The organism is Mucilaginibacter pocheonensis (assembly GCF_031456535.1).
In the GTDB taxonomy this organism is placed as follows: Bacteria; Bacteroidota; Bacteroidia; order Sphingobacteriales; family Sphingobacteriaceae; genus Mucilaginibacter; species Mucilaginibacter pocheonensis.
Genome location: NZ_JAVDUU010000001.1, coordinates 979,582 through 1,094,924 on the forward strand (window position 1 = coordinate 979,582; position 115,343 = coordinate 1,094,924).

The window sequence follows — 115,343 nt, forward strand, 5'->3', positions numbered from 1 at the left end:
TTGCTTAAAAAACTTACCAATCCCTCTTTTGTGATGTCACCAAAAGCCGATCCCATCAGGGTGTGGATATTTTTCCGGCTTGGCGAGCAATACCTCAACTATGCCGAAGCGCTTAACGAGGCGCAGGGCCCGGTAGGCGATGTTTATAAATATGTGAATTTGATCAGGGACCGTTCCGGTTTACCAGGCCTAACACCCGGCTTGTCAAAAGATAACATGCGCGAGGCCATCCGGCATGAACGCCGGATAGAACTGGCTTTTGAAACACATCGCTATTTTGATACCCACCGCTGGATGACCGCTGCTGCTACCGATAATAAAAACATATATGGCCTTGATGTCAATGGCGTAATAAGTGTAAGCCCATCGGTACCTTATAATATAGCAAGCGATGCTTTTTATAAGAGAACGGTAATTGAAAAGCGGGTTTTTGAAAAGAAACATTATTTATGGCCAATTCAGCAGCGGGAACTTGAAAAAAATCCTAATTTGGTTCAAAACCCGGGTTGGTAAGCCCCTGCCCGCAACTGAAAAGAAGACAATAAACAGACTGTATTAAAGCCTTACGAAGTTTTTAAAACTTCGTAAGGCTGGCCGTCGGGGGACTGACACCCGTATTAAAAGTTTAATAGTACCTATATATGAATAAACCATTTATCATCCTAACAACGCTGCTGCTTTGCTTTTATTCGGGCTTTGTGCAAGCGCAGGAATTATATGACCTGCCGTCAGATGCCGAAACCCGGTGGGTGAGTTTTGAAAACCCAACCGGCGCCAAAGGTAAGGGCGGCATGGAAAATAAAACCGCCAAGGGCCATGCCAGCGAGTGGGTAAACGCCGGTAAAAGTATCACGTTGCTTGATTTTGATGGGGCGGGTATTATTAACCGTATCTGGATGACCATTATTGACCGTAACCCTCAGGCCCTGCGTGCTATCCATATTGAAATGTATTGGGACGGTGCGACAAGGCCGGCGGTGTCTGCCCCGCTGGGCGATTTCTTTGGCATTGGGTTAGGGCGCATGGCGGCTTTTCAAAGTGCGCTTTTTACTGATCCGGAGGGAAAATCATTTAATTGTTATGTGCCCATGCCTTTTAAAAAGCATGCCAGAATTGTGCTGGTGAACGAGTCAAAGCAAAACCAGCTGTTATTTTATGATGTTAACCTTACCAAATTAAAAAAGCACCCTAAAGATATTGCTTATTTCCATGCCTACTGGAGCAACAGCACCGGTAGGGGACTGGGCGACGATTTTGAAATATTACCAAAAGTAAAGGGCAAGGGGCGCTTTCTGGGCACCAACATCAGTGTAATGGCCGATAAGATATATGGCGATACCTGGTTTGGCGAAGGCGAAGTGAAAACCTACCTTGATGGCGACAAAGATCATCCTACGTTGGTTGGTTCGGGTACGGAAGATTACATCGGTTCGGCCTGGAACCTGGGCCCCTTTTCGCAATTATACCAGGGAGCAACGGTGGTGGATAAGCAAAAGAAACAGTTTGCCTTTTATCGTTATCACATACCTGATCCTATCTATTTCAGTGCCGATTGCCGCGTAACCATACAGCAAATGGGAGGGGCTGGAAGAGACCTTATTAGGGCGATAGCAAAGGCGGGCGGAAAAGTGAAGCCCGTATCGGTAATGACCGCCAGCGGGTTAATAAAGCTTCTTGATGATCCGTCATATCCTGATCTTTTTAGTGATAAGTTCCCGGCAGATGAATGGGTGAATTTTTACCGGGTTGATAATTACTCGGCTACCGCTTACTTTTATTTAAACAGTCCTGAAAGTAACCTGCCACCGCTTGCGCCGCTGGCCGAAAGGATAAAAGGATTATAAACCAGTCGAAAATTTATTTTGATATTTTATAAGAAAGTTACAAGTAAAATTATAAATTTGAATACGCATTCATATCTTTAATAAACCATAAAATCGGAATATAAATTCTTTTACAGGGTTTGAATCTCAAAACCTGATATTAAATAATTAGAAAGTGATAATAACCCCTATGTCAGTAGCAAAAGTTCGTGTAATAATTAAAAATGACTACGTATTCATATTGAATATGCTGAACAAAAGTCTTGAGTGTTTTATAATTAATTGGCTAAATTAATTATCATAAAAGAAAGATATGAATTGGAACCAACCGGATATTTGGATAGTAGCAGGATACCTGGTACTGATGTTTGGGATGTCTTTATGGCACAGGCGTTTTGCATCAGGCAACCTGGAGAACTTTTTTCTGGGCGGTCGCAAGATTCCCGGCTGGCTAAACGGCATATCATACACCGCGGCGCTCGTTAGTCCGGACGCGGCCACGGGTTATGGCGGTTTGGCCGTTGTAACTGGGGCTTTTGTTTCCTGGTGGTATTTGAGCAGGTTTGGCCTGGCCCTGTTTATTGGCGGTGTATTGTTTGCCGTATTCTGGCGTCGCCTTAACTTGTTTACTTCACTTGAATTTTATGGATTGAGATTCCCCGCACGGGCGGCATCGGCTATGAGGATATGGATAGCAGTACGTACCTCGTTAATAGCCATGCCTGCCTGGACAGGGATCACCCTGCTGGCAGCCTTTAAGATCATGGGGCCCGCGTTTGGGCTTACCAAACTGGAAACCATGTACCTGGTGGTACCCATTTCTTTCCTGTTTGTTTTCTTTTCAGGTTATAAGGGCGTAGTGATCTCCAACCTCATCCAGATGTGTATTTTCTTTATCGGGACTGTTACGCTTGCCGGGCTTACACTGGCACATTTTGGCGGACCTGTGGCTATGACCGCTGCCATTTCGCATGTTTTTGGTTCAACCCATCCCGAAATGCTGCAAATGACACCGCCGGCCAAACATGATGTATTTCCACTTGCTGCGGCTATGGCCTGGATGTTTGGGCAAAGCATTGGCTATGGCGGCGATGCCGCGCCGATGGGTGGGGCGATGGAAGGGCAGCGTATCTTATCAACCCGCACACCTTCCGAAGCATTGACCATGTATGTGGTAACCGCTATCAGCATGTTCCTTTTATTGCTGCTGGTTACGCTGCCCAGTATTTCGGCAGCTGTATTGTGGCCCGAACTGCGCAATGCCGGCGCCGACCGCGAACTGGTGTATGGCCGCCTCATGAAAGAAATGCTGCCGCATGGAGCCATGGGTTTGCTGGTGGCGGCCATGATGGCGGCTACCATGTCAACCGTGGGCGATAACCTGAACTTTGGCAGCCAGGTGCTGGTAAGTGATATTTACCGGCGCTGGTTTGTGCGTTCGGCAAGCGAAAAACATTATATGATGATGGGCAAGGTTGGTATGGCTATTATCATATCCCTGGCTATGGCCGTGGTATTCAACGTAAGCATTATTACTGATGTGGCCATATTCATGCTGCAGCTTAGCGCCGCCGAACTGCCCGCAAACTGGGCCCAATGGTGGTGGTGGCGTTTTAATGGTCCGGCGCGGATGGCCGCATCATTTGGCGGGGCTGCTATTTTTTGCCTGGTGGTACTGGGCCCTAAGGCGCTGTTGTTTTTGGGTGTTACCTGGGCGCAAAATCTGGTATTGCCCTGGTGGTGGTCAACGTTATTGGTAATGGCCCTCACCACCATACTATGGGTAACCGTAGCCTTATTAACCAAACCCGATCCCGAAAAGTTGCTGAACGATTTTTACCAGCGGGTACATCCTTTAGGTTTCTGGAAACCATTTAGGGTGAAGCATGGGGCAACACCATTAACAAACATTGTGAAACCTATATTTCGCGGTTTGGGGGTGGCAGCTATTGGCTTCGCCGCAACATCATTATTGATACAGGGACTCACCGAAGCCTGGTTTGGGCATTATCTAAGGGGCATGGCGGAGCTCATTGTCTGTGTAGTACTATTCATTGTATTTAAAAAAACATCAAAAGCATACCTCGATTATCTGGCCGTACGCACCTCCAAAAATGTGGAGGCTGATGTTGCCGGCAACAAAACAAAATTATCTGTAGTAGAATAATCCCCAAAAAAAATTAATAATTAATACAACATGCTAAAAAATTTATGAGAGCAAAAAAAGAATTCAGATCAAAAGACGAACACGTATTATACCTCGGCGACTGGGTATTTCACGTTGGCCCTACATTTATCGAAACCCCCTTTGGAACAGAAACAAAAGATGCCGATCTGCATTTTTACGGCGAACGCCTCACCGAGGCACTCGAACACCTGGTTGATGTAACACCCCTGGCTAACTGGGAACTATACCGCCTGGAGCCAGGTAAGCTGGAAGAGTACCTGGAGCACTCGGCCTGTTTGATCATTAGCGATGTTGAAGCTAAATGTTTTCATTTATACCCAAGCTTTTTTGACCGTGCCAGGCGCGAAAATAAAGTAGTGACATTTCCTGACAGGCTTAATGTGATCAAACAATGGATCAACGATGGCGGCGGAATGATGATGCTGGGCGGCTGGTTATCCTTCAGCGGTGTGCAGGCAAAATCAGGATGGGGCAGGAGCTCGCTAAAGGAAGTTTTACCTGTTGATTGTTTGCTGATTGAGGATCTGGTTGAGTCATCGGCAGGTTTTACAGCGGAGGTGCTGATACCTGATCACCCTGCGGTTAAGGGACTGGCATGGAACAAATTTCCGCCCATATTTGGTTATAACGAGGTAAATGAAAAGCCTGAAGGACAGGTACTGGTACGCGTAAAAGAAACCGGGCACCCGCTGGTTGTGGCCGGCGAATATGGCAAGGGCCGTGTATTAACCTACATGTCTGACCCGGCGCCGCACTGGGGAATAAACTTTGAGCTATGGGAGGGCTATGACCAGTTTTGGCAGCAATCATTAAACTGGGTTAAAAAGCAAAAATAGAAAATGACGCTGCCTCAATTGTTTGCCGGTACCTCGGTTACTGATATAACCCCACCATTGGAAGTGGGTTTGCTAACCTCATCTGTTAATGGGCTTTATGAACCGTTTGAATCGGTAAGGTTACCGTTAAAAGCGCGTGTTCTGGTACTCAGGTGGGATTCCGAAATAGTGGCATTGGTTTCAACCGACCTGATTGCCCTAAATGATACCGCCGTTGGCGGATGGGACAAATTTAAACAGGGCATGACTGATAGTATTGATCCGGACAAGATCATTTTTACCTGTACGCATACCCACAATGCACCTGAGTCCGTAGCGTTATCAGATTTATACCTCACGGAGATCTATCAGTTCTGGCTGGCCCAGGTACAATTCAGGATAAAAGAAGCCATTAAGCTTGCTGTTGCAGCCGCCAGGCCATGTACCCTGTCGTTCTTTTATGATGAGCTGAACAATTTTTCGATGCAGCGCCGTATCAAAACACCCGGCGGTATCATCATGTCAGACAGTATACAGCCCATAGCTCCGCAACTGCTTGATCTGCCCCCTGTTGACAGGCGTGTTAAAACTATCCGTTTTTACGATGAGGATGGTAAAGGAGTAGCCACGGTAGTTCAGGCCATTTGCCATCCTGTGCACGAAATGTGCATGAAACATATCTCATCTGAGTTTCCCGGAGAGATGTGCAGGGCGCTGGAATTATCAGCCCAAAACGGTATGCCCATGTTTTTAAACGGAGCAGCTGGTGATACCAACCCGCCAACGGTTTCTATGGGGCCTTTATACGCGCACAGACACGGGCTTGCTTTGGCCAAAACAGTGTTGAACGGCCAAAACGAGGCAGGGATAAACCATGCTGATTTTGCTTTTTCGCGTAGCGCGCTACAGCTTGGGGTAAGGCAGGGAACAGGTGTAGTGAACAAACTTGATGCCCTGGCCCGTTTCAGCGCCATAAAATTGGGTTCACTGGCCATAGTTTTTTTACCCGGCGAACCCTTTGTAGAAACCGCTCTGGAGATCGAAAAAAACTCACCGTTTGCTTATACCATAGTAGCAGCTTATGGTGAAAACAACATTGGGTATATCCCCACCCAAGAAGCACTGCAATTGGGAGGGTATGAGGCCGGCCCGGGCAAATGGTCATACATGGAAGCTGGTGCCGATAGAGTGGTTAGTAATGAAGCTTTACGTTTGCTGAATGAATTGTATAACAAATAGATACAGATAAATTATCGAACTAAAAAAAGAGCGATCTGGTCTGGTTGAAAAACCACAACAATAAATGATATGAAAACAACTATAACAATTAAAAGTGTTGTTTGGGCGTGCCTGCTACTTACATTAACCTTTACCCAAAGCTTTGCAAAAGGTAAGCAGGTGTATTTTTATGGCAGCGAAAAGAATGACCTTTACCAGCTGCTGAAGCGCGAAGGTTTCGTGATCAAAAAATACAGCACTCCGAGGGCGGCAATAAATGCTGCTGCAAACGGGGCAGGGGTATTTATTATTGCCGACGCGTACCCAAAAACTGATCCGGTTAACCAGATCACTCAAGCAATACTTAACCAGGCCAATAAAAAGGGGCTAAAGCTTTATGTGGAATACCCCTCGGCATTTCCCGGATTAAACATCCCTCAAAAGCCGGTTGAAACCCACCTGGAGCGTGCCGTTATAACCGCAGATGTGTTTGGCAATGAGTTAAAGCCGATGGCTCTGCTGGCCATACAAAATAGCTATATACTGCCGGTTGAGGTAAATAACCCACTAATTGTATTGGCCAAGGTGGTAGGTTTTGACAAAGCTGAATATGGGCTTAAAGATACCAAAGCCTATCCCTTGCTTTTTGAGCGGGGCGGCGCGCTGATCAGCATGACCGGTTTAAGTAATTTTGAAACCGGACGGTATGGTCCGCAACAGGCCATTAAAGCCGTATGGAAATATATTTTAGCGCGCATAACCGGTAATAAAACCGTTAACCTGGATAAATGGGTTGAAGATGTTAAACCAATGTTTAACCGCGATGAGCCATTACCGGCTACAGCCCGGTTGAATAGTATTAAAAAAGGCGCGCAATGGTTTAACAATGGTCGTTTTTTTATTGATCCAAGCTGGAAATCCGACTGGCTCAAATACGATGGGTCCAATAATTCTACTCCGGTTGGGCCGCCGGTAAGCCAAAGTAAACCCAATGGTAATGGCAGCGAAGGGATTATTGAGGGCCATACCTCTACCATTTACTATGACGGCAGCCAGCAATACCGTTATTGGATGCGGGCCGATGTACAGGGCGAGGTAAGTATGGCCATGGCCGCTGCCGGCAGGCTGTTAAATAATAAGGAATATGAAGCCAAATCGGCCAATTTGATTAATTACCTGTTCAAAACATCCAACTTGCGGGCTGGTAATAAAAATGATCCTAAAAGCGCCGCTTATGGTCTTTTAGGCTGGTCAACTTCCAACTCAACAACTTTTTATGGCGATGACAATTCCCGGGCTATACTGGGAGCTATAGCCGCGTCATCATATCTGCATACCGATAAATGGGATAAGGAACTGGCCGAAGCTATCCTGGGCAATTTCCGAACAACCGGCAAACAAGGTTTCAGGGGAGAGCGCCTGGAAGAAGCGGATATTATTAAAAATGGCTGGCAGCATTATTATGATCAGGACCGTACACATATATCACCGCACTTTGAATCATGGATGTGGGCTTGTTATTTATGGCTATACAGTAAAACAGGGTATGAGCCCTTGCTTGCCCGTACAAAAGAGGCTATTAAAATAACCATGGATGCCTACCCCGAAAAGTGGTTGTGGGGCAGCAGTATGCAAACGCAGCGTGCCCGTATGATATTGCCGCTGGCCTGGCTGGTGCGGATTGAAGATACAGAAGAACACCGCCAATGGCTTGACAAAATGGTGAATGAAATATTGAAATATCAGGATGCAAGCGGCGCCATACAGGAGGAACTGGGCAAAGGAAAAGGCATGTTCAAAGCCTTGAATACCAATGCCGATTATGGTTCAGATGAGGGATCGCTCATTTTTAGGAACGGCGAAAAAGCTGCCTGTATGTTGTATACCTGCAATTTTGCCCTGTTCAGCCTGAATGAGGCGGCACAAGCCACCGGTAATAAGAAATATAAGGATGCGGTTGATAAACTGTCTGACTTCATGACCCGGATACAGGTACAAAGCACCAAACATAATGATTTAGATGGCGCCTGGATGCGCGCCTTTGATTATGGCCGCTGGGACTACTGGGCGTCCAACTCCGACGCAGGTTGGGGAGCATGGTGTACGTTAACCGGCTGGATCCAGAGCTGGATAGTTACTTCGCAAATACAGATACAGCAGCATGAAAGCTTTTGGGAGGTGACTAAAAACTCGGCCATAAAAATCAAGGCAAAACCGGCAATTGACCAAATGTTTAAACAATAACATCACGTGAAAAAAATAATTCTTAATATTTTACTCTTTGTTACTGTGCTGATCAACAGTGCTGTACATGCGCAGGTCTTGAATAATGACCTGTCGGCTCTGTCACAGATACAACAGGGGATGACCTCCAAAAGGATCAGCAGCTATGATCGCACCGGCGGCGGCGACGATTTTATAAGAATCGCCAAAGACGAAAAGAAAACCGTTTTTGAAGTAAAAGGCGCGGGGATAATTAATCATATATGGATCACCATGGCGCCTGATCCCGGTACGCTGAGCCGTAATGATGTGATCATTAAAATGTATTGGGATGGTAAAGAATATCCATCTGTAGTATCACCCATAGGTCCGTTCTTCGGCCAGGGCTGGAACGAATCATATGAATATAGTGCCTTACCGCTTTCGGCAAGCCCGGTTGAGGGGCGTGGCATGGTGTGTTATTTTACCATGCCCTTTAGTAACGGTGCCAGGATCGAAATAGATAACCAGTCGGGCCGCAGCATTGGTCATTTTTACTACAGCATTGACTATGCCGCTTTGGATAAGCTGCCTGCCAATACCGGGCGCTTTCACAGCTGGTATAACAAACAGCTCACGGGGACCTCAAAAACCGAAGGAGAGAACGAATGGGGGATTTTGGGTAAACCCGGCAACAACCTGTTGGGTAAGGATAACTACGTGATTGCCGATATTAAAGGCAAGGGTCATTTTGTGGGGGTAAACTATTATGTTAATTCGCCCACACCGGTGTGGTATGGTGAGGGTGATGAAATGATATTTATTGATAATGCGACCGAACCAACACTTAATGGTACCGGTACCGAAGATTACTTTAACACTGCTTGGTGTCCTAAATCTGTTTTCTCACATCCCTACTATGGCTATCCCCGGGTTAATAATGACATAGGCTGGCTGGGGCGCACACATTTGTATCGGTTTCACATTACCGATCCGTTATATTTTAACAAAGCTTTCAAATTCACTATTGAACACGGACATAACAACGTGCTTACGCTTGACCTTGCCAGTGTGGCCTATTGGTACCAGAGCGAAGCCAATCCGGTACCACCTATTCCGGATGCGGCCGCGCGGAAACCTATGCCGCTCATCAACATTGGCGATATCCACAGGTGGCGCAACGAATGGCGCAAAAGCAAAGGTAACGATCCAAAACTTTGGGGTAATTAAGCTATCAGTATGAGATTATTAAAATACATATCAATTGCCTTTTTGCTTGTTTTTATCGTGCAGGTACATGCCCAGGAAATGATGGGGCTTACAGAGATAAAACATAATGTAAAATCAAAGCGGGTAAGCAGTTATGACCAAAGCGGCGATAATCATGACAATCTACAAAATATTAAAAACGGCGATAAGCGTACCATTTTTAATGTAAAAGGCGCGGGCGTTATTGATCATATCTGGATTACGATAGCACCCGAGCCACGCTTTTTGAGCCGAAATGATATTATTATCCGGATGTATTGGGATGGTAACGATTATCCCTCTGTTGAATCGCCAATCGGGCCGTTTTTTGGCCAGGGCTGGCAGGAATCCTATTTGTTCACCTCTGCGCCTTTACTGGCAACCCCGTCTGACGGGAATGGCCTGGTAAGCTACTTTGCCATGCCTTTTGCAAAAGGGGCACGTATCGAGATAGAAAACCAATCGGGTAAAGATATTACAGCCTTTTATTTTTATGTGGATTATACAGAAATGAAAAAGCTGCCGCCCAATACCGGCAGGTTTCATGCCTGGTATAATAAACAACTAACCGGTCCGGCAGATAGTGTTGAAAATGAGCACTGGATGTTTGGTCCCAATAAGCCTAATAAAACAGGCGCCAATAATTATGTAATAGCCGATATTAAAGGCAAAGGCCATTTTGTGGGCGTAAATTACTATGTGCATTCGCCCACTCCATACTGGTACGGCGAAGGTGACGACATGATATTCATTGACGGCGACGATAAACCCGCGCTGAACGGTACCGGTACCGAGGATTATTTTAATACTTCCTGGGGTGCACCCAAAACACCGTACAGCACCCCATATTTTGGTTATGCCAAAGTGAATAATGACATCGGTTTCCTGGGCAAAACACATATATACCGTTTTAATATTGCCGATCCGGTTTATTTTGACAGCTCCTTGAAATTCACCATTGAGCATGGCAGTACCAATGTATTAACGCTTGACCTGGCAAGTGTAGCTTACTGGTACCAGGATAAGGCCGAACGGATACTCCCTATACCCGACGCCGCAGCCCGCAGGCCTAAGCCAATGATAGGTCCGGTTGATATACACCGCTGGCGTAACGAATGGCGAAAAAGTAAAGGTAACGACCCTAAATTGTGGGGCAATTAACACATCAACAAAAATATATACCAATGAAAAGAGATTACAGAACCTTGATCATACAAGCTATCAAACACAATTATTGGGTACGGTTACTATTGTTGCTGGCCCCGGTTATCATCATTTTATCATGTACCAAAAAAAGCGCTCAAAATGTGGTACAACCGCCTGATCCTCCAAAAAAAGAAACAACTTTCAAGAACCCTTTACTGGGCAGCGGTGCAGATCCCTGGGTAATTAAAAGCGGTAACTCATTTTATTATATGAGCACCGGGGTATCTAAAATTTCCATTACCAAAACACCGGCAATATCTGAGCTGGCCAAAGCCAACCCTACCGTTGTGTGGACACCTCCCGCAAGCGGCCCTAACTCTAAAAATATCTGGGCGCCCGAGCTGCATTATCTGCAGGGGAAATGGTATATGTATTACACAGCCGGCGCATCATCAGACCTTGCCACCCAGCGTTGTTTTGTATTGGAAAATTCAGCTGCGGAGCCGTTGGATGGTTCATGGACAGATAAAGGCAAGCTGAGCGACCCTGATGGTGATTTTTTTGCTATCGACGGTACTGTACTGGAGTATAAAGATAAATTATACTTTATCTGGAGCGGTCAAATTTCAGGATCAGACATTACCCAGCGCATCTATATAGCCGAAATGTTAAACCCCTGGACGCTCAAAACCCACAAGGTTCAGCTATCGCTGCCACAATATGACTGGGAAAAAAACGGATCGGCTGTTAATGAGGGGCCCGAGATTTTGAAGAATGCGGCAGGTCGCGTTTTTCTGGTATACTCCGGCAGCAGTTGTCATACCGATAATTATGGTTTGGGTATGCTCAGCCTTAAAGAGAACGGCGATCCGTTAAACCCCGCCGACTGGACCAAGAGCGCCGTCCCGGTATTTAGCAAAAGCATTGAAAACAACGTGTTTGGGCCGGGCCATAATGGTTTTTTTAAATCAAAAGATGGTAAAGAAGACTGGATCATTTACCACGCTAACGCGCAAAGCGGACTGGGTTGCGGCGGTGCAAGGAGTCCCAGAATACAAAAGTTTACCTGGAACACAGATGGTACGCCAAATTTTGGTGTGCCGGTAAGTACAACACAAAGCTTAACAAAACCTTCAGGAGAGTAATAACAAATAATTATATAAAAATAACAATGGCAGAGGTTTTAAAAAGCGGAAGAAGCGCGTTGGACATTAAGGATGCGGATACAAAAGTTAAAAAAACCGTACAAAAAATAATAAGCGATATTGAAGAGCATGGTGATGAGGCTGTAAGGCGGTATTCGGAGTCATTTGATCACTGGTCGCCGGCATCGTTCAGGCTTAGTGAGGAAAGCATCAGCGAAATTATGAGCAATACTCCCCAACAGGTAATAGACGATATTTTATTTGCCCAAAAACAGATCAGGTTTTTTGCGGAACAACAAAGGGCATCCATTCTGGATGTGGAGATAGAAACCCTGCCCGGTGTGTTTCTGGGGCATAAGAATATTCCGGTTAACAGTGTAGGTTGTTACATTCCGGGCGGCAGGTACCCCATGGTAGCATCGGCCCACATGAGTGTGTTAACAGCAAAGGTGGCAGGCGTAAAACGGGTAATAGCGTGTACACCGCCTATAAACGGACGAATTCCGCAGGCTACGGTATGTGCCATGCACCTGGCTGGCGCCGATGAGATCTATATATTGGGCGGCGTGCAGGCCCTGGTGGCCATGGCTGTAGGCACTGATACCATTAAGGCTACTGATATGATAGTTGGTCCCGGTAACGCTTACGTAGCCGAAGCAAAACGCCAGTTATTCGGGCGTGTAGGTATCGATCTGTTTGCCGGCCCCACGGAGGTATTGGTTATCGCTGATGATACAGCCGATGCTGAAATGGTAGCCTGTGACCTTTTGGGCCAGGCAGAGCATGGCCCAACTTCGCCGGCTGCACTTATTACTACATCGGCTGCTTTGGCAAAGGAAACCGTTATGGAGATTGAGCGCCAGCTGCAACTATTGCCAACAGCAGATATCGCCCGGGTGGCATGGGAACAAAATGGGTCTATTATTTTGGTTGCCAGCGAAGAAGAAGCTGTTTTTGAGGCCGATAAGCTGGCTTATGAGCATGTGGAGGTATTAACAAAGGAACCGCAGTTTTTTCTGGATAAGATGACCAATTACGGCGCGCTGTTCCTGGGCCCCGAAACTAATGTAGCTTATGGCGATAAGGTTATTGGCACTAACCATACTTTGCCTACCATGAAAGCGGCTAAATATACCGGCGGTCTTTGGGTGGGTAAATTCCTTAAAAATTGTACGTATCAAAGATGCACGGAGGAGGCAAGCGCCTTTATCGGTGAGTATGCCATGCGCTTATGCGAACTGGAAGGTTTTGCTGCACATAAAGAACAGGCGGCGCTAAGGGTAAGGCGCTATGGTAAAAAGCAAAGTTTGATAACTTCTGATGCTGAACAAAAAAAATATTAATAACAAGCACATCTGGCGTAAATTAAAATTATGAAAATTACTTTGGTATCGACAATTGTGTTGCTGGTCAGCAGTATGACGGCCTCAGGACAAAAGCCGGCATTGGAAATCCCGGAAATAAGCGGGCCTTTTGTTCACATATTTGACCCTAATGATACCCGCGAAGGCGGAAACTGGTATACCAATGACCATACTTTTATAAAAGCCAAAGACGGTACCTGGCATGCGTTCGGTATTATCCATCACTTACCGGTTTCGCCCTGGAACGAGACTCGTTTTTTTCATATTACGGCCAAATCTATCAAACAGTCAAAATGGGAAGATCACGGGTATGCCTTAACTGCAAAACCCGGCGTAGAGCGTGTATTATGGGCTCCATATATCCTAAAAGACCACGGGCTTTATTACATGTTTTATAACATAGGCAATATGCAGGAAAACGCGCCAAATTATGCTTCATGGGGGCAGCTATGCCTGGCTACCAGTAATGATCTTTACACCTGGACAAGGCATGACCGTAACCCGCTGTTCAGCGATCCCGGGCACGCCAGGGACTCCTATATCATGAAATACAAGGGTAAATATTACTACTATTACACGAAGGTATTTAATGAGGTTGATCTTCGCTCGTCAGTAGCGGTGCGTACCGGTAATGACCTTTTGCACTGGAGCGGCGCCAAAATAGCGCACGTGCAACCATTTAAGGTTAACTGGGGCGGCGATGCCGAAAGCTCGTTCGTGGTACATAAAAACGGTATGTTTTATTTATTTATCTGCCGGGCCATGACAAGTTATAACCGTACAGATGTGTATTATTCCAAAGACCCGGAGAATTTTCCTGTAGAAAACCTGGTGTGCACATTACCTGTTCACGCCGCCGAAGTAGTATATGATAAAAAAGAAGGCTGGTTCATTTCTAATACAGGCTGGGACAAGAAAGGGCTCTCTTTAGCTCCTCTGCAATGGAAAATAAAGGAGTAGCATTTATGAGTTATTTGAATAATAGGAAGCGTTTTTTGCAGGTACTTTTATGGGTAGCAATCCTGGCTTTGCCTGTTCATTCATATGCGCAGGTAAAAAAAAGGTCAGGTAAAGCACCAGCCATTCCCATTGGGTTAGATGCCTATCGCCGCTGGGACTTGTTGCCCTTTCAGCGTGTAGGGGTAAGGGCCTATATGCGGAGCACTTATGACCGCAACGGCGGCGGGTACGACGCCTCCCATTTTCTTTTTATGAACAAGGAGGATGAAAATGTTACCCTTGATGTAAAAGGCAAAGGCATATTATATTTCTTCCGGACAAACCACTGGCATGGCAGTCCCTGGCATTTCATGGTAGACGGTACAGATAATATAGTAAAGGAAACAGCCACTGCCGCACCTGTAAATGCCGATAAAGTGTTTAAACAAACCGAATTTATACCTAATAAACCTTTTCCAAAACCCTGGGCATGGACATGGGCCACCACTAAAGGCGCCGACCTGATTTGGACGCCCATGCCTTTCCGGGATTCTATGAGTATTGCCTACTCCCGTACATTTTATGGTACGGGTTACTACATCTATCATTTATACGCTAATGATGCCGGTATTTCGCAACCTGTTAAATCATGGGATGCAAGCAAAGCACCCGACCAGGATGTAACAGACCTGTTAAACCGCGCCGGAACGGACATCGCCCCTAAAAATGTTAAAACGGTGCGCGGCAAAATAAAACTTGATAAAAAAGAAGTGCTGGTATCCGCTATAAATGCGGCAAATTCATCCATCAGAGCATTGAAATTTACGTTACCTGCCAATAAGGCTATTGATCTGGAACGCTTAAGGATCCGGGTAACCTGGGATGGAGCAAAATATCCATCGGTTGACGCGCCTTTGTGTTTGTTCTTTGGCGCAGGTACTTTGTATAACCGCGATAGCAAAGCTGAGTTTGTGAAGGGGCTGCCTATCAATATACATTTTAATTATGCTGATGAAAAGGTTGAACTGGCTTGTTATTATCCAATGCCGTTTTTTAAATCGGCCAAATTTGAACTGACAGGTATATCCCCACAGGACACTCAGATTGGTTATGAGATCAGGTACGAACCGTTAAATACGAAACCAAATTTGAGCAGCTACTTTCATGCAACCTATCGCGATTTTCCCAAACCCGACCTGGGGCAGGATATGGCCTGGCTTGATACCCGTGGAGTGGAAGGACACAGGGATTGGTCGGGCAGCTTTGTGGGTACTTCGTTCATATTTTCACACAATGCCAACCTGAATACTTTGGAGGGCGACCCGCGTTTCTTCTTTGACGACAGTCAAACACCGCAAGCCTATGGCACTGGCACCGAAGAGTGGGCTGGCGGCGGCGACTATTGGGGCGGCGAAAACATGACCTTACCTTTGGCCGGTCATCCCTGCGGGTCGACAAAAAAGGAAACGGCTGTTAATGAGAAAGACCTCATCCAGTCGGCATACCGTTTCCTGATTGCCGATCTGATGCCCTTTGGCAATCGCGCCGTGATCCGTTTTGAGCACAGCGAAAATGTATCACAAGAACATTATGAAACCGTTACCTATTGGTATGGCTTACCCGCGCCATCATTAATAAAAACCGATGCTATAGATATTGGACAAATAAAAAGCGAGCAGCAGCATGCTTACAATTCGCCCGGAGCGTCAGCGGTACAGGTTGTCAATTCAAGATTTGAATGGGGACCGGATACTTACCCCAAAGGTGCATGGGGGTATGATCTGAGCAAGAAACCTGGTTACAAAGAATTAATGGGTAAGGAAATATATCCCCCGCATAATGAAGACGGGCGTTATACCCGCGGTACATCAGAGTTTACAGTAAAACTCAGTGCTGACAATAAAGGTGCGCTGTTACGCCGGACGCTTGACTACAGTTATCCCAATCAAACCGCAGAAGTCTATATAGCTAAAGCCATTAATGGGCAGGCGCCGGAAAAAATACAATGGAAAAAAGCGGGGATATGGTACCTGGCGGGGGCCAACACCTGTGTTGTTTCAAGGCCGGCCGGCGAACTTAGCAAGCGTGTTTATGACGTGCAAACATCCAACAGGCGTTTCAGGGACGATGAATTTTTAATCCCCGCTAAACTTAGCAAAGGCCTTACTGCCATAAGGGTCAAAATAAAGTTCGTACCTAACCAGCAGCAGCTATATCCGGGCAGAGATTTCCCTGAACAAAGTGCCTGGAGCGAACTGGGTTACCAGGTATACAGTTATATTATCCCTAAATCAAAATATATAAAGTTTAATGAAAAGTAATATCAGGATATTGTTTATAAAAGCGTTACCGGTGCTCATCATGGTTTGTGCCCGTATGATATCTTATGCTGATGTCCGTTTGCCGGCCGTTATTGGTAGTAATATGGTTTTGCAGCAGCAAAGCCAGGTAAAGTTATGGGGTTGGGGCGAACCTTATGAAAAAATTGTAGTTACCACTTCCTGGGACAATAAGATTTATCCCGAAATAAGGCCCGATGGCAATGCCAACTGGTTGTTGAACATCACTACACCGGCCGCCGGCGGGCCCTATACAATTACCTTAAAAGGACATAATACCATCGTGCTTACCAACATCATGATAGGGGAGGTATGGATATGTTCGGGGCAGAGCAATATGGAAATGAGTGGTAATTGGGGTTTGCAGGATATAAAAGAGGTGTTGCCGGTTGCCGGTAACAGTAACATTCGCTTTTTTCACATTCCCAAAGCAACAGCCCACGAGCCGCAAAATGACTGTAACGCACAATGGACCGTTTGTGACAGCAACACACTAAGATCATTTAGCGCGGTAGGTTATTTTTTCGGCAAAAATTTAAACAGTAAACTAAATGTGCCGGTTGGACTGATAGAAGCTGCCTGGTCAGGCTCATCTGCCGAAGTATGGACACCAGACAGTGTAGTTAACAACGATGACGTTTTAAAGCAGGCCGCAACTAAAATAGCGGCAAACGGACAGTGCCCTAATTTGCCGGGATATGCCTATAACGGCATGATAGCTCCTGTAAAAAATTTCGCCATAGCCGGGGCAATCTGGTACCAGGGTGAAAATAATACGATAAATGCCCTTACTTATCCGCGTTTGTTTACATCAATGATAGATGCCTGGCGTAAAGCGTGGAACAAGGATATCCCGTTTTATTTTGTACAGGTCGCGCCGTTTAAATATCAGCTTAAAAATGTAGGGGCTCTCATGCGCGAATCGCAAACAAAAAGCATGAAACACAGTAACACCGGTATGGTGGTAATAACCGATCTGGTTGCCGATACTAATAATGTACACCCTGCCAACAAATACGATGTGGGCTTGCGGTTAGCCAACTGGGCGCTCGCCGAAACTTACCATCTGTCGGATGTTGTTTATAAAAGCCCGATATTTAAAAATATAATCATCAATAAAGCAAAGGCCATCATACAATTTGATAATGCAGATAAGGGACTAACCATAAGGGGAACAGCTATTAAGGAATTATTTATAGCCGGAGAGGATAAGATATTTTACCCGGCCGATGCATCGGTTAAAAAAGATGAGATAGTAGTCTGGAGCCCGCAGGTAAAGCAACCCGTGGCAGTACGCTATGGTTTTAGCAATACAGCTATAGGTAATTTATTTGGTAAAAATGGCTTGCCGGTTGGGCCGTTCCGTACGGATAATTGGCCGGTTGAGGTTAAATAATTAAAAATTATGAAAGCGGGGTGATAAAGTACTGTGTAACAATGATCCTGCTGCTTGCTTTTGATATAACCTACAGCCAAAGTAACTATAGGTATGTGCCTATAGTTGATAGTGAATGTAATGATCAATACCTGGTAGGGCAGCTTCCGGTGGCCACGCCAGAGATCATTAAGATAAAAGATCAGTATTATATTGTAGCACTGATGTAGTATTGAAATCAGGTCTGGATGGAATGCGCGTAGCCAGGCTGAAATTTATGAAAAAGACTTTATAACCTATAAAACTTACCGTTATGAAAGAAGATAATAACAGGCGTAAATTCCTCAAAAATTTAGGTATTGGCGCTTTAGGTGTTTCCGCGATACCTACTGAGTTGTTTGCCTCGCCTAAAAATCGCCTGGACCACCCGGGTAACAATGCTCATCCAATACCGGTAACAAATAATACCACCGATGGAAAGCGTGCCTACAATGAACCTTATGAAGATGCTTTTTTAAGTCGCATTGCATTTCCTTTGGGCGGTATTGGCGCCGGTATGATATGTATAGAAGGCACAGGCGCTATATCACACGTATCGGTACGCAATAATCCCGAAATATATAATGAACCTTGCATGTTTGCCGCTATCAGCATAAAGGGCATGGACAAGGGAGCGCGGGTGTTGGAAGGCCCGGTCCCAGCCTGGAAAAAATTCGGTCAACGGGATTCCGGACTTGGCGGCGGTGGTGAAAGCTGGGGTTTGCCGCGATTTAAAGATGCCCGGTTTAACGCACGTTTCCCTTTCGCCCAAATAGAATTACATGATGCTTCAATGCCAGTAAAGGTAAACATTACAGCATGGAATCCCTTTATTCCAACCGATGCGGATAATTCAAGCCTGCCGGTAGCCGGGTTAGAGTATGAGTTTGAAAACACAAGCGGCAAAAATATTGAAGCCGTTTTTTCGTACAATGCAAGGAATTTTATGCAACAAAGGGATGGCAGGAATTCCATTAAACCGATAAGTAACGGTTTTATACTCTCACAGGATGGTATAGAAAAGGCGCCTGAAAAGGCGGGTGATTTTGCCGTGTTTACCGATGACGGCAATACGGTTGTTGATCACTGCTGGTTCCGCGGCGATTGGTGGGACTCGGTTACTATGGCCTGGAACACTATTCAGGCCGCCAGCCTGAATAAAAACGAACCTGTTGATGCAGGCGCGCCTGGTGCGTCCTTATACGTGCCGTTGGTTTTAAACGCCGGCGAAAAGAAAACCATAAAGTTGCAGATGGCTTGGTATGTTCCTGATACCAACCTGCGTATTGGTGATGAGCCGCGAAATAATGATGACCAGCCTTGCGAAGCGGTTAGTGAGCCTGTGAATAAATTTCATAAACCCTGGTACAGCGGCAGGTTTAAAAGTGTAAATGAAGTAGCTGCATACTGGCAGCAAAATTATCAGCAGCTTTATAAAAATTCCACGCTTTTTAAAGATGCTTTTTATGATTCCTCGCTTCCGCCAGAGGTACTGGAGGCGGTAGCGGCAAATTTAACTATCCTTAAATCACCTACGGTTTTGCGGCAAACTGACGGGCGCATGTGGAACTGGGAGGGCTGCGGCGATAATTGGGGCAGCTGTCATGGCTCCTGCACCCATGTATGGAACTACGCGCAAGCCGTTTCACATTTATTTCCTTCACTTGAACGTACATTGAGAAATACCGAGTTTGAAGTGAGCCAGAATTGTAACGGACACCAGCAGTTCCGTACTTCCATCCCAATACGTACGGTGGCGCATAATTTTCACGCAGCATCAGACGGGCAATTGGGCGGCATTATGAAGGTATACCGCGAGTGGCGGATTAGTGGTGATAACGCCTGGCTGAAACGCCTATATCCGAAGGTGAAAATGAGCATGGATTATTGTATTAAAACCTGGGACCCGCGAGGCAATGGTGTTTTAGAAGAGCCCCATCACAACACTTACGATATTGAATTTTGGGGAGCAGATCCGATGTGCACTACTTTTTATCTGGGTGCTTTAACGTCAATTATGGCAATGGGTAAATTTTTAGGTGAGGCCACAGCAAAATATGAAGCCTTATTTGCCAAAGGCAAAGCGTTTTTGGAGAGCACTTTGTTTAATGGTGAGTACTTTGTTCAGAAAATACAATGGACCGGCCTGAATGCTGCCGACCCGACAAATGCGAAAAACCGTTCGGCAGAGGCTACAGCCCTGTTAAAAAAAGAGGGGCCGAAATATCAGTATGGATCTGGCTGTTTGTCAGATGGTATACTGGGGGCCTGGATAGCGGATATGTGTGGTTTAGACGTTGCTTTGGATCGGGGGAAAATAAAACAGCACCTGGCAGCGGTACACAAGTACAATTTGAAAAAAGATTTGTCGGAACATGCTAATCCTCAGCGCCCTACTTATGCCATTGGTAAAGAGGGCGGGTTGTTGTTATGCTCCTGGCCGCAGGGAGGCAAGTTGTCTATTCCTTTTGTTTATAGCGATGAGGTATGGACAGGTATAGAATACCAGGTGGCTTCGCACCTGATATTAACAGGACAGGTGAATGAAGGGCTTGAAGTGGTGCGTACTTGCCGCGATCGCTATGATGGCCGGGTGCGCAATCCATTTAATGAGTATGAATGCGGTCACTGGTACGCACGTGCCATGTCGAGTTACGGATTACTGCAAGCATTAACAGGTGTCAGGTTTGACGCAGTTGATAAAGTGCTCCACATCGACTCAAAAGTTGGTGACTTCAGGAGTTTTTTGTCAACAAATACAGGCTTTGGGATTGTTAGCCTGAGGGATGGAAAACCGCTTTTAAATGTGGTATATGGGAAAATACCGGTAAAAAGCTTTAGCATTTCAGGTAAAAAGGTTAAAGGGAATGTTGCCTATGAAAAAGTATAATTGCTAAGCCATTTACGCAGAGGCATTATCACGCCTATGCGGTAGTGTATCCAATTATTAAACGGCTTCCTATAATAAATAGGAAGCCGTTTCTTTTATATGACCTCTCTATAATTTTCTTCAAGGCGTTTTATTCTTTTGTTTTTGAAATGTGCCGGTAAAACGTTCGTCAATGGGGGTAAGCAGTTTAATGCATAATTGTTTATCCTCGTCAAGCAGGCCATACATCATCATTTTGGCAACCCTGAGTACCCGGTCTTCGGCTATTTTAATAGTTTCCTGGCCTTTTAAAGTCAATTAGAGTCTTTTTACTCGCACCGCACAATTTTACCAATTCTACAATTTTGTTCAATTTAATTACTGCCTTTTGGTAGTAAATTTTAAATAAATGAAATAATATTTTGATAGTTACTACCAAAAGGCATAAATTTGAATATAAAATACAACCAAAAGAAAGTATAAGGGTAGTAGCTTGTGTTTTAAATAGATGTAATTAATTAATTTTCAAGTATTTATAAAATTTATCAGAGCATTATGAACACAGTAATTTTTATTGATGGCTTGCTTACATTACACTTAACCGGATTAATAATGATGGCTGGGACTACAATTATTGACTATTCAACATTTAAAACATTTTGGAAGTTAGTAGACGGCGGGCAGGAAATATCATCTGGCTTACTTGAAGCGACCTCAAAATTTTCAAGGCTCGCAGGTATAGGTGCGGCTTTACTGATATTGACCGGTGTGGGAATGATGGCGTTGACACATGGAGTTTTTGGTGAACAGGTATGGTTTAGGATAAAGTTCACGCTGGTTGTAATTTTAATTCTGAACGGATTGGTTGCCGGAAGAAGGCAGGGATTAAAGCTCCGGAAAGTTATCGCCAATGGTGGCCCGGGTTTTACGGAACAAAGTAATAAATTAAGAACAAAGCTTAATCGCTTTTACCTTGTTCAATTGATACTGTTTTTCGCTATTGTTTTTTTAAGTGTTTTTAAATTCAACTGATACCTTGAATATACACGCCAATACATTGCTTTAGACATACCCTTCCTGAAAATTCCTGCGTGCCTGCATTTATAAGGTGTTTATGCGCTAAGACTCAATAAAGAATCAAAACATTTAAAAAGATCAAAAAATGGAAAGTGAAAATACACCACCGGTTTACCGCCTGTTAGTTATGGGAGCAAATGGGGGCATAGGCGAGCAATGTGTTGAATTGGCGCTGCAAGCCGGGCATAAAGTTACGGCTGTGTTACGCACACCCGCCAATTTAACATTAACCCACCATAACCTGGAGGTAATTAAGGGCGATATCACGGATTCCCGCACGTTTGAAAAGTACCTGGAGAACAAGGATGCGGTAATATCTGCAATAGGTGTAAGCGGAGGGTTTGGTAATGATAAACCCACAACCTTATATTCTGCAGGCAATGCCAATCTTTTACAGGCAATGCAGCGGGCAGGGATAGAGCGGGTTTTCTTTATTTCGGCATCTGCTATTGAAATAAGCCCGGTGCTGCCTTTTTTTATACGACTTGTTGCCAAATACATTGTGCAGAAATTACTGCGAAATATGTATGCCGACCTACGTAAAATGGAGGCACTGGTAAAGAAAAGCAACACGCTCTGGACAATAATGCGTCCGCCGCAACTGAGCAATAAACCGGTAACAGGACAATATCGTATAGCTATAAACGCATTCCTGAAAAATTGCCTCAAAATATCCAGGGCCGACGTTGCTCATTTTATCATCAACAATATTAACAACCCTGCTACTTATAATGCAACTATCGAGATCTCGTATTGAGTAAAAACTTGTCAAAATGAAACACAGCAAAACAACTTATTGGATAATAACAGGCGGTATTACATTTTTTATGCTGTTCAGCGCATGGTATGCCGGCACTAACCCTGTTGAATTTAAGCACCTGGGTTTTCCAAACTATTTCAGGATTGAGCTTGTAGTGGTTAAAATAATAGGGGCATTTCTGTTGCTTATCCCGCAGGTATCCGCCAGGATAAAAGAATGGATATATATTGGCTTTTGTATTAACCTTATTTCGGCCTTCATTGCAAAACTCAATAGTGGTTATTCCATGTTGGCTTCGGCCGAGCCCTTGTTTGTGTTTGTGTTAATGATCTTATCCATGTTGTACATTGATAAATTCAATAAATCTGAAAAAGAAAAAAATGAACAGATCAGTGACAGGAATATATTGTAGAGATTAGCAACGGATTTTGAACAATACTGCTTAATAAGCTGATTAGTTCACATTTTCGTAATATAATAAGTATAAGCTTTTACAAATAATAAAACAGTTTGGATTTAAAATTGCCTCTTTTTAGGTACTTCCCTTAAAAGCCGTAAAATTATTTTTACAATAGAATGGCTCATTTTGCAACAATACGAGTTTAAAACATTTATGAAGTTTAATGGATTTTTATACCCGCATATAAAATCGCAGGCGTACAATTAAATTGCACCTGATTTGATGTAGTTATATGTTTAGTGGTAAACCATTCGTGTAGTGCTTTTTAAGTAATTTTGTCTACTCCCTTTGGTCAATGACATTAAAGCTGGCCCAAGCCCATGTTTTTGGCTCGTTATACACCTCGTGTACAGGACTCCTAATTTCGGCTGAATATTTAATGGTAAATAATAACAAAGATTTTACAGAACTGTGAGGATTACATTTTATCTGCGTTTTTGGTGGGCCGAAATATTATAAAAGTATTATTTACAGCTCTAAAACTGCGGGTGCCAAATCAGTGATTTGTATTAATTATTAAAATAATCATAATGGTAAAACGTTTTTATTGGAGAAATGTTATTAAGTAAAACGTTTTATTAAAAAAAAATTAAAAATTATTGGATAAGCAATAAACCTTGCTAAATCATTTCAGTTCATATATATTTGTTTTAACCAACTATAGATCACTAATTATCAATAGCTTAAACGGTTGAGTTGTTAGCCGTTTATTTAACTTGTTTCAACTACGTACATAACCTGTTTAAAATTATTTAGTATGAATAAAAAATTACACCACACCATCATTTAAGGATCAACTTTTTGGGCATTAAGGCGGTTACACTGCTTTGATGACGAAAATATCTTTGAAAAAAATCTGCTCAAAAAATATGTGTTAATTGTAGCATAATTTGCTTACTATTAGCTATTTATTGACTTTTTTTGACTACTTATATTAACCTGCTTAAACTATTAGTATGAACAAAAAACTGACCTATATCACCATCTGAAGGATTTTATTTTTGACATTGAATAGCCATGCTGTTTTGTGACATTATAATCCTGTAAGCAACCTTTTTTATTTAACACAAACTAAAGATCGATTAATTATGCGATACTTATGGCCGTGCTTTATTATTTTTAATTTAATAATTATAAATACATCTTCTGGCCTGGCGAAGGGAAATGAGGGGAAGAGAAGCAACCTGAACTGGTTAACCTATTATCCGGATACCGGAAACAAACGTGATGCCGCGGTTAAAGATTCGGTGTTAAAAGACAGTATTAATATTGTTAAGAGGCATACTGTATACAACCGACTTGCTGATAGCGTTAACAATGACCCGGCCGGGTTGGCTTTGTTTCCAGGCGTTTCGCTTCAACAATTGTTAAAAGGTAAATCTGCCGGTTTGTATATTCAGGAGCCGTCCGGCGAACCTGGTACAATACAAAATATGTTTATACGGGGCGCGCCTATGCCATTGCTTAGCCGTAAGGAATTATATCAGTCGCAGCCCCTGGTTGTTTTAGATGGTATACCTTTAATAACCGAACATCCATTTGCTTTTGATATACAGCAATATGATTTTAACAGGATAGGGCCTGCCACAAACATATACGCTGGTATTGATATGAACAATATTGCCTCGGTTGAGGTATTGAAAGATCTTGCAGCCTCAGCCATATACGGTCCACGCGCGGTAAATGGCGTAATTGTGTTAACTTCCAAATCGCCATTAAATGCGAGGAGTATCACTTTTAACTCCTATATAGGCCTGGCGCAAAGACCCGGTGTTACCACCATTAATGGCAGGTATGAAAACGCTTTCAGACAACGTTTTTATGATTTGTACACCACGAACGGCCGGTACTCAGACGACGAAAATTATCCCATCTACCTAAGCGATTCGCTGAATAACGCATACAGTGGAAAGTCAGACTGGTCTGATCTTTATTACCGTAATGCTTTGGTGTACGGTATAAACTTTGGTATTTCAGGCGGCACAAATAAAGCCAACTTTCGCTTTTCATTGGGTAACCTTAAAAATGAAGGTGTTGCAGACCAAACCGGTATTAACCGCTACAGCGCTATGTTCAATATCAACATGAAGCCCCTGAAATGGCTGGTTTTCTCGGCTATGGTTAATGCCAACCGTTTGGAACGCCAGAGAAATAAAACCCTGCGCGACAGATTTGCCCAAATTAATTATTTCCCTGACCTAAGCGCGCCGCCTGCTCCTAATAAAGATTATTACGGCGAATACCTTGATCAGTATAAAAAAGGATTTGATGATAACAAAACCAATCTCATTCAGGGTTATGGCAGGCTGGCCATTGAGCTTGGAAAATTCAACATCAGTTCAACTTTCCTGGTTGATTATAATGAAGGGTATCGCGATGTATTTTATGCCCGCACTTTGTTGCAGGGTAACAGCTACGCTTCAAACTACTATGGTTATAATCAACGTGTAATGATTAATAACAAGGCAACCTATGATGTGATATTTAATAAGCTGCATGATTTTCATTTTGAAGTCGGCCAGTCAACACAATGGGATACCTATAAATATAACAATGCCTATGCTTATAAAGGGGTTAATGACTATATAAAGATCAACCTGCTTGATTCTGACCCTAAATTGCCAAATGGCAATGACAATCCTAATTACCTAAACCCGGTAGCTTTCCCCAGGGAGTTAACTTATCGTTTCCTGGATAAAATGAAGGATAATCTGGTGTCATTTTACGGAAAGGCCGATTACACGTTTAACAGCAAATACACGCTGTCGGCTACTATGCGTGCCGATGGGTCTTCAAATGCCCAGCCAACAAGCCGTTGGTTTTATTCGCCGATAATTGCTGCGGCCTGGAGCCTTAAAAATGAGTTCCTGGCTGATGCTACTAAGGTAAATGACCTGGTTTTAAGAGCAAGCGTTGGTCGTATGGGCCGTTTAAACGCGTATGATAATTACGCCCAGGGGCCGCAATATACAGCCTCAGTTGGGTACACCGGCAATTTAACTGTTCCGGGGTACAATGCTTTTAGCGTGCTTACCAGGCCGTACTCATATGGCTGGGTTGGTTACGGTATTCCATGGTCATACTCTAATCAGATAGATGTGGGTGTTGATGCTGGCCTGCTCAATAACCGTTTACATTTTTCGATAGATTACTACACCAAAACAGAAAAGAACCTGCTGCTTGGTATCCCTGCCTATGCGGAATATGGGTATAAGCAATCAATTGAAAGCGGCATGTCTGTACAAAACAGCGGTGTTGATCTGACCATCAGAGCCGACGTGTTCAAATCGAAAAATTTCGGATGGACATCAACCTTCAACATTAATTATAATAAGAACCGCTTAAAAGCTTTGCCAAGAGGGTTAAAAGAAATTGTCATCGGCGACAGGTATTTGAAAGTTGGCGAAGCGGTTGACCAATACTGGTTACTGGTTAACCAGGGTATCTATAGCTCACAGGCCGAAGTGCCCGTTGTAAACGGTCAGCCTATAAAATACAATGGTATAGCAATGCAGGCCGGCGACCCTCGCTGGCAGGATATCAATGGCGATAACGCAATTGATAATAATGATAAAGTGTTAAAAGGCCATTCGCTTCCGGTTTTTTCAGGTGGGTTTGATAACGATTTTAAATACGGAAAATGGAACCTGGGCCTTAGCCTTTACTTTAATCTGGGCCGCGACCTTATTAACCAGGAGATGGCTAACCGGTTTGATTTTATTAACAGGGAAGGCAACAGCGATGTTAACTCGGTAAAAGAGATCACCTATTGGGAAAAAAGAGGCGACTATAACAAATATCCATTATACAATCCCTGGAGTACGGTGATACCTTACCGGGTTGATCAGGATCTGTTTCTGGAAAACGCATCATTTGTAAAAGTGCGCAGCATATCGCTCGGGTACGATTTTACACAGGCATTAAAGTTAAAAAAGATCAGGCTGAACAAATTATATGTTTATGGCGCGGTTAACAACGCGTTCACCATAACGCCATACACCGGGCAGGATCCCGAGCTGGTAACCTACACTGGCTATGATACCGGCTATGGGCAGCCAATACCACGCACGTATACATTGGGTGTTAAAATGGAATTTTAATGATTGCAACTACTAAAATCTTTTGATAAACAAAATGAAAAAGATACTATACATACTCCTGTTGGCATTGGTTGTAAATACCGGGTGCAACAAGACCTTAGATGTAGATTCGGTAAGGGTTGTGGGCGAAAAAAACATGTGGAATACACTTGAAGATAGCCGTGCCGGCCTTATGGGAGTTTATGCATTAACCCGCGCCGCGTTGTCTGATAACAATTGTCACTGGCTTTATGGCGAGGTAAGGGCCGGCGAATTTATGAGCCCCAACAGGCAGGATCTGAAAGCAATCATAAAAAATGATTTAAATGCTTCTTATCCAACTATTGAGGCACTAAGTAACTGGACCAGGTTTTACGCCGTAATTAACGCCGCCAATATTTTTTTAGAACATGCCGCCGATGTAAGGGCCGCCGACAAGCGGTATACAGAAAACAATATGCTGGTTGACATGGCACAAGCCCGGTTTTTAAGGGCATTTGCTTATTTCTATATGGTGAGGATCTGGGGCGATGTGCCGTTCATCACTGCATCACACGATGGGCAGTTTGAGAATAAACCGCGCGAAAATCAGGGTAAAATTTTATCATGGGTTAAGCAGGAGATGCTGAAAGCCGCCAGCGATATGCCTTATGTGTATAGCGGTGGCGACATACAACAGCCAAGCAACTATTATAACGAAGATGCAACAAGATGGGGTGGTGCTTTGGCCACAAAAAATACAGCTTACGCGGTATTGGCTCACGTAGCAGCCTGGGAGGGTAATTATACAGAGGTATCTACCTATGCCAAATTTGTTGAAGACAATTACAGCAAAAGCGGAGGCGGTTTTACAAGTACAGAGGACCTTACAAACTCAAATGGGTTTTTCTTTAATAAGAATACCAGGCAAATGTTTGGCTTTAATTCAGACTGGGGGCATATTGACGGCTCAACTACCGGGCACATTGAAGAGCTTACACTGGCCCAGCCTGTGGTAACCAAAAGCGTTCCGGATATATATCTGCCTAAGGATTCCATCCTGGCTTATTTTACTGTGCTTAATGACCAGCGTTTCAATATTGATACTCTGGGGAAACCCCGTACAGAGCGGTATTTTACCAATTTTAATGGTAAGTATCCCATTTTTAGTAAGATAAAAGTAATACAGGGCGGCGGTAACGACCCTAACTTCAGGTATTTTACCAGCGCGCTTATTTTCACAAGGCTTGAAGATGTTGTGCTTTTGCGTGCCGAAGCGTTGTCGGTATTAGGAGATCAGAGCGGAGCAATAGACGAGCTGCAGCAGGTGACGAGCCGCAGAGGTATAGATATAATAACCCTGCTTAATAGCGGTAAAGAAACCATCGACCTCATATTTGAAGAAAGGCACCGGGAATTGCTGGGCGAGGGACAGCGCTGGTTCGATAAAATACGATACAATAAGATAAAACAAAACAACCCGGGCTTTTTAAGCCTGATCAATTCTGGCGGAATTTATTGGCCCGTATCACGCAAGTTAATTGCTCAGAATAACTTATTAACCCAAAACCCTTACTGGAAATAAGCCGAATCAATTATGAAAAATCCAATAAGACACCGAAGAACACTAAAGCTTTTATTGATACTGGCTCTTGCACAATCTGCCTGTAATAAGGATGGTGGTTTCCATAATAATGTTGAAACTGACAAAAAATTCAAAGGGAATACTTATGAGTATTTAAAAAGCAAGCCAGGTGTATATGATTCACTGCTGGCCGTGGTTGACAGGATGGGGCTTAAACAAACGCTTACTGATAGTAATGTTACGTTGTTTGCGGTTACCAACCCAAGTTTTCAGCTTGCGGTTACTAACCTTAATACGTTAAGGAGGCAATCAGACAAAGATCCGCTTTTCCTGTCGAATATTGACGGGGTGCACCTGGATACCATGACATCGTACTACATTATTCGCGGCAAACTTCCGTCGGATTCATTAAAACTGCAAGACGGGCTGGATCTGAAGAGTGTACGTTTTGGTTACCCAATGCACGCTAAAGTAGTGCATTCATCCGCATCAGGATATGTAGGAGGAGGTCCGGAAGTCATTGAATTCAGCAATACAAAAAGAAGCAAGTTCATCAGGTTTTGGTCAACCACCACAACAGGGTCAAACAATATACAAACAGCGAACGGAATAGTGCATGTGGTGAGCCCATCACACATCTTTGGGTTCGATGAATTTGTACCACGTTTAACCTTTGTGCCGCCACCACCAAACTTAATGACACTTATTGGCGGCAAGCTTACTGTATTGCGTGATAACAACGGCGGCCCTGATAACGGCGAGGGTTCTAAAAAGGTAATTGACGGCGATGATCATACCAAATTTCTGGCCGATCTGCAGGGGCGCCTATGGATGACCTTTGAACTGAATACGCCTGAAGTATCCGGAGTGTATACGCTTACATCGGCCAATGATGCCCCCGAGCGCGACCCGCGTGCCTGGACATTTGAAGGTTCAATGGATGGTTCAAAGTGGGTTGAGCTTGACAGGCGGAGTAATTTCTTCTTTGAAGAAAGATATCAGACAAAAGTATTCAGGTGCCCTAATACCGTAGCCTATAAATTTTACCGGGTAGACATAACAGAACTCAGGGATGGCGGCCTCTTTCAGTTAGCTGAATGGACTATTAATAAAGCGAAATAAGAATGGAATTTAAAAAATTTAAACTATTTGAACAGATGAAACCAACCATCAGAAAAGAATTTATCTTCCTCTTGTTTGCCGCGCTTATTACGGGCGGCTGTAGAAAAATATTCGATCTGCCTAAGGAGAAAGACTATTTAAGTAATAACATAAATTTCAGCAACAAAATATTTGAACCAATATTGGGTCGTACTAATTTAATGGGAGGGTTTAACGCCGATAACTCTACCATGCCCATGAAGTTTGAAATTGTAAACGCGCGTTTTGGCGATGGCCGCCCGGTGACAGACCTTTTTCAAAAAGCTCCTACATATGTGTGGACAACAGCCTATAACGGCCTCGAAAAAAGCCTGGAAGAAATTGAAGCCAAGCGTAAGTTAGAGGAGCATGCGCTTTTTGAAATACGCTCATCCGGCGAGTTCATCATGTGGGCTTCAGCAAACAATAGTTTGATAAAACCAAGGCCTGCTGATAGTACCAATTTTCCGCAGGATACCAGGTATTTTGATCTTAAAATAACAAATAGTGGCGGTCAAACAGTAATCAAGGATCTACAGGTGCGGCCATGGCGCGAACGTCCCTACGAACCGTCAAATGATATGAATTTGTATACAGGCGGACCGGCTCCTGATCCGGATTTTCCTAATAATCCTAATACCCGCGATTACATCAGACCATTCATGAGCAACGTAATAGGAGATGCCACAGATGTGAATCTTGGAACTAATGATGATGAGAACGATGTAATTGTATATATCCGCCCATTTACTGGTGGTAACGGCCATTCATTAAGGTTTAAAGTTTTAAATAAAGATTCTGTTGCTATAAACCCGGCCGCCTTTAATGAAACCAAATGGGATAAGCTTGTGCATGGTTTTAACATGCAAAAAACTACTGAATATGTACAGTATGACGTAGCCTATCCTATTCCGCTTGTTGAGGTACCAACGGCATACGCGCCTGGTGGCTCAAGGGCCCACGCAGAATTAAAATATTCAAGGATAGGATTTGGTGGCGGCAGGGTAGTGGCAACCTTCGGTATTGACTTCGCCATATACAAAAAAGGCGACTGGGAAATAGTATTTCATTTCAAAAAAGATAATCCAAAATTTCAGAACGATTAGGTAATTCTTAAAGCAATCATAATGAGAAGAAATATACTTTTTTATACGGCGCTTGTTGTTTGCCTTATCAGTTTCAAGCAGTTAAAGGCACAAACACAAAATGTTACCGTTAGTGGAACTATCATCGATAAAACTACAAAATCTGCATTCCCGGGAGTAACCATCAATTTAGAAAAACCATTTAAAGCACTTATACAATCAGGTGTAGACGGGCATTTTACAGTTACTGTGCCAGCCAACTCAACTCTTGTATTTAGTTTTATAGGTTATATATCACAACGGGAGGTGGTTAAACCCGGGCAAAAGAACATGATAGTTATCATGAGCGAAGACCAGAAAGCCCTGAAGGAAGTTATTATTGTTGCATACCAAAAAAGGGATAAAGAAACTACTGCGGGCGCTGTAGCAACAATTTCAGGTAAAGAAATACAGGATGTTCCGGTATCAAACGTTGAGCAGTTATTACAGGGTAAAGTTGCCGGTTTAAATATTCAGAATAATACCGGCGCACCAGGTTTCAGGGGCTCGGTTCAAATACGTGGTCTGTCTACATTAAGTGTAAGCGGCAGCGGCAGCGAATCATTCCTGCAGCCCACATCTCCGTTATATATTATTGATGGTGTGCCGTTAGACGCTGATAAAGCAGCCGAATTTGGTTTTCAAACACAGGGTCCGGGAATTAGCCCGCTCTCACTTATCCCGCAGGAAGATGTAGAAAGTATACAGGTATTAAAGGATGCGCAGGCAACCGCAATGTATGGTTCAAGGGGTGCATATGGTGTAATTATTATTACCACCAAGCGCGGCAATTCCAAAATACCTCGTGTAAGGTATACAACCAATTTCTTTGTGAACGCGCCGCCCAAACTGCGCGAAACGCTTGGCGGTAATTCAGAACGCAGGGCAAAAATCCAGCAGATATTACTGAATGCCCAAAATATAAGTGATATCCGTAAGATAGACCAAACTCCGTTTTTGTCTGACAGTTTGAATGCTTACTGGAATAACTCAACCGATTGGCAGTCTATATTTTATACAACCACCTATAATCAAACACATAACCTTGCTTTAGACGGGGGCGACCAGCGGTTTAATTATAAGGCCAATATGGGTTTGTACTCGGAAAAGGGTGTGATCAAGAACACCGGTTTTGACAGGTACAACCTGAGTATGAATATGGAGTTTAAGCCAAATGATAAATTCAGGTTTTTTGGTTCAATATATGGCTCACTGGGCAAACAACAAAAAGGCGATGGTGTAGGTTTACTGCAGCAAGGTGTGGCCACCAATGGCCAGGCATCAACCCTGTTACCGCCTCCGTCATTTTATCAGGCATCTGGTGGTACTGTTTCGGCGCTTAAAACGCTTAACGATAACAGCTCAAGAAACATCCGTGCCAATGTTGACGGGCGATATGAATTTATACCTGGCCTTGCTTTGTCTTCAAGTATAAGTTATGATTATACCTCAGATGGGGAATCAACTTTTACGCCTGCGGCGGCCAACGGACAATTTGCCAAGGTATATGATTATGTGGGACGAAACTTTACGTTGTACAACCGTAACAATTTAACCTATTCAAAAACATTTGCCGACAACCACAATATCTTCATCAATACGTTTAATGAGATATATAAACAGGGTGCACAAGCCGGTATAACAAGGCAGGAAAGAACACCTAACGACCAATTACAGGGTCCATTAGGGTTTGATTCTTACAATTCACGGGGTGGTGGGGTACTCTCAAATTACAAAAATGCCACCATCGCTTCATTCGCGGGTTCATTTACCTATGATTTTAAGAAGAAGTATGTGGCTGAGCTTTCTTACCGTCTTGATGGCACATCATCAAATGGTTTGGAAAATCCATACTCTAAAAACCCATCCGTTGGTTTAAGATGGAACTTCAATAAAGAGAACTGGTTTGAAAAGAAAAGCTGGCTATCATACGGCAGCTTAAGGCTAACCTGGGGGCAAAACATAGTTCCGACGGGCAGCTTAAAAAGTATATATGGTATATATGACCTTAACGGTAATTTTAATAATAACCCAACTATTGGTATAAATTATGATTTTATACCCAACCCTTCGCTAAAACCAAAAACCACAACACAATATAACCTGGGTTTTGATTTCGGTTTCTGGAATGATAAGCTTACCATAAACTTTGATACCTATTACAAAAAGGTTGATAACGAGTTGTTTGACAGGTATCTTGCAAATTCAACCGGGTTTTTACGTATCACCAGTAATGATGTGGGCATTGCCAACTATGGTTATGAGTTAATGATAACCGGAAGGGTAGTAGCAACAAAAGACTTTACCTGGACGGTATCGGCAAACGGCGCAATTAATCGTGATGTGCTGTTAAAGCTCCCTGCCGAATATAATGGCCAGTATATTAGGTTTGATGACAGCCCTTATAAGCAACACGTGGTATTTCGTGTAGGCCGTAATACATTATCAAACTTTTTGCTGATAAACCAGGGTGTGTTCTCACGCGATGGGGATGTTCCGGTTGACCCGGTTACCGGCAAAAGATATCAAACTAACGGTATCCCGTTCCTGGGGGGCGATCCCAAATTCAAAGATGTTAACGGCGATTATGTTTTGGACAGTAGGGACTATGAAATAGCGGGCAATTCGCAGCCGCTTATAACCGGTGGTCTTTCTACAAACATCATATACAAAAAATTCGGGCTAAATATTTATGCCACTTTTACTGCTAAAAGAACCATTTTAAACAATGCACTTGCTGACCGTTTTGCCATTATGCGCGATCCGTATGCGCAGCAGGCTGTAGTGCCATTAAATAACCTCGATATATGGCGCCAGCAAGGCGATAATACCAAATACCCAACCCCGTATGATTACGCCCGGTATGGTCAGATACAGCCCCTGCGGGCCGACCAAACCTTATGGGCCGAAGAAGGATCTTACCTTAAAATTAATAACGTGACCTTCTCATACATGTTTGATCGCAACTTTGTCAGGCGGTTCGGATTTAATAACGTACGTGTATATTTTTCAACCAACAACCTGGTTACCATATCGGGCTACAGCGGTCCTAACCCCGAAAACGTAACCAGCCTTGGTCGTGATGTATCGAGCGGTTATCCGGTACCGCGTACCTATAATTTAGGATTAAACATTGAGCTTAACACAGGTAATTAAAACCAGTATCATGAAAAAAACTGTCATTTACATTTTGGCAATAGCAGGGAGTTTATGTTTACCTGCGTGCAAGAAATTCCTGAACATACAACCTATTGACAAGCTTACCGGCAATAACTTTTATAAATCTGAAGATGATGTTATAGCCAACGTGTATGATATGTCGAGAAAATTGTTCGAAAAGGTTAATGAAACACACTATATAGGGGCAACCGGCGAATATCGTTCGGGCGAGGTGTTGCATGAAGCCCAGGCAGATTTGGGTACAGCCCGTGAGTTTGTTGAAGTACTGGGCCGTAATGATTTGCTGACATTGCTTGATGGCAGCCGGCCGTGGAGTTTCTATAATTTTTATAAAGTAACCGATTGGACAGGGTATTATCAGGTAATACAGAGCGCCAATATCTTGATCTCAAAACTTGATGAAGGCATACCTGGCCTTACCGATGTTAAGGTTAAACAATACAAAGCCGAAGCGGCCTTTATCCGGTCATTATCTTATTACTTTATGGTACATCTGTATGGCGATGTTCCTTATTATATATCAGCATTTCAATCAAAGCCACTGCCGCGCGAAAATATGGTGTCGGTATTTAATAAATGTATAGCCGATTTGAGCATCTATAAGGATTATCTGCCATGGACTTATTCAGATCCGGCACTTAGGGGCGTGCGCGCAACCCGTGGCAGTATCATAGCGCTCATGATGAATATGAATATGTGGAACGCTGGTTTCGACAAGGCCAACGCTACAAAATATTTTGATGAAACCGCCGATCTGGGGCGCGAACTGGTTAATAGCAATGCCTACCGGCTTTTACCTATTTCAGAGTGGGCAACGGTTATAAAAGGCCGTTCAGAAGAAAGCTTATTTGAATTTTATCGCAGCGTGAATTATGGGGACCAGAACCTGAACGTTGCACCGGTATCTGATATGTTTTTGCATTATCCATACAAACGGCCCGAATATACCCACCGGATAAGTTTTGCATACTATCGCGGCGAATACATGCAGAAGCTATATCCGGGTACTGCTGATAAAAGGGCTACGGCATGGTTTAATGAGGATATATACGCCGACAATGGAAAATTCATGATGCTCAAGTTCGCGCAAAATTCTTTCTCAACCGGCGAAGAGGATAATAACCCGGACAATACTTTCATGATATTCAGGTACGCCGGCGAAATACTGTTATGCGCCGAAGCATTGGCCGAATTGGGCCGTGACGATGAATCTATCGCATTACTGAACAAAGTAAGGGACAGGGCCGAAGCCTCCCGGTATACCGGCGGCGGCGGGCAGGAACTGAAAGACTTTATTTTTCTGGAAAGATCGCGTGAGCTAATGGGCGAGGGTCATCATTATTTTGATCTGGTACGTACGCACCGCATACTAAGCAGTACATGGTCATATAATGTATTAACGCTTGACAAGTTTAACCGGGGCGCCTGGACATGGCCAATAAGCAGTAACGCGCTAAATAATAATCCGTTCATGACTTTAAATGCCTATTGGGTAAACGGGGGTAACTAATTAACATCCATTTGAATGATTATGAAAAATATAAGAAACCTGGTTATCATTTGTTCGTCCTTATTGCTGGTGATAAGCGCCTGCAAGCGTGACAAATATTATATTGACGGCGGCAAGGCCAATCCCAACTTTGATGGTGATATGATGCAGTATTTGGAAACAAAGGCTGTAAGGTTTGATACCATAGCACAGATCGTGAAGCTGGCCGGCCTCGAAGAAACATTCCATAAGGACGATTTTACATTTTTTGCACCTGATGATGGGGTTATAAAAAACACGATTGGTGATGTAAACACCTCCAACTCGTTAAACCAGCTTCTTTTTGCGGTTGGACGTGATACCGTTAAGAAACTATCAGATATCAATCCGCTCATATGGAAAAAATACTTGCAGCGATACATGTTTGCCGGCGTTAACAGGCTTAAAGATTATCCTCAAATCGACTTTGATCTCAGAAGCATATATCCCGGAGCTTTATACTTTTCTTATAGCGGCAATGTAATGAACATTGGTGTAACGTATGATAAGGCCAACGGCGTTAAATACCTCGGCCCGCGTACGTTGCAGCTTTCATACATACCTGATATTTCAGAGCCCGATAATAACTGGTTCACTAACTATGTGGCGTCATCAGATATTAAACCAAAAAATGGGGTGGTGCACGCGTTGGGATATAATGGAGCTGTATTTGGTTTTAACGCCTATGAACTATTTATTGAAATATATAATACAGGGTTAAATCAGTCTGAATAATGTTGGCAATACTATTTACTGGTAATTGAAATTACATCATGAGAAAAATTAAACTTATATTAATATTAGTTGCATTATGGGCGTTGGCCGGTCAAAGCTGCAAAAAGGAACAAAAAACTTTTGAGGATCCTTATGCTGATGGTAAATCGCCATTGGGTGCAGAGCTAAGCCGTAATACAGTGCCTGTACCTGCAAGCGGTGTAGCTGGTACCGAGGTTACATTCAAAGCAACCGGATTGCTTCCTTTTAAAGATAAACTAAAATTTATGTTTAATGGTGAGCCCGGCGATATTGTTTCGGTAACTGAAACCCAAATTAAGGTTAAGGTTCCCGCAGCCGGCAGCAGCGGTATTACCACCATAGCAATTGGCGATCAATTAATACTGGGTCCAGAATTTACGGTTACCGGCTTTATCAAATTTGATCCGTCTTTCCGGGCAACCCTGGGGGCTAATGGTTTTGTAAGCCAGGTATTTGAACTTGTTGATGGCAGAAACCTGGTAATAGGCGGGTTTACCAATTACGACAATAAAGGTATAGTAACCCCATTAAACAGAATTGTAAGAACATCGGCCGACGGGGAGTTTGACCGCACTTTCAGAACAGGGAAAGCTGCCAACGGAACGCTGGCGAGAATCATAGAAATGGGAGGCAAATATGTCATAGTCGGCGGTTTCAGCGGCTACAACCAACGTACCGAAAACATCAGTAACATTACTACCCTGAATACCAACGGAAGTATTGATACCTTGGGGATAAAAGTCTTTAAACGTCCATCACAGGCAGATACCACCAGAGATACCATTAAAAACTTCCCCAAGTTTAATGGCGGCGCTAATGACTTTATAAGCAACGTATATAAACAACAAAATAAGATACTGGCAACGGGTAATTTCAGGTATTATGTTAAAAGAACCTATGGTAAACCCAATCATGATTTAACAAGGGATACCGTAATACTCGACAGTACCGAAATACGCCAGATAATGCGTTTAAATACAGACGGCTCTCTGGATAAAACCTTCCGCTTTAACGCAGGTACAAACAAGGGGCTACCTGGTGCAAACGGGCCCATAGGTTCATTTATGCACACCGAAGCCGATAAACTTGAAAAGCTGGTGGTATTTGGCAGTTTTACCACTTTTGACGGTAAACCCGCGGGCCGCATTATAAGGCTTGATGCAAACGGAAATATTGACAATTCCTTTAATCCCGGTTCTGGCGCCGATAATGGTATATCATCACTTACCTACAACGCCGCAACAAAAAAATATGTTATTACCGGAATCTTTAAGAAATACAACGGACATCCGGCACCTGGCATAGCATTACTTAATGATGATGGCAGCTTTGATAACTCATTTGTTTGCGATGTGCTGGAAGGAGGCTATGCATCATTCGCACGCCAGCTAAGTGATGGGCTCATCGTTGTTAGCGGGGGCTTTCAAAAATACAGCAACGTTACACGCAATGGTTTTATGGTGCTCACATCAACAGGTAAACTGGCGGCCGGCTATAATGCTACAGGTCCGTTCTTGGGTAGTCTTCTTGACGCTATAGAAACTAAATCGGCAGACAATAAACGCGCGTTATTATTAATTGGTGGTTTTTACCGATTTGATAACCAGCGGGTTAGTAATATTATACGGGTAATTGTTGATAAACCTTAAGTTGATCTCAAACTATAATTAACAAAGATGAGTAACATAAAAGAATATCGGTTATTATTAGGTTCAATAATAACTGCCATAGTTATAACAGCTGTAATATCCTGCAATAAAGATTTTAGCAAGGTAATACCTGGTAATAAAAATACGGATACAGCCACAGTGACATTTGGCAAGCGTAAAGTATTGTATTTAATTGTTGATGGTGCCAGGGGAGCTTCTGTATTAAACGCCAATACACCTAATATTGATGCGCTGCTGCCGCACTCCATTTATAGCTGGGTAGCGTTAAGTGATCCTGATTCTACCGCCGATGTAAGTAACTGGGCTAATATGTTAACCGGTGTTAAAAAAGAAAAACACCAGGTGCTGAGTAACGATTTTTCGAAGGCCAACCTGCAAACTTATCCCGTTATTTTTAAGAGGATAAAAGAAATACAGGCCAATAATAAGATAGTAAGTTTTGCATCATCGGCTGTTTTTAAAAATAACCTTACCGGAGGGGCTAATGTAAGCGAGCTTTATAGCACGGATGCGGAGGTTAAAACAGCTGTAGTGAATGATCTTAAAACAGACACAGCCTCACTTGTTGTAGGGCAATTTAATGATATTGATGAAGCTGGAGCTAAATCTGGCTATGATAATTCAATACCAGCGTATAAAAGTGCTATTGAAAAGTTTGATACTTATGTAGGCGAAATAATGACCGCGCTCAAAAGCCGCTCAACTTATAAAGACGAAGACTGGCTGGTTGTAATAAGCTCAAGCGGCGGCGGAACTTATACGGTTACCGATAATGACAATACCGTTTTTAGCAAACCGGCATCAAACAGCTTTATTATTTATTATAACCAAAATTACAGGCAGCGCATTATTGCCAAACCCTTTACCGGTAACAGGTATTTGGGCAAAACGGTAAGGCTTTCCGGCGAATCGGTCAGAGCGGAGATTGATACGGCCGATGTGTTTAATTTGGGTGACACTACCGAGTTTACAATAGAACTTAAAGTAAAAAAGAATGCTGACACCTTTTTTTGGCCAAGTATCCTGGGCAAACGCGAGCAATGGTCAGGCGGGCACCCAAGTGTTGGCTGGGTAATTTATTTGGAAGACAGATACTGGTATTTTGAATGGCGCGGGAAAAATGATGGTGACTATCATCAATGCCGAGGCGCTGATCTGCAGCAGGGGCGGTGGGAGAATATCTCTGTAAAAGGGGAAGTGCGTGCAGGCAAAAGATATGTGCGCACCTATACCAATGGTGTTTTTAATAATGAACTGGAACTTACCCCTTCGGGAAGTCTGGATAACAACAATCCACTTAAGCTTGGTTTTCTTAACGGACAAGGGCACGGCACCCCCGATGTATATATAACCGATATCAGGTTCTTTAAAACAGATGTACCAGATGCGGTAATAGGCAACTATTCATGCGAAACGTCAATTGACGAAGGACACCCTTATTATAACTTCCTGGCAGGTTACTGGCCTGCGACTGATGGCGAAGGTGGATTTATAAGAGATGTTGGGCCGCAGGCACTTGATTTTCAGTTAAAAGGTGATTATAAATGGGAAGATTTTAATGACCTGATATGTTCACCGCCAACAGAATCACTCGCCGCGTTAGTGCCGCAAACAGCAGATATACCGGCGCAGATTATAAACTGGTTTAAAATAGCAAGCAAACAAAGCTGGAACCTTGATGGCAGGGTGTGGATTGATCAATAAAATGAATTATAGCAGACTAAATTATTTCGAGATGAAAAATAAAATATATTGGGTGCTTTTATGGGCTATTACCCTGGCGGCAGCTTCCTGCAAACAAGAAAAGCTGGATAGTCTGGATCTGTTAAAAACTGTCGACCGGGATATATCTGGCGGCGGCATAGTTGCCGGAGATGTTTCGGTTAGTAATGAATCGGTAAAAGTGCCTTTTAAAATTACACTATCCGGGCCGGCTACCAAAGCTTTCCAGGTGGGTATAACCCTTAATAACGATACGGTAAAAAAGTTGATAGCTAACGGTACTTTAAAAAATACTATAGTATTGCCGGATGGGTCTGTAGATTACCCAACAGTTGTAAATGTAGCTTATGGAGCCGATAATGGTACAGCGATAGCTATGGTTAGGCTTGCGGCATTGGAGCGCAATTATGGTAAAAGTGTGGCTTTTGCTTTTAAGCTGACCGATCCTGGTAAAGGCAACCAGCTAAAAGGGTCTGCAAATATTTTGGTGGTTATGAATACCGTGGAGTTAATAAAGGCCAGTGACATACATTACCTGTCATTTTTGAACGGCGGTAGTAATGTGTTCTCTGTTGATTATAAAAAAAATTACACCACCTCGTTACAGGGTATTAACATTCCGTTAACCATTAATCTGGCCGGGCAGCCTGCTGGTGCTTTTAATGTGAAAATAAAACTGAATACTGATACCATTGCAACACTGATAAAAAACAAGGTATTGCCTGAGAATACGATCATGCTGAAACCCAATGAGTATTATCTTGATACCTTAGTAAGGGTTAATAGTAATTCAAGTTCTGTTGTGGCAAGGTTGTTAATTGAGTGGCCTGTTTTTGACGCCAATATTATTGCAAACAAAAGGTTCGCGTTTGCATTAAGTCTGGCCGGGCCTACCAAACATGTATTACATCCTACAAATAGCAAGATCATTATTTTAGTTGAGCCAACCGTTAATCTTGACAATAACTCATATATAACTGGAAATGGTACCGGCCTTAAAGCAGAGTATTTTTCAAACAATCAGCAGCTTGATTTTGACGGCAGGAAACCCGATCTGGTAAGGGTAGAGAGTAATATTAACTGGCCGAATGATGGGGTTTGGCAGGAAGCTACGCCTACTATAAGTCATGATAATTTTTCCACTCGCTGGACGGGTGAATTCCTGGCTCCTGTAAGAGGGGATTATACTTTTTACCAGGATGAGTGGGATGACGGATCAAGGCTATTTATAAATGGTGTGGCACTTATTGATGATTTCACAACACAATGGGACCAGGCCGGACGTAAAGCAACAATAACTTTAGAACGTGGTAAACGCTATAAAATTGAAGCCGACCATCGTGAAAATGTTGGTGGCCAGCGCGCAATCTTATCATATGAAGTATCTGGAATAAGCAGGCGTGTTGTCCCTCAATCTCAACTATTTCCAGCTCCGTAAATTAGTATTAACTGTAAAATGAACTATACAATGAAAAAGCTATTCAGTATACTGTCAGTTCTTAGTGTGATAGCCATGTTAACAATGCGGTGTAAAAAAGATGACAAGCCGGTACCACCTGAGGTTGAAGAGCCCAAACCGATGGCTTCTTTTACCTATACTAAGCCCGATACTGCAAAGTTCCTGGAATATCAGTTTACCGGTATTGTAAAAAATGCAAAAGAGATACTTTGGCAATTTGGTGACGACAGTACATCTGTTGAAGTATCCCCGTTCCATAAATACGCTTATGAAGGCGATTATCATGTGGTACTGTCTGTAAGAAATTCGCAGGGTTACTGGGCTAGTAAAGAAGTATTGTTGAATGTGGTTGACCCCAGTTTTGACAAAACCAAAGTAGGAGAAAATTATTTCTTAACAGTAGGCGGAACGCTTACCGTTTCACGCGATAACGGCAATGGTCCAAATTCAGGCGAAGGATCATTAAAGGTAGTAGACGGTAAGTCTGATACTAAGTTCTTCCAATCAGGTTTTTCGGGGGACCTGGTTATGAAATTTGAACTTAACACCGTCCAGGTCGCGGGGGCTTATACGCTTATCTCCGCAAATGACAGCCCCGACCGCGACCCCAAAACATGGAGCCTTCAAGGTTCTGAAGATGGTATAAAGTGGATTACGCTGGATAGCCGCACCAATATAACATTTGCTTCACGGTTCGAGCGGAAGTTATATCATTTTAATAACAACGTAGCTTATAAATCTTACCGCCTGAATGTTAAAGCAAATAACGGCAGCCGCGATTTTCAGATGGCTGAGTGGACTGTAAATAAAAAACAACCGTAGATAACAGACCGGTCCTGCACAATTTTTGTTTAGATTGATGCAGCGGATAAAAAGCTAAGAAAACTACAAAAGCATAAAGGATTAAGCCACGGTTTAATCCTTTATGCTTTTAATTACAGTTTATTAGTAACCGGGGTTTTGAGTTATCTTGTTGTTTTGTGTAATAACATATTGAGGTATAGGTAATAACAATCTTTGTTCTGTTACGGCCTTTCCTTTTGCTTTTAATACAGTTAACGCTCTTCCGGTTCGCTTTAAATCGAAAAAGCGGTGAAATTCTAATGCAAGTTCTACCTTTCTTTCATGTTCAATGGCCAATGCAAGCGTAGGGTATTGGGCAGAAGGATATCCCGGGCTTCCGAAAGCCGCTAAACCAACCCGTGCACGTACCTGGTTCAAATAAGTGGCATCGCCGGTAGCTTCTGATAAAAGCAGCAATACATCGGCATAACGCAATACCATAAAGTTATTATTGCTCAGTTCCTGTGTGCCACTTGTAGGGGCCGTACGATCTTCCCATTTTTTAGGAAACTTGATTTTTACAAAATTCCCTTTAGCATCGGTATACCCGGTTTCAATAGAAGCATCCCTGCGAGGATCTCCAGCTTCGTATTCATCATACAGATCATCGGTTACCTGGTTAATACCACCGCCATACTTGGTAATGACACCGTTGGTAACCGGTGCAAAGGCTGTCCAATAAGGGCTGTATGGATTACTTGCCGAACCACCCAAGTATTGTATCTCAAACACCGATTCCTTTGTGTTTTTAACATTAGCACCAAATAGTGAGGCATATTGCGGCAACAAACTATACTGACCGCTGTTATAAACATCCTGTAATACCTGTGTAGCGGCTGTTTTATTGCCCATTGACAAATATACTTTGCCCAGTACGGTTTCTGCAGCTCCTTTTGACGCGCGCCCGACGGCCGGAACAGCGTTTGCCAAGGGCAGGTTATCAACCGCGAATTTTAGGTCGGAAACGATTTGTGTATATACGTCAGCCACCGGCGATCGTAATATACCATAGCTCTCCTCGGTACTGATCACTTTGGTAACCAGCGGTACGCCACCAAACAGTTGTACCATATTATAATAATAAAGGCCGCGTAAAAACATCATCTCACCTTTTACACGGTTGGTATAGGCGGCATCAAGACCGGCAGCCTGTATCTTATCTAAAACATTATTAATATTAAATAACGCTTTATAATAGTCCTGCCAATATTGGTATATCAATGTATTACTGGCCGTAGTGGTATAATCCCTGATGGCCCACTTATCGGCCTGCGCGCCAGCTACAGCATAAAGTGTACCCTCGTCAGACATAATTTCCGTATATGACACCGCCTCCTCAGGCGCGTAGATCACATATAAAGTGGCATAAGCGGAGTTGATGGCTACCTCAAAGTCGGCTTTGGTCTTATAAAAGTTATTTGCGTTGGCATTGGAAACGGGCGATAGTTCCAGGAATGATTTTTTACAGCTGCAGGCCATTACACAAACAAAGGTGATGGCTAAAATTCTTTTTATCTTTTTCATTTTCACGATCATTAAAATTAAAAATCAACCTTAGCTCCAAAAGTTATTACACGTGGTACCGGATACGACCCATAATCCACCCCGTAAAATGCACCTGAAGGCACTCCCGATGATGGTGTTGATGATGGAACTGTTGACGGATAGGTAGTGTTCTCAGGGTCGAAGTTTTTGTACTTGCTGAACAAGTGTACGTTTTCGGCATTTACATAAATCCTTGCTCCTTTGGCAGGGGTATGCTTAAGCCATGTTTTAGGTAGTGTGTATGATAACCTGATATTTTTAAGGCGTACCCAGGTAGCGCTCTCTACCCAATAACTTGAAAAACTTTGCTCCATAGCAGTCGGACTGATAGATGGTTTAAAATGGACGCCATCGCCGGGATCGCTTTCTGACCGCCAGTAGTTTGTAACACCAGCATACGCGTTGCGGCCGCCATTCCAGATACCTAGGTAACGGGTAAGCTGGTTGGTGATCTGCCCACCAAATGAACCCTGGAACATAAAAGAAAGTTCTATGCCTTTGTAACTAAAAGTATTGGTTATGCCCGAAGCAAAATTAGCCTGTGCGTTCCCAATGGTGGTTTGATCATTGGCATCAATTTTACCGTCCTTATTTACATCTCTTACAATAGGTTCACCCGGTGTGGTTCCGGTTACATGCGGCGAACCGTCAATTTGTGCCTGGTTTTTATAAACGCCATCAAAAATATATCCATAAAAATTTGATACAGGCTGCCCCACCTCCGTTTTCACCTGAACAACATAATCTGTAAACAGCAGTGGTGCGTTGCCCGGGCCTAACTGTAATACTTTGTTACGGTTAAATGAAAGGTTAAAATCGGTTGTCCATTTAAAAGCATTAACCGTGTTTTTTGTGCTTAGGCTAAATTCAAACCCGCGATTTCTAACCTTGCCAATGTTGGTAAGCTGTGTAGAAAAACCAGTAATATCAGGAACAGGTACATTTAAAAGCAGGTTGTTGGTGATAGAGTTATAAAACTCTGCAGTGAAATTAATCCTGTTTTTAACCAGCCCAATATCAATACCCAGGTTAAACTGGTTTGTTTTTTCCCATTTGAGGTTTGGGTTTGAAATATTGGAAACTGTAAGCCCGCTGGCCAACGAGCCGCCACTAACGTAATTTGAGGTGGTTAATAAACTTACAGGGCCATAATTAGGGATTTGATTATTGCCTGCTACACCATAACTTGCCCTTAGCTTCAGGTTGTTGAACAGTGTGGCATTTTTCATAAAATCTTCGTCTGATATGAGCCAGCCAGCCGATACCGACGGGAAGGATCCCCATTTGGAATTAGTCCCAAACCTTGAGCTGCCATCACGGCGTACCGTGCCGGTTAAGAAGTACCTGCCCTTATAATTATAGTTTACCCTGGCCAGGTATGAAACCATAGCCCACTCCGATGCTGTAGACGTTCCTGAACTTGCAGTACCGGCATTTAAAGTATGCACCAGATCATTAGGGAAATTTGACGACACCAACTGGCTGTATTCATCCCGTTCGTGCTGGGCGGTATAGCCTATTAATGCGCTTAAGCTGTGATCGCCAAATTGCTTATCGTAGGTGATGGTGTTTTCGGTAAGCCAGTTTAATGAATAATTCGATCGTACTACGCCCTGAGCTGGTAATACAGCAGAGTAACCGTAACCCTGGCCCGCATTGGCATAAGAATTATAGCTGTTATTGTACAGGTTTGCGTTGATACTGGTACGGAACTTTAATCCATCAATGATCTTATATTCTAAAAAGCCGGTTGCAAGCGTATTAAACGACTTGTTTTTGGCCTCAATCTGTCGCGTAAGGGAATATGGGTGCCATTCAATCAGGTCACTGTAGGGGATAAAACGGTACCACTTGGAGGTGGGGTCCCTGAAGCCTAAGCTTCCTGTTTCGGTATAAACAGGGAAAATAGGATCGCTTTGTAAACCAAGACTTACTACATCACTTTTACCTGCTGTGCCGTCTGTGCGGTCAAATATCCCGGTAAAGGACAAGTTTGTACCCACAGTAAAATGATCAGATATTTTATGTTTGATGTTGGTACGTAATGACAACCGTTTGTAATAATTAGCGTCGAGCACCGCATCCTGATTCAGATAACCTACAGAAAATAGGAACTGTGTTTTATCGGTGCCTCCTGACACTGACACCTGGGCATTTTGTAATGGCGCCGAGCGGAACATTACATCTTGCCAATTGGTACCATTGCCAAACCGCCCGGGGTTTGTGGTAAAGTCTTCCGGGATCTTATAAGCTGATGAACGAGCACTGTTAGGATCCGATGCCTGATGACCGTTTCCTAAAGCAACCCATGCATTATTGTGCGCGTCAACATAATATTGTACAAATTGCTGCGCGTTCATCATATCTATCCTTCGGGTAACATCCTGTACGCCATATTCATATGAGGCATTTACATTAGTTTGACCGGGCTTGCCTAATTTGGTGGTAACAATTACAACCCCGTTTGCGCCCCTTGAACCATAAATAGCTGTTGATGAAGCGTCCTTCAATACATCTACTGATTCAATATCCTGCGGGTTGATATAGTTCAAGTTGAAATTTTCCAAAGGCAAACCATCTACTACATACAGCGGATTGGTTCCTGCTGTAATAGAGCTTGTACCACGGATCTTGATAATTGGTGTTGAACCGGGCGCACCCTGTGCCTGCGTGATGCTTACACCGGGTAACTCACCGGCTAATGACTGTGTTACGTTGCTATTGGCCCTGTCTTTAAAATTATCATATTTTACTGATGAGATAGAGCCGGTTACAGCCCTTTTACTTTGCGTGCCATAACCAACCACTATAATTTCATTCAGCTGTTTGCCTGAGGTATTAACTTTAAGGGCGATATTAATGGTTTCCACATCAGCAGTGCCTTTTACATCGACAGTTTGACTGCTAAAACCAATGTATGAAAATGTAAGCCTGGCACCATTGGGAACGGTGAGTTCATATTCGCCGTTTACATTGGTTATAGCTCCAAACTTTGTGCCCTCCTGTTTAACGGTTACACCGGCCAGGGGCAAGCCCTTTTCATCAACAACCTTCCCTTTTACCTTAATGTCCTTTATTTCGCCATTTTTGGATGTAATTACCACAAGCCCGTTTTCTGCAATCTGGTATTTCAGTTGAGTGTCTTTTAATAGGCTTTGCAATACATCAGCAAAAAGAGCGTCTTTTACATTGATAGTAACCTCTTTTGCCTGGGGTAATAACCCTTCGCTATATAAAAAATGGGTGTTGCTTTTCTTTTCAAGTACAGCAAGCGCTTTTTTAAGTTCCATTTTTTTGACATCCATGGTCACCCGCAAATTTTGAGAGTAGGTGTACGCAGATACCCTTAAACAAAACAAAAAAGTAAAAATGAAAACATATTTGAGTACTAGTAAATATTTTTTGCATTGGAAAATAGGGTAGCTGTAACTATGAAGTTGTTTTATTTTCATAGATTTAAAAGTTTAATTAGTTAAACAATCTGTTAATTACCTGGGTTAGTAATAACCCGTGTCAAAAAAATTGCAGATTTTCGGCGGAAGATGTTGGCCCATCTTCCGCTTACTTTACGCCTTAATTTACTGGTTAGTTAATGTCTATCTCATCGTTATTTATTTTAATTTAAATGGTCTGACTACCTTTATGTTGTAAAATGGTATTTAAATTGGTTTATCTGAGCTTTTTAATGTAGGACAGCCATTCGCTGTGATATTGTTGCATATTGTTTTCTGTAGCTGTTTGGACAAAACTTACAGGCGCATTTTTCAGGCTACTGATATCAGCCAGAGTTTTAAATATGCCCGTTTGTAAACCCGCCAAATAGGCTGCCCCCAATGCCGATATATCTGGCATATCCTGTTTAATCAGTTCGCATCTTAATACATCAGCTATTAATTGTAAAACAAAATGATTAGCGGTTATGCCGCCATTCACCATGAGCTTTACCAGGGGTATTCCCGTATCTGTTTCCATTGCGGTAATTACATCCTTTATTTGAAAGGCAATAGATTCAAGCGCGGCACGAACTATATGGTTTTTATTACAATCAAAGGTTAACCCTATAATTTCAGCTTTCCGGTTCATATCCCAATAGGGGGCGCCCAGGCCGCTAAATGCCGGAATAAGATAAACACCATTATTGTGCGGTACATCGGAGGCCATTAGTTCTGTTTGCTTGCTTTCGGTAAACAGGCCAAGTTCATTTTTTAGCCACTCAATGGTTGCACCGCATGATACGATAACGCCCTCTAAAGCATAATCAACACGCTCTTCGGTGCTCCAGCAAATGGTAGTGACCATGCCGTTGGCCGAATCAGTAACCTTGCTGCCAATGTTCATCAGGATAGAGCAACCGGTTCCCAGCGTAGCTTTGGCTGTTCCGGCTTCAAAACAACCCTCCCCAAAAGCGGCAGCGTGCGAATCGCCTATCATGGCGGTTATATCCAGTGGTGTTTCAAATAACCCACCAAAATCCGATGTTCCGTAAAATGAGGAGGAGGGCTTGATCTGCGGTAAGTTCAATCCCGACAGGCCGAATGCATTCAGAATATCATTATCCCAGGTAAGCGTTTTGAGGTTAAAAAATAAGGTACGCGATGCGTTGGTATGATCTGTCAGGTAAGTTTTTCCATTGGTAAGCTTATAAAGCAGCCAGGTGTCCACTGTGCCAAAATAAGCTTCGCCATTTTCAATTGCCTGCTTAACCGGGGTGTTGTTTTCATAAAGCCAGATAAGCTTAGTGCCCGAAAAATAAGGGTCAATGATAAGCCCGGTGCGCTCTTTTATTAATTGCTCCAAACCACGGGCTTTCAACTGCTGGCAAACTGTAACAGAACGCTTGCATTGCCAAACAACGGCGTTATGGAGGGGTGTGCCCGACTTATCCCACACTACAAAAGTTTCCCGTTGATTTGATATGCCGCAGCAGCGAATGTCCGCTAAATTTCCGCCTGCCAAAGTAAATGTATCCCTGCATTTTTTAACCGCGTCAAGCACGTTCTGGTAAATGGCAAACGGATCCTGCTCCACAAAACCGCCCTCCATATAATGTGTTTTAAGGGGTTCGGTGGCTTTGGCAACTATCTTGCCAAGACCATCAAAAATGATGCATTTTGTACTGCTGGTACCCTGATCAACGGCGAGTATGTAACTGTTTGTCATTAGTCGTTTTTTGAATTGGCTTTATCAATTATCACGGCTAAAAGTATAACGCAGCCTTTAACAACCTGCTGCCAGAAAGGCGATACATTTAGCAATACCAGCCCGTTGTTAAGCACTCCAATAATAATGGCGCCCAAAACGGTACCCATAATGGTTCCACGGCCGCCCGATAGGGAAGTGCCCCCTATTACAACCGCGGCGATAGAATCAAGTTCGTAGCTGATACCGGCGTTAGGTTGCGCCGAGTCGAGCCTTGAGGTTACCATGATACCGCCTACAGCGGCTAAAACGCCTGCTATAGCATAAACTATAAGCTTAACTTTATTAATGTTGATGCCCGAAAGCCTGGAAGCGTGTTCGTTACCTCCAATGGCATAAATATACCGGCCCAGGGCTGTTTTTTGAGTGATGATGACCGCCGATACGATCACTACTGCCGAGACCCATACGGGTAACGGGATGCCCAGGAACCAGCCGGTGCCTATATAAGCAAAGCTGTCGCCCAGGTTTGAAATTGGAAAACCCTTGGTCCACAGCAGCGTTAAGCCCCGGGCAATGGTAAGCATGGCCAGTGTAGCTACAAAGGGGGGGACTTTAAAGCGGGTAATTGTCCAGCCGTTAAATAAGCCTAACAGCGCCCCGGCTATTAAACCTGCAAGTATTGCCCCCAGTATAGTAAACCCCACATATAAATTATTTGATGGCAGCTCAATCCCTGATTTTAGCAGGCCGGCGGTAATGGCACCGCAAAATGCCAGCACCGAGCCAACAGACAGATCAATGCCTGATGTTAACACCACCAGGGTCATCCCTACTGATATACAAATGTTAACCGATATTTGCCGCATCACATTCCACGCGTTATCAACGGTGAAAAATTTATCAGACATTAAACTGATGCCTATACAAAGCAGCACCAGTGCTATGAGCGATTGAAACCTGGCCAGTTGTGTACGATGTTGTGTTAAAATCATTTACTCCAATTTTAATTGATATCAGCTATCGCTGCTTTAAGTATGTTATCTTCGGTAGCTTTACCGGCTTCAAATTCGGCAGTTATGGCGCCCTCGGCCATTACCAGTATCCGGTCAGACACGGCAATGATCTCCGGTAACTCCGATGAAACCATGATTATGCCCAGTCCTGACGCGGCCAGTTCAGCAATCAGTTTATATATTTCGTTTTTGGCATTGATGTCTATCCCCCGGGTTGGTTCATCAAGCATCAGCACTTTGGGCTGCGTTGCCAGGCATTTGGCAATCACAATTTTTTGCTGGTTTCCGCCGCTTAAATTTTTAACGGTTTGCTTTTCCGACGAGGTTTTAATCTTTAAGGCAGCGATGTATTTGTGCGCCAGTTCCAGTTCGGCTTTGTTTTTTATAAGCCCTGCGCCCTGCATTTTATCCAATGAGCTCAGGCTGATATTTGTTTTTACATCCAATCCTAACACCAGGCCATCCTTTTTACGGTCTTCGGGCACCAGCGCCATACCGGCTTTGATGGCTCCGGTCGTCGATTTGAATTTTGCCGGTTGATCATCAAGCGTAACGGTCGCTTTGGTAAGCTCCGGGTGCATACCCAGCAATGCTTCCATCAATTCTGTGCGCCCAGCGCCCATTAAGCCGAATATGCCTAATATTTCGCCTTTGTAAAGTTCAAAGCAAATGTTTTTTAATAACTGCTGCTGGTTGCCGGGCTTGTTAAGGCAAAGGCCATCAACTTTTAGCAATACGCTTTTGGTGATAGCAGCATTACTGTTACGCACAATGTCAATTTCGCGGCCAACCATTTTATGGATAAGCATATCATGCGTTATACCCTTCATCCCGCCGCTTTCTATGGTGCGGCCATCACGCAGAACGGTGTAATGATCGGCTATTTTAAAAAGCTCGTTCAGTTTGTGCGAAATATAAACTATGGCTTTATTTTGCTTTTTTAAGTTGGCTATATTTTCAAACAAAACGTCCACTTCGCTTTCGCTAATTGCAGATGTTGGCTCATCCATAATAATTACTTCGGCATCATAAAGCAATGCTTTGGCAATTTCAACCACCTGTTGCTGGCCCACTTTTAAATCGGCAATTAAGCTATCCGGGCTTACATTTAATTTGAGTTTCAGCAGCAGCTCTTCGGTTCGCAGGCGCATGGCTTTTTTATCAAGCGTGCCCCATCTGCTGGTTAGTTCGCGGCCCAGGAACAGGTTTTCTGTTATAGTAAGATAAGGCACCAGGTTTAATTCCTGATGAATAATAGCGATGCCGGCATGCTGGGCGTCACGGGTATTTTTAAAGCGTACGGTGTTCCCTTTAAAAATTATATCGCCCTCATAATCATCATACACCCCCGAAAGTATTTTCATGAGTGTTGATTTGCCTGCGCCATTTTCGCCAATAATAGCGGTCACCTTTCCGGCAGCGAGCTCCAGGTTAACATTTTCGAGCGCCGTTACGCCCGAAAACCTTTTGCATATATTTCTTGCAGCTAACACTAATTGGTGATTTTTAATGATACGGGCATAATCTCAATATCGCTAAGGTTAATGTGGGCCTGGTTAAGCTCAAATGCCCCGGCAAACGCTATCTGGCTGCCTTTTTTTATCTTATTTTTAAAAGAGGACACCATTTCGGTACGTATAATTTTATTTACCTCTGCCGATACGTTGTTCAGATCGGTGGTATTGGTAAAATCATTAACACCGATAATACCCGGAGCATCGCGTAAAGCGTTCCCAAAAATGTATTCGGTAGCTATTTTAACCTGTTGTTTATTTGGGGTGAGCAGATACACATCATTTTCATCAGCAGAAGTAACAACTCCCCGGCCCGAAGCCATAAAAAAACGGATATTCCCAATGTCCAAAGCATGCGCGTATGATTTGAAAGCGCTGTCGGGGTTGTTTTTTAATTGAGATAACAGTTTGTCAATATCCGGTGCGTTACCAGCCGCTGGAAGCAGTTGCGTATTCAAATAATTGCGGGCATACGCCACTGCGTTAAATTGCTTAACGGCGGATGCTTTTACTTCGTTCAGTTTTTTAAAGTAAACAGAATTCCAGGCTAACAAAGTAATCACGATAATAGCCGCCACATATTTGAGTCCTTTTTTTGCCATGGCTTAATCTTTTTTTCCGTAAGCTATATAATCATTTATATTACCGTTGGTAACCAGTTCAACAGCAACGGGTATTTTTTTAGGGAAATCGCGCTTGCCTTTAAAATAGGCATCGGCATAATTGGCGGCCGTTTGGGCCATTACTTTTGGAAACTGCATGCCGGTTGCGGCAATTTTATTTTCTTTAATAGCTTGTACCACATCCTCGGCACCATCAAAGCCAAATACCTTAACATGGTTTGCCTTGCCCGAGGCAACCAGCGCCTGGTAAGCGCCCATAGCCATAGCATCGTTTCCGCAAAAAACAGCATCGATATTTGGGTGGGCTTGTAATATGGATTCCATCACTTCCATGGCTTTGTTACGGTCAAAATCGGCACTTTGCTGGGCAACCATTTTTAAACCGGGGTAGTAATCAACCAGGCTATGAAAACCTTTGGAGCGGCTCCAGGTGTTGTTATCGGCCACCAGGCCCAACAGTTCAACATAGTTGCCTTTTTTATGCATGGTTTGCACAAAATATTTGCCTATTGATACACTGCCTGAGTAGCTGTCGGACAGGATTTGGGAGGTTGCGCCATCAACAGTGTTCACCTCTCTGTCCATGCAAAATACGGGTACACTGGCTTTTTTGGCTTTTAACACATTTACCACCGAGCCGTTGGCATCGGTAGGGTTAAACAGAATGGCGCTGTAGCCAGAGGCAATGGCATTTTCAAAATGATCAGTCTCTAACGCGGTATTGTTTTGCGAATCAAATATCTTAGACTCATAGCCCAGCGTTTTGGCCTGCACGGCTGCTGTTTGCGCCAGGAAAACAAACCACGGATTATTAAGTGTAGACACAATAATGGCCATCTTTTTTTGCTTCGCCGAATCGGACCGGTTTTTACAACCGGCAAAAACCAAAACCAGCAGCAGCAACAATTTAATGTATCTCATAATTTTTAGGTTATTATGGCAACAGGTTATCTCATTGTTTAACAAGCAATTTTGTTACGGCCAGCGCAATCCCATCTGCCGACAAGCCGTAGTGATCAAATATTTCAGTTTGCGAGCCTGTAACCGTGTACTCATCGGGTATCCCCATTATTTTAAATGGCTTATGATAACCGTTTGCCAGTAACAGTGATGCACATGCTTCGCCTAAACCGCCATAAACGCTGTGTTCTTCAACCGTGATCATGGCCCCGGTTTTTTCAGCAAGTTGTAACACCAGCTCCGCATCCAAAGGTTTAATGGTGTGCATGCTTACTACGGTAACTTTGAGGCCTTGTTCCAGTTCCAGTTTTTCGGCGGCCTGTAAAGCCGGGTAAACGGTTTCTCCGGTGGCGATGATCGTGAGGTCATTGCCTTGTTTTATAACACGTCCTTTACCAAATTCAAAGGCAATGCCTTCATCATTAGTTAACGCAGGCATAGCCTTTTTGCCAAAACGTAAATACAATGGCTTATTGGTTTGTACTGCCTGTTTTACCGCTTCGCGGGTTTCAAAATTGTCGGCTGGTGCCGCAATGATCAGGTTGTTAATAGCACGCAGTACAGCAAAGTCATGCAGACTGTGATGTGTTGAGCCCAATGCCCCGTAACTAACGCCGGCGCTTATGCCAATGAGTCTTACCGGATTGTTTGAATAGGCCACATCGTTTTTAATTTGTTCCAATGCCCGTGCGGTTAAAAAGCAGGCGGGTGATACGGCAAAAGCTTTTTTGCCTGCCGAAGCCAGGCCTGCGGCTACGCCAACCAGGTTTTGTTCTGCAATACCGATCTCAACAATTTGGTCAGGCAGTTCTTTACCAAATGCAACCAGCTTGCCAGATCCGCGTGAATCGCTGGTAACTGCTATAATGTTTCGGTCGTGCCCAGCCAGTTCCTGTAAGGTGGCCGAGAATATGTCCTGGTTAGGTTTACCGTTTATGGTGGTATTTTCAATAACTGCTCCCATGATCTGTTCTTAATTGCCGGCTGTTACCCCGTCAAGTTCTGCAATAGCGGTTTCATATTGTTCCTTATCGGGTACGCCGTGGTGCCATTTTACACTGTTCTCCATAAAGCTTATCCCTTTACCTTTTATGGTATGCGCTATAATAAGGCTGGGCTTTCCTTTTTCAAAAGGCAAAGCGGCAAAGGCTTCGTTAAGCGCTTTAATATCATGCCCGTCGACCTGTTTTACGGCCCACCCGAAACTTTCAAATTTGGCATCAATAGGGGCGGTGTTACATACTTCGGCATTGGTGCCTGTAATTTGCAGCTTGTTGTTGTCAATAACCGCGCAAAGGTTATCAAGCTTGTAATGGGCCGCGGTAAGAGCAGCTTCCCAGTTGGAACCCTCGGGCAGCTCGCCATCGCCTAAAAGCGTAAAAACACGATAGGCTTTATCATCCATTTTAGCCGCGAGGGCAGTGCCCACGCTGATGGGCAGCCCATGACCTAAAGCACCTGTGTTTTGTTCAACACCATGCACCTTACGCGTTGGGTGACCTATGTAGTGTGATTTATACCGGCACAGGGTGTGGAGATCATCCTCGGGGAAAAAGCCTTTATCGGCCAGTACTACATACAGCGCTTCTACACAATGCCCTTTGCTTTGGATGTACCTGTCCCTGTCGGGCGAGGTAAAGTTTTGGGGCGATATGTTGAGAACGCTGTTGTATAAAACATTCAGGATATCAACACACGAAAGGCTCCCGCCGGTATGCCCGGCTTTGGCTCCCACAATGTATTTGAGAATCTTTTTACGATAGGCGACCGACTTTCCGGCCAATTCATTTTCAGTCATCATCATTATTTATGCTGATAAATTTCCCAACCCATATAATTGCCCAGCGCTTCTTTTAATATGCCAGCCGTTTTTGACGCATTCATCACTACGTGATGTTCAAAGCCATTACGGCAAACGTATTGCATGAGGCCCTGCAGATCAGGAATTTGCGCAACGGCACGGTTGCCAAAAGTATTTAAAGCGTCGTCTGTTAAATTACCTTCGCCGAAATAGGCCTTAATAACACCTTTAGGGTCATCTGTACTAATGCGGCCGTAGGTGAGCGGCGAGGCCGGCGTGCGACCCGACAGCGCGCCGTAAGTATTTTCAACGCCCACGGTTGTTCCCAGGATAGGGGCGTTGCTGATCTCGATATCGGGTAAAAATGATTTTGCCCAGTTACCGCAATGGAACAATACACATTTGTTTTCGTCATCAGCATAGTTGTTGTTCCAGTCAACCAGCGCACTCGGGGAACCTGAAGCCAGTTGCATGGCGTACATGGTAAGTGTTCCGGTTACGTCAACTTCGCAGGCGCTTGGCAGCATGTTCTCGCTCATGATGCTCATGCTGGTACAAACATTACATCCGTAGTTTTTTTGTAGCGATGTCCAGCATTGTATAGCCGTGGCATCAAGCGCGTTTTCCTGCATAAAATGACTAAGCACCACATCAAGTTTGGCAATTTGTACGAGTGCCTCATCTGGTGTTTTGCCTGCAGATGCATAGGCTAAAACCTTGTCTAAATGCGCTTTTACCTCCGCGTCATCTTTGGTTAACTTGTTGGCATTGCCCAGGATCTCTGAAAGATCAACCGTGGTTACCGATATGCCGTTGCGTTGCAATATTTTTTCGCTGTACCTAACCGTATTAAATCCACCGGGACGGGCGCCTACCGCGCCGATACGTACCCTTCGCAGGCCTTTCACAACGCGGCAAACCGCAACAAAATTTAAGATGTCCTCATTGAACTGAGCGCTTGACGGATGAACAACATGACTGTTGGTAAGCGTGTATTTGATACCATACTGGTAAAAGTTATTGCATACCGATATTTTGCCGCACCATGAGTCGCGACGGCGCGCTACATCAAGTTTATTCAGCTCGTCAGGGTAGGCCTGTACCAGTACGGGTACGGTGAGGCCAGAAAGTTTGATGGTTTCGGCTACGCCCCGTTCATCGCCAAAGTTGGGCAGAAACACGATGATGCCGCTTATATCGTCCTGGTGCTTTTTAAAAAGATCGGCACAGCGCTGAGCATCCCTGAAAGTTTCAACCCCTCCAAGTTTTGATTCCTGCTCATTCAGCATAATGGAGTTAATATTCAGTTTATCAAACAGGGCAATAATGTCGGTACGTGCCTCTGAAACTAAACGATCAGGAAAAAAATCACGATTGCCGATAATTACACCCAGGGTTGCTTTGTTATTCATTTTATTAGTTGTTATTATTTAGGTTCTCCATCATAATGTATGTTTGATGCAGACAGCTTTATTTGGGAAAGCCAAAATAGAAAATAAAAAAAAGAAAAACAAAGGAAAAGAAAGTGATATTTTGTACTTTATTATCATATTATTGTACAATGTTTTCGTTTTAGATGCTGTGAGTCATCTGATTACTCTTTTCACGACAATTTTTGCATCATTTTTTATGAACTCAGAGAAGTCATAAAGGATTTGTGATTGGCTTCGATTTATTTGTTTTTTCTTTTCATTGGCTCAATTATATATCTTTGATAGTTAAAAAAATAGAAAATGCTTGCAAATCAACGAAGAGATAAAATTCTGGATCTTTTAAAAGAGGACGGCTCCGCCAAGGTAACCGATCTGGCAAAAATTTTTAAAGTTACTGAGGTTACTGTTAGGCAGGATTTAGAAAGGCTGGAGAAGGATGGCTTGCTGATCCGTGAGCACGGAGGCGCCTTTTTAAAGAACATGAAAGACCAGGTAAGCTCTTTTTCGGTTGCCAATCATGATAATTTAGATAAGAAAGAGCTTATTGCCGCTAAATGCCTGGAGTTTATTCAAAACGGTGATACCATAATTCTTGATTCGGGTTCAACAACTACGGAGATAGCTAAAAAATTAAAAGGTAACCGCCATGTAACCGTAATTACCAACGCGCTCAATATCGCGTTGATGCTGGGTGCCGAGCCTGATATTGAGGTGATTATGACCGGTGGCGAATTTAAACCGCCAACGCTGTCATTAACCGGTCAGAAAGCGGCTGATTTTTTCAAAGGGATCAATGTGCAAAAATTGTTTCTGGCAACGGCTGGCCTTTCATTAAAGGCGGGTTTAACTTACCCCAGTATCAGCGACCTGGTTGTGAAAAAGGCAATGATTGATGCCGCTGAAACTACTTACCTGGTGGCCGATTCCACAAAGTTTGGTAAAAGCGCGTTTGCAAGCCTGGGAGCGCTATCGCTAATCAATTATATTATAACAGATAATGGCGTGGAGGAAACGCATAAAGAAGTGTTCAGGGCACATGAAATAGAATTGATCATAGCTGATTGATCCTCGCTGGAATCATTCAGGTGCAGTTGCAATTTTGACAGCGTAAAAACTGAAAAAGTTGCATTTAAAGTGAAATTTTTTCAGGAAAATGCATAGATAAATCCTTTGGCATTCTCATTGAATGGTATTCTGTAGTTTAATTAATTTTAAGTTCAATCATTAATTTGTTTAAGGAGGAAAACCAATGACCTTAGTTAAATTTAATCCCGAGAAAAGAAATAATTCATTACTGCCAGGCTTTAATGATATTTTCGATTCGATCTTTAATGACACTTTTTTCAATGACCGGATGATAACCCGGGTGCCTGCCGCAAACATCAGCGAAACACCAGAGAACTGGCATATTGAACTGGCTGCCCCAGGCCTGAAAAAAGAAGATTTTAAACTTAATCTTGACCACAACGTATTGAATATTTCTGTAGAGCAACATTCAGAAACTACCGACAACCAAAAAAATTATAGCAAACGCGAATACAGTTATAACTCGTTTGTGCGCTCGTTCACTTTGCCTGAAAGTGCTGACGATAACGGCATTGAGGCTGAATATGCTGATGGTATACTAAAGATCAGTATTGCCAAAAAAGAAGAAGCCAAGACTGTCAGAAGGCAAATCGAAATTAAATAAGCTGTTTTAAGCTTTACAACCAGAAAGGCTCCTTTAGCGGGAGCCTTTTCTAATTAAAGTAAAAGAATGAAAACCCAGTTTTACATTTTGTTAAGCCTGAAAACACCTGCAGGCTTTGAAACCTACGGGCAATTTTTTTTAGGGAACGACAGGCAGGCAGCATATGATCTTTTTAATCAGCTAAAGGGCAGCGAATTGACAACCGACCATGCTTTACTGCATATTGACCTTATGGAAACAGTAGATGAGCTTCCGGTACGGATAAGGACCATGTACTGTACATTGGAGGAGTTGGGCTGTAACTGTAAATTGATAGCAAAAGGAATATTCAGATTACTAAATCTGAAGGAATGGTAAGAAAACAAATAATCTAAAAGTTGATTTTACTAAATTTTAGGTTACGAGTTTAGTCCATCTTATTTTTTGGCTATCCTATACAATTTTCCGCCGTCGGTTACGGCATACAGTGCGCCATCTTTACCGGTGGTAAGCGCACGAAAGCGTTCCCCTTTGTCTTTTAATAACCTTTCTTCTCCTATAACCTTATTGGCGCTAATGACCAGCCGGGCAATGTGCGAGCCACCCAGGCCGCCTACAAAAAGATTGCCCTTCCATTCGGCAATCACATGGCTGTTATAAAAAGTAATGCCCGATGGCGAGATGCTGGGATCCCAGTAATAAACCGGTTGGGTAATGCCGCTTTGCTGCTGAATGCCTTCGCCTACTTTTCCCCCACTGTATTCAATACCGTAGGTAACCAATGGCCATCCATAATTTTTGCCGGGGCGTATAATATTGATCTCATCCCCGCCGCGGGGGCCAAATTCTGCCTCCCATAATTCTCCTGTTTGCGGGTTCCAGGTCATACCCTCGGGGTTACGCAGGCCGTAGGCATATATCTCAGGTTTGGCGTTATCGGTGCGGGCAAAAGGACCGCCCGGTACTGCTTTACCTGTTTTGGTAATATGAATGATCTTTCCGATGGCTGCACTGAGGTCCTGGGCTTTGACGCGAATATCGTCTGCGCCGCGTTCGCCCGTGCTCACAAATAAATTTCCCTGTTTATCAAACAAAATCCGGGAACCATATTGAAGGCTGCCCTTGTAGGCTGGTTCTGCTCTGTAAATTACGGTAACGTTTTCTATCTTGCTTTCGTCTGCAGCTAATTTCCCTTTCGCCACGGCCAGTAAAGAACCGGTAGATGTTTGTTCTGCATAGTCCCAGTAAATCATGCGATTGCTTGCAAAAGCCGGGTCAATGTTAACATCAAGTAAACCGCCCTGTCCCTGTGCAAGCACAGCCGGCAAGCCGGTAATCTGCTTATCCGTTCTGCCATCGGCTTTAAGGATCTTCATAGTTCCTGCTTTTTCGGTAATCAGAAAACGGCCGTCTGGTAAGTTGCAGATAGCCCAGGGCTGCTTGAGTGTGCTATTAATGACTGTGACAGACAAAGGCGTTTTTGTTTTGACACCAGGCGCCCTTGTTTGCCCCGCATAAGCAGGTTTATAGTTGCTGTTAGGATTTTTAGTTTCTACCGGAGCTGTGGTAGTATCTTTTTGCATGATTGTTGCAGCACTGCAGTTACCGTTATAACCGGCATTTATTGTTGCCAGGAAAATAAGCCCTGTAAGCAGGGTTTTGTTATTAATTGATGACATAAGATAGAATTAGCGATACAATATCGTATTTTTTTATTACTTAAGTTGATATGTTTTAATGCAGGTTTGCAGTAAGCTATTGACATAACGCTGGTGTCCCATATTACGTGCTATTTATCAGAATTGGTATTTTTTATAACCTTAGGGAAAGAATAAGCGTATAAATAATATTATTCTATATGTCTCTCAAAAGCCAACTTGTTGATCATTCCTCTATACTGGAACATATACCCGCAGTAATCTTTCAGCTTAGTTTAACTGATGAAAAGGTATTTTTTTCCTATATTAATTCAGGTTCGCTTACCGCGTTTGAGTTAGAACCGGCTTTGATCTGCCATGACATTAACGCTTTTTTGAACATAATAGCTCCGGAAAACGAGCAAACTTTCATACAATCGCTCCAGCAATCAGCAACAGATTTAACGGAGTGGCAATGGGAGGGATTGTTATCCCTGCCATCGGGTAAAAAGAAATGGATCAGCACATCATCAAATCCTGTTAAAACAGATGCTGACACAATTACCTGGAACGGGGTTTTTATAGATATTACTGATCTTAAACACACCAGGGAGCTTTTAACCGAAACCGGGAGGATGGCTAAAATAGGAGCCTGGGAACGTGATCTGACAACGATGACCCCGGTTTGGTCAGAGGAAGTTTACAAAATATTTGATTTAGACCCATCGGAACAATCTGAATTTGGAAAAACGATATCATTTTTTAAACCCGAGATGCAGCCCATTGCCCAGGCTGCTATTAACGATGCCATTGAGAACGGGACAACCTTTGATTTGGAATTACCGTGTACAACAGCAAAAGGAAGAGATATTTGGATAAGGGCCATAGCCAGGTGCGCGTTTGAGAACGGAAAGGCGTCGAAATTGTATGGGGTTACCCAGGATATTACCGACCGTAAAGTGGCTGAGGAACAGCTCAGCGTTATTTTTGAATATTCTACAGACGCCCACCTGCTATTTGGAGAGGACGGTATTATTGATTGTAACCAGGCAGCGGTAAAAATGCTGCAGTGTAAAGATAAAACGGAGTTGCTTTCCTATCATCCTGCCGTTTTTTCGCCAGAGTATCAGCCCGATGGCAGGCGGTCTGATGAGAAAGCGGTAGAGATGGACAGGCTTGCCCGTGAAAATGGTTATCACCGGTTTGAATGGATGCACCAGCGGATGAATGGCGAAATATTCCCGGTTGAAGTTACCCTTAACCCGGTAACTATTTACAATAAACCTGTATTGTTGGTTGTATGGCATGACATCAGCGAACAAAAGCAGGCGCAGGAATTGATCAGGCGCAATGAAGCCCTACTCTCAGAAACACAGGCATTAACACATAGTGGTAGCTGGGAAGCTGACCTGCTTACGGGTAAGAACTACTGGTCGTTAGAAGCCTTTAGGATATTTGGATTAAAGCCCGAAGGGAATGGCCCGGATACAGAAACATTTGGCAGGATGATTCACCCTGATGACCGGGTACGTTATAAAGAAGAAGTGCAAAAAGCCATTGAGAATTCGTCTCCTGCAAGTTTTGAATTACGAATAATTCAGCCCGGCGGAGAGATCAAATATATACAGGCCATTGGTAAGCCTTTTATAGATGAGTATGGTAAAGTAACAAAACTATATGGGGCCATTATTGATATAACGACCCATAAAATTGCAGAAAGGGAACTGATCAAAGCCAAAGAACAGGCAGAACAGGCAGCGATCGCCAAATCGCAGTTCCTATCTACGATGAGCCATGAGATCAGGACCCCGATGAACGCGGTTATAGGCTTTACACATTTGCTGATTCAGCAAGACCCGAAACCGGAGCAGATGGATTACTTGAATGTATTGAAGTTTTCGGCAGAGAACCTGCTGGTGCTGATCAATGACATTCTTGATTTCAATAAAATTGAAGCCGGAAAGATAGAGTTTGAAAGTGTAGATTTCAGTGTCCATGACCTTATGGATAATATTCGTTATGCACAGCTTCAGAAAGCGAATGATAAAGGCATACAGTTAAAACTTATGGTTGACCGTGATTTGCCCAATGCGGTGATAGGCGACCCGGTAAGGCTGGGACAGATTTTGACTAACCTGATAAGCAATGCGGTGAAATTTACCGAGAAAGGCAAAGTAAGTATTTCAGCAAGCTTAATTAAACATGATAATGAAAATGCCACGATAGGTTTTGAGGTTGAAGATTCTGGCATTGGCATCCCCGCCGACAAACTGGACCATATTTTTGAAAGATTTACACAGGCCAGTGCTGATACCACCCGTAAATTTGGCGGAACTGGTTTGGGATTGGCCATCAGTAAAAAGCTTGTGGAGTTACAGGGCGGGGCTATTACCGTTAGCAGTGAGTTTGGCAAAGGTTCTGTTTTTAGCTTTAGTCTTTCGTTTAAGCAAAGTTCAAAACAAATTAACAGGAATAAGCCGGATGAAGCATTGTACCTTTCCGCAAGTTTAAAAGGTACCAGGTTGCTCATTGCAGAAGACAACCAGGTTAATGTTATGCTGGCAAAGCAATTTATAAAACTATGGGACATTGAATGCGATGTAGCCGAGAACGGATTGCTTGCTTTGCAGCTGGTTCAAACCAATGATTATGATATGGTGCTGATGGACCTGCAGATGCCCGAGATGGATGGGTACCAAACTACAGAGGCAATAAGACAATTGCCAAACGAAAAGTTCCAAAATTTGCCAATTATTGCCCTAACAGCCTCGGCCATGCTGGATATTAAAGATAAAGCATTTGTTGTAGGCATGAATGATTACATTAGTAAGCCATTTAACCCCAATGAACTTTACAGAAAGATAGCTACTTATGCTAAAAATAACGGTAGTGCCGAAAAAAATAATTAAACCATAGCATCGTTAAAACAACCGGTTTCTGTGAAAGCAGATAATTAAGCTTCTGTCCTGATCAGGAGTAAAGGTATCGTCAGGTCAAAGGTAAGTCTTTGAGTGAGGCTGCGTTTAAAAATACTTTCAAAAAATCCCCGCTTTTTTGGCACCGCTATTACCAGTTGGATATTATGTTCGTAAGCAAACTCCATTACACCTTCTGCAATGTTGTTATTGCTGGTATAGTGGTATTCGGGCTTCTCATCATCCCAAAGTTTATGCAGAATAAATTGCTCGTTTAGCGTGTCTGGTTCAAAATGGTCCTGGTCTTCGGTATCCACATTCAAAACCAGCAAACTGGCATCCAGCGAATGGATGAGCGACTTGATGGTTTTTACCGGCGTGGAGGCCGATACGTTTTTAAGATCGCAGGCAAAAACAGCCCTTCTGATCTTCTCAAAACGGGCTTCGGGTGGCACCAATAATATCGGTAAAAAACTTTCCTTTGCCAAATTAATGGTAGTGCTCCCTACCAATATCCGTTCCAGCTTTCCTTTACCGGTTACGCCCATGATCACCAGGCCCGCCTGATGCTGCAGGGCAATTGCTTCGGTCGCCGCGACAAGCGGACGATCATCTGTCAATACCTCTAAAGCTGTTCCTTCATAAAGAAAAGACTGCAGGTTGTTTTTCAAAATAGTTAACCTTTCAATACTTTCCATGTGAAGATCCTTCGCATCAACAGACCCGGGAACGGGAACCACGGTTTGCATCGGTGGTATAAGCGTACAAGAATGATACAGGATAAGTTTTGGAATCTGCAGTTGGTGTGTTAAGGCCGCGGCATAAAGAGCGGCGTTATAAGCCGAATCCGAAAAATCGGTGAGTACGAGCATGGTTTTCATGGTACCTGATTTTAGTTATGAATACAACGCGTTACTATAAAGAAAGTAACTAAAGGCTGGTTTGGTTTTAAATATCAGGCAAATATTTCTCTATGAGTTAATTATTCGCACTTTTTTTGCTTTTAGGACAATTGGTCTGATTTTTGTAAAAAGATGAAAAAAATTTTACATATGAAGATAAAAATCAACTTAACTATCGCATTAATTGCAACTGCATTCACTTGCTTTACTACCAACTTACATGCCCAAACGGCAAAGGTTACCTTTTCTCCCGAGTTATTACTGCCGTTTAGCAGGGGCTATAATGTAGGCCTCGGCGGAATTTTAGAAGCGGAATGGCCTGCGGAAAGGAAATTAGGTTTAACCTTAGCTACCGGAGTAGAAACGTTGTTTCCAAAGCATGACTGGTATGGCAATTATACCTTTTTGCCATTAAAAGGTGGTTTTAAATATTACCTTGACAGGCAGTTCTTTGTGAATTTTAACTTAGGTGCAGCCGTTGGTTTCAATGGTTATGGAACAAACTTTTTAGTTGGTGGGGGAGTAGGTTATAAGTTTAATAACCGAATTGACGCTGGTTTCAGAATTGAAGATGCTGGTACTTCTTACGCCGCCTTAAAAGTGGGCTTCCGGCTGTAATATTATGCCTTATTGAAAATAATAATACGCCGGCAAATCAGAATAGTATATGTTCCGGTTGGCACGGCGTATTATTTACAATCGGGCGATAGTTGAAAAGCATAATAACATTGCCCGAAATACAGATCAATTAATGTCCTTTTACAGATAAAAAATTCGCGGGGTGGCAGCACTATACTATCCATGAATTTGGTCCTTATAAGTTTTTAAGCCTGCAACGGCCGCGCGCCTGCCTGTCGCCACCATTTCTTCGGCCTTGTAGAAATCATACAGGCCACAGCTTTCCCTGGAAACATTGATCAAAATATCCGGCGAATATTTCTCAAGCGTCATCTGGGCATTATGATAGGTCATTAAGCTTAGTGTTTTTGTGATCACATCAAAATATCCGAACTTTTGTTCCCGGCGCAACGAACTTATCTTATGCAGGCGATGATATAAAACCTTTATTTTTTCCTGGTAAGGAACCCGCGCGGTATTTTTAGGATGTTGCGATACGGACAGCTTATCTTTGGGGATAGGGGCATTTACATTAACCACGATCAACAGATCGCCCGGGGTTCTTTTAACATGTTCAATAGGTAAACTGTTAATTACACCCCCATCTACAAGCAAGCCGTGTTCTGTTTTTACCGGTGTAAGAATGGTCGGTATCGAGATTGAGGCCCTGATGGCATCCAGGGTGCTGCCTTTGGTGAAAACCACTTCCTGTTTATTGATAATATCAGCGGCGACAGCCGCATAAGGAATGGGTAGGTCTTCAATATTTTCATCATCAATCAGGTCGCGCATTTTATGAAGCAGTTTATCGCCTTTAACCAGGCCTTGTCCATTGAAATTAAAGTCGATCAGCCTGAATATCTTTATTTTATCAAGTGTATAAAGCCAGTCTTGATATATCTGCATTTTACCCAGCGCATATACTCCGCCAACTAAGGCACCCATGGAGGTGCCGGCAATGGAAGTAATTTGAAAACCTTGTCTTTCCAGCTCATCAATAACACCGATATGAGCCATCCCCCTGGCGCCGCCGCCTGATAACACTAAAGCTACTTTTTGTTTCATATAACAGGATCTAAGCTTCTAAATGTAAATAATTTCACAAGCATATTGTGTTGACCGGCCATTGTACCGACAGATCAAACACTGATTATATTTTTATATATGACTTTTAACTGGTAATAAGGTTTACCTGTTTTAATCGAATAAATAATCAATGCCTGTTTACTAGTTATAATGATCCCGACCTTGGTTGGCTCCGGAAGGTAAATGTATTTTATTTATCGTTGCTGTTTTATACCCATGATTTTACCGGGCATTTACGAGCAGCAACTGCCAGACTTGCTCTTGCTATTAGGCCCGTTTTCATACTCGTCATGACGGCTGAACCAAATCGTATTTCCAGCTTCGTTACGTCCAAGCGGTGCGCGGTCAAGCCATTGGTACATTCCCCAGAGGCCATCTAAACCGCGCTCATAGGTTGAATAGGTGTGGTAGACAACGCCATCTTTAAGCACAAAGGCGCTCATGCCTGGTGCCTCCCGGGTGTATATTGGCCAGTCGGTTCCGGTAGTGGCGGCAATCTTCTTTCCGGCTTCAGGAACCTGTTCAACCGCCTTGATCTCGTTTGTACGCGAACTAACATTTCCGGTACGATAATTATACGCTAATGCACCTGAGCGTTGCTGCTCCTCGGTGAATGAGACATTGAAATCATAATTGAAATCATTTCCCAGGGAAGATGCCCATGGAAAACTCCAGCCCATTCGCTGCTTATACTCCTGTAACTTTACGAGTGGCGCCCGTGATACGGCCGCGAGCATAACATCGTGGTTAGCCAGGTGAACTGCAAACCCATCGAACCCATCGGCAATGGACGAGCAGGACGGGCACCCTGCCGTATACTCAGGCCCAAACATAAAGTGGTAGATGAGGAGCTGCGAACGGCCACAAAAAAGATCTGCCAGGGAAACCTTTCCTTCATCGGTCTCAAAAATGTATTCCTTATCAAGCCGCACCCAGGGCAGTTGCTGGCGTAGCTGTGCTACCTTATCACTATGCCTTGTAAGTTCCTTTTCGGCCTTTAGCAGTTCAAGCCGGGCTTCCAGCCACTCATTTTCGGTAGCTACTTTATGGTTATTAATTTCATGAATCTCTTTATTGTGCTCCATAACGTCCTTGTTTATTTAACAAAATATCAGTTCAGAGTTTAGTTGTTGAGGTTTATAATTGTAAATCAATCCAATGTTGTAACTTTAATAACCATCAAAGATGTATTATTGTTTAATTGGCCTGCAGGGAAGCCACAGATTGGTTGTAAACTTAGTTGAAGATATAACCCGGTGTAATACTTACAATAATGAAGCTACTGTTGAATTTCGGATCACAAGATCTGTTTTCAGCACTTTAGTCACTGCTTTCCAATCTGATACATTTCTGTTCATTTGATCAAGGAGTAGGGTTATGGCCGTTTCACCTATTTTTTCTACCGGTTGTGAAAGTGTTGTGAGCGATGGTTCAATAATTGACGAGATATAATCATTACTGAAACCAACAATTGCGATATCCTGCGGAATCCTTAGCCCGATTTTTTTGATCACCAAAATGGTTTCAATGGCGGTAGGGTCATTGATGGCAAATATGGCATCGGGCGGGTGTTTTAATTGAAGGAGGTGATTAACGTAGATCTTTACCTTGCCAATGGTTAAATCATAAGGAATGATGAGGTCTTCATCAATTGGGATATTGTTTTTTTTCAGCGCATCCAAATATCCGTTTAACCTCCTTACGCTCATTGAAAGCGAGTTTGGGCCGGCTAAGTGGGCTATTCGTCTTTTCCCAGTCGAAAGCAAGTGCTCTACCGCTTTAAAGGCTCCGTCATAATCATCAACCATCACTTTGGGAACGGCCATTTCATCACAAACCCTGTTAAAGAAAACAATAGGTATTCCCTTTCTTTGGAATATCTTAAAGTGATCGTAATTCAGCGTTTCTTTTGTCATGGAAACAATAATTCCATCCACCTGATTAGCGAGCATTACCTGTGTATTGGCCACTTCCGTTGCATACGTTTCATTCGATTGGCTGATAATGACATTGTACCCTGCAGCGGTGGCGGCAGCCTGCGCGCCGATGACTACCTTAGGAAAATATGAGCTCAAAAACTCAGGAACAATAATGCCAATGGTATTACTCTTGCGTGTGATGAGGCTTATTGCATGCAGGTTTCGCTGATAATCCAGTTTTTTTGCCATTTCTATCACGGCCTCCATTGTTTCAGATTTTATGTTTGGATTACCGGTAAGCGCCCTTGATACGGTCGACTTGGAAATGCCTAAAGCCTTGGCAATGTCTATAATAGTTATCTGGTGACTTTTCAAATGACTGATAGTTTGGCTTAAAGATACAAAATGGGAATGTTCCCGCAAATTGGGAACATTCCCATTTATTTTTTTCTTAAAGTTCCATTACTTCACAGACGATTATGCTCTATTTTCGGAATACCAATTATCATTATGCCAGCAATTTACTGGTTGACCTAAAACCCAGCATATGAGAAAATTTTATCTATTGATCGTACAGCTTCTGGTTATCTTTCAAGTCGCTTCGGCGCAGGAAGCTTTACTAACCGGCACCATTACCAACTCAAAAAAAGAACCATTGGTTGGTGCAAGTGTTCATTTAAAAGGTACAGAGACAACTGCAATTACCGGCAACGGCGGTAAGTTTTCTTTAAAAACAACTGAAAAAATGTACACCGTTATAATAACCTACATAGGTTATAAAACCCAGGAGTATACCCTGGTTCCAAACGTTCCTTCAACAATTATTCTGGAGAGCAGTGAAAGCTCGCTCAGCGAAGTGATTGTTGTGGGATATGGTACTCAACGAAAGATTGAGAGTACCGGATCAATTGCATCTGTTAAAGCTGCCGACCTTGTTCAAACACCGGTTGCCAATATGGCCCAGGGCCTGCAGGCCCGTGTTTCTGGTATGCAGGTAAATCAGAATACCGGGTCGCCGGGGGGCAATATCAGTGTCCGCATCCGGGGAACAAATTCCATTAACGGCGCTTCGGAACCGCTGTATGTGGTTGATGGTATACAAATCTCTAATGGCGATGGTATTAATAGTGTAAGCCCGCTATCCACTATCAATCCCGGCGATATTGAATCGATAGAAGTATTAAAAGATGCTTCGGCCTCGGCCATTTATGGCGCCCGTGCAGCCAACGGTGTTGTTTTAATCACTACAAAAAGAGGTAAAACAGGCGTTACCCGCGTTACTTTCGATAGTTATTATGGCTCGCAGCAGGTAACCAAAAAATTGCCTGTATTAAATGCGGCCCAGTTTGCACAGCTGGAAAATGAAGTCTTCAAAAATAATTTTTATCCAAACCCGGCAGCATTGGGCGAAGGGGTAAACTGGCAGGACCTTATTTTCAGAAAAGCACCTATCCAGAATCACCAGCTATCCATCAATGGCGGGAATGACAAAACCCAACTGGCCTTGTCATTCAACTATTTCAATCAAAAAGGGATCATTGTTAGTTCTGATTTTAAACGATATTCCCTGAGATTGAATTTAGATCATCGCGTTTCCGGCTGGTTAAAAGTTGGTACCAGTATACTGGGATCATATTCAATTAACAATGCGGCCACAACGGGTTCAACAGCTATTGGTGACGGACCTGTAGTTACCGGAAGCATTTTGGGTTCTGCTATAGGAGCCCCGCCAACCTTACAACCTTATCGCAGTGATGGCAGTGTATTCCCGTTTGGAGAGCAGGCGGGCGGCCAGTATCGCGAAGTTACCAATCCGCTTGGTTTTACGGCTGTACTAAACCAGCAAACTATAAAACGCACCCTGGCCAACGTTTACGGCGAAGCAACCATTTTTAAAGGCCTAACTTACCGGGCGTCATTTAATGTTGATATACAGGGTACTCTTGGCGATTATTATTCTCCCAGGTCAATTATAAGCCGTACAGATCTTAATGACAATTCAGGGTCCGCGCAAAAAAATAACAATAATTACACCTCGCTCCTGCATGAAAGCATTTTAACCTACACTCACCGCTTTGCAGAAAATCATTCGTTTAAAGCAACAGCCGTTTATGCAACGCAGGTTGAAATGGCCAATTCCAATTCAATTAACGCTACGGGTTTCCCTAATGATGTTACCAGGAATGAAGCGGTACAGTTGGCCCTCGCCCGTACCGTATCAAGCAACCGTAACAGGCAACAGCTTGATTCATACCTGTTACGTTTGAACTATGGCTATAAAGACAAATACTTTTTGGATGTAACAGCCCGGGCCGATGGTTCAAGTAAGTTTGGCGCTAATAATAAGTACGGTATCTTCCCCGCCGTTTCCGGCGCATGGCGTATAGGCGAAGAAGAGTTTTTAAAGGACGTTAGTTGGGTATCTGATTTAAAACTTAGGGCCAGTTACGGCATTACCGGTAATGCCGGCGGTATAAGTCCATATCAGTCGTTGTCGCTGGTAGCGGCAACCGGCAGCGATTATAATTTTAATCATGGATATTTGATCGGGATAAACCCCGTTGGGATTGCCAATCCCGATCTGAAATGGGAACGCTCCACACAAACAGATGTTGGTTTGGATATAGGTTTGTTTGACAATCGCTTATCCCTGATTGCCGACTATTACTTCAAAAAAACAAATGACCTGCTGTATGTTCAAACGCTGCCTTTAAGCTCGGGTTACAGCTCAATTACCGGCAATTTTGCATCGTTACAAAATAAAGGTTTTGAATTTGCAGCCAATGCCCGTATTTTGGAGGGTGCTTTTAAATGGAGCCTTTCAGCAAACATTACCTTTAACAAAAACAAGGTGTTAAGTCTTGATGGCGGCGTAACCAACGAGCGGTTCATTACCAATACTACGCTATTGAAGGTGGGCTCACCGTTGGGCGTTTTTAAAACCTATGTTTTTGATGGGATCAATCAAACCGGGGATGTTATTTTGCCAGGTTATGATGGCCGCACAGGCGGATACAAAGTAAAAGACATTAACGGAGACGGTACAATAACCTCGGCCGACCAAACTATTACCGGTGATCCAAACCCTGATTTTTTTTACGGCTTTTCAACAAACTTCAGCTATAAGAAATTTGATTTAAGCGCCTTTTTTTCGGGAACCTATGGCAATCAGATTTACAATGCCAGCCGGTTGTCCTTTGAAATGCCCCTGGGGCAGCGAAACATGTTTGCCGGGCTGGTTAACCGCTGGTCGCCAACTAACCCAAGTAATGAGTATGTAAGTGGTTCCCAAGGCGGACGGCTACAGATCACAGATCATGATATTGAAAATGGATCTTATCTACGGTGTAAAAACATAACGCTCGGATACACGCTGCCCAAAATAAAGGGTATAAAACAACTGCGTATCTATGTAAGCGGAAACAACCTGTTTACAGTAACTAAATACAGTGGCTTTGATCCAGAAGTAAATACCTATGCCGGGTCAAATACGGCAATCGGTATTGACAATTTGGTTTATCCGCAGGCCAGGTCATTTCTTGGCGGTATTCAACTGACCTTTTAATTTGATTTGTATTCACATGAAAACAATATATAACTCCATTTTATTAGTCTTTTTAGCTTTTGCATTGTACTCATGCAAGCTGGATGAGCAAGTATATTCTTCGGCTTATACCGAAACGTTTTATAAAACCGCTTCTGATGCTGAAAAAGCCATTGTTGCTGCATACGGACCCTTGGGCGATATGTATGCAGGCCCTGCCGCCACACTGGTAGCTGATTTTAGTGATGACCAAACCTACCCCCGCGGAGTAGTTGGCCGTAACACGCTGACGTTGTTTAGCTATGATCCGTTTTTTACAGCGCAACGCAATCTTGGCCGCCTGAATGAATCGCCACAGCAGATCTGGACTTCGGCTTACAGCGGCATTGAAAAAGCCAATTGGATAATTGCCAAGTTGCCTGCGGCCGATATAGATGCAACCCGGAAAAAACAGATCATTGGCGAAGCATATTTCCTGCGTGCATTTTATCATTGGGTGGTTGCCAAAAACTTTGGAGATGTGCCAGTAAAGATTAAGCCCAGCGTTACGCTCGAAGATGCATATGTAGCCAAAAGCGCCAAAGCTGATGTTTACAAGCAAATTTACAGTGACCTGGATCAGGCAGGAGCGGCGGGTTTACCTTCATACCCTGCAGTTGATAAAGGAAGACCTGCAAAGGAAGTGGTAGATGCCTTATATGCAAAAGCTGCCCTGTACAATGAAGACTGGGCAAAAGCACTGCAAAAAGCCCAGGCAGTTATCACTTCAGGAAGATACGCTTTGATGCCCGATGTACGCGATGTTTACAGGTACGACAAAGAAGATGCGGCCCGTTTAGAGAATATGTTCGCTTTTGAAGCCGACCCTATTTCACCAGGCAGGGGCCATCAGCTTACTGGTTTATGTGGCCCTCCGGGAAGCGCCGGGCCCGAGTACGGCCGTACCACTTTTGGCTCCATGTTCGCTTACCAGGCTTTTTTTAATTCATTTAGCCCTACAGATAAAAGACGCCAGTTGTTGGATACCGTTTATGTAAATAAAAGTGGCGGCACAGTGTCACAAAAAAATATCACACCAATTACTACAGACGGCGTCCTGATAAAAAAATATCAGGACCCGGTATCAACTATTGGCCTTATCCCAAACATACCCATCCTGCGCTTTGCCGATATGTATCTTATAGCTGCTGAAGCCGAAGCCCATTTGAACGGAGCAAGTGTTACCGCATACGGATATATCAATGTGGTTCGCACCCGGGCGGGGTTGCCCGATCTTACACCAGGCTTAGGCAAAGACGCTTTCATTGATGCCGTTTTACAGGAACGGGCCTGGGAATTTTTTGCAGAAGGCGATCGCTGGTATGACCTTACCCGTACAGGTAAATTCCTTACCGTAATTCCAAAGGCTGTGAATAGTGTTTATCCGGTACGTACCGTGCTGCCCAAGCATAAATATTTCCCGATACCACAGGACGAAATAAACGCCAATCCAAAACTGGTACAAAACCCCAACTGGAAATGATGAAAATCGGCACAATGAAACACAGTATACTGATGTTAGGATTGATAATAGCTGGTGCGCAAGCACGGGCTCAGTCAACGGTAAAGCTGGCAAATGACCACATCCGTATGGCATGGAAAAAAAATGCCCGGGGATGGATGCTGAGTAGTTTTTCGGTAAATAAAAACGGCACGTGGGAAAGTCTTAAAGATCTTTCAGGCGAAAATACGCTTTTGTATTCGGCGCAAAAGCCGAACCCGGATGCCTCCCGTGCGTTTTACAAAAGCACCGGTGGGGTTTTTCCGGAAGCCAACTATCATTATCAGCGAAAACAATGGCAGGAGAGTACTAACGCGGTTTCGCTCAATACGGCGGGGCAGGCCATTTATTTTTATTTTCAATCGGCAAAACAGCTTGCTAAAAATCATATCCGTTTTAAATCTGAAATAGCACAGGCAACCATGATAAGTGACTTTGTGCTGGATGAGCGTTTTGCAGGTGACATAAAAGTAACCCAGCATATCAAAATCAAAACCGGCGGATATTATTCGCTGGCTACACCTACGCTGGCTTCTATAGATGAAAATCAACTGGCCTGGGCCACTGTTCCGGGCTATTTTCAGGGCGATGCTATTCAAAAAGACTTTGTAAAGGCTTATGCTTATGGAATGGGGGTTCCTGAACTGCCGGTAGTTTACCGGGAGCGTTGTGCCAGTACATTATGCCCGTTGGTATCAGCTAAGAACGGCATTACGATATCTGTTATTCCCAACCCTGGTTTGGCGCGTGATCCCTGGGCAAAAGACGCCATTACCCAAACCAATTGGTTTATTGGCCTGTCGCATAAGAACCGTAAAGCCCAGCTGTCGCCCACCTTGTACTATCCTGTTTTAGGCGAAGAAAGATCCCTGATGAAAAGCGGCGATACGCTTTCATACGGATACAGGTATAGTTTCACTGGTGCTGGCTGGTTCCGGGCTATCAATCACGCCGTATATGATGTGTATCGTTTTAAAGAATCGCTGGCACTGCGTCAAACCAAACAGTCGCTCACCAACCGGGTAGAGAAAATGCATCATTATCTTACCGATCCTGTTACCTCCATGTGGCATATTGAGGATTATAAGGGCATGAAAATCGGTGCACAGTCATACCTCGGCGGTGTGGTAGGGTCGGATAAAGACGCTATGAAAAACGCGGATTACGGAGCCATGTGGTATCTGGCAAATTCAACAGGCGACACGCTGCTTAAAAAGAATGTGTTGCCTTATGCGCTCAATTTTAAACTGGCCCAGCAAATAGACACGGGATTTTTTAAAGGCGCTATCAAGGGACAATACTACCTGGCCAAATCAAAAAAGTTTGTGGAAGAATGGGGAGAAGTGGTTGAGCCTATCGCGGTTACCTATTATACCATGCTTGATATCGGTAATATGCTTTTGTTTGAGCCGGGCAATGTACAACTTAAAACCGATTTGAAAAACGGCGCTGAGTTTTTACTCAAAGAACAAAAGGCAGACGGAAGCTGGGAAGTAGCCTATGACCACGCCACCCAAAAGGAAATTTTCAAAGACATTCCTGATACCCGCCCCACGTTTTACGGCTTTATTGTGGCGTACCGAATGTTGAAAGATCCGAAATACCTGGCGGCTGCCCGAAAGGGTGCTGATTGGTTCCTGAAAAATGCGGTGGAAAAAGGCTTCTATTTAGGTGTTTGCGGTGATGCGCGCTATGCGCCTGATTTCGCTACAGGCCAGTCGGCACAGGCCCTGCTCGATCTTTTTGACCTTACAAAAGATCTTAAATATAGAAACGCAGCTATTGATGTGGCAAAGGTGTATGTTAATTCTATATACACTCACCCCATCGCGGGCACCAAAATCAAGATGGTAAACGGCGTTGAACGCCAGGATTGGGAAATCACTCAATCGGGTTTAAGTTTTGAGCATGGGGGTATTTTCGGTTCGGCAAACCGGAACGGGCCCATCCAGTTATGCAGCCACGCGGGTCTTTTCATTCGCATGTTTCAGCTAACCAGGGAACCGATCTTTGCTGATATAGCCCGTGCAGGTGCCATAGGTCGTGATGCTTTTGTAGATCAGAAAAGCAGCGTGGCTTCCTATTATTGGCAAACCATGAGCAAGGGTGCCGGCCCGTACCCTCATCATGCCTGGTGGCAAATTGGCTGGATTACAGATTATCTGATGGCCGAAACCGAGATGCGCTCAAACGGGAAGGTCACTTTTCCACGGGGATTTTTAACACCAAAAGTAGGGCCGCATCAAACTTATGGCTTTGCCGCGGGTACGGTGTATGGCGACAAAGCCTCACTCATTATCACTGATGGTGCAGTAAAACCCGATAAACCGGTGATTGATTATATTGTAGCCAGATCAGAAAAGAAGAAGCGCTATTATGTGGTGCTGTTAAATGACAGGGTTCAGCAAACGGTATTCGGCCTTACGCTTAATCCCGAAAAATGGGAAAAAGGAAGTACCATAAAATCGGTAAAATCCCTACAGAGCGGGACCGCGGCTGCCATAAATAACATGAAATTACCTGGTTTCGGGCTGGACGTACTGGCTGTTGAGCTGAACTGAAAAATATTATTAAACTTTAATAAAATTAGCAACCAAACACCATGCATTCCATTATAGATACTACGGTTATATTCATTTTTTCGGCATTTGTACTGGCCATCGGTTTGCTTTTTGCCAGAACGGGCCGAAACCTGAAGTCGTTTTTTGCCGGTGGCGAAGCTGTTCCCTGGTTCATTGGTGGCTTGTCGCTTTTCATGTCATTCTTTTCGGCGGGTACTTTTGTGGCTTGGGGTTCAATTGCTTACAAACAAGGCTGGGTAGCTATCACTATTCAGTGGACGATGTGTGTAGGAGCTTTGGTAACCGCTGTATTTCTGGCTCCCAAATGGAAAGCCACAGGTAACCTTACCGCTGCCGAATTTATCCGCGCCCGCCTGGGCGAGAAAGTGCAGAAAACCTATATCGGCATATTTACATTGGTTTCCGTATTTATCAAAGGTTCTGTTTTATATCCTGTGGCCAAACTGGTGAGTGTTTCGCTCGGGTTTCCATTAATGGAGTCAACCATTGTGCTCGGTATTTTTATGATCGCCTATACCGCTATCGGCGGGCTCTGGGCGGTTATGGTAACCGACATCCTTCAATTTGTTATTCTTACCGCGGCAGTATTTATTTTGCTGCCTCTTTCTCTTGATCGTGCGGGAGGGTTCGATCAGTTTGTTCAACACGTTCCCGCAGATTTTTTTCAACCGATAGGCGGGGAATATACACTGGGCTTTGTGCTGGCTTTTGTACTGTATCATATTTGCTATATAGGGGGTAACTGGACATTTGTACAGCGTTATACGAGTGTGGACAGCCCGAGATCGGCCCGAAAAGTTGCCTTCCTGTTCGCCGCGCTTTATCTGATCTGTCCGATGATCTGGATGCTCCCACCGATGATCTATCAGTCAATTAACCCCTCACTAACAGGTATTGATACCGAAAATGCCTACTTGATGATCTGTAAACTGGTGCTTCCTCCGGGTTTGCTCGGGCTGATGCTCACCGGTATGTATTTTTCTACGTCGGCCAGTGCCAATACTACGCTTAATGTGGTATCAGCCGTTTTTACCAATGATATTTACAAAGGCTTTATTAACCCGGCCGCATCTGATAAAAAACTGATTAGTGTAGCCCGACTTTCATCCTGGGGGTTTGGTTTGGGCATGATCATCATTGCCCTTCTTGTTCCTGCCGCGGGAGGTATTGTAGAAGTAGTGCTGAGTATTTCGGCCATTTCCGGTGGGCCTTTACTTGCACCTCCTTTATGGGCTTTGTTTTCTAAACGGATCAATGGAAAAACCACTTTTTGGATCACATTGACCGGCCTTGCGGTGAATCTTTACTTCAAAGTGCTTTCGCCACTGGTTTTTGATATCAAATTAAGCCGGGCCGCAGAAACCATTATCGGAGTAGGCTTGCCGCTTATCCTGCTTATGGCCTATGAGGTATATGCCCGGTACAAAAACCTTATCGCGCCTGAATATGAAAGTTATATCAAGCAAAAAACGATCAAAAAAGCCGAAGCGCTTGTCCAGGAAGAAGCTATTGAAGTAAAACGGCAAAACAAATTCGGGCTGAAGGTGATTGCCGGTTCACTGGCATTTGTTGCTGTTATGCTGCTCGCCCTTAGCCTGTTCACTACTTCAGGATCAGGAATTACAGCCGCCATAGGGGTAGTTATACTTTTAAGTGCTGTTATTCCATGGCGGGCCTCTCAAAAAGTTTTAATTCAATCCCAAACAGTACCTGTAGAAATAGTACAACATTAAATAGAAACATGAAATATATACGTGCAATAACATTACTGTTTTTTTTATTCATCGGTGGCTATCAAACCTCGCTGGCTCAGTATGCAATCCGTGACCCTGACGCAATCCCGCTGGGCGGGAGCTGGTCTTTCGTGATGGATCCCCGGAAAATAGGTGCCGAAAAGGGTTGGTTTAATGAAAGTTTTGATGCCGCGTCATGGGATAAGGTTACAGTTCCGCATTGTTTTTCGAGTGATTTGCGTTACCAGTTTTATACCGGCATAGCCTGGTATAAACGCAGTTTTCCCTGGAAAAAGCAAACCGGAAAAAGAGTTATCCTGCATTTTGATGCAGTATATTATGCCTCATCCATCTGGCTTAACAATAAAAGAGTAGGAACCCACGAGGGTGGATATACTCCGTTCTCTTTTGATATCACCGATTTTCTGCAGTCGGGTGAAAATACGATAGCGCTTTCGGTTGATAATGATACCTGGCAAACCGGTAGCATACCGGGTGCAAAGGACAACGGCCGCCCCAATGATCCTTTCATGGGCTGGATCAATTATGGCGGGATCACCCGACCGGTTTATTTAACAATAGAACCGGAAGTTTATCTGGAAAATTTAAAGGTTGAGGCGATCCCCGATCTGGATAAGGGAACTGCCAAACTAATGGTCAAGGCTTTTATCAGGAACGCGTCAGGAAAGGAAGTATTGGTTAACCCCGTGGTGGTTGTCAGTTATAATCATCAGTCTTTAAAACTTAACTGGATAAGTCAGAAAAAGACGATACCGGTATCGCAAAATGGGGTATGGCAAGCCGAAGCAGTTGTTAAAGCCTCAGATGTAAAACTTTGGAGTATTGATGAACCCAATATTTATCAGGTAAGGGGGATTATCCCGGGTGATACTCTGTCAACTCATTTTGGTATCCGGAAAGTGGAGGTGCGCAATATGCAGCTCTTATTGAACGGACAGCCTATCCGCATGGCGGGCGCAAATCGTGTGGTTGATTATCCCGGCCTGGGATCGCTTGAGCCTGACTGGCTTATCGAAAAGGATTTTAGGCTGATGAAAGAGGCTGGTATGGTGTTTCAACGGTTAACTCATTATACCCCGGCGGAGCATTTTTATGAACTGGCCGATAAATACGGAATGTTGATCGTTGCCGAGCCGGGTAACTGGCAGCTAACGCCCAACCAGATGGAGAATGATACCATCCGCGCAAAATTTAAACAGCAGTTTACGGAAATGATGCAGCGCGACTGGAATCATCCGAGCGTAATAGCGTATAGTGTGGGGAATGAATACTTGTCTGATTATCCGGCCGGTCAGCGCTGGACAAAAGACATGATCGCGTTTGGCCGGTCGATGGATCCATCCCGGCTCTTCACTTTCGTGAGCATGCGGCTGAACACCTTGCCCAAAAAGCCGGAAGACGAAGCATCGCAATACAGCGATTTTGTATGCAGCAATACCTACGGCAATCATGCAAAAGTGCTGGATAATATTCACAGGCTATATCCGGATAAACCCATCCTGATCAGTGAGTGGGGAAAACGGGCCGATCAGCCTTCTAAAGAGGGGCAGGTGAAAGATATTGAAACGGTAGTAACCGAGATAAGGAAACGGCTGTATGTGATAGGCGCTTCATGGTGGACCTATAATGATTATCAGAGCCGGCATGCGGGTACTAATCCAAACGGTTACCGCCCCTGGGGATTAGTAGGGCCCGATCGTACCCCAAGACCCGCGTATAACACATATCGTGAAGAAATGTCCCTGGTTACGCTTGAAAAGGTGCGCTGGCAGCCTGGTGGAAATGGCCATCATCAGCTTATACTGAAGGTGAGCGCCAGAGCCGATTTTCCGTATTATCATGTAAAAAATTATATCCTGAAAACAGCGCAGGGTAGCCGGAAAATCCCCGATCTGAAACCCGGATCGTCGGTTGAAATAGCTGTTCCGGTAACCGGGTTTGATAAGATGCTGTCTGTGCAGGTAATAACGCCTACCGGATTTGCTGTGAGTGAACAAAGTTTTGAGCTGGCCGAAGAAAAGCCAAAAAATTAATACATATCTATTTATGCTGTTATCTGAAGCAACTGTTAAAAGAAATCCTTTAACCATTGCTAAATCTGTTGATCTGGTGATTATAGGTGGAGGCTTATCCGGAACATGTACAGCCATTACCGCCGCACGTTCCGGCATAAAAGTGGTGTTGGTTACTGATCGACCTGTTTTGGGCGGAAATGCATCGAGCGAAGTACGCCTGTGGGTGCTCGGTGCTACATCACATATGGGCAACAACAACCGTTGGGCCCGTGAAGGGGGAATTGTGGATGAATTATTGGTTGAAAACACCTATCGCAATCCTGAAGGGAACCCGTTGATATTTGATACTATTATACTGGAAAAAGTTGTTCAGGAACCGAACATTACATTACTGCTGAATACGGCAGTTTATGATCTGGAAAAGTCTGACGGCGAAACCATCTCAAAAGTATTTGCCTTCTGTAGTCAGAATTCAACCTCCTATGAACTTACAGCTCCTTTGTTCTGCGACGCATCGGGTGATGGCATAGTTGGCTTTTTGGCCGGTGCGGCTTTTCGTATGGGAGCTGAATCTTCTGCAGAGTTTGGTGAGCAGTTTGCGCCGACCAAAGAATACGGAGAGCTGTTGGGACATTCCCTGTATTTTTATTCCAAAGATACCGGGAAGCCGGTTCGGTTTGTTCCGCCCGCCTTTGCCATTGATGTGACCCAAAAAGTACCCAAATTCCAGCGTTTCAACGCGCATGAACAGGGTTGCCAGCTCTGGTGGCTGGAGTATGGTGGTCGTTTAGATACCGTGCATGAAACCGAAACAATTAAATGGGAGCTATGGAAAGTGGTGTATGGTATCTGGAATTATATCAAAAATTCAGGGAAATTCCCGGAGTCTGATACCATGACCCTGGAATGGGTTGGTGCCATACCCGGAAAAAGGGAAAGCCGCCGTTTTGAAGGCGATTTTATACTAACCCAGCCCGATATTGTGGAGCAGCGCCCGCATTATGATGATATCGCTTACGGTGGTTGGAGTATTGACCTGCACCCGGCCGATGGCATTTTTAGTGAAAAACCGGGCTGTAACCAGTGGCATAGCAAAGGCATTTATGGTATTCCGTACCGGAGCTATTATTCAAAAAATATAACAAACCTGTTTTTGGCCGGGAGGATCATCTCAACCAGTCATGTTGCTTTTGCCTCGTCGCGGGTAATGGCCACCTGTGCACTTGGCGGACAAGCGGTTGGTATGGCTGCCGCGCTTTGTATAAAAAATAATTGGCTGCCCCGTGATCTGTCCTCGCCCGAAAGAATAAAAGGTTTGCAACATGAGCTGATGAAGATAGGCCATCATATTCCCGGTTTGTTTTTACATGACCCGGCCGATCTGGCACACCAGGCCGCGTTTTCGTCAAGTTCAACACTGGTGCTTAATGAGCTAACCGCTGATACCGAGCCATTTTTAATGGAGCATTCCATGGGACAAATGCTTCCGGTTAAACAAGGAAAGATGCCGGTTATAACGATGCAGGTTTATGCTGCAAAACAAACCCAACTCGTAGTAGAGTTGAGGAAATGTTTAAAAAATGGGAATTATACTCCTGATCACTTATTGAAAACGTTAACCTTACCGCTTCGGCAGGGACGTAATGACATCCGGCTTGATTTTAACGTATTGATTGAGGACGACACCTATGCATTTATCATTTTTCGCAAAAACGAAGCGGTGTCTTTTTGTTATTCCAATAAACGGATAACAGGTATTTTATCCGTATTTAACCTTGTTAACGAAGCTGTTTCCAATTTTGGGCAGCAGCAGCCTCCCGAAGATATAGGGATGGAATCCTTTGAATTCTGGTGCCCGCAAAGAAGGCCGTTGGGTTTAAATATAGCCATGGAAATAGAACCCGGGATTAATTGCTTTGATGCGGAAAATGTTAAAAACGGATTACAACGGCCAACAATAAAACCTAACGCGTTTGTTGCAGATTTTTCTGACGCCGATCCTGAAATTGCAATAACCTGGAGCACCGGGCAAAAAGTAAAAAGGATTGAACTGAGTTTTGATACGGATTTTGATCATCCTATGGAAAGCGTTTTATTGACACACCCCGAATCAGTTATGCCTTTTTGCGTTAGGAGTTTTCAGATCTTAGATAATAAGGGCAAAATAGTCTACCAGGAAGATGACAACTATCAAACGCGCAGAACAATTATATTCCCGGCACCTGTATATACTTCCAGGTTGAGGATCAAGCTCACGCATCCCAGCGAAAATGTGCCTGCCTCGATGATGGAAGTAAGAGTTTACGAAAATTAAACATATGGGAAGGTGAGCATGGTGGTATGAAAAGTATTGAAAAATGTATAGCCAAAAAAAACCGGAGCATTAATGATGAATATGGGCGCTTTATTACCAAACAGGTCAGTTCAATTATTAAAAAGGTTTGTTTTTATCCTATTGGTAGCAGGTATAAATACAACGGTTTTTGCGCAACAAAAACTATTGTTCCTGGTGGTAGGGCAAAGCAACGCCGTAGGGCAGGGCGATTCCAGCCTTACTGTAAAAACGGGTTTAAGCCAGGCGTTTGAATACAGGTATACAGATGACAGCCTTCTTCAACTGGCCGACCCGGTTGGTACTCGTGAGCTTGACTTTGAAAAAGCTTTTACGGGCAGTGCATGGCCTGCATTCGCGCAGCGGTTATATCAGCTCACAAGTAAAAGCATAGTTATTATTCCCGCAGCCCGCGGCGGCAGCTCCTGCAATTACAAAGCAGAGCTCAGTAATTACGGAACCTGGGATACCTGTGGTGTATTATTCAGGAATACAGTGCTTAAAACAAAGGCCGCCCTCAAGAAAATAAAGCAGCCGCTTAGTGGTATAATATGGATGCAAGGCGAACGTGATGCCAATGCCATTAACAGCGGTGTTCTGCAAACATCAGAATACCAGGAAAGCCTTAAAAAGCTCATCCTTCGTTTCAGACATGGTTTTGGCGCCGAGCTGCCTTTTTACCTGGTACAAACCGGCTATTATCAACATCACCCAAAGGCCGGTTTTGATTCGGTGCAGATGGTACAGGAACGTGTAGCTTCCTTATTGCCAAAGGTATACCTGGTATTTAAAACAGCAAAGTTTGCTGAAACAAACCGTTTAAAAGGCGAAATACACTATGATCAGGGCGCTTTGAACGAAACAGGCAAGGCTATTGCTAATGAGGTTTACCGGCTTAACCCGCAACTGAATGTTGCCAGGATATTTGCCGATAACATGGTGATCCAACAAGGTGTACCGGTAAAAGTATGGGGCACAGCCATACCGGGCGAAAAGGTCAGCGTTAAACTGGGTACAAAAATAGCTGTAGTTAAAGCGGCACCCAACGGAAAATGGCTAATAAGCTTACCGGCTTTTAATTACGGTGGCCCATATATTTTGCGGGTCAAAACCCTCACGCGAGCTATTAGTTATAAAAATGTTATGATTGGCGAAGTGTGGCTGGCTTCGGGGCAATCCAATATGAACTTTACGATTGGCAGACCGGTTGCTGATATGGAAAAGGTTGTCGCCGGTGCCAATTATCCCATTATAAGGGAATTTAACGTGCCAGCCGGCGTTAGTAAAACACCACTTGATGATTTAACGGGAGGTAAATGGCTGGTTTGCAATAGTTATAACGCGCCGGAATTTTCGGCTGTTGCTTATTTTTTTGCACGGAAGCTATATTTAAAAAAGAAAGTAGCTATTGGTATTATCCATACTTCTTACGGAGGCACCCCAATTGAAGCCTGGATCAGTAAGGATGCATTGTTGACTCATCCTGATTTTAAAGAAAAGATCCCTGCGCTGTTAAAAGATACTACAGACTGGGCCCAAATGCAGGTAACAGCCGATAGTGCGAACCGTGAAAAAGATAAGGTTGTTTTGACTGCCAGCAAAGGACAGCAACTGGGGGTACATCAGTTGAACTATGTGGACAGCGGTTGGAATAGTCATGATTACCCGGTGCGTGTCGCTGATATTCAGGCACCGCCCTATAGCCTGATCTGGCTGCGGAAAACTATTGTTGTACCGGCAAAGGATGTAAACAGGGATTATAAACTGGATCTGGGTAAGGTGCTGGAATCGGATATTACCTATGTCAATGGTATAGAAGTTGGCCGCAGCAAACAGCTCGACCATACTTTTTATAATATTCCGCATGGTGTGATCAGGGCAGGTAAAAATGTCATCGCTATTCGGCTGGTTTCACAATGGAACAACGGGCAGATCGGGTCGCCGGTTGATAAGCCGGTATTAAAAAGTGTTGATCATAAGGTGATGATCTCCCTTGGTGGCACCTGGCGTTATAACTATACCCTTGAGCCAGAACTGCTGCCAGGCAAAGGTTATCAGAACCGCCCGGGTGCTTTATTTAATGCTATGATCCATCCCTTAATACCTTATGGTATAAAGGGCATCCTTTGGTACCAGGGTGAAGCAAATGCCGCTAATTACGTGCAGTATAAGAGTTTACAACCACTGATGTTTACAGACTGGCGTACCCGCTGGGCACAGGGGAACATACCGTTTCTTTTTGTACAGCTACCGGGGCTCCGGGGGGCAAAGTACTGGCCCTGGATGCGCGAGGCACAGGCTTTCTCTTTAACCTATCCCGGTACCGGCATGGCCGTATCCATTGATGTGGGTGATCCGTATGATGTGCATCCTCATAACAAAAAGCCGGTAGGGGAAAGGCTTGCCTTATTGGCCGGGCATATCGCTTATCATGATCACGGAGTATATGAAGGGCCGGTTTTTAATAGAGCCACAATAAAAGGGAACGCCATAGATATCACCTTTAAAAATACAAAAAGCGGAATTGTATTAAAAAATACAGCTGCAGGCAGCGGGTTTGTTATTGCCGGCGATGACCACATATTTTATCCGGCCCGGGTACAATTACAGGGCGCCTCGTTATTAATCAGTTCGCCCACAGTTGCAAAGCCCGTTGCTGTTAGGTATGCGTGGGAGCCAAACCCAAACACCACACTATTTAATAAAGCGGGGCTGCCGGCAGCTCCATTCAGAACAGATAATTGGGAACCGTGAGCAAAAATCATTTGTATCCCATACAAATGCGCCTGTTATAAAATAAAATACATCTCCACAAGATTAGCGAGCTGACGTCAGATTGCTTAACTATCACAGAATAGCTAAGTAGATTGAACGTCAGGCTCATGGCATGAAAAAAAAATGCCTAAAAATTTGCGTAGTTAAATAGCTACATATATATTTGTAGTCAAATAGCTACATGATGAATTTAAGACGAGACGTATTTCAAGCTATAGCCGACCCGACAAGACGGGCTATACTGCTGTTGGTTGCGGCACAAGCCATGACTGCGGGAGCCATAGCATCAAACTTTGACACCGCAAGGCCAACGGTTTCAAAACACCTGCAAATATTAACGGAGTGCGAGTTGCTTGAACAAAAGCAAAATGGCAGGGAAATTTACTATAACATCAATGCAAAAAAAATGAAAGAAGTAGCAGACTTTATTGAACCATTCCGCCAAATGTGGGATGACAGATTCAACAAACTGGAAACCATAATGAAAGCATACCAATCAAAAAAAACAAAATAATATGGAACGAAAGACAAAAGTTAATGCCGAAGAAGGCAAACAGGAATTGATGATAACAAGGGAATTTGATTTACCGTTAGAACTGCTTTTTAAAGCCAATGTAGATCCTTTGATTATTGAGCAATGGATGGGAACCAAAGTGCTGAAATTTGATGGTAAAAAACACGGCAGTTACCAGTTTGAAACATCTGATGCTCAGGGAAATGTAGTATTCAGAGCTAACGGGGCAATTCACGAACTAATACCTGAGCAAAAAATAATACGGACGTTTGAAATGGAAAACACTCCTTTTGGGGTCCAGCTGGAATTGCATGAGTTTGAACAACTTACTGATAATACAAGCAGACTCCAGATACGCGTAATATATGAGTCGGTTGCACAAAGGGACCAGGTGCTGAAGTTACCTTTTACCCAGGGTATAAACATGGCGCATAACCGTTTGCAGGATGTAGTAAGCAAATTAAAATAACACGCCATGACCACAAGAAATAAAATCATCTATTGGGGAGCCACCATCTGGCTTGCATTGGGAATGGTATCAACGGGCGCGGTACAACTTTTCAGAGTAAAAGCTGGATCTGGTGGAGTAGATAGTATTACCCAATTAGGCTATCCTATTTATTTTTTAACGATAATAGGTATCTGGAAAATTCTGGGGGTAATAACGGTGCTTATGCCTAAATTGCCTTTATTAAAAGAATGGGCTTATGCAGGCTTTTTCTTTGTCATGTCAGGTGCTGTAATTTCTCACTTAGCCGGTGGAGATAGCGCCAAAGAATTTTTTGGACCGGTATTACTACTGGTTCTGACGGTGGTTTCGTGGTATTTCAGGCCCGCGGACAGGAAAATTATTTCAGTTAACCAATAAATGAACGAATGAAGAAGGAATTATCTACCACACAACGTGAAGAATTACTCGGTATTTTAAAAGCCCGTTTTGAGAAAAACATGAACCGCCATAATGATATTGAATGGGCTAAAGTACAAACCAGGCTACAAGCTAATGCTGAAAAACTATGGTCGCTCAATGAAATGGAGATGACCGGTGGCGAACCGGATGTTGTAGCTCACGATCAAAAAACGGGCGAATACATATTTTATGATTGCTCGGCAGAAAGCCCTAAAGGCCGGAGAAGCCTTTGTTATGACCATGAAGCCCTGGAGGCAAGGAAAGAACATAAACCTGAAAACAGCGCTGTTGAGATGGCACGTGACATGGGTATTGAGCTTTTGTCAGAAGAACAGTACCGCGAGCTGCAGAAACTTGGAAAGTTCGATACAAAAACATCAAGCTGGGTGAAGACCCCTGCTGATATCAGAAAGCTTGGCGGCGCTATTTTTGTTGATTACCGGTACGGCACTGTTTTCGTGTATCACAACGGTGCGGAATCCTACTACGCTGCCAGAGGGTTCCGTGGCTCACTAAGGATCTGAATTTTGCACAAGCCTGATTTTGGGAACCCGCTTTGGTAGCCTTGTTAATTATGTGCTAACAATCAAAAGACAAGTAAAACCGTTGCAGGCAACGCCTATATTAACACAGGTCCTGAAACAAACAATATACCATTACGAAGAAAAGCATGAATCCGAAGGTTGATTTTTATTTTAAAAAAGCCGAAAAATGGCAGGAGGAATTGGAGCAATTGAGAATAATTGCCCTTGATTGTATGCTGACCGAAGAATTGAAATGGGGAGTTCCTTGTTACACGTACCAAAAAAGTAACATCGTTTTGATACATGTTTTTAAAGAATACTGTGCGCTTTTGTTTTTCAAGGGCGCTTTGTTAAATGATGCCAATGGTATCCTGATCCAGCAAACGGAGAATGTGCAGGCCGCGCGGCAGGTCCGGTTTACCAGCGTTCAGGAAATAATTGAGATGAAGGCCATCCTGAGCGCCTATATCTATGAAGCTATTGAAGTAGAAAAAGCAGGCTTGAAAGTGGATTTTAAAAAGACCGCCGAATTCACAATTCCCGAAGAGTTCCGGAAGAAATTAGATGAAATCCCAGCCTTGAAAGCTGCTTTTAATGCATTAACACCCGGGCGGCAAAGAGCATATCTTCTTCATTTTTCTGCACCTAAACAGCCTAAAACCCGCGAATCGCGGATTGATAAATGTATGCAGTTAATCCTTAACGGAAAGGGATTAAATGATCAGTAACCCGGTGGGAAAATAAGTTACCTAACCTAATATAAGATCTCATTTGTTGTGCGCAGAACAATACTCCATCTGCGTTGTAGAACACCCATTAAATAACACATTGCAATTAAACAAAAGTTGATATAAAATTTGGGCTTTTGATTGTGTATGTTTGACAATCGGGGTGGCATAATCTATCGCCGGTTAATCATCCAATTTATAACAGGTAATACAAAATGAAAGTAAAGCTATCTCTTATTTTTTTCATGCTTTTTGCAACGCAGTTATACGCACAACAAAAAATTTACAACATTGCGAGCATTGGCGCATCGGGTAATGGAAAAAAAGACAATGCGAGGATCATTCAAAAAGCTATTGACGATTGCTCAGCCTCCGGGGGCGGTATAGTGCTGGTACCGGCGGGTAAATTTTTAACGAGCGTAATTTATCTGAAATCAAATGTGGAGTTAAGGCTTGAGCACAATGCAGAATTGCTTGCATCTGCTGAACGTATAACTTATGGATCTGGCAAGGCATCCCCCTTAATTAGGGCTGAGGGACAGCAAAATATAGCCATTACCGGAAAAGGCACTATAAACGGGCAGGGAGAAGCTTTATTAAAAGATATTTATAGGATGCTGAACAATGGCACCTTAAAAGATAAAGAGTGGAAAACCTACAACGACTGGCATCAACTGCGGCCTGAAGAGGATAACAGGCCTAAACTGGTCTTTTTTGAAAATTGTGATAAAATAAAGATCAAGAATGTGACCATTAGAAATGGCCTGTGCTGGATACAGGAATACCGCAACTGTACCAATATGATTGTTGATAGCATTAAAGTTATCAGTAATACATTTTTAAATAACGATGGTATTGATCTGGTTGATTGCCGGGATGTAAAGCTTACCAACAGCTTTTTTAATGTTGCTGATGATGGTATCTGCCTCAAATCATCTGATGCCAAAGGTTTCTGCGAAAATATTTTTATTGCCAATTGTAAAATACGTTCCAGTGCCAGTGCATTTAAAATGGGAACGGCATCTTTCGGCGGTTTTAAAAAGGTAACCGTGCGTAATATTTACGTTTATGATACTTACCGGTCGGCCGTTGCCATTGAATCAGTTGATGGCGGCGTGATAGAGGATATTGATGTTCGCCATGTTGTTGCAAAAAATACGGGGAATGCTGTTTTTATCCGACTGGGTAAACGCAACAAGCTTAGCTCGCCGGGGCGAATTAGCCATATATACATTGGGGACGTTACGGCAGACATACCAGCCGGAAAACCCGATGCCGGCTATCATATGGATGGGCCTCCTGAGCAATTTCCGCATAATACTTTCCCGGCTTCGGTTTCAGGTATTCCCGGTTACGCGGTGAAAGATGTTACACTTGAAAACATAAATATAAATTACAAAGGTGTTGCCAAAAAAAAGCTGGCCTGGTTTAACAGCGATTCCTTGACAAAAGTACCCGAGAGGATATCGAATTATCCCGAATTTTCAATGTTTGGCGAGCTGCCGGCCTCGGCATTTTATGTAAGGCACGCCGAAGATATCACCATGAAGAATATGAAAATAGCTTACACGGGGAGTGAATTCCGCACACCGTTTATTTTTGATGATGTTCGCCAACTTACTTTTGACCGCGTAAATGTTACTGGTTTTAATGCTTTGCCTTTAGTGATATTGAATAACGTTAAAGTTAAGTTGATGAAAGATATCCAGCTGCCCGACCAGCGCAAACAACTTATAAAAATTCAGTGATTTTTAGCAAATTAAAGTAGAATATCCGTTTGGTAAGCCTGGGAATAGTTTAGCTAAATTTTAAACTTTCCGTTTGATTTTTTTAAATAGGAATATAAAAATAATTACTTATAATTGTATTCGTGTACGTACACGTAATTATAAACCTGGGAATAAAATCATTTGCTTTAAAAAGAAGGCTCATATAAGTACTTAAAAAAAATGGATACTTCGGATTTGAAAATTATTAATGCGAAAATTGTAACGCCAACCCGAATAATAAAAAACGGCACCTTATTGGCTCAACACGGTAAGATCACTGCCATTGCCGAAGGTAACATAGATTACGAAAGTAAAACAGTGATTGACGCCGGTGGTAAATTCCTATCGCCCGGATTTGTAGATATCCATGTGCATGGTGGGGGAGGGTATGACTTTATGGACAATACGATTGATGCCTATCTGGAAATTGCCAAATTACATGCCAGCTACGGCACCACGGCATTTACCCCCACAACATTAAGCTGCGAACGCGATGCCTTGCTTAAAACACTGAGCTTATACGAAGAAGCCGCCCCGTTAAATGTAAATGGCGCTCAGTTTTTAGGTATGCACATTGAGGGGCCTTACTTTGCTATGGAGCAGCGCGGCGCACAAGACCCCCGGTTTATCCGTCTGCCTGATCGGGAGGAGTATCAGGAAGTTTTACGGCATTCATCAATTATAAAAAGGTGGAGTGCAGCTCCCGAGCTGAAGGGGGCGGTTGAATTTGGAAGATACATTAAAGCAAAAGGGATATTGCCATCAATAGCCCATACCAATGCCGTATATGAGGAAGTGCTTGAAGCGTACGAAAATGGTTACACCCATATTACTCATTTCTATTCATGTATGTCGGGGGTATCCAGGCGTAACGCGTTCAGGTACGCCGGGGTTATTGAAAGTGGCTATTTGATAGAGGATATGACGGTTGAGATAATTGCCGACGGGAGCCATCTGCCACCTGCTTTGCTCAAACTTGTTTATAAGATCAAAGGGCCTGATAAAACCGCCCTGGTAACTGATGCCATGAGAGCTGCGGGGATGCCTCCGGGCGAAAGCATTTTAGGCGATATTCATAATGGTTTAAAGGTTATAGTAGAGGATAATGTGGCAAAATTGCCTGATAGAAGCGCATTTGCAGGAAGCGTGGCCACCACTATCCAGCTTGTTAAAAATATGATCACGCTTGCAGATATTCCGGTTATTGACGCGGTGAAAATGATGACAGCCACTCCGGCCAAAATTATGGGAGCAGATGATGAAAAAGGGGCAATTGTGGTTGGAAAGGATGCCGACCTGGTGATCTTTGATGATGATATCAGACTTCACAAAACCATTATTGGCGGCAGAGTTGTTCATACGGTTTAATAAGCGAAACTTATGTTATCCCACATAAAAAAAGAAAAGCTCGACGTACTCGTTTTTGAAAACAGGACAGCGCTTGGTCAAACCGCTGCCAAAATGGTGAGCGAAAAAATAAGGCAGTTGCTGTTTACAAAGCCTGCAATTAACATGATTTTTGCCGCGGCCCCCTCGCAAAATGAATTTCTTGACGCTTTGTCCAACGATGATAGTATTGACTGGCAAAAGATAAATGCCTTTCATATGGATGAGTATTTAGGCTTGCCCCCAGCTGCCCCCGAGCTGTTTGGCAGCTTTCTTAAAAAAAAGCTTTTTGACCGCGTGCCATTTGCATCAGTAAATTACATAAATGGCGACCTGTTAAATTATAAAGCCGAGTGTGACCGTTACTCCAATTTAATAAAAAACAATCCTGCTGATATAGTATGTATGGGCATAGGCGAAAACACCCACCTCGCGTTTAATGATCCCCACGTTGCGGATTTCAATGATCCGGAAATAGTTAAGATGGTGCAACTTGACCTTGCCTGCAGGCAGCAGCAAGTTAACGATGGTTGTTTTGATACCTTGAATGATGTGCCTGAGTATGCCATTACGTTAACAATTCCTGCTTTAATGAGTAGTACCTATATATACTGTATGGTACCCGGAAGCAATAAAGAAGCCGCTGTAAAACATACGCTTGATGAACCGGTATCTGATTATTATCCTTCAACCATATTGAAAACGCACAATAACGCGATGCTTTTTCTTGATCAGGACAGCTTCAGTAAAATTTCATAAATTCCAGCTACCCGCAGGGGAGCCGATAAAAAATAGCCATAATGCTTTAGTAACAAAATGGTAAAGGATAAACGGCACCTTATCGCGTATCATTAATTATCGTTCATTAGTTAACATTAACATCACATTAAATTACTTCCTTTACTCGCTATTTACATATCCGGGTGTTATTTGGTGTATTATTTAATAATACATTAACCATTTGTTTAATAATATGGTCATTTGCTCAATTATAGTATGATTACTCTTCAGGCCAGGCAAGCCCAATTAATACTGTTCCTGTTCTTATTTTTACTATCCGGCAAAGTAGCGTTAACCCAATCTATTAAAACCATCCGGTTTCAGGAGGTACAATTACTCGGGCAGCAGCACCCGGACTCTGCATTGATCGTGCTAAAAAAAATTCATGCCAGGGCCATTCAGGATAATGATAACCTTGCAGCCGGTATGAGCCTGCAGCAAATGGGGCAAATTTGCTTTAATCAGGGGCATTATGCACAGGCTTTGGATTTTTATTTACATGCCGATAAGATATTTGGGCAGGAAGGAAATAAAGATATGCTTGCCGGGAATATGAGTAAAATGGGTATCCTGTACTATTATAACAAACAGTCTGATAAGTCATACCTGTTATATAAAAAAGCACTGGCGCTATATAAGTCAACAAATAATAAACGCGGGCAAGCCGAAGTATTTGGCGCTATTGGGCACCTGTATGAAAAGCACCACCGGTATGATAGCTCCTTTTACTATCAGCATTTGGCATTGAGTACTTATAGTCTGATCAGGGACAATTATGGTAAAGCCAAAATTTATGAGAATTTGGGCAGTATTCATGAAGACTTGGCAAACTACGATTCGTCCTATTCCTGCTTTAAAAAATCGCTTGACCTTTACCGGCAGTACCATGATGAGGTTGCCAGTATTGAGGTGATCAACAATATAGGTGATATTTTACGTAAAACGGGCAAATATGGGCAAGGTATACTGCAATCACGCCTGGCGTATACCCTGTCATTAAAAACCAATAATTTATATCAGCTCGCAGCCTCATGCCGGGATCTGGGCAAATCTTACCAGTTGCTAAACCGGCTCGACAGCGCTTATCATTATCTTGAGCTCAGCAGGAAATATTCGCTTGAAGTATATTCCCGGGAAAGCCTTAAACAAACCGCCTTTTTACAGGTGTTGTATGATATGGATAAGAAAAGTGATGAGATCATACGTCTTAACAATATCCGCAAAACCAACCAGATTGTCGCTATCGCAGTTACAATTATTGTGATCTTGCTGATCGTTTTGGGATTGGTAACATTTAGCCGGCAGCGGTTAAAGATCAAAGATCAGCGTGTGTTAGCCGAACAGGACAAGTCGATATTTGAGGCACAGCGCGGGCTAATGGAGCTCGAATTAAAAAACAAGCAGCTTGAGGAAGAAAGCCTGAAACAACAACTGGAATTAAAAAGCCAGGAGTTATCGGCTCATACGCTAAATCTGATAAAAAATAACCAATTACTTGAAAACATGCGTAACACGCTTCAGAGTATGGTTAAAGAAGATAAGCGCGACCAAAAGAAACAGATGCAGCAGATCATTCAGCAAATTAACCAGAGCTTTAATCATGAACAGCACTGGAAGGAGTTTACCGTGGCGTTTGAACAGGTGCACCAGCGTTTCTTTGATAAATTGAAACACCATAGCAGCGATCTCACCTCAACTGATATAAGGCTTATTGCCTTGCTTAAGGTAAATATGGATTCTAAAGATATAGCCGGATTATTGGGTATATCAACAGATAGTTTGCGGGTTGCACGATACCGCCTTCGGAAAAAACTCAATATACAACAGGGCGAAAACCTCTCCACCTTTATACAGGCCCTGTAGCTCAAACAGAGCCACAAATAAACATGTTTTTAATGGTTAACATTTGCTTAATGTAACGGTAATGTAATGATAATGGCGGTTTTTAAATAGTTCAATAAATTGATAATGAGTTGATTGTAATTTATTGTTGCTGTTTGATATACGCTTTGTGTAACGCTGTTTCCTTTTTGTAACGGTAACTATTCATGTTGATGTTTTTGTTTAAACATCTTTGCGCCGTCAAAAAAACAACAACTCACAATTGTATCAATCATCAAAAAATGAATAAATATTTACAAACCTTATTATTCATGCTGCTATGCGTTACCGCGGCGAATGCAACAAAACTTAAGGGCCATGTTTATGACCGTAAAACCGGCGAACCAATGGTAGGTGCTACGGTTAGCCTTGATAAAACCGGCAAAGCAACAACTACCGGTTTAGATGGCTCATTTGAATTAAAAGATGTTCCTAAAGGCAGCTTTTCCCTGCGGGTTTCATATGTTATGTACAAAACAATAGTGCAGGAACTTGAAATAACTAAAGAGGACAACCCACACCTGAAGATATACCTTGAAGATGCCGGCAAGGTCCTGCAGGAGGTAACGGTTTTATCGCAAAAAAATGGCTCGACCGAAAATACGGCCAGGCGCATTGAGCAGCAGGCAACCCAGGTAATGAACATTGTTTCGGGGAAAGCCATTGAAATATCGCCCGACCTAACCGTGGCCAATGTTATTGCACGTGTTTCGGGTGTTTCGGTTGAACGGAACAGTAATGGCGACGGACAATACGCTATACTTAGGGGTATGGATAAGCGCTATAACTACACACTGGTTAATGGTGTTAAAATACCAAGCCCTGATAATAAATACCGTTACGTTCCGCTTGATCTTTTCCCTTCAGATCTATTGGAGCGATTGGAAGTTTACAAAACCCTCACTCCCAATCTGGAAGGCGACGCGATTGGCGGCGCGGTAAACATGGTTATGAAAGATGCACCTGATCGTTTCCAGGTAAATGCCAATATCGCCACAGGCTACAGCCAGTTATTTTTTGACCGCGATTTCACCAGTTTTGACGCGTCAAACATCAACCACAAATCGCCTTATGATATAAATGGCAGCAAATACAGCGCTACCCCGGCCGATTTTAATAAAGGTACTGTTACCTATACATCCAAAAAGCCGGCACCTAACCTGGTGGGTAGCTTATCTATCGGGCAGCGTTTTTTGGATAATAAGTTAGGTATAATTATAGCCGGGAGTTATCAAAACACCTATCGCGGCAGCAACAGTACATTTTACAACTCATCGGTAAATAATATTGATCAATACGCTGTGATCACCAATAAGGATTATCGCCAGTATTCTGAGCAACAAAAACGTTTAGGCCTGCATGGCAAGGTTGATTATGTGTTTGATAAAAACAATAAGATAAGCCTTTACAATGTATACGTAAACCTGGTTAATCAGCAATTACGTGATGTGGTGAGCACCTCATATAACGGACAGTATCATCCCGAAAGCGGCAATGCCGAGCTAAGCTATACTACCCGCAGCCGTTTAACCGAGCAAAAAATTTACAATAGCACCCTGCATGGCGATCACAAATTTTTTGATGATAAATTTAAAGTGCAGTGGTCGGCAGTGTATTCTTCGGCTAAAAATGACGTGCCTGATAATACAAGCATCAGTTTAAATGGCGTGGAAGAGAATTTTCAAAGCAGGCGCACGTCATTGGGCACTACAGCACCAATAAGCCGCCGGTGGGAACGTAATACCGACGAAGATAAGGCTGGTTATTTAGACCTCACTTATAACATTTTCAGAGGCGATAAAAAGCTGGATGTTGTAGTGGGTGGTTTATATCGCGATAAACAACGCAGTAGTTTCTATAACAATTATACACTTGCCCAGTTAGCTGATCATGCTCCTGATCAATATGGTAAGGATTTTCAAAACTATGCCGATTTGAATTATCTTGTGGTATCAAATCCAACAGGCGCGGTAATCAATCCCTTAACCTATGATGCTTCGGAAAAAACAAGTGCCGGTTACGGTATGTTCAAATATAATGATGCAAAATGGGAAGTAACAGCCGGCGCAAGGATTGAGCATACCAATCAGGGTTATCACCTGTTATTTCCACAGGGCGAGTCAAGGCCAACTGGCAGCCAGATCTATACCGATGTATTGCCAAGTGCCGTGTTGAAATATCATTTAACAGATAAGTCACAGTTGCACGCTTCGTATTACAAAGCTGTAAACCGCCCGGGTTTTTATGAGATTGTGCCAAGCAAGATAGTTAACGAAGAATACCAGGAGCGCGGTAACCCCGATCTGAAACGCGCCATTGCAGATAACTATGATTTGCGTTATGAGTTGTTCCCCGGTGCATCTGAGCAGTTGCTCGCCGGTGTATTTTACAAACGCATTAATGATCCGATAGAATATACCTTTCAACCCGATGCAATAAGGGGGCAGGATACTTATTACAGCCCTGGCAACTTTGGTACAGCTAAAAACTATGGTTTGGAGCTCGATTATATCAAATTCTTTAATAAAATAGGCGTTAAGGCTAACTACACATATACCCACTCGCGTATCACAACTCCAAAAACATCAAGGAAGATCGATCAGGAAACCGGCGACCCTGTACCATTTCTTGTAAATCAAACAAGGCCTTTATTCGGTCAGTCAGAACACATAGCCAACTTATCCATACTTTATAAGGATACGAAAAAGGGGTGGGACGCCCAGTTAGCCGGCGGTTATACAGGTCCGCGCATCAATACCGTTTCGCAGTTCCTGAACAATGATCTTTGGCAGAAAGGTTTTATCCAGATGGATGCCTCGGCCGAGAAAAGATTTAAAGGCGGGATCAGCGTATTTGCTAAAGCAAATAACATTCTTAATACCCCAACCAAACTGTTCATTAAAGGTACAAACCCCGAAAACAACAAGATTGCGGAAAAATTGGTGCAAAACGGACAAACGCTTATCCGCAATGATCATTACGGACAAAGCTATCTGTTAGGCGTAAGATATAAATTCAATTAATAAGCAGCTATAGTTTCAAAAATATACGATCATGAAATTTAAACACATATTTACAGCAATGGCGTTTGCCGCGGTGGTTTTAGCCGGTTGCGAAAAGGCTAATAAAGATGTTGATACCACCCCGCAAAATGGCTCGGCAATTGGCGACGTATCAGGCGTATGGACCAAAGGCAGTGTACATGAGATCAAGGGCGATATCATTGTGCCCGAGGGAAAAACCCTTACTATTGAAGCCGGGGTAACCGTTTTGATGGATGCAACCACAAAACCGGAGATTGTGATCAAAGGTAACTTATACTCATTAGGAACTGCCGAAAGCCCGGTGAAATTCACTGTAAGCGACGCTTACAGAACGGATGCGAATAAATTTGGTAAGTTATGGGGTGGCATCCTGGCTGCTCCAACCTGTACCGAACTTGTACTTGACCATACTATTCTTGAGTATGGCGGCAATACTACTTCCGATGCTTCAACATCAGTTAAAATGGGGTTATATAAAGCTGTAGCCGGCGAAAATTTACCTGCGCTTTGGTTTTCAAACGTTAACGGCAAGCTGATTGTGCAAAACTGTATCATCCGTAATTTTCAGGAAGATTGCACCTACATTGAAGGCGGTAAGATCATATTTGCCAATAACGTATTTTACACTACAGGTGTAAGCGGTGGTGAGGCTATGAACTTTAAATCGGGATGTTTAGCAGATGTGGCATATAACCTGGTATACAGCGCAAACACCAATGCTTTAAAATTATCAAACAGCGGCGACCGCATTCCGCAGGCTTATATTATAGCTTATAACAACACCATGATTAATACAGGCTGGCGCAGGCCTACCGCTAAAGGCGGCTCGGTTTGGCTGGAAGCTACTGTACATGCCGATCTTTATAACAACTTGTTTGCCAACACCCGTTTCGGTATTAAACGCGACCCGAAGAAACCGGAAGACAATCGTTCAAAAAACGATTATAATTGGTATTATGGATTTGACCAGGCTACCGTTAATCAATTCCAGGTGGGCAGCAATGACATTGTAGCCGGTGGTACGCACGACGTAAGAGGTACTAAAGCGGGCGATAACGATCCTAAGTTTGTAAACTTCCCGTTAAGTAATCCGGTAACCAGCCCTGATTTTAATACCGCCTGGGATTTTCATTTACAAGGTAATTCACCCGCGTTAGGCAAAGGTACAGCCAACTTTACGCGTCACCACAAGGCTGGTATAGCGTTGAGCAATGGGTTAACCTATATATCTCCTGAACCTGCCACATACATAGGCGCTTACGGAACTAAATTGTAATCGATGCGGAGAAATAATATTTTTAGTTTAGTGCCTTTGGCTTTATTGTGGTTAACGTCATGCAGGCCCGCTGCCGATACCATTGGTATAAAACCGGCTATTGTTACTCAGCAGGTACAGTTTGATACTGATGACCCAGCCATTTGGGTAAATCCGGCTAATCCGGCTAAAAGCCTGATAATTGGTACAGATAAAAACAGCGACGGAGCCCTGTACGTATTTGACCTGGAAGGTAAAATTGTGAAGGATAAGGTGGTTAAAGGTTTAAAGCGACCAAATAACGTTGATTTAGCCTATGGACTGATGCTGGCAGGTAAGCCCACAGATATTGCCATTACTACCGAACGCATGACCCATAAGCTGCGCATATTTTCGGTGCCTGATATGAAACCGGTAGACAACGGTGGAATTGATGTATTTGTTGGTGAAACCGGTTTTGAATACCGCGATTTGATGGGCATAGCCATTTATACATCAAAAAAGGGACAAATGTATGCTATAGTAGGTCGCAAAAATGGCCCGCAAACAGGTGGTTATTTGTGGCAGTATTTACTACAGGATGATGGCACCGGGCATATTAAGGCAAGTTTGGTGCGCAAGTTTGGCAAATACAGCGGCAAAAAGGAAATTGAGTCAATTGCGGTTGATAATGAGCTTGGCTATGTTTATTATTCTGACGAACAAACCGGCGTGCGCCAGTATTATGCCGATCCGGAAAAGGGCGACGAGGAGCTGGGCATATTTGGTACTTCGGGCTTTAACGCGGATCATGAAGGTATTTCTATTTATAAATTAACCGATACAACAGGCTATATCCTGGTATCTGATCAAGGGGCCAACCGCTTCCAGATATTTAGCAGGCAGGGAACCAAACAAAAACCATTTGACCATAAGCTGTTGAAGATAGCCAATGTAACTGCCCGGCAAAGCGATGGATCCGACGTAATAGCTACGCCGCTTAACAACACTTTTAAACATGGTATTTTTGTAGTGATGAGCAATGACAAAACTTTTCATTACTACCGCTGGGAAGATATTGCCGGAAAAGAGTTACTGGTTAAATAGCCGCAACTTGTTCGGGAAAGCCACCTTTTCAGATGGACCCCGGTTAAAGTGCTGTTCCCATTTTTGTTCCGTTTTGTACAATTTTAAATATTGGGTTTGTTGTTTCTTTGTTGTGGCTATATAAGCTGCTTTATTAGTGTATTTTGTATAACTTAGCAATAAGGTTAGCCTATACTGAAAATAAAGCACTCGTGAGTTCAAAGAAATATTGGAAAAACGATCATGATATTTAACGAAATTCTTCCGGGTACAAAACTAAGGCCTTATATCAAGTGCTTTTACCTTTATGAGTCGCAGTCTAACTTGGATTATGACGACATTGTATTTCCGAGCGGGACGATGGAAGTAATCTTTAATTTGGGAGAAGGCTTTTGGAAAACTAAAAAGGACGGTCTATTTTGTACCACGCCGCCCATTGAACTTTGGGGACAGATCACAAAACCCCTTGCCATAAAATCTTTAGGCAGGAACACGATGCTTGGAATACGGTTTTACCCGCATTCGGCAGCCTATTTTTTTAATGAAAACGTAGCGGAATTTAACAATGAGGTTGTTGATGCTGCTCATCTATTTGGCCCGTCATTAAAAACGTTACATGCAAGACTGTTGGATAGCTCCGATCTGAATAACAGGATAGCGCTCATTGAGGATTATCTGTGGAACAAACTGATCCTCTCGGAGAAAAAACATAACAAGATCAAATTCGTCGGCGAGATTGTGAGCAGTTTGAAAACCAATTACAATAACGAAATTGTTTCTATCTCCAACCGTAACAATATATCACCCCGGTACCTTAATATGTTGTTTTCGCAATATACCGGGTTACCGCCCAAGCTGTTTTGCAAAATAAACCGCTTTCAGCACAGCCTGAACCTGGTAAATAGTAATGATCAAAAATTAACAAACGTTGCTTACCATGCTGGCTACTTTGATCAATCCCACTTCATCAGGGAATTTAAGCTGTTTACAGGTATTACACCAAACTCATTTTCGGCACAGGCTTCCCCTATAAACCAAATTTTGGCGGGCAATTAAACATTGCCGGTTTGTACAATTTTGGGTCATCCATTCCCTATAATTTTGCTGTTAATAAATGATCAATTAACAAATTAAAATTTAAAAAAATGGATTTACCAAAAAAACCAGAGCATGTTCACACAACACTTGCAAACGCCTTTAACACCGGAGATGTTAACATTGTAATGAGTATGTATGATGTTACCGGAATTATTGTTCCTGAACCCGGCAAACCGGTTTCGGGAAAAGAAAAATTTGAAGAATCGATAAAGGGCATACTATCCATCAAAGGAAAAATGGATATTAAAACCGTTTATTGTCTTCAGGCAGGGGATACCGCTGTAGGGAGGTCGGTATGGAGTATTACTGATAATGGCGAAACCAGGATCAGCGCCAAAGGGATCGAAGTAATGAAACAACAGCCTGACGGCACCTGGAAAATTATTGTTGATCACGCGTTTGGGGCAGAAGACAGCCTTGTAGCCTAAATTATTAACTCAGTATCACAAAATGGCCGGTTGAAAGATCAGGCCATTTTGCATTTAAACAAATTTGATAAACAAACGTACTGTTCCGTTTTATACTATTTTAAGGGTTGCCGGTGCTATAATTTTGTTATCATAAAACATTTAAAGTATAGATCATGAAAAATAGATTTGAAGATTTTTTAGCATTACATAAAAACTCCGAAGCCCTGCTTGTAGCAAACGTGTGGAACGCGCAAAGCGCCAGGATTTTTGAACAGAAAAACGTTAAAGCCATAGCAACATCCAGCCAGGCCGTGGCAGAAACTTTAGGTTATGCCGATGGAGAAGCAATGGACATTGAAGAGTATATGCTTATAGTTAAACGCATAGCGGCATCTGTTTCTATTCCGTTTTCGGTTGACCTTGAAGCGGGTTATGGAAATACAACTGAGCAAATCTGTAATAACATATCGCGGTTATACAGTATGGGTGTATCCGGTATTAATATTGAAGATTCTGTTGTAATTAACGGACAAAGAACGATTGTTGACGCCGAAACCTTTGCCCAAAAACTTAAAAGCATCTGCGATCAATTAAATTCAGCAGGTGTAAAAATGTTTATAAATGTACGTTCAGACAGCTTTTTGCTTGGTTTGCCCAACGCTCTTGATGATGCGCTGTCGAGGATAGATCATTACCAGCATACCGGTGTACACGGATTGTTTTTTCCGTGTGTTACAAATATCTCAGATATTGAAAAAATTACAGAGCGGTCAAAACTGCCGGTTAATGTAATGTGCATGCCCAACTTGCCAAATTTTGAGCAATTGCAAAATGCAGGTGTTAAAAGAATAAGCGTAGGGCCCTTTTTAAACATGAATATTTATAAAGGACTGGAAAATTCAATTGAAAAAATAGTTACCGAGGGCAGCTTTAGCAGTCTTTTTTGAACCCCAAAAAATGTGTAATATATGCGGCAGTACCCCTAAAAAAGGTGCTGCCGTTATAATTTACAGCCTGAAAAAATTTTAAATTTTGCAAACTAAATATTCCTGTTAGTTGTTTTAATTAAAGGATCATAACGATAACAAAAACAATAAAAGGGGGATATCATGTCCTTATTAGAAGTTGATAAGAAAAAGAAGATGCACACCGATGATGCAGATGCCCGCGTTTTGAAAACCGAAGGGCCGCTGTGCGAAAAGGATGAACAAGCCCAGGCAATTGAACGTTTAAAAAAACTCCAGGAAGAAGCCTTAAATAAATGGCATTTTAGGCGTCAGCAAAAGGAAAAGACCAAATGACCGCGCGTTGATCTGTCGGATGTGAATGGCGCTGCTCCGGGTGTTACGATAAGTAAACACCGGGCATGTGCAAATACCGTTTAACTCATTTAAAGTTAAACCGGAACATTTACGTGCTTTAGCCGAAATAAATACCACACTTAACTATTTAACAGCATGTGTGATCTGCTCACTCAGGCTGGCCCCTTCCAAAGCCAAACCAATATTTGCTAACAGATCGGGATCAACATGATGATCATCGGCGGAACGCCATGTGCCAGACCGGTGCGCGATAAAAAAGCCCGATCCATTCATATGTCTGATGCGAAAGCCGTGTTCGCCCTTCAATTGTTCCGGCTTTGCCTCAAATGAAAATAAGGCGCCGGTTGCGGGATCTTTTACTTCAATTTGCATAGCCATTTGTTTTAATAATTGTATGCCCGGGTACCTATAACTACCCTTAATTCATTAAAATAACGGCTAAGTTTAATGAAAGTTTAAAAAAATGAATAAAACCTAAACCAACAGCTTATTTGCTACCCAGCTTTTCCAGATACTGACCGAGGGGTATATCTTGCTTCATCAGAAAATATGATTTGATAAGCGCGATGTGCAACTAATTGCCGGTTTGATGCGTCTTCTAAAAAAACAATCAAATTATGAAAAGAAAAGTTTTTATTTTACTGGTATCAGCTTTAACCCTGATAACCTTTAATACTTTTGCTCAGGGACAAAGCCGGTCTGTTTCGGGGTTCAACAGCATTGAGTCGGGAGGGCCGTTTAATGTACACATTAAAATTAACGGAACAGAAAGCCTGAGGCTCGACGTAGATGAAGACATTGTTAATGATGTTAAAACAGAGGTTGTTAACGGTGTTTTAAAAGTGGGTTTCAGAAACAATTTCTCAATTCACCGCAATATCAAAAAAGGTGATATTTATATTACCGCCAGGTCGCTTAACGCGCTGGCCAACAGCGGCTCGGGCAATGTAGACCTTGACGGGGTTTTAACCGGTCAAAACGTTAAAGTAATATTAAGCGGATCGGGCAATATGAGGGCCGCCGTTAAATCCAATACGTTAGAATCAAGGATCAGCGGCTCTGGCGGCATTGAACTGAAGGGTAGTACTGAGGATGCTAATTTCCGCATTTCGGGATCAGGTGAAATAAACGGTAAGGCATTAACTGCCGGAACAGTTACCGCAAGCATCAGCGGTTCGGGCGGTGTTAGTATTATTGCCAACAAAACCGTATCAGCCCGCATAACGGGTTCGGGAGGTGTATCGTACTCGGGCAATGCCGTAATTGGCGAAACCCGGTATACTGGCTCGGGCAGGGTAAATAAAGTAAACTAAATTATTATAAAACGAGAAAGCCTTCTAAACAGAAGGCTTTTCTCGTTTTAAATCGTTCCGGTTCGCGGAACGTTTGATCAATGATCGTAACTGATTACCCGGGTAATTTTCCATTCGTTATTTTTGTATTGCCATACATGCAGGAATTTTAAAAGTCCAACTACCTCTTTGCCATTTTCCATATGTGTAAATTTATGTACGCCTACTTCAATAGCGCCAAAATTTTTGATGGGGTAAATTTCAAGGCTGCCCCTTACCAGTTCTCTTTTTAAGCCGGTATCTTTATTTTGTGCAAACATTTTTTCAAAATTTTGCATGGTTTCATCATAGTAGGCCAGGCCGCCCAGGTCATGATAAAATTCTACATTATCGGCAAATACTTTTTTCAGGCCTTGCATGTCGTGAGCGTTAAAAGCGTCAAAGCAAACACTGTCCATATGTAAAATAGTGTTATACAATTGCTGGTCAAAGTGTTTTTGAGCCCGGGCGTTTTGGGGCGACAACCCCGCGATGAGAAAAAAAACAGATATTATCAGGAATATTGATGTTTTCATTTTTTTATTTTAATGACGCTTACCAATGCTAATTGGTGACAAGATAGCTCAATTTATCAGCAGTTTTTGAAAAGCTGTACTATCCCCTTTAAAGATATTAAAATCAACTTTTTGGTTAATACCATTGATGTGGGCTTTGTCTGAGTGCTGCCAAAACTGCCAGTTGGTTTTGCTGCTTATGTTCAATACGGGTTGATAATAGTGGGCCACCCATAAAGTACAATCATCAAAATAACCCTGCAGGTAATCCTGGTAAAAGCTGATATTGGTATAAATAATAGGCTTTACACCGGTTTTGGTTTCAATATAATTAACAAAGGAAGCCAGTTGGGCACGCATTTTTGCGGGTGAGGTTCCGTAAAGTTGTTCCACGTCAACCACCATGGGCAGATCTCCTTTCTCAACTTTAACAGTTTGTAAAAAGAACCGGGCCTGCCACAGACCGCTTTTTTGCGGAAGAAAAAAGTGATAGGCGCCGCAAATGATACCGGCTTTTGGGGCTTCGCGCCAGTTGCGCTGAAAGTAGGGGTCCATACTTAATACCCCTTCTGTCGCTTTTATAAAGGCAAAAGTAATGTGTACGCCATCTTCATTCATGGCTTTAACCTTTTTCCAGTTTATTTTACCCTGGTACGATGATACATCAATGCCGTGAATGCTATAACCCGAGGGGATGCGTACATTAAAGCTTTTGTAGGTTCGATAATTGGTATCATGGCCAATATCCAGTATCCAGCGCCACGTTGCACTAAAGCTTCTTAAGACGTATCCATAATAAAACGGCGAAAGCAATATGAGGAGCAGGCCTGCCAGCGTTATTTTCCAGTATACTGATGTATCCTGGCTTTTTTTCTTTTTAGCGGCTGGTTTTCGTTTCACCGGCACTTTGGTTTTAACGGGTGTTTTTTTAACTGGGGGTGGCACGCTGCAAACTTACAAAAATGACTTTATGCCCGGGCAACAGGTATCACAATATATTCCCGGGGTTATTCCTGAAATGGGCAATTTTAAACTGAAACATCTCCGCCATTTTACCTGCCCGCCATTTGGCCTCATCCGCCTTTTCGCCGGTGAAGAGGCTGTCAACGGTTTCGGTAAATAAGTTTAACCAGGCGTTAAAATGCGAGCCGTCAACCGGCAATCTGGCATGGGGCGGAAAGGGTGCGCCGTTGTAAGTATATTCTTCCAGCAAAATGGTTTGCCAAAACCTGTACATTTTTTCAAGATGGGCGGTCCAGTGCCCGCCCAGACGCTCGGTGAAAATGGGAGCCAGCAAGGCATCATCAGCTACCCGGGTATAAAAGGTATCCACCAGTAGTTTAATGTCATCAAGCGTTGCTATGTCGTGTTTGGGCTCCATGTTTGTAACTACTACAAAGTTCGGGTTTTTGCAGGATAGTTATTTAACGGCGACGTAATTTTTAACAACTCCCGCCTGTTTTACCCGCGAAACTTTTTAAAGCCGTTATTTCGCATTAAAAACAAATAGAAGTAAGTTAAAAAGCGCTTGAAGATGATTAAAAACCATGCATTTTAACACTTTTTTAGCTGCTTTTTCACAGATTTTGCAACGTTAAAAAGTACTAAAAGATCATTTCAGATATTTATCCAGGTAACCGCTTTTTTTTAGAAAATCGCTATAGTCTTTAATATTCAGAATGTCATATATGGCCTGCTTTTTATCGGTTGCCCTGGCGTAATAGTGGGCGGTTATCTCATAACCTATCCAGTAACCCAGGTCGTTCGGGCGATCGTCTTTTTTTGAAGTCCCGTAAAGCCAGTCGTTATAATCAGTGCCGTTCATTTTTAAAACAAACTCTTTACACAGCTGATCTGTGTGCGTGCTGCCATACTTGTTCGCAGCCTCATTGCCATGATCGCCGGATATCATTTCCCCAAAAAAATCGGCGCTGCCTTCCAGTATACTTTGTTGGAGTAAGGTTGGATCGTCGCCGGGCCAGGTTTGCTGAAAGTGTATCAGCTCATGAGCTACAATACCTGGTATGCCATCAATATTGTTTTGCATTTCGGCCCCTATAAATAAACCTTCTTTGCCAGACGTTCCGCCGGAGTTATATGCCCCGATAACAAAATAAACAGGTGGAAACTTAGCTTGCGGGTACAAATATTTAAAAGCATAAAATGTGCTCCTGCATTGCTTCTCCTTTTCTTTTATGCGCAGGGTATTGGCCCGCACTTTCGCATAATCAGTTTTTCGCTTTTTTACTACTTTGAACAGGTGTTCGGCGCTTTGTATGCGGTTGGGGGTGAAGCCACTTACGCCTTCGCTTCCAACAGCAATATATTCAGGGCCAAAAGTGTTTACTGTAGTGTCTTTTTTAAAATCATCGTAAGCTTTCCAAAATTTGTCAATGTCGCCGGTTACAAACCTGGCACTATCTGGCGAGTTAGAGAAACCGCTTTGTGCAAAGCCATGAACATAAAAAGTGAGCAGTAGTGCAATCAGGGTGAAGAGTTTCAGGTGTTGGTGCATGTTGAAAAGGGTTATCTGCAGGCAAGACGTTTTAACATTAAAAAAGGTTGCATTCGCACACTCAAATTAATTATAAAAGCTGATGGATATACCCGGTTTGCCCGGCCAATCTTCTTTATGACTTTCAGCAGATAATATTATTGTTATATTTGTAAGGTAAACTTACAAGTTTGCTTTACAAATCATGAAAGATCAAAAAGATATGCAGCTGGCTTCTGAATTACGCACGGTAGTAACCCGGCTGATCAAGAAGCTTCGTAAACAATCGTCAACAGCCGACAGGCTGTCGCTAACTGAGCGGTCAACCATAGCCCTTTTAGATCTGCATGGTGAATTGCTGCCCAACGAGCTGGCCGCTATGGAAAAGATCACCACGCAAAGCATGTCGCAGATATTGAGCAAGCTGCAGGAGCTTGGTTTTATCAAAAGGCGCATATCTGAAACGGATAAGCGCAAGGCCATCATTACCTTGTCTGACGAGGGGCGCAGTATATTATACCAGGTGCGTAATGAGCGCGATGAATGGCTTAATAAGGCATTGGCGGCCACCTGCACCGCCGAAGAAAAGGCACTGCTTAAAGAGGCCATCGGGCCTTTAACCAAGTTAGTTGATTTTGATTAATGCACATTAAAAGATGAGGGGAAGATGAGTATGAACATCAGTACATTTAATGCTTTTAAAAGCCGTAATTACAGGCTTTATTTTGTAGGGCAATCCGTATCATTAGTAGGTACCTGGATGCAGAAAACCGCCGTAAGCTGGGTGGTTTATTCATTAACACACTCGCAGTTTATGCTCGGGCTTACACTTTTTGCCAGCTTGTTCCCATCTTTTTTATTATCATTTATTGGTGGCGTGGTATCAGACAGGTACAACCGTTACCGGTTGCTGCTGGCCACGCAGGCCGCTTCTATGATACAGGCGTTGTTACTTACCGCGCTGGTATTTTGGGGGCATTACGTGGTATGGGAGATCATAGCGCTTAGTGCTGTGCTGGGTGTTATCAATGCATTTGATGTGCCGGCGCGGCAGTCGCTGGTTTATGAGATGGTAAATAAATCTGATCTTCCCAATGCGCTCGCGCTCAATTCATCAATGGTGAACCTGTCGCGGCTGATAGGCCCTGGTATTGCCGGCCTTATGCTGGAAAAATTTGGCGATACGGTGTGCTTTGGCATGAATGCCCTGAGCTTTATAGCGGTAATAGGTTCATTACTGATGATGCGGCTGCCCAAGTCGGCATCAACAGCGCATGACCATAATATTCTTTTTGAATTAAAAGAGGGGTTTACTTATATCCGCAATACCCCATCCATCAAATTTGTGCTGCTAATGCTGGCTGTGATCAGCCTCATGGTTTTGCCTTTCAGTACCCTGATACCGGTATACGCCAAAGATATTTTTAAAGGCACGGCATCAACCTTTGGGGTTATTGATAGCGTGATAGGGCTGGGGGCATTTTCGGGCGCTATATTCCTGGCCTCCTTAAAGCCGGGCCGCAACCTGAAAAAGCTACTTGCTGTTAGTACGCTGATATTCGGCGGCGGGCTCGTTATTTTTTCACATGTACCCAGTTATCCTTTAGCCCTGGTATTTGCTGCCATAACCGGTTTTGGTATGATGTCGCAGATCACGATCAGCAATACCCTTATCCAAACCACGGTGGCGCCGGCCATGCGCGGGCGGGTGATCAGCTTTTATGCTATGGCATTTTTTGGTATGCAGCCGCTTGGCGGCTTGCTGGTTGGCGCCATGTCGCAATGGGTAGGCACCCCCGATACTGTAATGGCCGAAGGCATGGTGGCCCTGCTCATAGGCATACTGCATTTCCGTTTCCTGCGCAAACGCAAGCTCAAAAAAGTAACAGCGCCTACTTTACAGCAGCAGCCTGTTAACACATTCGCCTAACAAATTAATAGTATATAGCACATGATAACCGTATTAGATAAAAATACCGCACTTGTATTAATTGACCTGCAAAACATGGTAGTAAAGATGGCACCTGAGCACCAGGTAGCGCCGGTTATAAAAAACTCGGCCAAATTGGTGGCCGCTTTTCGTGAGGCCCGGTTGCCGGTAGTAGTGGTTAATGTTAATCCTGTGGGTTCGGCCGCATCAAAAACACGGAAGGACCTCGTCCGGCCTGTTTCAGGTACCTTACCCGAGAACGCGCTGGATATTATCCCTGAGATAAAGGTAGAGGACGGTGATATCCGTATTACCAAACAAACCTGGAACGCTTTTTATGAAACCGCCCTGCATGCCGAGTTGCAGCAGAAAGGCATCACCGGTATTGTACTGGCCGGCGTTGCTACCAGCATTGGTGTGGAAGGCACGGCCCGCTCGGCCAATGAGCGGGGTTACCATATTGCTTTTGCCAGTGATGCCATGACCGACCTCATAGCGGAAGCTCATGCCCATAGCTTTAAATACATTTTTCCCCGTTTGGGAGAAGTTGGCACAACGGATGAGATCATTGAAAAGTTAGGAAAGTAAGGATTGTTCCCGTCTGCTCCACTGTTTTTTAAGATATTCTACCACGCTGAGCGCCGATTTTCGTTTTGGAGAAGATCCTTCGTTCCTCAGGATGGCAAATTTGCGCGTTGCTGCTTCTCTTTGCCGAGTTTTAAAATCCGCGGACTTTGAAAGTGGAATGACACAAAAAAGGGCTGTCATCCTGAGCCTGTCGAAGGATAGCGGGGAAAGGCCTCTATGCGCGCCCTCTCGTCTCCTCAGGGTCTCTCGCAGGGGACCCTGAGGAGACAAATCCCACTTTGTCATGCTGAACGGAGTGAAGCATCTTCTTCAATTGAAAATTCGGCGCCAAGCAAGGCGAAGAAGATCCTTCGCTATCGCTCAGGATGACAACACTCCCCGCGCGTCATTGCGAAGTACGAAGCAATCGCTCGCAATTGACATAAAAGCAAGCCGTCATGGCTAGCGAAGTGAAGCATCTTCTTAGATAGAAAAGCCGGTACGGTTAGCATCAACAGCTCACTTTACTTTTTCGTAAAAATTCTCAACAGCCTGCATGGATGATCTTTGATATTGCAGCGGGGAGCAGCCTGCAAATTCTTTGAATGCGCGTATAAAGTGCGACTGGTCTGCATATTCGTTTCCGTAAGCTACATCGGTAAGCTTTTCGTGTTTGCCAAATCTCAATTCGTTTAAAGCCGCCTGAAAGCGCGAGATCCTGCAGAATAATTTAGGAGGAATACCTACGTATTGCTTGAATTTACGTTCAAAGCTCCGCTCCGAAAGCTGCAGATAGCCGCGGAGTTCCTGTAGCGAAACACTGCCTTTGGATTGTATAATGCGCGAAATGGCAAACTGCATGGCCTGGTCCTCGTACCGGTTATTTTTGCGGAGCTTAAAAAATAAATAAGCGCATATCACCTCTATCTGGTCTGCTACCAAAGCGGCATCCATTAATTGTTCAGCCAATAAATAACCATCTTTCCGGGCCAGCAGGTCAAGGCAGGTGCAGGTATCGGTTAGTTCATCTGCATCAAAACCAAATATGGTTTTAAGCGCATTAGGGTAAAAGCAAATGCCAATGGTGGTAAAGCTTCCGCCAAACTGTATTTCGGCATGGCGGGTAGATTGTCCGTATATAAAAATAGAGGGCAGTTCTTTTTCAAACTGGTACATGGTCCCTTTTTCGGGCGATTGGAAAATGAGTCCGGGGCAGCCTTCTGCAACCGTTCTGAACAATCGCGACGGGATGCCTGCTTCATTAATTTCCAGCGTCCAAAAAAAACGGATATAATTTTTCAGGTAGTCGGGTGGTGGTATCTGCCGGTATTCCATTATTACTCCCCTCCATAAAATAGATGGTCAATGTATCAAATATATAAATACTATGTTATATACCAGTTGCTTAAGTAGTACACGGCGCATAAAAGTGACTTTGGCTTGTACGGCCGGGCAATCAAAAAATTTCTTGAAAAACATTTGCGCAAGTAAATGCTTGCATTTATATTTGCAAGTACTTACTTGCGCAATAATATTATGGAAACCAGAAGAGATGTTTTTCAGGCAATAGCCGATCCCACCAGAAGGGAGATCATTAACCTGATAACGCAAAAGCCATTAAACCTGAATGCAATAGCCGGAAATTTTGATGTGAGCCGGCAGGCTATCTCCTTGCACATTAAGATACTGACAGAATGCGGTCTTATTAAAATTAAGCAGCAGGGCAGGGAGCGATATTGTGAGGCCAAATTGGAAACCCTTGGCGAGGTTGCCGATTGGGTAAATCAGTATAAAAAGCACTGGACATCCCGGTTTAAGGCCCTTGATAATTATTTAACCGAAATACAAACAAACACCAAAGAAGATGGAAACAAATAATAATGCAACCCAAACAAGTGTTAAAGACGAAGTATTTATTACCCATATTTTTAACGCGCCCCGCGAGCTGGTATTCAGGGCCTGGACAGAGCCCGAACATTTGCTGCGCTGGTATGCCCCTGATAATTGTACCATTACATTCAAAAAAATTGATGTAAGGCCGGGCGGCGTTTTTCATTCCTGTGTTTATAACCCACAGTATGGCGATTGCTGGATCAGTGGCGTTTACCAGGAAGTAATTTTTCCGGAACGGTTGGTGTTTTCAATGGCACTTGCCGATGAGGAAGGTAATTTGGTAGCATCGGCAGTAGCCGGCAAAGATGAGGACTGGCCCGAGCAGACCATCACTACGGTTACGTTTACCGCCCTTGGCGATAAAACCAGGCTTACTTTGCATCAAACGGTATCTGAGGCAAAAGCCAAACAAACCGGCGCCTACCAAAGCTGGATTGAGATGTTCAATCGTTTAAATAACATAGTGGCCGACCTGCCACAAAATTGATCTGGTACATACGAAATAAACAGACCTTAAGGGAGTATATAACATCATACTCCCTTAGCTGGTGTGCCAAAATACCATCCCGCTTAACTAAATACTGCAATAAATTATAGCAGTTAGCGCCGATTTTATAAATTAGGTTCATGAAAAACTTAAACCATAATATCTGGCGCAGATCAAGGCCATTTGTTTTGGGCATGATGCTTTGCAGCAGCATAGCCTTTGCACAATCAACCAATCCGGTTATTGATGCTATAGTAAAGGAGGAAACCACCAACTCGCAATTGGAAAAACTGGGGCAAGAACTTTTAGACGGTATTGGCCCCCGTTTGGTGGGTACGCCGCAAATGAAAATGGCCAACGACTGGGCTGTAGCCAAGTACAAAAGCTGGGATATTCCCGCCCGCAACGAAAAATGGGGCGAATGGCGTGGATGGGAAAGGGGCATATCGCATATTGATATGGTATCGCCCCGGGTAAAATCATTAGAAGGCACTCAACTGGCCTGGAGCCCAGGCATGGGTAAAAAAACAGCTACCGCCGAGGTGATCATTTTGCCCGATCTGGCCGACTCCGTTGCTTTTCAGCAATGGCTGCCAAATGTTAAAGGCAAGTTTGTGATGATATCGATGTGCCAGCCAACCGGCCGTCCTGATTATAACTGGCAGGAGTTTGCCACTAAAGAATCGTTTGAAAAAATGAAAGCAGGGCGTACCGCCTTAACCGATGCCTGGCGCAAGCGTATCAGCAAAACCGGCTATACCGGTAAAACGCTTCCGGTAGCGCTTGAAAAAGCAGGCGCTGTTGGTATAATCACCAATAACTGGTCGGCCGGTTTCGGAGTTGATAAGATATTTAGCGCTTATACCAAAATTGTGCCCACTATTGATATCGCCCTGGAAGACTATAGCTTGCTTTACCGCCTCAGCGAATCCGGGATAAAACCGGTGATCAAAGTACATACAGAATCAAAAGAACTTGGGGTAGTGCCTACCTTTAATACCATTGCCGAAATAAAAGGGACCGAAAAACCAAATGAGTATGTGATGCTTTCGGCCCATTTTGATTCATGGGACGGCGGTACCGGTGCTACCGATAACGGAACCGGCACACTTACCATGATGGAGGCTATGCGCCTGTTAAAGAAATTTTATCCGCATCCAAAACGTACCATACTGGTTGGTCATTGGGGCAGCGAAGAAGAAGGGCTTAATGGCTCGCGCGCTTTTGTAGAAGACCACCCGGAGATAGTTGGGAATTTACAGGCCCTGTTTAACCAGGATAATGGCACAGGCCGGGTGGTGAATCTTTCGGGGCAGGGTTTTGCTGATGCAAAGGATTACCTTACCAGGTGGCTGGCCGCGGTACCCGATACTATTAAAAACAGGATAAAAACAAATTTCCCGGGGCAGCCCGGCGGCGGCGGTTCAGACTTTGCCTCCTTTGTGGCAGTTGGGGCTCCCGGCTTTTCATTAAGCTCGCTTAACTGGTCATATGGTGCATATACCTGGCACACCAACCGCGATACGTATGATAAAATTGTTTTTGACGATCTGAGCAACAATGCCATGTTAGCCGCTATTATGGCCTACATGGCCAGTGAGGACCCGGCAAAAACATCAACCACTAAAACCGAGGGCATAAAATGGCCTGCACAGATCAAGGCAACCCGACGGGGCGGACTGGATCAGTAATAGTTTAATAAAAAAGAGCGCCTGGTTAAAACAGGCGCTCTTTTTTGTAAGGTGGTTATCTGAAATTATAGCGTAGCCATATCAATCACAAACCTATAACGCACGTCGCCTTTAAGCATGCGCGCATAGGATGCGGTAATGTCTTTTATATCTATTATCTCTATATCTGAAACGATATTATGCTCGGCGCAAAAATCGAGCATTTCCTGAGTTTCCGGAATGCCTCCGATGCCTGAACCTGCCATACTTTTACGACCAGCCAGCAGCGAGAACGGATGAACAGAATAAGGTTGTGATGGTACACCCACGCCTATTAATGTGCCGTTTGTTCTTAATAACGACAGGTAAAGGTTCATATCATGCTCGGCCGATACGGTGTCAAGGATAAAATCAAACGAACCGGTAACCGCTTTTAACTGCTCCGGATCAGACGTTACCACAAAGTGATGCGCGCCTAATGCTTTGGCTTCGGCTTCTTTTGACGGCGATGTGCTTAAAACAGTTACTTCGGCACCAAAGGCTGCACCAAATTTTACGCCCATGTGGCCCAGGCCACCCAAACCTAAAATAGCCAGTTTATGCCCTTTGCCAACTTTCCAGTGGCGCAGCGGAGAATAAGTGGTAATGCCGGCGCAAAGCAAGGGTGCAGTGGCTGCAAGTGGCAGTTTATCAGATATGTGCAGCACAAACTCTTCACGAACTACAATGGTATTAGAGTAACCTCCATAGGTTGGTACGCCATCCCGTCCTTTATTGTTATATGTTTGTGTATTTCCTTCCAGGCAATATTGCTCCAGTCCGTCTTTACAGTTTTCGCAAACCTGACAGGAGTCAACCATGCAGCCAACGCCCGCAAGATCGCCTGAGTTGAATTTTTTAACGTGATCGCCTACTTTAATAACCTTGCCCACAATTTCGTGGCCCGGTACCATGGGGAATATCCCCGAAAACCACTCGTTTTTTATTTGATGGAGATCAGAGTGGCACACACCACAAAATAATATTTCCAGCTGAACATCATGTGGTCCAACTTCCCTGCGTTCAAAATCCCAGGGTGCTAAATCTGTTTCAGGATTTTGGGCTGCATATGCTTTGGCTTGTATCATAATAATGTTGATTTATGTTTTTCGTTGATTCAAATCTAAAGATTTGTTATTGCATGAAGGAAGTACAATTTATCCATACATTTTGGCATGATGAATTTTTTTGGCACCCGTATAATTGATACCCCACCTTAAAGCAAGTTTACGGGCGTACTATCAAGGTTTTTAGGCTTGGTGCCTGAATGTTATTACCCCTTAAACAAAGCTTTAAATGACACTCCGCTGACTTTTCATCCCATCTGGTTAAAAGATTATTTTTCAAATCACTTGCATTGCTTGTATCATATCCGTTACATTTAAGGAAATTATAAAACTAAATGCAAAAACACATTCTGATCGTTTATCTGCTGGTTGCCTGTAGTGTGGCGGGCATCCTGGTTAAATCCTTTATTAAAAACAGGTATTTTAAAAAGGGTTAAATGTAAAACCTGCAAATGTGCATGTTTAATACATGCACATTTGCACAACCCAATCCCGATCCCTGCTTACATCTTTTCAAAGTTTATCTTAGTAAGTCTTGATTTTCCGGTATAATAGCAAACACATCATGGTTAGTTTGTCGAAGCATGGTGATGGGCTCATTATTTCATGAAAACAAGGCTGGATATTTGAACGCGGGGTAGACTCACCCCGCCTACGCTTCGCTGGGCGACCCTCTCTATGGCTTCGCCATAAAAAGGGTTGAGGAGGAGTGGTCTTTTCTTTGATCCTTTATCTAATTATCTTTTATCTGTCTTGTGAATTTCCTCTTTGCGCCGCAGGCGGAGAGAGGGTGATCCAGCGAAGCGCAGATCGGGTGAGTCGGTCCTATGGCATTTCTTGCCGGCTGCCGCTAATTTTTCAAAACCGTATTGCATTAAAGCCTATATTTGCGACTGATAAAGTTCTTTACTTTTTTTCAGCAGTGTGGTTTCCTGCCTTACCGGGCAGGGAATAATAAGGAACCGTGTGCAAATCACGGGCTGTCGCGCAACTGTAAGTAACTATAAAAATTGATGCCTTTAACCAGATCCATTGTCCCGGCCCATCGGGATGAGAAGGATGGCAGCAATGTTACAAGCCAGGATACTTGCCCATTGTATAAAAGACAATGCTTTCGCGTTTTGAAGCAGTAGTCAAAGAAAAAGAATAGCCCGTGGGTGCACAAGTGCCCATAAGTTAAGCTTTTACCTTTTATTACCATTTCCCGAAAGTATACCGAAAACCGTAAGGAGCATTAATTCAATTTAATGTTTAACCAAAAAAGTTTTATGCGTATGCTCAAAAACAATCTCGGGTATCCTCGTGTAGGTGCCCTCCGTGAACTCAAAAAGGTAAGTGAACAGTACTGGGCCGGTTTAATCAGCCGCGAAGAGCTGTTTGCCGTTGCCCGTAAACTGCGCGTCGCCAATTGGAAAACCCAGGCAGATGCCGGTATTGATCTGATCCCCTGTAATGATTTTAGTTTTTATGACCAGGTATTGGACACCTCACTTATGCTTGGTGTAATTCCCGAACGTTACAGCCCGGTTTTAACTAAAAATAAAGCCAATACCGAGATCGACCTTTACTTTGCCATGGCCCGCGGTTATCAAAAAGATGGTCTTGATATAACCGCTATGGAAATGACCAAATGGTTTGATACCAACTACCATTACATTGTGCCTGAGTTTGTACAAAACCAGCAGTTTAAACTGTTTTCTGAAAAGGTTTTCGATGAATTTATCCTGGCCAAACAGTATACCGTTACTACACCAAAGCCGGTGCTGATAGGCCCCGTGACCTATCTGTTACTCGGCAAGGAAAAGCAGGCGGGCTTTAACAAGATCGATCTTATCAAAAAACTGGTGCCGGTATACATTGAAGTTTTAAAAAGGTTAAAAAGTTATGGAGCGGTTTGGGTACAAATAGATGAACCTTTCCTGGCGCTTGATCTTACGGAAGCCGAAAAGGAAGCTTTTGTATATGCCTACAAGGAGATCAGCAAAAGCTGCCCTGACATCAAATTGCTGCTCACCACTTATTTTGAAAGCCTGCAGGATAATACTCAGCTGGCGGTAAACCTGCCGATAAGCGCCCTGCATATCGATCTGGTACGCGCGCCGCAACAGTTAGACAAAGTACTTACGCTGCTGCCGGAGCAGCTCAGCCTCTCGTTAGGTGTGGTTGACGGGCGTAACATCTGGAAAAATGATTACATCAGATCGCTGTCACACATTAAAAAGGCAATAGCTGTTGTCGGTAAAGACAGAGTAATGATAGCGCCGGGATGCTCCCTGCTGCATACACCCTTTGATCTCGACCTGGAAACAGCTATTGATCCTGAAATAAAAAATTGGATGGCTTTTGCCAAACAAAAGCTGAACGAGGTTAGCGAACTTGCTCAAATTATTGACGGCGATAATGGATTGCTGCAAACTAACTTACAGGCCATATCAAGCCGCAACCTGTCAAAACTAATTCATAAGCAGGAAATAAAATTACGCGCCGGCGCCATTACTGATGCCGATGCGCAACGCAACAGCGCGTTTGGTACCCGTCAAAAAATACAGCAACAACGTTTTAATTTGCCGCTTTACCCTACAACTACCATAGGCTCATTCCCACAAACAGATGATATCCGCTCACTTAGGGCAAAACTAAAAAAGGGCGAGTTAACACCTGCACAGTATGATGAGCAAATTGAAAAAGCCACCATTGATGCTATTCGCTGGCAGGAGGAAATTGGCCTTGATGTGCTTGTTCATGGCGAGTTTGAACGTAACGACATGGTGGAATACTTTGGCGAGCGTTTGGATGGTTTTCTGTTTACCAAAAATGGTTGGGTGCAAAGCTACGGCAGCCGCTGTGTTAAACCACCGGTAATTTATGGCGACGTAAGCCGCCCGGCAGACATGACCGTACGCTGGAGCAGCTTTGCTCAGGCCAATACCAGCAAATTGATGAAAGGGATGTTAACTGGTCCGGTAACCATTCTGCAATGGTCGTTTGTGCGCGACGACCAACCACGGTCAGAAACCACTTACCAGATAGCCCTTGCCATTCGCGATGAGGTTGTAGCCCTTGAAAAAGCAGGCATCAAGGTTATACAAATTGATGAGCCCGCCATACGCGAAGGTTTGCCGTTGCGTAAAAAAGACTGGGCTGCTTACCTGCACTGGGCGGTGCGCGCCTTCCGTATCTCGGCCAGCGGGGTGCATGACGAAACGCAGATACATACCCACATGTGCTACAGTGAATTTAATGACATTATAGGCCACATTGCAGATATGGACG

General features: G+C 43.5%; 88 protein-coding genes and 1 riboswitch (2 of these 89 only partly in view). Of the genes, 65 read left to right on the top strand and 23 right to left on the bottom strand.

Annotated features, from left to right (window positions below; genetic code table 11):
* The 15 genes from J2W55_RS04090 to J2W55_RS04160 all read left to right on the top strand — a co-directional run.
* Window positions 1–513, top strand: the 3' portion of a protein-coding gene (locus J2W55_RS04090; RefSeq protein WP_310092265.1) for a RagB/SusD family nutrient uptake outer membrane protein. It extends 1,350 nt beyond the left edge of the window; the window shows 513 of its 1,863 coding nt (coding positions 1,351–1,863); the start codon falls outside the window, past its left edge; the stop codon is at window positions 511–513.
* Window positions 514–641: 128 nt separating this feature from the next.
* Window positions 642–1,844, top strand: coding sequence for a glycoside hydrolase family 172 protein (locus J2W55_RS04095; RefSeq protein WP_310092267.1), 1,203 nt, complete (start codon window positions 642–644; stop codon window positions 1,842–1,844).
* A gap of 292 nt (window positions 1,845–2,136) precedes the next feature.
* Window positions 2,137–3,990: a sodium:solute symporter family transporter gene (locus J2W55_RS04100; RefSeq protein ID WP_310092269.1), complete on the top strand. Its 1,854-nt coding sequence runs from the start codon at window positions 2,137–2,139 to the stop codon at window positions 3,988–3,990.
* A gap of 44 nt (window positions 3,991–4,034) precedes the next feature.
* On the top strand, window positions 4,035–4,847 hold the full coding sequence (locus tag J2W55_RS04105; protein WP_310092271.1) for a glutamine amidotransferase: 813 nt from the start codon (window positions 4,035–4,037) through the stop codon (window positions 4,845–4,847).
* A gap of 3 nt (window positions 4,848–4,850) precedes the next feature.
* Entirely contained in the window at window positions 4,851–6,065 is a 1,215-nt protein-coding gene (locus J2W55_RS04110; protein ID WP_310092273.1) for a hypothetical protein, read from the top strand.
* A 69-nt stretch (window positions 6,066–6,134) separates the two neighbouring features.
* Entirely contained in the window at window positions 6,135–8,288 is a 2,154-nt protein-coding gene (locus tag J2W55_RS04115) for a hypothetical protein (RefSeq protein WP_310092275.1), read from the top strand.
* 6 nt (window positions 8,289–8,294) lie between these two features.
* On the top strand, window positions 8,295–9,476 hold the full coding sequence (locus J2W55_RS04120) for a glycoside hydrolase family 172 protein (RefSeq protein WP_310092277.1): 1,182 nt from the start codon (window positions 8,295–8,297) through the stop codon (window positions 9,474–9,476).
* 9 nt (window positions 9,477–9,485) lie between these two features.
* Window positions 9,486–10,655 (top strand): glycoside hydrolase family 172 protein, encoded by a 1,170-nt coding sequence (locus J2W55_RS04125; RefSeq protein WP_310092279.1) that lies wholly within the window; start codon window positions 9,486–9,488, stop codon window positions 10,653–10,655.
* Between the two features lie 23 nt (window positions 10,656–10,678).
* Complete coding sequence (locus tag J2W55_RS04130; protein WP_310092281.1) at window positions 10,679–11,785, top strand: glycoside hydrolase family 43 protein; 1,107 nt, start codon at window positions 10,679–10,681, stop codon at window positions 11,783–11,785.
* Window positions 11,786–11,811: 26 nt separating this feature from the next.
* The gene (gene hisD / locus J2W55_RS04135) at window positions 11,812–13,128 is read left to right on the top strand and encodes a histidinol dehydrogenase (RefSeq protein WP_310092283.1); all 1,317 of its coding nucleotides are present in this window, start codon (window positions 11,812–11,814) and stop codon (window positions 13,126–13,128) included.
* 30 nt (window positions 13,129–13,158) lie between these two features.
* Window positions 13,159–14,109 (top strand): glycoside hydrolase family protein, encoded by a 951-nt coding sequence (locus J2W55_RS04140; protein WP_310092286.1) that lies wholly within the window; start codon window positions 13,159–13,161, stop codon window positions 14,107–14,109.
* On the top strand, window positions 14,091–16,409 hold the full coding sequence (locus J2W55_RS04145) for a DUF2961 domain-containing protein (RefSeq protein ID WP_310092288.1): 2,319 nt from the start codon (window positions 14,091–14,093) through the stop codon (window positions 16,407–16,409). Before J2W55_RS04140 ends, J2W55_RS04145 begins: the two co-directional genes overlap by 19 nt.
* The gene (locus tag J2W55_RS04150) at window positions 16,399–17,823 is read left to right on the top strand and encodes a sialate O-acetylesterase (RefSeq protein ID WP_310092291.1); all 1,425 of its coding nucleotides are present in this window, start codon (window positions 16,399–16,401) and stop codon (window positions 17,821–17,823) included. Before J2W55_RS04145 ends, J2W55_RS04150 begins: the two co-directional genes overlap by 11 nt.
* 20 nt (window positions 17,824–17,843) lie before the next feature.
* Complete coding sequence (locus J2W55_RS04155) at window positions 17,844–18,032, top strand: hypothetical protein (protein WP_310092293.1); 189 nt, start codon at window positions 17,844–17,846, stop codon at window positions 18,030–18,032.
* Between the two features lie 83 nt (window positions 18,033–18,115).
* Window positions 18,116–20,731 (top strand): GH116 family glycosyl hydrolase, encoded by a 2,616-nt coding sequence (locus tag J2W55_RS04160; RefSeq protein ID WP_310092295.1) that lies wholly within the window; start codon window positions 18,116–18,118, stop codon window positions 20,729–20,731.
* 120 nt (window positions 20,732–20,851) lie between these two features.
* Here the strand turns inward: J2W55_RS04160 and J2W55_RS04165 are convergent, their stop codons facing one another.
* The gene (locus tag J2W55_RS04165; RefSeq protein ID WP_310092298.1) at window positions 20,852–21,028 is read right to left on the bottom strand and encodes a hypothetical protein; all 177 of its coding nucleotides are present in this window, start codon (window positions 21,026–21,028) and stop codon (window positions 20,852–20,854) included.
* Between the two features lie 237 nt (window positions 21,029–21,265).
* Here J2W55_RS04165 and J2W55_RS04170 point away from each other — a divergent pair, with 237 nt between their 5' ends.
* The 14 genes from J2W55_RS04170 to J2W55_RS04235 all read left to right on the top strand — a co-directional run bounded on the left by J2W55_RS04170 (window position 21,266) and on the right by J2W55_RS04235 (window position 42,051).
* A complete protein-coding gene (locus J2W55_RS04170) occupies window positions 21,266–21,742 on the top strand; it encodes a CopD family protein (protein ID WP_310092300.1) in 477 nt (158 codons plus the stop codon).
* Between the two features lie 130 nt (window positions 21,743–21,872).
* Complete coding sequence (locus tag J2W55_RS04175; RefSeq protein WP_310092302.1) at window positions 21,873–22,544, top strand: NAD(P)-dependent oxidoreductase; 672 nt, start codon at window positions 21,873–21,875, stop codon at window positions 22,542–22,544.
* A 16-nt stretch (window positions 22,545–22,560) separates the two neighbouring features.
* Entirely contained in the window at window positions 22,561–22,959 is a 399-nt protein-coding gene (locus tag J2W55_RS04180) for a DoxX family protein (RefSeq protein WP_310092304.1), read from the top strand.
* Window positions 22,960–24,095: 1,136 nt separating this feature from the next.
* Entirely contained in the window at window positions 24,096–27,107 is a 3,012-nt protein-coding gene (locus J2W55_RS04185) for a SusC/RagA family TonB-linked outer membrane protein (protein ID WP_310092306.1), read from the top strand.
* A gap of 34 nt (window positions 27,108–27,141) precedes the next feature.
* On the top strand, window positions 27,142–28,650 hold the full coding sequence (locus J2W55_RS04190) for a RagB/SusD family nutrient uptake outer membrane protein (protein ID WP_310092308.1): 1,509 nt from the start codon (window positions 27,142–27,144) through the stop codon (window positions 28,648–28,650).
* 12 nt (window positions 28,651–28,662) lie between these two features.
* Complete coding sequence (locus tag J2W55_RS04195) at window positions 28,663–29,772, top strand: fasciclin domain-containing protein (protein WP_310092310.1); 1,110 nt, start codon at window positions 28,663–28,665, stop codon at window positions 29,770–29,772.
* A gap of 2 nt (window positions 29,773–29,774) precedes the next feature.
* Window positions 29,775–30,896 carry a DUF5007 domain-containing protein gene (locus J2W55_RS04200; RefSeq protein ID WP_310092312.1) on the top strand — a complete coding sequence of 374 codons (1,122 nt, stop codon included), beginning with the start codon at window positions 29,775–29,777 and terminating at the stop codon, window positions 30,894–30,896.
* Window positions 30,897–30,917: 21 nt separating this feature from the next.
* Window positions 30,918–34,070 (top strand): SusC/RagA family TonB-linked outer membrane protein, encoded by a 3,153-nt coding sequence (locus J2W55_RS04205; protein ID WP_310092314.1) that lies wholly within the window; start codon window positions 30,918–30,920, stop codon window positions 34,068–34,070.
* A gap of 10 nt (window positions 34,071–34,080) precedes the next feature.
* Complete coding sequence (locus J2W55_RS04210) at window positions 34,081–35,604, top strand: RagB/SusD family nutrient uptake outer membrane protein (RefSeq protein WP_310092316.1); 1,524 nt, start codon at window positions 34,081–34,083, stop codon at window positions 35,602–35,604.
* 21 nt (window positions 35,605–35,625) lie between these two features.
* Window positions 35,626–36,357 (top strand): hypothetical protein, encoded by a 732-nt coding sequence (locus tag J2W55_RS04215; RefSeq protein WP_310092317.1) that lies wholly within the window; start codon window positions 35,626–35,628, stop codon window positions 36,355–36,357.
* A gap of 38 nt (window positions 36,358–36,395) precedes the next feature.
* Window positions 36,396–38,027: a DUF5008 domain-containing protein gene (locus tag J2W55_RS04220; protein ID WP_310092319.1), complete on the top strand. Its 1,632-nt coding sequence runs from the start codon at window positions 36,396–36,398 to the stop codon at window positions 38,025–38,027.
* Window positions 38,028–38,054: 27 nt separating this feature from the next.
* Window positions 38,055–39,752 (top strand): alkaline phosphatase family protein, encoded by a 1,698-nt coding sequence (locus J2W55_RS04225; protein ID WP_310092321.1) that lies wholly within the window; start codon window positions 38,055–38,057, stop codon window positions 39,750–39,752.
* Between the two features lie 31 nt (window positions 39,753–39,783).
* Window positions 39,784–41,208, top strand: a complete 1,425-nt coding sequence (locus J2W55_RS04230; RefSeq protein WP_310092323.1) for a PA14 domain-containing protein — start codon at window positions 39,784–39,786, stop codon at window positions 41,206–41,208.
* 30 nt (window positions 41,209–41,238) lie between these two features.
* On the top strand, window positions 41,239–42,051 hold the full coding sequence (locus J2W55_RS04235) for a PKD domain-containing protein (protein ID WP_310092326.1): 813 nt from the start codon (window positions 41,239–41,241) through the stop codon (window positions 42,049–42,051).
* Window positions 42,052–42,174: 123 nt separating this feature from the next.
* Here J2W55_RS04235 and J2W55_RS04240 read toward each other — a convergent pair whose 3' ends face one another.
* From J2W55_RS04240 to J2W55_RS04285, 10 genes are all read right to left on the bottom strand, one after another.
* Window positions 42,175–43,596 carry a RagB/SusD family nutrient uptake outer membrane protein gene (locus tag J2W55_RS04240; protein WP_310092329.1) on the bottom strand — a complete coding sequence of 474 codons (1,422 nt, stop codon included), beginning with the start codon at window positions 43,594–43,596 and terminating at the stop codon, window positions 42,175–42,177.
* A gap of 17 nt (window positions 43,597–43,613) precedes the next feature.
* Window positions 43,614–46,907 (bottom strand): TonB-dependent receptor, encoded by a 3,294-nt coding sequence (locus tag J2W55_RS04245; RefSeq protein WP_310092330.1) that lies wholly within the window; start codon window positions 46,905–46,907, stop codon window positions 43,614–43,616.
* 379 nt (window positions 46,908–47,286) lie between these two features.
* The gene (locus J2W55_RS04250; RefSeq protein ID WP_310092332.1) at window positions 47,287–48,777 is read right to left on the bottom strand and encodes an FGGY family carbohydrate kinase; all 1,491 of its coding nucleotides are present in this window, start codon (window positions 48,775–48,777) and stop codon (window positions 47,287–47,289) included.
* On the bottom strand, window positions 48,777–49,751 hold the full coding sequence (locus tag J2W55_RS04255; RefSeq protein WP_310092335.1) for an ABC transporter permease: 975 nt from the start codon (window positions 49,749–49,751) through the stop codon (window positions 48,777–48,779). The genes J2W55_RS04250 and J2W55_RS04255 overlap by 1 nt, the downstream gene beginning before the upstream one ends.
* An 11-nt stretch (window positions 49,752–49,762) precedes the next feature.
* Window positions 49,763–51,265, bottom strand: a complete 1,503-nt coding sequence (locus J2W55_RS04260; RefSeq protein WP_310092338.1) for a sugar ABC transporter ATP-binding protein — start codon at window positions 51,263–51,265, stop codon at window positions 49,763–49,765.
* The gene (locus J2W55_RS04265) at window positions 51,265–51,888 is read right to left on the bottom strand and encodes a DUF2291 domain-containing protein (protein WP_310092340.1); all 624 of its coding nucleotides are present in this window, start codon (window positions 51,886–51,888) and stop codon (window positions 51,265–51,267) included. Before J2W55_RS04265 ends, J2W55_RS04260 begins: the two co-directional genes overlap by 1 nt.
* Before the next feature lie 3 nt (window positions 51,889–51,891).
* Entirely contained in the window at window positions 51,892–52,830 is a 939-nt protein-coding gene (locus J2W55_RS04270; RefSeq protein ID WP_310092342.1) for a D-ribose ABC transporter substrate-binding protein, read from the bottom strand.
* Window positions 52,831–52,861: 31 nt separating this feature from the next.
* Window positions 52,862–53,833 carry a transketolase family protein gene (locus J2W55_RS04275; RefSeq protein ID WP_310092344.1) on the bottom strand — a complete coding sequence of 324 codons (972 nt, stop codon included), beginning with the start codon at window positions 53,831–53,833 and terminating at the stop codon, window positions 52,862–52,864.
* Between the two features lie 9 nt (window positions 53,834–53,842).
* Window positions 53,843–54,673, bottom strand: a complete 831-nt coding sequence (locus J2W55_RS04280) for a transketolase (protein WP_310092347.1) — start codon at window positions 54,671–54,673, stop codon at window positions 53,843–53,845.
* Window positions 54,673–56,082 carry an L-fucose/L-arabinose isomerase family protein gene (locus J2W55_RS04285; protein ID WP_310092349.1) on the bottom strand — a complete coding sequence of 470 codons (1,410 nt, stop codon included), beginning with the start codon at window positions 56,080–56,082 and terminating at the stop codon, window positions 54,673–54,675. The genes J2W55_RS04280 and J2W55_RS04285 overlap by 1 nt, the downstream gene beginning before the upstream one ends.
* Before the next feature lie 321 nt (window positions 56,083–56,403).
* Here J2W55_RS04285 and J2W55_RS04290 point away from each other — a divergent pair, with 321 nt between their 5' ends.
* The 3 genes from J2W55_RS04290 to J2W55_RS04300 all read left to right on the top strand — a co-directional run bounded on the left by J2W55_RS04290 (window position 56,404) and on the right by J2W55_RS04300 (window position 58,150).
* A complete protein-coding gene (locus J2W55_RS04290; RefSeq protein ID WP_310092351.1) occupies window positions 56,404–57,168 on the top strand; it encodes a DeoR/GlpR family DNA-binding transcription regulator in 765 nt (254 codons plus the stop codon).
* Between the two features lie 184 nt (window positions 57,169–57,352).
* Entirely contained in the window at window positions 57,353–57,793 is a 441-nt protein-coding gene (locus J2W55_RS04295; RefSeq protein WP_310092353.1) for an Hsp20/alpha crystallin family protein, read from the top strand.
* Window positions 57,794–57,859: 66 nt separating this feature from the next.
* On the top strand, window positions 57,860–58,150 hold the full coding sequence (locus J2W55_RS04300) for a hypothetical protein (RefSeq protein WP_310092355.1): 291 nt from the start codon (window positions 57,860–57,862) through the stop codon (window positions 58,148–58,150).
* A gap of 59 nt (window positions 58,151–58,209) precedes the next feature.
* On the opposite strand, the gene J2W55_RS04305 is transcribed toward J2W55_RS04300, so the two are convergent.
* Entirely contained in the window at window positions 58,210–59,451 is a 1,242-nt protein-coding gene (locus tag J2W55_RS04305; RefSeq protein ID WP_310092357.1) for a PQQ-dependent sugar dehydrogenase, read from the bottom strand.
* Between the two features lie 179 nt (window positions 59,452–59,630).
* Between J2W55_RS04305 and J2W55_RS04310 the strand changes: the two genes are divergently transcribed.
* Entirely contained in the window at window positions 59,631–62,318 is a 2,688-nt protein-coding gene (locus J2W55_RS04310; protein WP_310092359.1) for a PAS domain-containing hybrid sensor histidine kinase/response regulator, read from the top strand.
* A 44-nt stretch (window positions 62,319–62,362) separates the two neighbouring features.
* Here J2W55_RS04310 and J2W55_RS04315 read toward each other — a convergent pair whose 3' ends face one another.
* Window positions 62,363–63,205 carry a universal stress protein gene (locus J2W55_RS04315; protein ID WP_310092361.1) on the bottom strand — a complete coding sequence of 281 codons (843 nt, stop codon included), beginning with the start codon at window positions 63,203–63,205 and terminating at the stop codon, window positions 62,363–62,365.
* A gap of 171 nt (window positions 63,206–63,376) precedes the next feature.
* On the opposite strand from J2W55_RS04315, the gene J2W55_RS04320 reads away from it, so the two are divergent.
* Window positions 63,377–63,844 (top strand): hypothetical protein, encoded by a 468-nt coding sequence (locus J2W55_RS04320; RefSeq protein ID WP_310092363.1) that lies wholly within the window; start codon window positions 63,377–63,379, stop codon window positions 63,842–63,844.
* Between the two features lie 177 nt (window positions 63,845–64,021).
* On the opposite strand, the gene J2W55_RS04325 is transcribed toward J2W55_RS04320, so the two are convergent.
* From J2W55_RS04325 to J2W55_RS04335, 3 genes are all read right to left on the bottom strand, one after another.
* Window positions 64,022–64,909: a patatin-like phospholipase family protein gene (locus J2W55_RS04325; protein WP_310092365.1), complete on the bottom strand. Its 888-nt coding sequence runs from the start codon at window positions 64,907–64,909 to the stop codon at window positions 64,022–64,024.
* A 254-nt stretch (window positions 64,910–65,163) separates the two neighbouring features.
* Window positions 65,164–66,015 (bottom strand): DUF899 domain-containing protein, encoded by an 852-nt coding sequence (locus tag J2W55_RS04330; RefSeq protein ID WP_310092368.1) that lies wholly within the window; start codon window positions 66,013–66,015, stop codon window positions 65,164–65,166.
* 180 nt (window positions 66,016–66,195) lie between these two features.
* A complete protein-coding gene (locus J2W55_RS04335) occupies window positions 66,196–67,224 on the bottom strand; it encodes a LacI family DNA-binding transcriptional regulator (RefSeq protein WP_310092370.1) in 1,029 nt (342 codons plus the stop codon).
* A 172-nt stretch (window positions 67,225–67,396) separates the two neighbouring features.
* Here J2W55_RS04335 and J2W55_RS04340 point away from each other — a divergent pair, with 172 nt between their 5' ends.
* The 23 genes from J2W55_RS04340 to J2W55_RS04450 all read left to right on the top strand — a co-directional run bounded on the left by J2W55_RS04340 (window position 67,397) and on the right by J2W55_RS04450 (window position 100,056).
* Window positions 67,397–70,414 (top strand): SusC/RagA family TonB-linked outer membrane protein, encoded by a 3,018-nt coding sequence (locus tag J2W55_RS04340; RefSeq protein ID WP_310092373.1) that lies wholly within the window; start codon window positions 67,397–67,399, stop codon window positions 70,412–70,414.
* Between the two features lie 16 nt (window positions 70,415–70,430).
* Entirely contained in the window at window positions 70,431–71,915 is a 1,485-nt protein-coding gene (locus J2W55_RS04345; protein ID WP_310092375.1) for a RagB/SusD family nutrient uptake outer membrane protein, read from the top strand.
* 14 nt (window positions 71,916–71,929) lie between these two features.
* Window positions 71,930–74,494, top strand: coding sequence for a glycerophosphoryl diester phosphodiesterase (locus J2W55_RS04350; protein WP_310092377.1), 2,565 nt, complete (start codon window positions 71,930–71,932; stop codon window positions 74,492–74,494).
* Window positions 74,495–74,535: 41 nt separating this feature from the next.
* On the top strand, window positions 74,536–76,248 hold the full coding sequence (locus J2W55_RS04355) for a sodium:solute symporter family protein (RefSeq protein ID WP_310092378.1): 1,713 nt from the start codon (window positions 74,536–74,538) through the stop codon (window positions 76,246–76,248).
* 8 nt (window positions 76,249–76,256) lie between these two features.
* Window positions 76,257–78,302 carry a glycoside hydrolase family 2 protein gene (locus J2W55_RS04360; protein ID WP_310092380.1) on the top strand — a complete coding sequence of 682 codons (2,046 nt, stop codon included), beginning with the start codon at window positions 76,257–76,259 and terminating at the stop codon, window positions 78,300–78,302.
* A gap of 13 nt (window positions 78,303–78,315) precedes the next feature.
* A complete protein-coding gene (locus J2W55_RS04365) occupies window positions 78,316–80,598 on the top strand; it encodes an FAD-dependent oxidoreductase (RefSeq protein WP_310092383.1) in 2,283 nt (760 codons plus the stop codon).
* Window positions 80,599–80,679: 81 nt separating this feature from the next.
* Window positions 80,680–83,370 carry a sialate O-acetylesterase gene (locus J2W55_RS04370; RefSeq protein ID WP_310092384.1) on the top strand — a complete coding sequence of 897 codons (2,691 nt, stop codon included), beginning with the start codon at window positions 80,680–80,682 and terminating at the stop codon, window positions 83,368–83,370.
* A 205-nt stretch (window positions 83,371–83,575) separates the two neighbouring features.
* The gene (locus J2W55_RS04375; protein WP_310093475.1) at window positions 83,576–83,905 is read left to right on the top strand and encodes an ArsR/SmtB family transcription factor; all 330 of its coding nucleotides are present in this window, start codon (window positions 83,576–83,578) and stop codon (window positions 83,903–83,905) included.
* A gap of 1 nt (window position 83,906) precedes the next feature.
* Window positions 83,907–84,374, top strand: coding sequence for an SRPBCC family protein (locus J2W55_RS04380; RefSeq protein ID WP_310092386.1), 468 nt, complete (start codon window positions 83,907–83,909; stop codon window positions 84,372–84,374).
* 6 nt (window positions 84,375–84,380) lie between these two features.
* Window positions 84,381–84,773: a DoxX family protein gene (locus J2W55_RS04385; RefSeq protein WP_310092389.1), complete on the top strand. Its 393-nt coding sequence runs from the start codon at window positions 84,381–84,383 to the stop codon at window positions 84,771–84,773.
* Window positions 84,774–84,781: 8 nt separating this feature from the next.
* Window positions 84,782–85,339, top strand: coding sequence for a DUF4256 domain-containing protein (locus tag J2W55_RS04390; RefSeq protein ID WP_310092391.1), 558 nt, complete (start codon window positions 84,782–84,784; stop codon window positions 85,337–85,339).
* A 146-nt stretch (window positions 85,340–85,485) separates the two neighbouring features.
* On the top strand, window positions 85,486–86,067 hold the full coding sequence (locus J2W55_RS04395; protein ID WP_310092393.1) for a YdeI/OmpD-associated family protein: 582 nt from the start codon (window positions 85,486–85,488) through the stop codon (window positions 86,065–86,067).
* A gap of 215 nt (window positions 86,068–86,282) precedes the next feature.
* Window positions 86,283–87,815: a glycoside hydrolase family 28 protein gene (locus J2W55_RS04400; protein ID WP_310092394.1), complete on the top strand. Its 1,533-nt coding sequence runs from the start codon at window positions 86,283–86,285 to the stop codon at window positions 87,813–87,815.
* 201 nt (window positions 87,816–88,016) lie between these two features.
* On the top strand, window positions 88,017–89,204 hold the full coding sequence (gene nagA, locus J2W55_RS04405) for an N-acetylglucosamine-6-phosphate deacetylase (RefSeq protein WP_310092397.1): 1,188 nt from the start codon (window positions 88,017–88,019) through the stop codon (window positions 89,202–89,204).
* A gap of 12 nt (window positions 89,205–89,216) precedes the next feature.
* Window positions 89,217–89,981: a glucosamine-6-phosphate deaminase gene (locus J2W55_RS04410; RefSeq protein ID WP_310092399.1), complete on the top strand. Its 765-nt coding sequence runs from the start codon at window positions 89,217–89,219 to the stop codon at window positions 89,979–89,981.
* Window positions 89,982–90,218: 237 nt separating this feature from the next.
* Window positions 90,219–91,865, top strand: coding sequence for a tetratricopeptide repeat protein (locus J2W55_RS04415; RefSeq protein ID WP_310092401.1), 1,647 nt, complete (start codon window positions 90,219–90,221; stop codon window positions 91,863–91,865).
* A 260-nt stretch (window positions 91,866–92,125) separates the two neighbouring features.
* Entirely contained in the window at window positions 92,126–94,906 is a 2,781-nt protein-coding gene (locus J2W55_RS04420) for a TonB-dependent receptor (protein WP_310092403.1), read from the top strand.
* 31 nt (window positions 94,907–94,937) lie between these two features.
* Window positions 94,938–96,203: a beta-helix domain-containing protein gene (locus tag J2W55_RS04425; RefSeq protein WP_310092404.1), complete on the top strand. Its 1,266-nt coding sequence runs from the start codon at window positions 94,938–94,940 to the stop codon at window positions 96,201–96,203.
* Window positions 96,204–96,206: 3 nt separating this feature from the next.
* Complete coding sequence (locus J2W55_RS04430) at window positions 96,207–97,268, top strand: phytase (RefSeq protein WP_310092406.1); 1,062 nt, start codon at window positions 96,207–96,209, stop codon at window positions 97,266–97,268.
* 222 nt (window positions 97,269–97,490) lie between these two features.
* Window positions 97,491–98,303, top strand: coding sequence for a DUF6597 domain-containing transcriptional factor (locus tag J2W55_RS04435; protein WP_310092409.1), 813 nt, complete (start codon window positions 97,491–97,493; stop codon window positions 98,301–98,303).
* An 89-nt stretch (window positions 98,304–98,392) separates the two neighbouring features.
* Window positions 98,393–98,773, top strand: a complete 381-nt coding sequence (locus J2W55_RS04440; RefSeq protein ID WP_310092412.1) for a YybH family protein — start codon at window positions 98,393–98,395, stop codon at window positions 98,771–98,773.
* 155 nt (window positions 98,774–98,928) lie between these two features.
* Entirely contained in the window at window positions 98,929–99,702 is a 774-nt protein-coding gene (locus J2W55_RS04445; RefSeq protein ID WP_310092415.1) for an isocitrate lyase/PEP mutase family protein, read from the top strand.
* Between the two features lie 162 nt (window positions 99,703–99,864).
* Window positions 99,865–100,056 (top strand): hypothetical protein, encoded by a 192-nt coding sequence (locus J2W55_RS04450; RefSeq protein ID WP_310092416.1) that lies wholly within the window; start codon window positions 99,865–99,867, stop codon window positions 100,054–100,056.
* 144 nt (window positions 100,057–100,200) lie between these two features.
* Here the strand turns inward: J2W55_RS04450 and J2W55_RS04455 are convergent, their stop codons facing one another.
* Window positions 100,201–100,449: a hypothetical protein gene (locus tag J2W55_RS04455; protein WP_310092418.1), complete on the bottom strand. Its 249-nt coding sequence runs from the start codon at window positions 100,447–100,449 to the stop codon at window positions 100,201–100,203.
* 245 nt (window positions 100,450–100,694) lie between these two features.
* Between J2W55_RS04455 and J2W55_RS04460 the strand changes: the two genes are divergently transcribed.
* Window positions 100,695–101,390, top strand: coding sequence for a head GIN domain-containing protein (locus J2W55_RS04460; protein ID WP_310092420.1), 696 nt, complete (start codon window positions 100,695–100,697; stop codon window positions 101,388–101,390).
* Window positions 101,391–101,467: 77 nt separating this feature from the next.
* On the opposite strand, the gene J2W55_RS04465 is transcribed toward J2W55_RS04460, so the two are convergent.
* From J2W55_RS04465 to J2W55_RS04480, 4 genes are all read right to left on the bottom strand, one after another.
* A complete protein-coding gene (locus tag J2W55_RS04465; protein WP_310092422.1) occupies window positions 101,468–101,944 on the bottom strand; it encodes a nuclear transport factor 2 family protein in 477 nt (158 codons plus the stop codon).
* A gap of 48 nt (window positions 101,945–101,992) precedes the next feature.
* Entirely contained in the window at window positions 101,993–102,823 is an 831-nt protein-coding gene (locus J2W55_RS04470; protein WP_310092423.1) for a glycoside hydrolase family 25 protein, read from the bottom strand.
* Between the two features lie 88 nt (window positions 102,824–102,911).
* Window positions 102,912–103,304, bottom strand: a complete 393-nt coding sequence (locus J2W55_RS04475) for a group III truncated hemoglobin (RefSeq protein ID WP_310092425.1) — start codon at window positions 103,302–103,304, stop codon at window positions 102,912–102,914.
* 231 nt (window positions 103,305–103,535) lie between these two features.
* Entirely contained in the window at window positions 103,536–104,438 is a 903-nt protein-coding gene (locus tag J2W55_RS04480; protein WP_310092427.1) for a DUF2268 domain-containing putative Zn-dependent protease, read from the bottom strand.
* A gap of 184 nt (window positions 104,439–104,622) precedes the next feature.
* On the opposite strand from J2W55_RS04480, the gene J2W55_RS04485 reads away from it, so the two are divergent.
* The 3 genes from J2W55_RS04485 to J2W55_RS04495 are packed head-to-tail and all read left to right on the top strand — an operon-like array spanning window position 104,623 to window position 106,935.
* Window positions 104,623–105,060: a MarR family winged helix-turn-helix transcriptional regulator gene (locus J2W55_RS04485; protein ID WP_310092428.1), complete on the top strand. Its 438-nt coding sequence runs from the start codon at window positions 104,623–104,625 to the stop codon at window positions 105,058–105,060.
* 24 nt (window positions 105,061–105,084) lie between these two features.
* Window positions 105,085–106,347, top strand: a complete 1,263-nt coding sequence (locus tag J2W55_RS04490; RefSeq protein ID WP_310092430.1) for an MFS transporter — start codon at window positions 105,085–105,087, stop codon at window positions 106,345–106,347.
* 21 nt (window positions 106,348–106,368) lie between these two features.
* The gene (locus J2W55_RS04495; protein ID WP_310092432.1) at window positions 106,369–106,935 is read left to right on the top strand and encodes an isochorismatase family protein; all 567 of its coding nucleotides are present in this window, start codon (window positions 106,369–106,371) and stop codon (window positions 106,933–106,935) included.
* A 498-nt stretch (window positions 106,936–107,433) separates the two neighbouring features.
* On the opposite strand, the gene J2W55_RS04500 is transcribed toward J2W55_RS04495, so the two are convergent.
* Window positions 107,434–108,249 (bottom strand): DUF6597 domain-containing transcriptional factor, encoded by an 816-nt coding sequence (locus J2W55_RS04500; protein WP_310092434.1) that lies wholly within the window; start codon window positions 108,247–108,249, stop codon window positions 107,434–107,436.
* 201 nt (window positions 108,250–108,450) lie between these two features.
* Here J2W55_RS04500 and J2W55_RS04505 point away from each other — a divergent pair, with 201 nt between their 5' ends.
* The 3 genes from J2W55_RS04505 to J2W55_RS04515 all read left to right on the top strand — a co-directional run bounded on the left by J2W55_RS04505 (window position 108,451) and on the right by J2W55_RS04515 (window position 110,985).
* Window positions 108,451–108,792 carry an ArsR/SmtB family transcription factor gene (locus J2W55_RS04505; RefSeq protein WP_310092436.1) on the top strand — a complete coding sequence of 114 codons (342 nt, stop codon included), beginning with the start codon at window positions 108,451–108,453 and terminating at the stop codon, window positions 108,790–108,792.
* Window positions 108,779–109,294 (top strand): SRPBCC family protein, encoded by a 516-nt coding sequence (locus J2W55_RS04510; RefSeq protein WP_310092439.1) that lies wholly within the window; start codon window positions 108,779–108,781, stop codon window positions 109,292–109,294. Before J2W55_RS04505 ends, J2W55_RS04510 begins: the two co-directional genes overlap by 14 nt.
* A 140-nt stretch (window positions 109,295–109,434) precedes the next feature.
* Window positions 109,435–110,985: a M20/M25/M40 family metallo-hydrolase gene (locus tag J2W55_RS04515; RefSeq protein WP_310092441.1), complete on the top strand. Its 1,551-nt coding sequence runs from the start codon at window positions 109,435–109,437 to the stop codon at window positions 110,983–110,985.
* Between the two features lie 65 nt (window positions 110,986–111,050).
* Here J2W55_RS04515 and J2W55_RS04520 read toward each other — a convergent pair whose 3' ends face one another.
* A complete protein-coding gene (locus J2W55_RS04520) occupies window positions 111,051–112,091 on the bottom strand; it encodes an NAD(P)-dependent alcohol dehydrogenase (protein ID WP_310092442.1) in 1,041 nt (346 codons plus the stop codon).
* Window positions 112,092–112,977: 886 nt separating this feature from the next.
* Window positions 112,978–113,179: riboswitch (cobalamin riboswitch) on the top strand.
* 165 nt (window positions 113,180–113,344) lie between these two features.
* Between J2W55_RS04520 and metE the strand changes: the two genes are divergently transcribed.
* Window positions 113,345–115,343, top strand: partial view of a 5-methyltetrahydropteroyltriglutamate--homocysteine S-methyltransferase gene (metE, locus tag J2W55_RS04525; protein ID WP_310093478.1) — the 5' portion only. 308 nt of this gene lie beyond the right edge of the window; 1,999 of the gene's 2,307 nt are visible here — the first part of the coding sequence; it begins with the start codon at window positions 113,345–113,347; its stop codon lies beyond the right edge, outside the window.

Bases quoted from the DNA above. Each gene is read 5' to 3' on its own strand.
- J2W55_RS04095 (WP_310092267.1), top strand. From the start codon at position 642: ATGAATAAACCATTTATCATCCTAACAACGCTGCTGCTTTGCTTTTAT.
- J2W55_RS04100 (WP_310092269.1), top strand. From the start codon at position 2,137: ATGAATTGGAACCAACCGGATATTTGGATAGTAGCAGGATACCTGGTA.
- J2W55_RS04105 (WP_310092271.1), top strand. From the start codon at position 4,035: ATGAGAGCAAAAAAAGAATTCAGATCAAAAGACGAACACGTATTATAC.
- J2W55_RS04110 (WP_310092273.1), top strand. From the start codon at position 4,851: ATGACGCTGCCTCAATTGTTTGCCGGTACCTCGGTTACTGATATAACC.
- J2W55_RS04115 (WP_310092275.1), top strand. From the start codon at position 6,135: ATGAAAACAACTATAACAATTAAAAGTGTTGTTTGGGCGTGCCTGCTA.
- J2W55_RS04125 (WP_310092279.1), top strand. From the start codon at position 9,486: ATGAGATTATTAAAATACATATCAATTGCCTTTTTGCTTGTTTTTATC.
- J2W55_RS04130 (WP_310092281.1), top strand. From the start codon at position 10,679: ATGAAAAGAGATTACAGAACCTTGATCATACAAGCTATCAAACACAAT.
- hisD (WP_310092283.1), top strand. From the start codon at position 11,812: ATGGCAGAGGTTTTAAAAAGCGGAAGAAGCGCGTTGGACATTAAGGAT.
- J2W55_RS04140 (WP_310092286.1), top strand. From the start codon at position 13,159: ATGAAAATTACTTTGGTATCGACAATTGTGTTGCTGGTCAGCAGTATG.
- J2W55_RS04145 (WP_310092288.1), top strand. From the start codon at position 14,091: ATGGAAAATAAAGGAGTAGCATTTATGAGTTATTTGAATAATAGGAAG.
- J2W55_RS04150 (WP_310092291.1), top strand. From the start codon at position 16,399: ATGAAAAGTAATATCAGGATATTGTTTATAAAAGCGTTACCGGTGCTC.
- J2W55_RS04160 (WP_310092295.1), top strand. From the start codon at position 18,116: ATGAAAGAAGATAATAACAGGCGTAAATTCCTCAAAAATTTAGGTATT.
- J2W55_RS04170 (WP_310092300.1), top strand. From the start codon at position 21,266: ATGAACACAGTAATTTTTATTGATGGCTTGCTTACATTACACTTAACC.
- J2W55_RS04175 (WP_310092302.1), top strand. From the start codon at position 21,873: ATGGAAAGTGAAAATACACCACCGGTTTACCGCCTGTTAGTTATGGGA.
- J2W55_RS04180 (WP_310092304.1), top strand. From the start codon at position 22,561: ATGAAACACAGCAAAACAACTTATTGGATAATAACAGGCGGTATTACA.
- J2W55_RS04185 (WP_310092306.1), top strand. From the start codon at position 24,096: ATGCGATACTTATGGCCGTGCTTTATTATTTTTAATTTAATAATTATA.
- J2W55_RS04190 (WP_310092308.1), top strand. From the start codon at position 27,142: ATGAAAAAGATACTATACATACTCCTGTTGGCATTGGTTGTAAATACC.
- J2W55_RS04195 (WP_310092310.1), top strand. From the start codon at position 28,663: ATGAAAAATCCAATAAGACACCGAAGAACACTAAAGCTTTTATTGATA.
- J2W55_RS04200 (WP_310092312.1), top strand. From the start codon at position 29,775: ATGGAATTTAAAAAATTTAAACTATTTGAACAGATGAAACCAACCATC.
- J2W55_RS04205 (WP_310092314.1), top strand. From the start codon at position 30,918: ATGAGAAGAAATATACTTTTTTATACGGCGCTTGTTGTTTGCCTTATC.
- J2W55_RS04210 (WP_310092316.1), top strand. From the start codon at position 34,081: ATGAAAAAAACTGTCATTTACATTTTGGCAATAGCAGGGAGTTTATGT.
- J2W55_RS04215 (WP_310092317.1), top strand. From the start codon at position 35,626: ATGAAAAATATAAGAAACCTGGTTATCATTTGTTCGTCCTTATTGCTG.
- J2W55_RS04220 (WP_310092319.1), top strand. From the start codon at position 36,396: ATGAGAAAAATTAAACTTATATTAATATTAGTTGCATTATGGGCGTTG.
- J2W55_RS04225 (WP_310092321.1), top strand. From the start codon at position 38,055: ATGAGTAACATAAAAGAATATCGGTTATTATTAGGTTCAATAATAACT.
- J2W55_RS04230 (WP_310092323.1), top strand. From the start codon at position 39,784: ATGAAAAATAAAATATATTGGGTGCTTTTATGGGCTATTACCCTGGCG.
- J2W55_RS04235 (WP_310092326.1), top strand. From the start codon at position 41,239: ATGAAAAAGCTATTCAGTATACTGTCAGTTCTTAGTGTGATAGCCATG.
- J2W55_RS04240 (WP_310092329.1), bottom strand. From the start codon at position 43,596: ATGAAAAAGATAAAAAGAATTTTAGCCATCACCTTTGTTTGTGTAATG.
- J2W55_RS04245 (WP_310092330.1), bottom strand. From the start codon at position 46,907: ATGGAACTTAAAAAAGCGCTTGCTGTACTTGAAAAGAAAAGCAACACC.
- J2W55_RS04250 (WP_310092332.1), bottom strand. From the start codon at position 48,777: ATGACAAACAGTTACATACTCGCCGTTGATCAGGGTACCAGCAGTACA.
- J2W55_RS04255 (WP_310092335.1), bottom strand. From the start codon at position 49,751: ATGATTTTAACACAACATCGTACACAACTGGCCAGGTTTCAATCGCTC.
- J2W55_RS04265 (WP_310092340.1), bottom strand. From the start codon at position 51,888: ATGGCAAAAAAAGGACTCAAATATGTGGCGGCTATTATCGTGATTACT.
- J2W55_RS04270 (WP_310092342.1), bottom strand. From the start codon at position 52,830: ATGAGATACATTAAATTGTTGCTGCTGCTGGTTTTGGTTTTTGCCGGT.
- J2W55_RS04275 (WP_310092344.1), bottom strand. From the start codon at position 53,833: ATGGGAGCAGTTATTGAAAATACCACCATAAACGGTAAACCTAACCAG.
- J2W55_RS04280 (WP_310092347.1), bottom strand. From the start codon at position 54,673: ATGATGATGACTGAAAATGAATTGGCCGGAAAGTCGGTCGCCTATCGT.
- J2W55_RS04285 (WP_310092349.1), bottom strand. From the start codon at position 56,082: ATGAATAACAAAGCAACCCTGGGTGTAATTATCGGCAATCGTGATTTT.
- J2W55_RS04290 (WP_310092351.1), top strand. From the start codon at position 56,404: ATGCTTGCAAATCAACGAAGAGATAAAATTCTGGATCTTTTAAAAGAG.
- J2W55_RS04295 (WP_310092353.1), top strand. From the start codon at position 57,353: ATGACCTTAGTTAAATTTAATCCCGAGAAAAGAAATAATTCATTACTG.
- J2W55_RS04300 (WP_310092355.1), top strand. From the start codon at position 57,860: ATGAAAACCCAGTTTTACATTTTGTTAAGCCTGAAAACACCTGCAGGC.
- J2W55_RS04305 (WP_310092357.1), bottom strand. From the start codon at position 59,451: ATGTCATCAATTAATAACAAAACCCTGCTTACAGGGCTTATTTTCCTG.
- J2W55_RS04310 (WP_310092359.1), top strand. From the start codon at position 59,631: ATGTCTCTCAAAAGCCAACTTGTTGATCATTCCTCTATACTGGAACAT.
- J2W55_RS04315 (WP_310092361.1), bottom strand. From the start codon at position 63,205: ATGAAAACCATGCTCGTACTCACCGATTTTTCGGATTCGGCTTATAAC.
- J2W55_RS04320 (WP_310092363.1), top strand. From the start codon at position 63,377: ATGAAGATAAAAATCAACTTAACTATCGCATTAATTGCAACTGCATTC.
- J2W55_RS04325 (WP_310092365.1), bottom strand. From the start codon at position 64,909: ATGAAACAAAAAGTAGCTTTAGTGTTATCAGGCGGCGGCGCCAGGGGG.
- J2W55_RS04330 (WP_310092368.1), bottom strand. From the start codon at position 66,015: ATGGAGCACAATAAAGAGATTCATGAAATTAATAACCATAAAGTAGCT.
- J2W55_RS04340 (WP_310092373.1), top strand. From the start codon at position 67,397: ATGAGAAAATTTTATCTATTGATCGTACAGCTTCTGGTTATCTTTCAA.
- J2W55_RS04345 (WP_310092375.1), top strand. From the start codon at position 70,431: ATGAAAACAATATATAACTCCATTTTATTAGTCTTTTTAGCTTTTGCA.
- J2W55_RS04350 (WP_310092377.1), top strand. From the start codon at position 71,930: ATGAAACACAGTATACTGATGTTAGGATTGATAATAGCTGGTGCGCAA.
- J2W55_RS04355 (WP_310092378.1), top strand. From the start codon at position 74,536: ATGCATTCCATTATAGATACTACGGTTATATTCATTTTTTCGGCATTT.
- J2W55_RS04360 (WP_310092380.1), top strand. From the start codon at position 76,257: ATGAAATATATACGTGCAATAACATTACTGTTTTTTTTATTCATCGGT.
- J2W55_RS04365 (WP_310092383.1), top strand. From the start codon at position 78,316: ATGCTGTTATCTGAAGCAACTGTTAAAAGAAATCCTTTAACCATTGCT.
- J2W55_RS04370 (WP_310092384.1), top strand. From the start codon at position 80,680: ATGGGCGCTTTATTACCAAACAGGTCAGTTCAATTATTAAAAAGGTTT.
- J2W55_RS04375 (WP_310093475.1), top strand. From the start codon at position 83,576: ATGAATTTAAGACGAGACGTATTTCAAGCTATAGCCGACCCGACAAGA.
- J2W55_RS04380 (WP_310092386.1), top strand. From the start codon at position 83,907: ATGGAACGAAAGACAAAAGTTAATGCCGAAGAAGGCAAACAGGAATTG.
- J2W55_RS04385 (WP_310092389.1), top strand. From the start codon at position 84,381: ATGACCACAAGAAATAAAATCATCTATTGGGGAGCCACCATCTGGCTT.
- J2W55_RS04390 (WP_310092391.1), top strand. From the start codon at position 84,782: ATGAAGAAGGAATTATCTACCACACAACGTGAAGAATTACTCGGTATT.
- J2W55_RS04395 (WP_310092393.1), top strand. From the start codon at position 85,486: ATGAATCCGAAGGTTGATTTTTATTTTAAAAAAGCCGAAAAATGGCAG.
- J2W55_RS04400 (WP_310092394.1), top strand. From the start codon at position 86,283: ATGAAAGTAAAGCTATCTCTTATTTTTTTCATGCTTTTTGCAACGCAG.
- nagA (WP_310092397.1), top strand. From the start codon at position 88,017: ATGGATACTTCGGATTTGAAAATTATTAATGCGAAAATTGTAACGCCA.
- J2W55_RS04410 (WP_310092399.1), top strand. From the start codon at position 89,217: ATGTTATCCCACATAAAAAAAGAAAAGCTCGACGTACTCGTTTTTGAA.
- J2W55_RS04415 (WP_310092401.1), top strand. From the start codon at position 90,219: ATGATTACTCTTCAGGCCAGGCAAGCCCAATTAATACTGTTCCTGTTC.
- J2W55_RS04420 (WP_310092403.1), top strand. From the start codon at position 92,126: ATGAATAAATATTTACAAACCTTATTATTCATGCTGCTATGCGTTACC.
- J2W55_RS04425 (WP_310092404.1), top strand. From the start codon at position 94,938: ATGAAATTTAAACACATATTTACAGCAATGGCGTTTGCCGCGGTGGTT.
- J2W55_RS04430 (WP_310092406.1), top strand. From the start codon at position 96,207: ATGCGGAGAAATAATATTTTTAGTTTAGTGCCTTTGGCTTTATTGTGG.
- J2W55_RS04435 (WP_310092409.1), top strand. From the start codon at position 97,491: ATGATATTTAACGAAATTCTTCCGGGTACAAAACTAAGGCCTTATATC.
- J2W55_RS04440 (WP_310092412.1), top strand. From the start codon at position 98,393: ATGGATTTACCAAAAAAACCAGAGCATGTTCACACAACACTTGCAAAC.
- J2W55_RS04445 (WP_310092415.1), top strand. From the start codon at position 98,929: ATGAAAAATAGATTTGAAGATTTTTTAGCATTACATAAAAACTCCGAA.
- J2W55_RS04450 (WP_310092416.1), top strand. From the start codon at position 99,865: ATGTCCTTATTAGAAGTTGATAAGAAAAAGAAGATGCACACCGATGAT.
- J2W55_RS04455 (WP_310092418.1), bottom strand. From the start codon at position 100,449: ATGCAAATTGAAGTAAAAGATCCCGCAACCGGCGCCTTATTTTCATTT.
- J2W55_RS04460 (WP_310092420.1), top strand. From the start codon at position 100,695: ATGAAAAGAAAAGTTTTTATTTTACTGGTATCAGCTTTAACCCTGATA.
- J2W55_RS04465 (WP_310092422.1), bottom strand. From the start codon at position 101,944: ATGAAAACATCAATATTCCTGATAATATCTGTTTTTTTTCTCATCGCG.
- J2W55_RS04475 (WP_310092425.1), bottom strand. From the start codon at position 103,304: ATGGAGCCCAAACACGACATAGCAACGCTTGATGACATTAAACTACTG.
- J2W55_RS04480 (WP_310092427.1), bottom strand. From the start codon at position 104,438: ATGCACCAACACCTGAAACTCTTCACCCTGATTGCACTACTGCTCACT.
- J2W55_RS04485 (WP_310092428.1), top strand. From the start codon at position 104,623: ATGAAAGATCAAAAAGATATGCAGCTGGCTTCTGAATTACGCACGGTA.
- J2W55_RS04490 (WP_310092430.1), top strand. From the start codon at position 105,085: ATGAGTATGAACATCAGTACATTTAATGCTTTTAAAAGCCGTAATTAC.
- J2W55_RS04495 (WP_310092432.1), top strand. From the start codon at position 106,369: ATGATAACCGTATTAGATAAAAATACCGCACTTGTATTAATTGACCTG.
- J2W55_RS04500 (WP_310092434.1), bottom strand. From the start codon at position 108,249: ATGGAATACCGGCAGATACCACCACCCGACTACCTGAAAAATTATATC.
- J2W55_RS04505 (WP_310092436.1), top strand. From the start codon at position 108,451: ATGGAAACCAGAAGAGATGTTTTTCAGGCAATAGCCGATCCCACCAGA.
- J2W55_RS04510 (WP_310092439.1), top strand. From the start codon at position 108,779: ATGGAAACAAATAATAATGCAACCCAAACAAGTGTTAAAGACGAAGTA.
- J2W55_RS04515 (WP_310092441.1), top strand. From the start codon at position 109,435: ATGAAAAACTTAAACCATAATATCTGGCGCAGATCAAGGCCATTTGTT.
- J2W55_RS04520 (WP_310092442.1), bottom strand. From the start codon at position 112,091: ATGATACAAGCCAAAGCATATGCAGCCCAAAATCCTGAAACAGATTTA.